The 115,343-nt window shown below is 47.2% G+C and carries 115 protein-coding genes, 1 pseudogene and 2 riboswitches (2 of these 118 running past the window's edge); of the genes and pseudogenes, 35 read left to right on the forward strand and 81 right to left on the reverse strand.

Annotated elements, in window-relative coordinates; all coding sequences use genetic code 11:
• Positions 1-151, forward strand: partial view of a glycoside hydrolase family 1 protein gene (locus ACN6NF_RS19805; RefSeq protein ID WP_474319224.1) — the end only. 1,286 nt of this gene lie to the left of the window's left edge; 151 of the gene's 1,437 nt are visible here — the last part of the coding sequence; the start codon falls outside the window, past its left edge; its stop codon occupies positions 149-151.
• A 29-nt stretch (positions 152-180) separates the two neighbouring features.
• Entirely contained in the window at positions 181-507 is a 327-nt protein-coding gene (locus ACN6NF_RS19810) for a PTS sugar transporter subunit IIB (RefSeq protein WP_058830457.1), read from the forward strand.
• Positions 508-593: 86 nt separating this feature from the next.
• Here the strand turns inward: ACN6NF_RS19810 and ACN6NF_RS19815 are convergent, their stop codons facing one another.
• The 3 genes from ACN6NF_RS19815 to ACN6NF_RS19825 form a co-directional block, all read right to left on the reverse strand.
• Positions 594-1,523 (reverse strand): NAD-dependent epimerase/dehydratase family protein, encoded by a 930-nt coding sequence (locus ACN6NF_RS19815; RefSeq protein ID WP_474319225.1) that lies wholly within the window; start codon positions 1,521-1,523, stop codon positions 594-596.
• 127 nt (positions 1,524-1,650) lie between these two features.
• Positions 1,651-2,277, reverse strand: a complete 627-nt coding sequence (locus ACN6NF_RS19820) for a DUF1796 family putative cysteine peptidase (RefSeq protein WP_474319227.1) — start codon at positions 2,275-2,277, stop codon at positions 1,651-1,653.
• Positions 2,270-2,917: a DUF1796 family putative cysteine peptidase gene (locus tag ACN6NF_RS19825; RefSeq protein WP_474319228.1), complete on the reverse strand. Its 648-nt coding sequence runs from the start codon at positions 2,915-2,917 to the stop codon at positions 2,270-2,272. Before ACN6NF_RS19825 ends, ACN6NF_RS19820 begins: the two co-directional genes overlap by 8 nt.
• A 243-nt stretch (positions 2,918-3,160) precedes the next feature.
• On the opposite strand from ACN6NF_RS19825, the gene ACN6NF_RS19830 reads away from it, so the two are divergent.
• Both ACN6NF_RS19830 and ACN6NF_RS19835 read left to right on the forward strand, forming a co-directional pair.
• Complete coding sequence (locus ACN6NF_RS19830; protein ID WP_474319230.1) at positions 3,161-3,508, forward strand: hypothetical protein; 348 nt, start codon at positions 3,161-3,163, stop codon at positions 3,506-3,508.
• A gap of 25 nt (positions 3,509-3,533) precedes the next feature.
• Complete coding sequence (locus ACN6NF_RS19835) at positions 3,534-3,968, forward strand: hypothetical protein (protein ID WP_474319231.1); 435 nt, start codon at positions 3,534-3,536, stop codon at positions 3,966-3,968.
• A gap of 56 nt (positions 3,969-4,024) precedes the next feature.
• Here ACN6NF_RS19835 and ACN6NF_RS19840 read toward each other — a convergent pair whose 3' ends face one another.
• The 4 genes from ACN6NF_RS19840 to ACN6NF_RS19855 are packed head-to-tail and all read right to left on the reverse strand — an operon-like array spanning position 4,025 to position 7,944.
• Positions 4,025-4,198 carry a hypothetical protein gene (locus ACN6NF_RS19840; protein WP_474319232.1) on the reverse strand — a complete coding sequence of 58 codons (174 nt, stop codon included), beginning with the start codon at positions 4,196-4,198 and terminating at the stop codon, positions 4,025-4,027.
• Positions 4,199-4,220: 22 nt separating this feature from the next.
• A complete protein-coding gene (locus ACN6NF_RS19845; RefSeq protein ID WP_474319233.1) occupies positions 4,221-5,441 on the reverse strand; it encodes a glycosyltransferase family 4 protein in 1,221 nt (406 codons plus the stop codon).
• Positions 5,442-5,476: 35 nt separating this feature from the next.
• Positions 5,477-6,703 (reverse strand): sialidase family protein, encoded by a 1,227-nt coding sequence (locus ACN6NF_RS19850; RefSeq protein ID WP_474319234.1) that lies wholly within the window; start codon positions 6,701-6,703, stop codon positions 5,477-5,479.
• Entirely contained in the window at positions 6,703-7,944 is a 1,242-nt protein-coding gene (locus ACN6NF_RS19855) for a sialidase family protein (protein WP_474319236.1), read from the reverse strand. The genes ACN6NF_RS19850 and ACN6NF_RS19855 overlap by 1 nt, the downstream gene beginning before the upstream one ends.
• A 191-nt stretch (positions 7,945-8,135) precedes the next feature.
• Between ACN6NF_RS19855 and ACN6NF_RS19860 the strand changes: the two genes are divergently transcribed.
• Positions 8,136-8,492, forward strand: coding sequence for a hypothetical protein (locus ACN6NF_RS19860; protein ID WP_261991015.1), 357 nt, complete (start codon positions 8,136-8,138; stop codon positions 8,490-8,492).
• Here ACN6NF_RS19860 and ACN6NF_RS19865 read toward each other — a convergent pair.
• From ACN6NF_RS19865 to ACN6NF_RS19950, 18 genes are all read right to left on the reverse strand, one after another.
• Entirely contained in the window at positions 8,485-9,720 is a 1,236-nt protein-coding gene (locus tag ACN6NF_RS19865; RefSeq protein ID WP_474319237.1) for a glycosyltransferase, read from the reverse strand. The genes ACN6NF_RS19860 and ACN6NF_RS19865 overlap by 8 nt on opposite strands.
• Positions 9,717-10,433, reverse strand: a complete 717-nt coding sequence (locus tag ACN6NF_RS19870; RefSeq protein WP_474319238.1) for a glycosyltransferase — start codon at positions 10,431-10,433, stop codon at positions 9,717-9,719. Before ACN6NF_RS19870 ends, ACN6NF_RS19865 begins: the two co-directional genes overlap by 4 nt.
• Positions 10,430-11,428 (reverse strand): NAD-dependent epimerase/dehydratase family protein, encoded by a 999-nt coding sequence (locus tag ACN6NF_RS19875; RefSeq protein WP_474319239.1) that lies wholly within the window; start codon positions 11,426-11,428, stop codon positions 10,430-10,432. The genes ACN6NF_RS19870 and ACN6NF_RS19875 overlap by 4 nt, the downstream gene beginning before the upstream one ends.
• Positions 11,389-12,243, reverse strand: coding sequence for a dTDP-4-dehydrorhamnose reductase family protein (locus ACN6NF_RS19880; RefSeq protein WP_474319240.1), 855 nt, complete (start codon positions 12,241-12,243; stop codon positions 11,389-11,391). The genes ACN6NF_RS19875 and ACN6NF_RS19880 overlap by 40 nt, the downstream gene beginning before the upstream one ends.
• Positions 12,240-13,226 (reverse strand): polysaccharide biosynthesis protein, encoded by a 987-nt coding sequence (locus ACN6NF_RS19885; protein WP_016820076.1) that lies wholly within the window; start codon positions 13,224-13,226, stop codon positions 12,240-12,242. Before ACN6NF_RS19885 ends, ACN6NF_RS19880 begins: the two co-directional genes overlap by 4 nt.
• Positions 13,219-14,310 (reverse strand): non-hydrolyzing UDP-N-acetylglucosamine 2-epimerase, encoded by a 1,092-nt coding sequence (gene wecB, locus ACN6NF_RS19890; RefSeq protein ID WP_474319241.1) that lies wholly within the window; start codon positions 14,308-14,310, stop codon positions 13,219-13,221. Before wecB ends, ACN6NF_RS19885 begins: the two co-directional genes overlap by 8 nt.
• A 120-nt stretch (positions 14,311-14,430) precedes the next feature.
• A complete protein-coding gene (locus ACN6NF_RS19895) occupies positions 14,431-16,080 on the reverse strand; it encodes a glycosyltransferase (RefSeq protein ID WP_474319242.1) in 1,650 nt (549 codons plus the stop codon).
• Between the two features lie 60 nt (positions 16,081-16,140).
• Positions 16,141-17,274, reverse strand: coding sequence for a CgeB family protein (locus ACN6NF_RS19900; protein ID WP_474319243.1), 1,134 nt, complete (start codon positions 17,272-17,274; stop codon positions 16,141-16,143).
• Positions 17,275-17,307: 33 nt separating this feature from the next.
• Positions 17,308-18,399 (reverse strand): CgeB family protein, encoded by a 1,092-nt coding sequence (locus ACN6NF_RS19905; RefSeq protein ID WP_474319244.1) that lies wholly within the window; start codon positions 18,397-18,399, stop codon positions 17,308-17,310.
• A gap of 181 nt (positions 18,400-18,580) precedes the next feature.
• Positions 18,581-18,940 carry a hypothetical protein gene (locus ACN6NF_RS19910; RefSeq protein ID WP_474319245.1) on the reverse strand — a complete coding sequence of 120 codons (360 nt, stop codon included), beginning with the start codon at positions 18,938-18,940 and terminating at the stop codon, positions 18,581-18,583.
• The gene (locus ACN6NF_RS19915; protein ID WP_474319246.1) at positions 18,888-19,238 is read right to left on the reverse strand and encodes a hypothetical protein; all 351 of its coding nucleotides are present in this window, start codon (positions 19,236-19,238) and stop codon (positions 18,888-18,890) included. The genes ACN6NF_RS19910 and ACN6NF_RS19915 overlap by 53 nt, the downstream gene beginning before the upstream one ends.
• The gene (locus tag ACN6NF_RS19920) at positions 19,238-19,570 is read right to left on the reverse strand and encodes an alpha-helical endospore appendage domain-containing protein (protein ID WP_013372833.1); all 333 of its coding nucleotides are present in this window, start codon (positions 19,568-19,570) and stop codon (positions 19,238-19,240) included. Before ACN6NF_RS19920 ends, ACN6NF_RS19915 begins: the two co-directional genes overlap by 1 nt.
• Before the next feature lie 29 nt (positions 19,571-19,599).
• The gene (locus tag ACN6NF_RS19925) at positions 19,600-19,887 is read right to left on the reverse strand and encodes a hypothetical protein (protein WP_013372834.1); all 288 of its coding nucleotides are present in this window, start codon (positions 19,885-19,887) and stop codon (positions 19,600-19,602) included.
• A 118-nt stretch (positions 19,888-20,005) separates the two neighbouring features.
• The gene (locus tag ACN6NF_RS19930; protein WP_474319248.1) at positions 20,006-21,469 is read right to left on the reverse strand and encodes a glycosyltransferase family 2 protein; all 1,464 of its coding nucleotides are present in this window, start codon (positions 21,467-21,469) and stop codon (positions 20,006-20,008) included.
• A 72-nt stretch (positions 21,470-21,541) separates the two neighbouring features.
• Positions 21,542-22,273 carry a sugar phosphate nucleotidyltransferase gene (locus ACN6NF_RS19935; protein WP_474319249.1) on the reverse strand — a complete coding sequence of 244 codons (732 nt, stop codon included), beginning with the start codon at positions 22,271-22,273 and terminating at the stop codon, positions 21,542-21,544.
• The gene (locus tag ACN6NF_RS19940) at positions 22,270-23,070 is read right to left on the reverse strand and encodes a glycosyltransferase family 2 protein (RefSeq protein WP_474319250.1); all 801 of its coding nucleotides are present in this window, start codon (positions 23,068-23,070) and stop codon (positions 22,270-22,272) included. The genes ACN6NF_RS19935 and ACN6NF_RS19940 overlap by 4 nt, the downstream gene beginning before the upstream one ends.
• Positions 23,067-24,002 carry a glycosyltransferase family 2 protein gene (locus ACN6NF_RS19945; protein WP_474319251.1) on the reverse strand — a complete coding sequence of 312 codons (936 nt, stop codon included), beginning with the start codon at positions 24,000-24,002 and terminating at the stop codon, positions 23,067-23,069. Before ACN6NF_RS19945 ends, ACN6NF_RS19940 begins: the two co-directional genes overlap by 4 nt.
• On the reverse strand, positions 23,999-24,937 hold the full coding sequence (locus ACN6NF_RS19950; RefSeq protein ID WP_474319252.1) for a glycosyltransferase family 2 protein: 939 nt from the start codon (positions 24,935-24,937) through the stop codon (positions 23,999-24,001). The genes ACN6NF_RS19945 and ACN6NF_RS19950 overlap by 4 nt, the downstream gene beginning before the upstream one ends.
• Before the next feature lie 556 nt (positions 24,938-25,493).
• Here ACN6NF_RS19950 and ACN6NF_RS19955 point away from each other — a divergent pair.
• The gene (locus tag ACN6NF_RS19955) at positions 25,494-27,272 is read left to right on the forward strand and encodes a M4 family metallopeptidase (RefSeq protein ID WP_474319253.1); all 1,779 of its coding nucleotides are present in this window, start codon (positions 25,494-25,496) and stop codon (positions 27,270-27,272) included.
• Positions 27,273-27,436: 164 nt separating this feature from the next.
• On the opposite strand, the gene ACN6NF_RS19960 is transcribed toward ACN6NF_RS19955, so the two are convergent.
• A complete protein-coding gene (locus ACN6NF_RS19960) occupies positions 27,437-29,227 on the reverse strand; it encodes a response regulator (protein ID WP_474319254.1) in 1,791 nt (596 codons plus the stop codon).
• Positions 29,228-29,231: 4 nt separating this feature from the next.
• Positions 29,232-29,822: a sensor domain-containing protein gene (locus ACN6NF_RS19965; RefSeq protein ID WP_474319255.1), complete on the reverse strand. Its 591-nt coding sequence runs from the start codon at positions 29,820-29,822 to the stop codon at positions 29,232-29,234.
• 283 nt (positions 29,823-30,105) lie between these two features.
• Between ACN6NF_RS19965 and ACN6NF_RS19970 the strand changes: the two genes are divergently transcribed.
• On the forward strand, positions 30,106-32,115 hold the full coding sequence (locus tag ACN6NF_RS19970; protein ID WP_474319256.1) for a serine hydrolase: 2,010 nt from the start codon (positions 30,106-30,108) through the stop codon (positions 32,113-32,115).
• Between the two features lie 141 nt (positions 32,116-32,256).
• On the opposite strand, the gene ACN6NF_RS19975 is transcribed toward ACN6NF_RS19970, so the two are convergent.
• Both ACN6NF_RS19975 and ACN6NF_RS19980 read right to left on the reverse strand, forming a co-directional pair.
• On the reverse strand, positions 32,257-33,105 hold the full coding sequence (locus tag ACN6NF_RS19975; RefSeq protein ID WP_474319257.1) for a WIAG-tail domain: 849 nt from the start codon (positions 33,103-33,105) through the stop codon (positions 32,257-32,259).
• Positions 33,106-33,150: 45 nt separating this feature from the next.
• The gene (locus ACN6NF_RS19980; protein WP_474319401.1) at positions 33,151-34,314 is read right to left on the reverse strand and encodes a glycosyltransferase family 4 protein; all 1,164 of its coding nucleotides are present in this window, start codon (positions 34,312-34,314) and stop codon (positions 33,151-33,153) included.
• Positions 34,315-34,520: 206 nt separating this feature from the next.
• Between ACN6NF_RS19980 and ACN6NF_RS19985 the strand changes: the two genes are divergently transcribed.
• A complete protein-coding gene (locus tag ACN6NF_RS19985) occupies positions 34,521-35,648 on the forward strand; it encodes a YheC/YheD family endospore coat-associated protein (protein ID WP_474319258.1) in 1,128 nt (375 codons plus the stop codon).
• Between the two features lie 88 nt (positions 35,649-35,736).
• On the forward strand, positions 35,737-36,534 hold the full coding sequence (gene asd / locus ACN6NF_RS19990; RefSeq protein WP_016820056.1) for an archaetidylserine decarboxylase: 798 nt from the start codon (positions 35,737-35,739) through the stop codon (positions 36,532-36,534).
• A gap of 138 nt (positions 36,535-36,672) precedes the next feature.
• On the opposite strand, the gene ACN6NF_RS19995 is transcribed toward asd, so the two are convergent.
• Positions 36,673-37,458 (reverse strand): helix-turn-helix domain-containing protein, encoded by a 786-nt coding sequence (locus ACN6NF_RS19995; protein ID WP_474319259.1) that lies wholly within the window; start codon positions 37,456-37,458, stop codon positions 36,673-36,675.
• Positions 37,459-37,638: 180 nt separating this feature from the next.
• Between ACN6NF_RS19995 and ACN6NF_RS20000 the strand changes: the two genes are divergently transcribed.
• A complete protein-coding gene (locus ACN6NF_RS20000) occupies positions 37,639-38,937 on the forward strand; it encodes an aminotransferase class I/II-fold pyridoxal phosphate-dependent enzyme (protein ID WP_474319261.1) in 1,299 nt (432 codons plus the stop codon).
• A gap of 100 nt (positions 38,938-39,037) precedes the next feature.
• On the opposite strand, the gene ACN6NF_RS20005 is transcribed toward ACN6NF_RS20000, so the two are convergent.
• On the reverse strand, positions 39,038-40,315 hold the full coding sequence (locus tag ACN6NF_RS20005) for an ATP-binding protein (RefSeq protein ID WP_474319402.1): 1,278 nt from the start codon (positions 40,313-40,315) through the stop codon (positions 39,038-39,040).
• A gap of 206 nt (positions 40,316-40,521) precedes the next feature.
• Between ACN6NF_RS20005 and ACN6NF_RS20010 the strand changes: the two genes are divergently transcribed.
• On the forward strand, positions 40,522-40,638 hold the full coding sequence (locus ACN6NF_RS20010; protein ID WP_013372853.1) for a hypothetical protein: 117 nt from the start codon (positions 40,522-40,524) through the stop codon (positions 40,636-40,638).
• 122 nt (positions 40,639-40,760) lie between these two features.
• Here the strand turns inward: ACN6NF_RS20010 and ACN6NF_RS20015 are convergent, their stop codons facing one another.
• The 5 genes from ACN6NF_RS20015 to ACN6NF_RS20035 all read right to left on the reverse strand — a co-directional run bounded on the left by ACN6NF_RS20015 (position 40,761) and on the right by ACN6NF_RS20035 (position 45,542).
• The gene (locus ACN6NF_RS20015) at positions 40,761-41,984 is read right to left on the reverse strand and encodes an ABC transporter permease (RefSeq protein WP_474319262.1); all 1,224 of its coding nucleotides are present in this window, start codon (positions 41,982-41,984) and stop codon (positions 40,761-40,763) included.
• Between the two features lie 2 nt (positions 41,985-41,986).
• Positions 41,987-42,733, reverse strand: a complete 747-nt coding sequence (locus tag ACN6NF_RS20020; protein WP_474319263.1) for an ABC transporter ATP-binding protein — start codon at positions 42,731-42,733, stop codon at positions 41,987-41,989.
• An 18-nt stretch (positions 42,734-42,751) separates the two neighbouring features.
• Positions 42,752-44,143: a DEAD/DEAH box helicase gene (locus ACN6NF_RS20025; protein WP_474319264.1), complete on the reverse strand. Its 1,392-nt coding sequence runs from the start codon at positions 44,141-44,143 to the stop codon at positions 42,752-42,754.
• Between the two features lie 121 nt (positions 44,144-44,264).
• Positions 44,265-45,044, reverse strand: coding sequence for an SDR family NAD(P)-dependent oxidoreductase (locus ACN6NF_RS20030; RefSeq protein WP_474319266.1), 780 nt, complete (start codon positions 45,042-45,044; stop codon positions 44,265-44,267).
• A gap of 39 nt (positions 45,045-45,083) precedes the next feature.
• On the reverse strand, positions 45,084-45,542 hold the full coding sequence (locus tag ACN6NF_RS20035; protein ID WP_025365744.1) for a chemotaxis protein CheX: 459 nt from the start codon (positions 45,540-45,542) through the stop codon (positions 45,084-45,086).
• A gap of 424 nt (positions 45,543-45,966) precedes the next feature.
• Between ACN6NF_RS20035 and ACN6NF_RS20040 the strand changes: the two genes are divergently transcribed.
• From ACN6NF_RS20040 to ACN6NF_RS20050, 3 genes are all read left to right on the forward strand, one after another.
• Positions 45,967-46,869 (forward strand): LysR family transcriptional regulator, encoded by a 903-nt coding sequence (locus ACN6NF_RS20040; protein ID WP_474319268.1) that lies wholly within the window; start codon positions 45,967-45,969, stop codon positions 46,867-46,869.
• Positions 46,870-46,929: 60 nt separating this feature from the next.
• Positions 46,930-47,739, forward strand: a complete 810-nt coding sequence (locus tag ACN6NF_RS20045; protein ID WP_017427306.1) for a histidinol-phosphatase — start codon at positions 46,930-46,932, stop codon at positions 47,737-47,739.
• 187 nt (positions 47,740-47,926) lie between these two features.
• Positions 47,927-48,667 (forward strand): GTP pyrophosphokinase, encoded by a 741-nt coding sequence (locus tag ACN6NF_RS20050; protein WP_474319269.1) that lies wholly within the window; start codon positions 47,927-47,929, stop codon positions 48,665-48,667.
• 201 nt (positions 48,668-48,868) lie between these two features.
• Here the strand turns inward: ACN6NF_RS20050 and ACN6NF_RS20055 are convergent, their stop codons facing one another.
• Positions 48,869-49,000: a hypothetical protein gene (locus tag ACN6NF_RS20055; protein ID WP_474319270.1), complete on the reverse strand. Its 132-nt coding sequence runs from the start codon at positions 48,998-49,000 to the stop codon at positions 48,869-48,871.
• A gap of 109 nt (positions 49,001-49,109) precedes the next feature.
• On the opposite strand from ACN6NF_RS20055, the gene ACN6NF_RS20060 reads away from it, so the two are divergent.
• Entirely contained in the window at positions 49,110-49,997 is an 888-nt protein-coding gene (locus ACN6NF_RS20060) for an NAD-dependent epimerase/dehydratase family protein (RefSeq protein ID WP_474319271.1), read from the forward strand.
• 312 nt (positions 49,998-50,309) lie between these two features.
• On the opposite strand, the gene ACN6NF_RS20065 is transcribed toward ACN6NF_RS20060, so the two are convergent.
• From ACN6NF_RS20065 to ACN6NF_RS20095, 7 genes are all read right to left on the reverse strand, one after another.
• Positions 50,310-50,918, reverse strand: a complete 609-nt coding sequence (locus tag ACN6NF_RS20065; protein WP_017427303.1) for a GNAT family N-acetyltransferase — start codon at positions 50,916-50,918, stop codon at positions 50,310-50,312.
• Positions 50,919-50,970: 52 nt separating this feature from the next.
• On the reverse strand, positions 50,971-51,711 hold the full coding sequence (locus ACN6NF_RS20070) for a metallophosphoesterase family protein (RefSeq protein WP_474319272.1): 741 nt from the start codon (positions 51,709-51,711) through the stop codon (positions 50,971-50,973).
• A gap of 107 nt (positions 51,712-51,818) precedes the next feature.
• Positions 51,819-52,763 carry a metallophosphoesterase gene (locus ACN6NF_RS20075; protein WP_017427301.1) on the reverse strand — a complete coding sequence of 315 codons (945 nt, stop codon included), beginning with the start codon at positions 52,761-52,763 and terminating at the stop codon, positions 51,819-51,821.
• A 68-nt stretch (positions 52,764-52,831) separates the two neighbouring features.
• On the reverse strand, positions 52,832-53,641 hold the full coding sequence (locus ACN6NF_RS20080) for an AAC(3) family N-acetyltransferase (protein ID WP_474319273.1): 810 nt from the start codon (positions 53,639-53,641) through the stop codon (positions 52,832-52,834).
• A 170-nt stretch (positions 53,642-53,811) separates the two neighbouring features.
• Positions 53,812-54,579: a succinate dehydrogenase iron-sulfur subunit gene (gene sdhB / locus ACN6NF_RS20085; protein ID WP_013372870.1), complete on the reverse strand. Its 768-nt coding sequence runs from the start codon at positions 54,577-54,579 to the stop codon at positions 53,812-53,814.
• 19 nt (positions 54,580-54,598) lie between these two features.
• Positions 54,599-56,344 (reverse strand): succinate dehydrogenase flavoprotein subunit, encoded by a 1,746-nt coding sequence (sdhA, locus tag ACN6NF_RS20090; RefSeq protein WP_474319275.1) that lies wholly within the window; start codon positions 56,342-56,344, stop codon positions 54,599-54,601.
• 93 nt (positions 56,345-56,437) lie between these two features.
• Entirely contained in the window at positions 56,438-57,112 is a 675-nt protein-coding gene (locus ACN6NF_RS20095; RefSeq protein ID WP_474319276.1) for a succinate dehydrogenase cytochrome b558 subunit, read from the reverse strand.
• Positions 57,113-57,338: 226 nt separating this feature from the next.
• Here ACN6NF_RS20095 and ACN6NF_RS20100 point away from each other — a divergent pair, with 226 nt between their 5' ends.
• Complete coding sequence (locus ACN6NF_RS20100; RefSeq protein WP_016820037.1) at positions 57,339-58,244, forward strand: LysR family transcriptional regulator; 906 nt, start codon at positions 57,339-57,341, stop codon at positions 58,242-58,244.
• A gap of 5 nt (positions 58,245-58,249) precedes the next feature.
• Here ACN6NF_RS20100 and ACN6NF_RS20105 read toward each other — a convergent pair whose 3' ends face one another.
• Positions 58,250-58,927: a potassium channel family protein gene (locus ACN6NF_RS20105; protein ID WP_474319278.1), complete on the reverse strand. Its 678-nt coding sequence runs from the start codon at positions 58,925-58,927 to the stop codon at positions 58,250-58,252.
• 18 nt (positions 58,928-58,945) lie between these two features.
• The gene (locus ACN6NF_RS20110) at positions 58,946-60,286 is read right to left on the reverse strand and encodes a TrkH family potassium uptake protein (RefSeq protein WP_474319279.1); all 1,341 of its coding nucleotides are present in this window, start codon (positions 60,284-60,286) and stop codon (positions 58,946-58,948) included.
• 384 nt (positions 60,287-60,670) lie between these two features.
• A riboswitch (cyclic di-AMP (ydaO/yuaA leader) is annotated at positions 60,671-60,824 on the reverse strand.
• Between the two features lie 261 nt (positions 60,825-61,085).
• Between ACN6NF_RS20110 and ACN6NF_RS20115 the strand changes: the two genes are divergently transcribed.
• Entirely contained in the window at positions 61,086-62,816 is a 1,731-nt protein-coding gene (locus ACN6NF_RS20115; RefSeq protein WP_474319280.1) for a CPBP family intramembrane glutamic endopeptidase, read from the forward strand.
• On the opposite strand, the gene uvrC is transcribed toward ACN6NF_RS20115, so the two are convergent.
• From uvrC to ACN6NF_RS20135, 4 genes are all read right to left on the reverse strand, one after another.
• On the reverse strand, positions 62,785-64,863 hold the full coding sequence (gene uvrC / locus ACN6NF_RS20120; protein WP_474319282.1) for an excinuclease ABC subunit UvrC: 2,079 nt from the start codon (positions 64,861-64,863) through the stop codon (positions 62,785-62,787). The two genes, ACN6NF_RS20115 and uvrC, sit on opposite strands and share 32 nt — an antisense overlap.
• A 159-nt stretch (positions 64,864-65,022) precedes the next feature.
• Complete coding sequence (gene trxA, locus ACN6NF_RS20125) at positions 65,023-65,340, reverse strand: thioredoxin (RefSeq protein ID WP_010347861.1); 318 nt, start codon at positions 65,338-65,340, stop codon at positions 65,023-65,025.
• A 124-nt stretch (positions 65,341-65,464) separates the two neighbouring features.
• Positions 65,465-66,412, reverse strand: coding sequence for a primosomal protein DnaI (gene dnaI, locus ACN6NF_RS20130; protein WP_474319285.1), 948 nt, complete (start codon positions 66,410-66,412; stop codon positions 65,465-65,467).
• 139 nt (positions 66,413-66,551) lie between these two features.
• Positions 66,552-68,066 carry a replication initiation and membrane attachment family protein gene (locus ACN6NF_RS20135; protein ID WP_474319287.1) on the reverse strand — a complete coding sequence of 505 codons (1,515 nt, stop codon included), beginning with the start codon at positions 68,064-68,066 and terminating at the stop codon, positions 66,552-66,554.
• Between the two features lie 344 nt (positions 68,067-68,410).
• Between ACN6NF_RS20135 and hemQ the strand changes: the two genes are divergently transcribed.
• Positions 68,411-69,190 (forward strand): hydrogen peroxide-dependent heme synthase, encoded by a 780-nt coding sequence (hemQ, locus tag ACN6NF_RS20140; protein WP_474319288.1) that lies wholly within the window; start codon positions 68,411-68,413, stop codon positions 69,188-69,190.
• Positions 69,191-69,377: 187 nt separating this feature from the next.
• Here hemQ and ACN6NF_RS20145 read toward each other — a convergent pair whose 3' ends face one another.
• The 4 genes from ACN6NF_RS20145 to ACN6NF_RS20160 all read right to left on the reverse strand — a co-directional run bounded on the left by ACN6NF_RS20145 (position 69,378) and on the right by ACN6NF_RS20160 (position 73,824).
• On the reverse strand, positions 69,378-70,544 hold the full coding sequence (locus ACN6NF_RS20145) for an ABC transporter permease (RefSeq protein ID WP_474319289.1): 1,167 nt from the start codon (positions 70,542-70,544) through the stop codon (positions 69,378-69,380).
• Entirely contained in the window at positions 70,541-71,878 is a 1,338-nt protein-coding gene (locus ACN6NF_RS20150; protein ID WP_474319291.1) for an HlyD family secretion protein, read from the reverse strand. Before ACN6NF_RS20150 ends, ACN6NF_RS20145 begins: the two co-directional genes overlap by 4 nt.
• Before the next feature lie 114 nt (positions 71,879-71,992).
• Positions 71,993-72,499, reverse strand: coding sequence for a MarR family winged helix-turn-helix transcriptional regulator (locus tag ACN6NF_RS20155; RefSeq protein ID WP_474319293.1), 507 nt, complete (start codon positions 72,497-72,499; stop codon positions 71,993-71,995).
• A 134-nt stretch (positions 72,500-72,633) separates the two neighbouring features.
• Positions 72,634-73,824 (reverse strand): NAD(P)/FAD-dependent oxidoreductase, encoded by a 1,191-nt coding sequence (locus ACN6NF_RS20160; RefSeq protein WP_474319295.1) that lies wholly within the window; start codon positions 73,822-73,824, stop codon positions 72,634-72,636.
• A gap of 236 nt (positions 73,825-74,060) precedes the next feature.
• On the opposite strand from ACN6NF_RS20160, the gene ACN6NF_RS20165 reads away from it, so the two are divergent.
• The gene (locus tag ACN6NF_RS20165) at positions 74,061-75,065 is read left to right on the forward strand and encodes an NAD(P)/FAD-dependent oxidoreductase (RefSeq protein WP_016820026.1); all 1,005 of its coding nucleotides are present in this window, start codon (positions 74,061-74,063) and stop codon (positions 75,063-75,065) included.
• Positions 75,066-75,224: 159 nt separating this feature from the next.
• Here ACN6NF_RS20165 and sda read toward each other — a convergent pair whose 3' ends face one another.
• Together sda and ACN6NF_RS20175 are read right to left on the reverse strand one after the other, a co-directional pair.
• Positions 75,225-75,368, reverse strand: a complete 144-nt coding sequence (sda, locus tag ACN6NF_RS20170; RefSeq protein WP_007431918.1) for a sporulation histidine kinase inhibitor Sda — start codon at positions 75,366-75,368, stop codon at positions 75,225-75,227.
• 282 nt (positions 75,369-75,650) lie between these two features.
• Positions 75,651-76,307 carry a YheC/YheD family protein gene (locus ACN6NF_RS20175; RefSeq protein WP_474319297.1) on the reverse strand — a complete coding sequence of 219 codons (657 nt, stop codon included), beginning with the start codon at positions 76,305-76,307 and terminating at the stop codon, positions 75,651-75,653.
• A gap of 219 nt (positions 76,308-76,526) precedes the next feature.
• On the opposite strand from ACN6NF_RS20175, the gene ACN6NF_RS20180 reads away from it, so the two are divergent.
• Complete coding sequence (locus ACN6NF_RS20180) at positions 76,527-78,062, forward strand: Ppx/GppA phosphatase family protein (protein ID WP_474319298.1); 1,536 nt, start codon at positions 76,527-76,529, stop codon at positions 78,060-78,062.
• On the opposite strand, the gene ppk1 is transcribed toward ACN6NF_RS20180, so the two are convergent.
• A complete protein-coding gene (gene ppk1, locus ACN6NF_RS20185; protein ID WP_474319300.1) occupies positions 78,022-80,130 on the reverse strand; it encodes a polyphosphate kinase 1 in 2,109 nt (702 codons plus the stop codon). The genes ACN6NF_RS20180 and ppk1 overlap by 41 nt on opposite strands.
• A gap of 307 nt (positions 80,131-80,437) precedes the next feature.
• Between ppk1 and ACN6NF_RS20190 the strand changes: the two genes are divergently transcribed.
• The 3 genes from ACN6NF_RS20190 to ACN6NF_RS20200 all read left to right on the forward strand — a co-directional run bounded on the left by ACN6NF_RS20190 (position 80,438) and on the right by ACN6NF_RS20200 (position 82,403).
• Positions 80,438-80,683 carry a hypothetical protein gene (locus tag ACN6NF_RS20190; protein WP_016820022.1) on the forward strand — a complete coding sequence of 82 codons (246 nt, stop codon included), beginning with the start codon at positions 80,438-80,440 and terminating at the stop codon, positions 80,681-80,683.
• A gap of 202 nt (positions 80,684-80,885) precedes the next feature.
• Positions 80,886-81,545 carry a futalosine hydrolase gene (locus ACN6NF_RS20195; RefSeq protein WP_474319403.1) on the forward strand — a complete coding sequence of 220 codons (660 nt, stop codon included), beginning with the start codon at positions 80,886-80,888 and terminating at the stop codon, positions 81,543-81,545.
• A complete protein-coding gene (locus tag ACN6NF_RS20200) occupies positions 81,546-82,403 on the forward strand; it encodes a 1,4-dihydroxy-6-naphthoate synthase (protein WP_474319303.1) in 858 nt (285 codons plus the stop codon).
• 160 nt (positions 82,404-82,563) lie between these two features.
• Here the strand turns inward: ACN6NF_RS20200 and ACN6NF_RS20205 are convergent, their stop codons facing one another.
• The 5 genes from ACN6NF_RS20205 to ACN6NF_RS20225 all read right to left on the reverse strand — a co-directional run bounded on the left by ACN6NF_RS20205 (position 82,564) and on the right by ACN6NF_RS20225 (position 85,542).
• On the reverse strand, positions 82,564-82,884 hold the full coding sequence (locus tag ACN6NF_RS20205) for a hypothetical protein (RefSeq protein ID WP_474319305.1): 321 nt from the start codon (positions 82,882-82,884) through the stop codon (positions 82,564-82,566).
• Positions 82,885-83,197: 313 nt separating this feature from the next.
• Positions 83,198-83,488: a hypothetical protein gene (locus tag ACN6NF_RS20210; protein WP_474319307.1), complete on the reverse strand. Its 291-nt coding sequence runs from the start codon at positions 83,486-83,488 to the stop codon at positions 83,198-83,200.
• An 18-nt stretch (positions 83,489-83,506) separates the two neighbouring features.
• Positions 83,507-83,833 carry a hypothetical protein gene (locus tag ACN6NF_RS20215; RefSeq protein WP_016820018.1) on the reverse strand — a complete coding sequence of 109 codons (327 nt, stop codon included), beginning with the start codon at positions 83,831-83,833 and terminating at the stop codon, positions 83,507-83,509.
• Between the two features lie 79 nt (positions 83,834-83,912).
• The gene (locus ACN6NF_RS20220) at positions 83,913-84,527 is read right to left on the reverse strand and encodes a hypothetical protein (RefSeq protein ID WP_474319309.1); all 615 of its coding nucleotides are present in this window, start codon (positions 84,525-84,527) and stop codon (positions 83,913-83,915) included.
• A gap of 85 nt (positions 84,528-84,612) precedes the next feature.
• Positions 84,613-85,542 carry a DMT family transporter gene (locus ACN6NF_RS20225; RefSeq protein WP_474319311.1) on the reverse strand — a complete coding sequence of 310 codons (930 nt, stop codon included), beginning with the start codon at positions 85,540-85,542 and terminating at the stop codon, positions 84,613-84,615.
• A 146-nt stretch (positions 85,543-85,688) separates the two neighbouring features.
• Here ACN6NF_RS20225 and ACN6NF_RS20230 point away from each other — a divergent pair, with 146 nt between their 5' ends.
• The 4 genes from ACN6NF_RS20230 (at position 85,689) to ACN6NF_RS20245 (ending at position 87,836) form a co-directional block, all read left to right on the forward strand.
• Positions 85,689-86,567 carry a LysR family transcriptional regulator gene (locus tag ACN6NF_RS20230; RefSeq protein WP_474319313.1) on the forward strand — a complete coding sequence of 293 codons (879 nt, stop codon included), beginning with the start codon at positions 85,689-85,691 and terminating at the stop codon, positions 86,565-86,567.
• 7 nt (positions 86,568-86,574) lie between these two features.
• On the forward strand, positions 86,575-86,715 hold the full coding sequence (locus tag ACN6NF_RS20235) for a hypothetical protein (protein WP_457874563.1): 141 nt from the start codon (positions 86,575-86,577) through the stop codon (positions 86,713-86,715).
• Positions 86,716-86,815: 100 nt separating this feature from the next.
• The gene (locus ACN6NF_RS20240) at positions 86,816-86,950 is read left to right on the forward strand and encodes a helix-turn-helix domain-containing protein (RefSeq protein ID WP_025365763.1); all 135 of its coding nucleotides are present in this window, start codon (positions 86,816-86,818) and stop codon (positions 86,948-86,950) included.
• 427 nt (positions 86,951-87,377) lie between these two features.
• Complete coding sequence (locus ACN6NF_RS20245; RefSeq protein ID WP_474319315.1) at positions 87,378-87,836, forward strand: hypothetical protein; 459 nt, start codon at positions 87,378-87,380, stop codon at positions 87,834-87,836.
• Between the two features lie 185 nt (positions 87,837-88,021).
• Here ACN6NF_RS20245 and ACN6NF_RS20250 read toward each other — a convergent pair whose 3' ends face one another.
• Complete coding sequence (locus tag ACN6NF_RS20250; protein WP_016820013.1) at positions 88,022-88,381, reverse strand: HesB/IscA family protein; 360 nt, start codon at positions 88,379-88,381, stop codon at positions 88,022-88,024.
• A 371-nt stretch (positions 88,382-88,752) separates the two neighbouring features.
• On the opposite strand from ACN6NF_RS20250, the gene mqnE reads away from it, so the two are divergent.
• Positions 88,753-89,859, forward strand: a complete 1,107-nt coding sequence (mqnE, locus tag ACN6NF_RS20255; RefSeq protein ID WP_016820012.1) for an aminofutalosine synthase MqnE — start codon at positions 88,753-88,755, stop codon at positions 89,857-89,859.
• Between the two features lie 202 nt (positions 89,860-90,061).
• The gene (locus ACN6NF_RS20260; protein WP_340865443.1) at positions 90,062-91,129 is read left to right on the forward strand and encodes an NAD(P)/FAD-dependent oxidoreductase; all 1,068 of its coding nucleotides are present in this window, start codon (positions 90,062-90,064) and stop codon (positions 91,127-91,129) included.
• Between the two features lie 117 nt (positions 91,130-91,246).
• Here ACN6NF_RS20260 and ACN6NF_RS20265 read toward each other — a convergent pair whose 3' ends face one another.
• Positions 91,247-91,504 (reverse strand): YuzB family protein, encoded by a 258-nt coding sequence (locus ACN6NF_RS20265; protein WP_016820010.1) that lies wholly within the window; start codon positions 91,502-91,504, stop codon positions 91,247-91,249.
• Positions 91,505-91,592: 88 nt separating this feature from the next.
• On the opposite strand from ACN6NF_RS20265, the gene ACN6NF_RS20270 reads away from it, so the two are divergent.
• On the forward strand, positions 91,593-91,838 hold the full coding sequence (locus tag ACN6NF_RS20270; protein WP_013372910.1) for a NifU family protein: 246 nt from the start codon (positions 91,593-91,595) through the stop codon (positions 91,836-91,838).
• 91 nt (positions 91,839-91,929) lie between these two features.
• Here the strand turns inward: ACN6NF_RS20270 and ACN6NF_RS20275 are convergent, their stop codons facing one another.
• The 8 genes from ACN6NF_RS20275 to ACN6NF_RS20310 form a co-directional block, all read right to left on the reverse strand.
• Entirely contained in the window at positions 91,930-92,694 is a 765-nt protein-coding gene (locus ACN6NF_RS20275; RefSeq protein ID WP_016820009.1) for an SDR family oxidoreductase, read from the reverse strand.
• 143 nt (positions 92,695-92,837) lie between these two features.
• Complete coding sequence (locus tag ACN6NF_RS20280) at positions 92,838-93,680, reverse strand: MetQ/NlpA family ABC transporter substrate-binding protein (RefSeq protein ID WP_016820008.1); 843 nt, start codon at positions 93,678-93,680, stop codon at positions 92,838-92,840.
• 74 nt (positions 93,681-93,754) lie between these two features.
• Positions 93,755-94,423, reverse strand: coding sequence for a methionine ABC transporter permease (locus ACN6NF_RS20285; protein WP_016820007.1), 669 nt, complete (start codon positions 94,421-94,423; stop codon positions 93,755-93,757).
• Complete coding sequence (locus ACN6NF_RS20290) at positions 94,420-95,442, reverse strand: methionine ABC transporter ATP-binding protein (protein ID WP_031462167.1); 1,023 nt, start codon at positions 95,440-95,442, stop codon at positions 94,420-94,422. The genes ACN6NF_RS20285 and ACN6NF_RS20290 overlap by 4 nt, the downstream gene beginning before the upstream one ends.
• Positions 95,443-95,578: 136 nt before the next feature.
• A riboswitch (SAM riboswitch) is annotated at positions 95,579-95,717 on the reverse strand.
• Positions 95,718-95,846: 129 nt separating this feature from the next.
• Positions 95,847-96,566, reverse strand: a complete 720-nt coding sequence (locus tag ACN6NF_RS20295) for a Cthe_2314 family HEPN domain-containing protein (protein ID WP_474319318.1) — start codon at positions 96,564-96,566, stop codon at positions 95,847-95,849.
• 55 nt (positions 96,567-96,621) lie between these two features.
• Entirely contained in the window at positions 96,622-98,388 is a 1,767-nt protein-coding gene (locus tag ACN6NF_RS20300) for a UbiD family decarboxylase (protein ID WP_017427280.1), read from the reverse strand.
• A 130-nt stretch (positions 98,389-98,518) separates the two neighbouring features.
• A complete protein-coding gene (locus tag ACN6NF_RS20305; RefSeq protein ID WP_013372916.1) occupies positions 98,519-99,451 on the reverse strand; it encodes a COX15/CtaA family protein in 933 nt (310 codons plus the stop codon).
• Between the two features lie 215 nt (positions 99,452-99,666).
• A complete protein-coding gene (locus ACN6NF_RS20310; protein WP_013372917.1) occupies positions 99,667-100,011 on the reverse strand; it encodes a thioredoxin family protein in 345 nt (114 codons plus the stop codon).
• A gap of 233 nt (positions 100,012-100,244) precedes the next feature.
• On the opposite strand from ACN6NF_RS20310, the gene ACN6NF_RS20315 reads away from it, so the two are divergent.
• Complete coding sequence (locus ACN6NF_RS20315; protein WP_474319320.1) at positions 100,245-101,534, forward strand: DUF2515 family protein; 1,290 nt, start codon at positions 100,245-100,247, stop codon at positions 101,532-101,534.
• 17 nt (positions 101,535-101,551) lie between these two features.
• Here ACN6NF_RS20315 and ACN6NF_RS20320 read toward each other — a convergent pair whose 3' ends face one another.
• The 7 genes from ACN6NF_RS20320 to ACN6NF_RS20350 all read right to left on the reverse strand — a co-directional run bounded on the left by ACN6NF_RS20320 (position 101,552) and on the right by ACN6NF_RS20350 (position 110,695).
• Positions 101,552-103,186: a putative polysaccharide biosynthesis protein gene (locus ACN6NF_RS20320; protein ID WP_474319321.1), complete on the reverse strand. Its 1,635-nt coding sequence runs from the start codon at positions 103,184-103,186 to the stop codon at positions 101,552-101,554.
• A 132-nt stretch (positions 103,187-103,318) separates the two neighbouring features.
• Positions 103,319-103,798 carry a DUF456 domain-containing protein gene (locus tag ACN6NF_RS20325; protein WP_102998170.1) on the reverse strand — a complete coding sequence of 160 codons (480 nt, stop codon included), beginning with the start codon at positions 103,796-103,798 and terminating at the stop codon, positions 103,319-103,321.
• Between the two features lie 50 nt (positions 103,799-103,848).
• Positions 103,849-104,598, reverse strand: a complete 750-nt coding sequence (locus tag ACN6NF_RS20330) for a Cof-type HAD-IIB family hydrolase (protein WP_474319322.1) — start codon at positions 104,596-104,598, stop codon at positions 103,849-103,851.
• Between the two features lie 81 nt (positions 104,599-104,679).
• Positions 104,680-106,758, reverse strand: coding sequence for a peptidoglycan D,D-transpeptidase FtsI family protein (locus ACN6NF_RS20335; protein WP_474319323.1), 2,079 nt, complete (start codon positions 106,756-106,758; stop codon positions 104,680-104,682).
• A gap of 181 nt (positions 106,759-106,939) precedes the next feature.
• Entirely contained in the window at positions 106,940-109,024 is a 2,085-nt protein-coding gene (locus ACN6NF_RS20340) for a peptidoglycan D,D-transpeptidase FtsI family protein (protein ID WP_474319325.1), read from the reverse strand.
• 20 nt (positions 109,025-109,044) lie between these two features.
• Positions 109,045-110,196, reverse strand: a complete 1,152-nt coding sequence (locus ACN6NF_RS20345) for a transglutaminase domain-containing protein (RefSeq protein ID WP_474319327.1) — start codon at positions 110,194-110,196, stop codon at positions 109,045-109,047.
• 16 nt (positions 110,197-110,212) lie between these two features.
• Complete coding sequence (locus tag ACN6NF_RS20350) at positions 110,213-110,695, reverse strand: hypothetical protein (protein ID WP_474319329.1); 483 nt, start codon at positions 110,693-110,695, stop codon at positions 110,213-110,215.
• A gap of 224 nt (positions 110,696-110,919) precedes the next feature.
• Here ACN6NF_RS20350 and ACN6NF_RS20355 point away from each other — a divergent pair, with 224 nt between their 5' ends.
• From ACN6NF_RS20355 to ACN6NF_RS20365, 3 genes and pseudogenes are all read left to right on the forward strand, one after another.
• Positions 110,920-112,089: an MFS transporter gene (locus tag ACN6NF_RS20355; RefSeq protein WP_474319330.1), complete on the forward strand. Its 1,170-nt coding sequence runs from the start codon at positions 110,920-110,922 to the stop codon at positions 112,087-112,089.
• Between the two features lie 179 nt (positions 112,090-112,268).
• Positions 112,269-112,337: pseudogene (locus ACN6NF_RS20360) on the forward strand (YjcZ family sporulation protein); the annotation flags it as partial.
• Between the two features lie 165 nt (positions 112,338-112,502).
• On the forward strand, positions 112,503-112,844 hold the full coding sequence (locus ACN6NF_RS20365) for a toprim domain-containing protein (RefSeq protein ID WP_040102932.1): 342 nt from the start codon (positions 112,503-112,505) through the stop codon (positions 112,842-112,844).
• A gap of 95 nt (positions 112,845-112,939) precedes the next feature.
• Here ACN6NF_RS20365 and cyoE read toward each other — a convergent pair whose 3' ends face one another.
• On the reverse strand, positions 112,940-113,884 hold the full coding sequence (gene cyoE / locus ACN6NF_RS20370) for a heme o synthase (RefSeq protein WP_474319331.1): 945 nt from the start codon (positions 113,882-113,884) through the stop codon (positions 112,940-112,942).
• Positions 113,885-114,087: 203 nt separating this feature from the next.
• On the opposite strand from cyoE, the gene ACN6NF_RS20375 reads away from it, so the two are divergent.
• The gene (locus ACN6NF_RS20375; protein ID WP_474319332.1) at positions 114,088-115,071 is read left to right on the forward strand and encodes a metal-dependent hydrolase; all 984 of its coding nucleotides are present in this window, start codon (positions 114,088-114,090) and stop codon (positions 115,069-115,071) included.
• Positions 115,072-115,323: 252 nt separating this feature from the next.
• Here the strand turns inward: ACN6NF_RS20375 and ACN6NF_RS20380 are convergent, their stop codons facing one another.
• Positions 115,324-115,343: the 3' portion of an alpha/beta-type small acid-soluble spore protein gene (locus ACN6NF_RS20380; RefSeq protein WP_013311857.1), read on the reverse strand. Its footprint extends 202 nt past the window's final position; 20 of the gene's 222 nt are visible here — the last part of the coding sequence; the start codon falls outside the window, past its right edge — the gene reads right to left on this strand; the stop codon is at positions 115,324-115,326.

Below are 115,343 nucleotides of genomic sequence, written 5' to 3' on the forward strand. Positions count from 1 at the left end.
TCCTATGAATGCTTTCAAAAATCGCTATGGACTGGTGGAAATTAACCTGGAGAATGATCGAAGTCGGCATTTGAAGAAATCCGGCTACTGGTATCAATCTATTATCAAGGAACGCTCGTTTGTTGCTAATCTGGATGAAGAGTATAAGTAGTTCAAATGAATTTCTGGAGGCGCTCTGATATGAAAAAAATCATTCTGGCATGCTCTGCGGGGATGTCGACATCCATTCTGGTTTCCAAGATGAAAAAAGAAGCCGCAGCAAGATCCATAGAACTGAACATCGAAGCCATCCCCGAAAGCACCATTAAGGAAGAGCTGGAAGGTATGACTGATCCTGTGATTGCTATTTTGCTCGGGCCTCAGGTACGGATGCGTAAAAAGCCAGTAACTGAAATTGCAGCTCCCTACGGCATCCCTGTAGATGTCATCGACACGTTGGCTTACGGTAGAGGAAACGGTGCAGCTGTCCTAGATCAAGCCTTCAAGCTGGCTGGCGAGAACTTATAATTTCTGCTCAAATTATAATTTCTGTTCAAATCGAAAAGAGGCTGAGAGTTTCCTCAGTCTCTTTTTTGATCCTCGCGCTCTTAGCCCTACACGCCTTCTTTGCCTGAGCCCATACTGCTCACGTACGTTTCCTTTAGACCGGCAGAGATGCCATATAGCGGTTCCCAACGAAGCCAATGCCTGGCGACTGCGTTGCTCAGACAGCTATGGTGAATGTCTCCTGCCCGCGCAGGCGAATAGACAGGGCGCACAGACGAACCGTGCAGCTTCAGTAAATCGTAGGCCAGTCGATTGATGGACGTCGTTCGTCCCGTACTTACATGCACCGTGCGTTGGTCCGCTGCGTGTATAGCCGCCATATTGGCTCGGACTACATCCTTGACGTACACAAAGTCACGAGTTTGCGTCCCGTCGCCGTGAATGAGCAAGGGGCTTCCTTTTTTCAGCCGCTCCATAAAAATAGCGACGACACCGCCCTCTCCCTTCACCGCCTGACCGGGTCCATACACATTTCCGTAACGCAAAATCGTGTAGTTCAAACCGTACAACCGATAAAAAAGCCGAATATACGATTCTGCCGTCAGCTTGGACAGTCCGTAGCCTGAAATAGGCCCCACGGGATCGTCTTCCTGAATACATTGCTTTTGTAGCTCTCCATATACGCCGGATGTGGAGGCAAATATGATTTTCGACACACCCGCTTCACGACAAGCCTGCAACAAATGGATCGTCCCCAGTACATTCACATCCGCATCCTCATCGGGATGATGGATGGATTGCTGCACATCAGCCTGTGCAGCCAAGTGAAACACAATATCCGGGCTTTCCCGAATCAGCAGCGTTCTGGCCTCAGGACTGCGAATATCTGCAATATGCATGACCGCGCGCGGGTCCACATTTGCAGCATTTCCGGTCGTCAGATTATCCAGCACAAGCACTTTGATGCCTGAATCAGCAAGCGCACGGACCAGTTGAGAACCAATAAATCCGGCTCCTCCGGTGACCAAAGCCTTCACTAGCGCACCCTCCTTTTGAACCGAAGCATGTATCTTCCCTTCGCATCATGTTATGCGACGCTTTACAGCTTGGCGCAGGCACAAGCACAGGTGGAAGACAATCTATACGTGTTCCTATAGTCCCACCTCAGACATGAAGTCTGACGTTGTCCAGCATATAACGCCACATCTCATCCTGACCGTTCCATATATCCTCGGGTGGCAACGCTACTGAAACCAATCGCTCCAGTCCCCAATCCAGCTCCGTCACGCCTTCAGTCCCTGTATAATCCACGTATAACAAGCGAAAATCATGGGTAATCCTCTGTGACAACACATCATGCAATTCTACCGCCTGCTCCCGGCTGCCACCGACACGAACCAGCAGCAGACGGGAGGCCAAGGAAAATTTCGCCAGTAGACGGGCGATGCGGCGGTCAAGTGTTGTTTTGAATGCAGGATAGGAAACCAGATGTTCTGATGTATTCTGGCTAACTGGAAAATGGTGTGCTGCTGTAATCTCATAGGAAGCATCCTCAACCAAGAAGTTATGACCTCCGTAATCATGCCCCGTGACACGCAGACGATCATAATCCATAAAACTGGCAAAACGAGCACTCAGCAAGCGACTGATCTGTGACAAGTTGCCAGAAATCATCCAGTCCAGCGGACCTGCGTATGGACGTAGTCCGTTTTTATCGAGCTGAATCGAGGGTAAGCAATGCCCTCCCAGGCTAAATACGGCGTCATAATCCCCCTGCAACCGCTCAAGCACGACGACCTCCCCTTTTTGAAGACAAGGACATTCCCTCAAAAAGGACGCGCCAGTGTGGATCACTCTTGTAATTCCATACATCGGCAAACGGCATTTCCACTGCGCATACATGAGGAAGCTGCCAATCCACCTCTGTCAACTCCGTTACACCGGAACAATTCACTACTAACAACCGAAATTCATTCGCTACTATCCCCGACAAGATCCGCTCCAGTTCCTCTACTTCTTCATAGGTTCCCAGCATACGGACGAACAAGCTGCGCTTGGCCATCTGTGTTTTTGCAAAAAAACGCTCGATACGACGGTCTATCTTTTCTCTGAACTCGGGATAGGTTGCCAGATCTGCGGACGTATTACGTTCCTGCGGGAAATCGTGTACCGAGATCACATTATAAGCAATATCTCTGACCATATAATTCAGTTGGCTCGTACCAACGACACTTAAATTGGGCAAATCCATAAAGCCTGCAAACCGATTCTCAAGCAAACGGTTCACATCAGAGAGTGTGTCAGACATCATCCAATCCAGCACCCCGGCAAACGGCCGTAAACGGTTCTTTTCCAATTGAATGGCAGGTGTACAGTTTTGCCCCAGACTGAAGACCGCGTCATATTCCCCTGCCAGCTGTGCGAGTCTCATAGCCGTGCCTCCTTTATTAATACGGCCCTTCCCTCCGATCTTGTTCTTCGCTTCTTCTGTAGTCGAATAGGGGCTTCAGGCCGCGGATTGTTCCACTCTACATTACATGCACAGCATAGCAAAAAGGGTTGGACACTGGCGCGCTTTTTGTCAAAGAGGCGTACAACTATCCAGTCCACTCGAGGTCATTCTTCATATCATATAAGGCTGGTAACCTAACGGAATTCAAGGAGGCATCATGATATGTCTGTGTTTCTTTTAACCGTCGATCATCATCTCGCTTACCACAGCGCCCATATACAAAGCTGCCATGTGACCTTTTTCAACCGTGAAAAGAGATCCGTTGATGTGCTTCTGGAAATGGGGAATGACAGTGGCGTTTTCAGGCGGCAGCTTCTTCGGCTAAGCCCTTCTCCCGAAGCTGGCTCTGTACTGGAAATCAAGGATATGGAGGCAGCTCAAAATCCGTTTTATCTACGAGTGGTCACGAATATTTACAATCCCGAAACGCTGTTTATCCTGGCGGAATTTCTGGAAAACGGGAACGTAGTCGCTAAGCGGACAGCCAGTCATTTTATCGTTACACCCTAATGAACAGGCAGAGGAGGAAAAGGGTATGTTGTTAAAATATACAGTTCAAAACAAAGCTGAAGCAGGCACGTATGCACTGCCTTTTCAGGTTACCGAACAGGAGATCGTGCTCTCTACATTGATCATTCCTGCAGGTGAAGCAAAAGGACATATTGTCATCGAAGTCTCTTTGGCATGGGAAAATCCGCTGCTCAACTGGGATATTGGGGAGCTCGATATTCGATTGCGCCGCAACGATGAGCAGGGACCCGTACTGGATTGGTTGCAGGACTCCTGTTATCAGGAAGGATTGGCCGAGTTAATCTATGAGGAAGCAGCACAACACGCAGAGCCTCATGTATACTGCCTGACCGTACAATCAGCCGACCGCCGCGCTGTTGTTACGGGGCCGCTTATGATTCGAGGTTCGGTTTTTGTAGATCGAATGGATGACAACCCGGATGACAATGAGCTGAAATAAACTAAAGGCAGGTGGGGATCTTCAGCCCGACCTGCCTTTTTATATGGTCTGTATGCTCATGGCGCGAATTGTTTCAGCCGTTGCAAAATGTCAGCGTCCGGCAGCTTGTAATCTTCTGGCAACGAAATGTTAATTCGGTTCCAGATTACGTAATCCACCATCTGATCTGGATGTGACTGCTGGATTTCAAAAATGCGGTTGTACAAGTCTCCAACGATAGGAAAAGTCATGCTGTCCCTCCCAACTATCGAATCAACGCACTAGATTAAGCGCTTGCCCATAAATATTTACGAGCCGTTCAATCATAACATCCAGAGACCAGTGCGCGGTTCCCCATGCTTTGGCATGATTCCCCATAGCTATTCGTACTTCATCCTGAGCCAGCAAATGCTGCAAATGAGCTGCAAGTGCCTCCACATCACCAACCGGAGAAACCAGTCCGGTGTGTCCATGCTGCACCATTTCCGGCAGCCCCCCCGCATCTGATACCACTGCCGGAAGCCCCATAATCTGCGCCTCCATGACCGAAAATGGCTGATTATCCTGTATGCTCGGATGAACAAAAAGGTCCGCCAATTGTAAAAGAGCGGGTACATCTTCACGATGCCCCAGAAAAACTACGTCTTCCTCCAGTCCCAGCTCCTTCGCCTGTGCCTGAAGCTCTTCCCTTTTATCCCCCTCCCCGACAATCCAGCAAACCCAATCCGTACGCCTTGCTTTCAGCAGACCAAGGGCGCTCATTAAATAATGTAGCCCTTTAATATAGACCAACCGCGAAGGACAAATGATAACTTTTTTCCCCTCAGGTCGTGTCATGTCTGTTCCCCTGGCATGGACTTCCCAGAAGTGTTCGGTGTCTAAGCCGTATTGGAAAGTGGCAATCTGCTGCTCAGGCACTTCGAACTCACGCACAAGCGTCTGCTTCATCCATTCTGTAGACGTAATCGTAATATCAGCGGAAATAGCGCCATAATGCTCCAGCGCCCAATAATATTTCCACATCAGCGTCTCGCGATAACCCTCTTCATGATCCCGCTCCAGCGCCATCATGACTTCACGAGCCAGCGAGCCATGAATATTGGCTACCAACGCACTGTCTTTGCGTTTGACCCGACTTAGAGCACGAGTGGCTATGACATCTTGCGTATGAATCACATCATACTGCTCAACCCCGAAATAGGCTGCCGCCAGTTCCATACAGTATCGATCCTTTTCCACCGTCTGTACCCATGAATCCAAATGTAATACAGGGGCAGCCGATTCATTCAGCTTCGTATGCAGCAAGGGCAGCAATTGATCCTTCAGCAACTCCTTATCTTCAAAAACAATATGGTATTTAGGGGTATCCGGTCCGTTCCCCATCAAGTCTACCGTGTGACCCAGTAGCTCAAGTCTTCGTTTAATTTGCAGCATAAAGGGCCACACACCACCCAAATGAGGAATCGGCCAGTACGTAGCCAACAAAATTTTCAAAACAGCCCCACCTCCTCTGTTTCTCGTACGTTAAGCTACATTCCGTTACTTCCGTAAATTTGCTGGAAACCCGATAATGCATCTGTCCAGACCGCAAAAAAACCGTTATTCGGCACAATCGTTACATCAATAAAATTGCCAATCGTGACCACCGGAACGGGACTAATCCCGTTAGGATTAAAGGAACTGTCTGTTATTCTGAGGTTCGTAAATGTATTCCCTCCGTCCGATGATTCTGCAACAAATACATCTAATAAAGAGGCTGTGATTTGATTGGTGTAGTACACAATCTTAATTACGCCAGTCACGGGCGAAACATCAATGGCCGGGAAGAAGTGCTGTGCCCCTGCACTGGCTCCTGTCACCGATTGCGGCGCAGTCCAGCTTAATCCGCCATCCACGGACCGGGCAAGCAGCACATCCGCATACCCTGCCCGATTATCCTGCCAAACCGCATAAAGCGTACCTTGATTCGGGCTGGTAGAACGATCTATGGCAATGTTGGCCGTCGGCAATACATTAAAGCCAAAACCGACCACAGGTAGCGGACTCGGAACTGGAACGACAGAGGACACCGGTAGCGAAGAACTGAACGCCGTCCCCCCATTGAAGGACACAATGACCTGATATTGGTTAACCGGATTCGTCACAATGTACCCGACATAGATCACCCCTGTAATGCTCACGGTGATTTCCCCCCGCGTAATCTGATTGGAGCCAGGAGTGAGTACCACAGGTGTATCCCATGTGATTCCTCCATCCTGCGAACGCTGGAAGAACATGACCGAGCCGCCGAAAAAGTCGGGATTATACTGATGCGTATAACATAAATAGATATTGCCGGTATAGGAGCTGACTTGAGAAGTATCAAATTTCACGCTGACCTCTACATTATTGACAAATGTCCCATACCCTCGCTGGGCAATCACGGGTGGATCAAATGTATTGCCATTGTCTCTGGACACATAGGTAGCGATGGTACCGCTCAAGCCGTCTGCGGTAAATACGTGACAGGCTATGACGAACAAGTTGGGAAAACCGTAGCTGACGCTATGGGATTCCGCTCCTACATAGCCAGCTGGCAGCGGTAGAATTTGCTGTGTGAAGGAGACAGCGCCGTTACCTGAACGGTATACTGCTGTCAACGGCGGCCCTGTCGTAAAATCAGTAGCTGCGGCTACTATGGTACCGTCGAGCAGGTTGAAAGCCACACTTGGCTCCTGTGCCAGCCTTCCACTGGGCGTAAGCTGTACGTTCGGCATCAGGCTTCACCTCCCGGTACACCGGCAAAAATCGTCAAACTGCCAGTGCGCGTATCCGTCCAGACGGAAATGTAGCTGTCCGGCGGTACAATGGAGACATCGATATAGTCGCCGATCAGTTCTGATTCGCCCCCACCAACATTCGGGTTAAAGGAAGTTGTTGTGAGACGACTATTCGTAAAGGTGTTGCCTCCATCTGACGATTGGGCGGCGAACACATCCAGATTAAAGCCGTCCAGGCGATTCGTATAGTAGACCACAACGACCAGCCCCGTCTTGGGCGACACTGCAATCGCAGGGAAGAAATTTTGGGAACCCGGCGGGCTGTCCGTCACAATGACCGGAGCACTCCAGGTACCGCCAAAATCGCTGGATTTGGACAACAACACATTGCTGTAGCCCTGACCAAAATCCTGCCACACGGCATATAGCGTATTTGTTGTAGAAGGCACCCCCGAGCAGTCTGCTGCCAAGCAGGGAGAATTCAATACACGAAAATCATATCCGGGAACGGGCAACGGACTAGGTACCAGTGTTATGTTGGACACAAGAATATCCCCGCTAAAAGTGGCTCCTCCATCAAAGGACCGCCGGATAAAGAAAGCCGGTGTTTGCGGCCCCGTACGAATCCAGCTGACATACACGCTGCCATATTTGTCGACCGCAGGCTCGGGTCGCTCTGTGGAGGACTGGATATTGGAAAGCATTAACGGTCGATCCCAGGTCAATCCTCCATCCGTAGAACGCTGGTAGAAGGCCGCTGACCTGGCATTAAACTCTACGTTGTATTGGCGGTTATACGTAACGTAGACATGTCCTAGATAGGGACTTGCTCCTGCATTATCTGTCGTAATATTGGTCCAGTCATTATTAATGTAATCTCCATAGCCCGGGTTAATGACCACCGGAGGATCAAAAGTGGCTCCATTGTCCGTAGAACGGTAGATCACGACAGCCCCGTTCTCATTTCCCGGAAACACATGTGCCGATACGATAAAAATATTGGGGAACAGATAGGCCACCATTCCCGCCTCTGCTCCTGTATATCCTGGAGGAATCGGCAGTAAAGTATCGGTCCAGTTCGCCCCGGCGTCCAATGAGCGATACAGTCCAATCAGCGGGGGCCCGCTGCTAAAGTCAACAGCTACAGCTATAACGATATTCGGATTCAGCAAATTAACAGCAACACTAGGCTCAAATTTGGGCAGGCCGCTGGGTGTCACCTGAAAATTTAAAGACATCGCGAGCATTCCCTTCATTATATAAATATATGCCTGAAGTGTTCTATCAAAATGTACTTTTTTCGGTATAGCCTCCAGACAACCATACAAGCTTTCCTCTCCATAGATTCATAGTATAGAAGCATCCCTATCGAGGGATTCCATCATACTGTTTTGAGAGGATGATTCTATTGGCTTTTACAACTGGATATATGACCAACACGAGGGATTTTGGTACTGCCTGCTCCAATGTTGTTGTAAATTTAGTCAATGAGGACACAGTGAACGCGGCAACCGTGACCATCCAAATTTTTTTCTCACTCGTACCGGATACCAAGACACCACTGTACGTGACATCGGTTAATTTGCCTGCAAACTCGATTGCGCGTCGTACTTTCTTTATACAAGGGGTTCTTGCCTATGAGGTACAATACAACGTAGTCTCCGCTGCTCCAGCCAATGTTGTGCTTTCCAATTTCGGATTGGACCAATTTGGTAATGTTGTACAGGAGCATCGTGTCCTTCAATCTGAGTTGACCACGATCCCAGCTTTGTCTCCTGTTAGCTAAAAGCACCACCCTGCTCCAGTGTCTGATGCAATCTGTGGGTATAGTACACGTAATTCCATTCCGGCGGTACGGACTGAACCCCTCGGCCGCTGCCAATGGTCGAATGGTCATCTGTATAGTAGGAAAAGGCATGTGTATCCTGCAAAGGTCGCAGCAAATCCGTCAGATACAGCAAATCTGTCACGGCAATATAAGGTTTGACACCGAAGCATACTACAAAGCGGGTTGTCGTTTCACCAATCGCCTGAACCAGTGCCTCCTTGACAGAATAATGGGGTCTCGGCGTTACGATTAGCCGAGGGTCAAGCATCATCGTCAGAAAGGAAGAAGCGCCTTGTTCCGGCGTAAGATCCAGCAACCGCACCAAGCAATTACTGTAATGCTGCTCCAGCAGATTATCGAGCAACGGCTCAGCTTGAGCCATATCCGTAATAGGCATTAAAATGGTCATCTCAAGCGGGATACCCCGGCGAGCTCGGGCCTCATGTTTGGCGAGTTGAAATGCGCGTCGCCAGCGTCGATGTTCTTTTTGGCTGCGTAAGCTGGCCGATACACTAAAAGCAGAATCCACCCGATAATCCATCAGGATCTCCGGAATGAATTTCATGCTGCATGTCTCGGTCAGCCGCAGCCAGTAATCATAATCCTCTACAGGTTGCAGCCGATAGCCGCCGATCAGACGGGCATATTGGCTTTTGTACATAAATGACACCCCGACAATGCTGGCGTTCAACAATTCATGATGTGGCTGACTTTGGTACCGAATTAATGCTTGTTGATGCTGCTCGTCATACAACGAATTACCTGTAGCGTCAATCTGACGGAAGGTGGAGAACACAAGCCCGAGCGAATCCGGTCCCTGCTCAAGCTCCCACCGTAATCGTTCGATAAAGGATGAATGATACACATTGTCGCTGGATACCCAGGTCACATACTTGATCGCTGGATCTTTAAACAACTCATCGAATCCTCGGTTAAGGGCATGGGATACCCCTTTGTTCTGAGGGAGTGTAACCAACTGAACACGCGGGTCTCCCATTGCTGCGTGAAGCGCCGGCTCTATCATTTCCGGCGCCCCGTCAATCACAATGATGAAGCGAAATGCCCTGTAGCTCTGGGTTAGTACGGATGAGATCGCAGCTTGCAGATAACCGATATCCTGTTTGTACAGCGGCATAACAATCCCCGTATCTACCATATCAATCCCCCCTGACACTTTCAGCTTCATGAGGATAAACCGCTCAACATCTGACTGAAGCGATCTTGATAACGTGCTTGGGTGATGTTGTACTCCTGTTCCACAGCAGGCCAATATTTTTTGGTTCCCATTTCATCATGCCAGCGGTAGTTAACCAAGGACTCGTTCAGAAAAGGAAATGGATATCCTGCCAGCATCACTCGGTACCACATATCGAGATCATGGGTGTACGGCAGCAATTCATCAAACAAACCGATATGTGCAAACAGTTCCTTTCTGAACATCACCGTACATCCATTGACCGGATTCCCCTGCTGGAAAAAACGGTAAAACTCCGTCAGGGACGGAAATACAGCAGCTGCCTGATAGGTTGTGACTTGGCTGTGCTGATTGATGAAATTGAAATTAGTATGAGAGATGTATGCCCCCTGTTCGATCATAAAAGAAACCTGGTTATTAATTTTGTCCCTATGATAGGTATCGTCGGAGCTGAGCCACGCAATATATTCACCGCTGGCATGCCGGATCCCATGATTCAAGGCACTGGCTGTTCCTCCGTTGGATTTGCCCAAATAATGTATATAGGGAAGATAGGGCTGAAGCATATTAACATGTGTGGTGGACCCGTCATCGACGACAATAATCTCTAGCGGCCCATAGGTTTGCTCCAGTGCACTTTGCAAAGCCTGATCCACGTATGCACAGTTATAAAAGGGGATGACGATCGTTACTTTTGGTCTCATATCGTTCCTTCCTTTCCAGCTCGGCGGTATTGAATCATATCCTCCAGCGATTGCCCCAGCTGTATGGTCGGCTTCCAGCCCATCTCCTCCAGCTCCTGCGCCCGATATGCCTTCGTTGACGCTGGTTCGACCATATCCCCCCATTGTACGGGAATAGATATTTTCGACAGCGCGACCATACGTTCCACAATATCTCCCAGTTCCACAATGCGGCCTGTGCAGACTGAGTAAACTCGACCTGGTACTCCCTTTTCCAATAAAACTCCATAGGCGCGAACAGCATCACGAACGTCGAGAAAATCACGCTGCGCATGTCGGGAAGACACGCGGAACGGAGCTACCTCCGTTACGGATTGCTCTTTCATGCGTTCCGTCCGAACGATATACCCCGCGAGTAATGCACAAAAGCCGGTGGATGGACCCGGGCCAATCAGGTTGCAAGGCTCTGCCAGCATGACAGATTGCTCGAACAGCGCGCCCCACGAGAGCGCGACTGCCTCTTGAATGCTTTTGCTAAGGCTGTATGGATGCGTTGGATGATACGGAGCCTGCAAAGCCGTCTTTAGCCGAGAACCCGCGACAACAATTCTGGCTTGGGGGAAAGGTCGCAGCACATCGAGCAGATACAGGGTGGACAGTACATTGGATTCCATGTATAGCAATGGACTCTGCCAAGATTCAGGTACGGAATTTTTGCCGCCCAGGTGGAGCACATAATCCGGAGTAATTTGTTGAATCACTTCGCCCAGACGTTTCTTGTCGAGCAAGTCACACACATATGGCGTAATACAGCCACGTGTACCCACCCCTGGAGTGGAATTTCCATCATTTCCAGCCCATGAGGTCAATTCTGAAGCAGAAGCGGCAGTGCGAGTCAGCGCTGCCACCTCCCAGCCGAGTCTTGCAAAATAGCGACAGGCATGCATCCCGGTATAGCCTGCCGCTCCAGTAATGGCTATAACTGGCCGACGTTGTTCCGCTGTGCTTCTGTCCATTCCAGCAGCTCCTTCAGCATGATGCTGTAGTGAGGAACATCGTAGAGCAGATCGGCCCGGGTAGAACGAAGCGTCCGGTCCTGCACCGGCTCATCCTTCGGCACGATCCGAATATCCTCTCTCTTCCAGATGTCTTTGAACAGAAGCAGCAAATCATGCTTGCTGATCGGTTCAGGGTGAACCAGATGAATGAGTCCGTCCAGCGGCTCATTCATCAACACTTGTATCGCTTTTGCTAATTCCAGCGTTGTGACCCCGTTCCAAAAGACCCGGCGGTATCCGTCAACGTCTCCGCTCTGTTGCAAGAACCAGTGCAGCAAACCAATGCCGTCCGGCCGAATCTCCGGTCCGATAATAGAGGTACGGATGGTCAGATGTCGTGGCGCCTTTACTTCTCCGAGTATTTTCGTCAAAGCATAGGCACTTGTCCCATCCGGTTGATCTGTCTCCTCATATAAGCCAGGAACCCGCTTTCCTTCGAATACGCAATCCGTGCTGATATGAATTAATCGGGCACCGATACTGTCCGCCGCCTGCCGGAGAAGATGCGGCAGCAATCCATTGATTTGGTATGCCGCAATCTGATTCTTCCCGGCATGCTGATTGAGCACGCCAACCGCGTTAATAATTACGTCTGGCTGTACACTCCGTACCAGCTGCTCCACCATAAAGCTGTCCTTTACATCCAGCAGGAGACCGCCTTTATTTGCGGAATCACGGGTGGTGTAGAACACGTTATACCCACTCTGGTTTTGAAAATACCTAACCAGAACATGGCCCGCCATGCCGTTCCCGCCCAAAATAAGCAGCTTCATTTGATGAACCCCCCGCTTTGGAGAATGCTTCGAATCTCCTCTTTTGACATCAAATTGAATTCCGAACTAAAGCTGCTGAACGACACCGGAGGGCACTGATTATAACGATCCTTTAATTGAGGAATATTCAGGGTTGGGAGAATGACCAAATATTGCTCGTCATATACTACCGTTGTCAGGCTTTCAAAGTCGCTCATCAAAATCTCATGAATTTTCTCGCCGGGACGGACGCCTTTTTCTATAATTTCTACATTTTCCACGCCCGAATCCTCAATGAGCACCTCAGCCAAATCCACAATACGGCAGGTTGGCATGGTCATGATAAAAATTTCGCCTCCGACGCTTTCTACGGAAGCTTTGAACAGAAGACTGATGGCATCACGCAAGGTCAGGAAGAAACGGGTCATGTTCATATCTGTGATAAAAACCTTGCCCTTTTGGCGAATCTGGCTTTGGAACAAATGCACCACGCTTCCGTTTGTGCCCAAAACATTACCGCCGCGCACCGTCACGAAACGTGTATCACTATTCAGCAAATTGGCGTAAACAATTAGTTTTTCTCCAATCGCCTTCGTCATGCCATAGAAATTGGACGGGTTAGCAGCCTTGTCAGTCGATATATAAATAACTTTCTTTACCTGATTGGCGACAGCGGCCTCGATCACATTTTGGGTGCCTACGACATTGGTTTTGAGCGCCTCATAGGGCTGATCCTCACAGACAGGCACGTGCTTGAGAGCCGCCAAATGGAACACATAGTCTACTCCTTGGCAAGCGGTAGTCAGCGCATCCTTATCCCGAATATCTCCAATACAGAAGCTGAGTCGTTCATCCTCAAACTGCCTGTTCATTGCAACCTGACTCGATTCTCCGCGTGAAAAGATAATGACCTCTTTGGGGTTACGCGGCAATAACTGGGCAACCAGCTCATGCCCCCAGGAGCCGGTACCGCCGGTAACCAAGATACGTTTGTTTTCAAACATGCCGTTTCCCTCCAAGCAGAAATTTTACTACCTTATCTGACACATCTTCCGCCAGATAGCCAGCGGGACATTGCCACTTATGCTCCATCCCGGTCATTAAGTCTACCGCGTTGGCTATAACCTCACCATCAAGACCGGACACGATATTGCTGCCGCAATCTACCGTTTCCGGTCGTTCGGTCGTGCGACGCATCGTGACCGTCGGCACACCCATGACACAGCATTCTTCCTGTACGGTACCGCTGTCTGTCAAAGCGCAGCGGGCATGTCGCTCCAGCAGAACGAAGTCAAAAAAACCGAACGGTTCGTGAAATTCTACCAACGGATCAAGCTGGATCGGCGGGTGGCTTGCGATCCGGGCGGCGGTACGGGGATGAATACTACAAATGACCCGCTGTCCGAACTGCCTGGCTACCCGGTTAAGACCATCCAAAATAGCCAGCAAATGCGGCGGATGGTCAACATTTTCAGCTCTGTGGGCAGTGACCAGGAAATATTCCCCCGGCGACAGCCCCAACTTTTTTAGAATTTTGCTGCCAGATATCTCTTTCTCATAGTGTTGCATTACTTCATAGATCGGATTTCCAGTCAGTATAATTCGTTGGCTTGGAAAGCCTTCGCGTAGTAGGTGCTGCTTGCTTTGCTCTGTATAAGGCATGTTAATGGAAGAAATCGCGTCAATGACGCGCCGGTTCTTCTCCTCTGGCACATCCAGATCATAACAGCGATTCCCTGCCTCCATATGCACAACCGGGTAACCCATACGTTCCGCAAGCAGGGCACATAAGGCGCTGTTCGTATCACCGAGCAATAGTACATGATCTGGGCGTTCCTTGTTTAAAATATCCTCCATCTGCGAGTACATGGCAGACAGTTGTTTGCCCAGCGTTCCCGCTTTCTCCTGAAGCACATAATCCGGGGCGCGCAAACCCAGCTCGCGGAAGAATTGTCCGCTCAGGCTTTCCGTATAATTTTGGCCCGTATGCACAAGCACATGTTCATCTGCATAGTGGTCCAGCTTCGGAATAATCAAGCTGAGCCGTATAATCTCCGGTCTTGTGCCGAGCACGGTCAATATTTTCATGGTTTTGGAACCCACCTTTGCTGTCGTTGTTTCATAGAACTGTAGAGTTCAATGAATAATAGCCATCCAGCAGACTGGCTGTGCTCCGACTTACGTTCATCTCAACGGTCCGGTGTATGTTCACCCGGACCGTTGTTTGGAATGCTGTCTGGCCTTGAGTGCGACTCGCTTCTGCTTGTGCGCTTTGGATCGCCGTGACAGGAGTTTGAATTTCTGCTTGAGTTTCTGTCTGGACTTGGATCTTCGATATAATGGGGACCCGTGAATTTTCTTGAGACGGCTTCTGCCAGCGCTTCTCTTGTACCTGCGATTCCGCAGTCTGGTATGCTTACGGCCCTTTGGCCATCTTGCCCGAATACTACGCTTGCGGCGAGGCAACTCAGATGTTGCCTCAGGCAAAGGAGGAGCTGGTTGTGGCAAGCCCTGAATAGCTGCATATTCGATTGGCGGCAGCCCCAGCACCGGCAGTTGATTAACCACCGATTCGGGAAATTCTCGAACGGTGTTGATATAAGCCTCAGGTATAGCAATGACCTGACGCAGCCCTTCGCTTTCCCTCGTCCATACCGGTCCACCCGGCTGCTGAATCAATGGGAACCAATGCGGATGATGACATACCCATTGACTGACCATGACGTGCAAACTGCTTCGGTAGGAATCGGGTCCGTACACACGCGTAGCCGCACTGTTGTTACGTACACCAATTCGTTCCACTTCCTCGGGATGATCGAGCAGGTAGCCTACTTTTTGCGCCAATATGTCGCTGTTTCCCGGCTCTACCAAAAAATCTGTATTTCCGGTCGACTCCATCAATTCCACAAGTCCGCCCTGCGCAAAGGCTATCACGGGCTTGCCGTACACCAGACCCTCCAGGGCCGTCATACCAAAGCCTTCCTCCACCATGCTAGGGATTACAACAATATCCATTGCGCTATAGGCTGTTGAGACGGACTCCTCGAATGAACTGAACTGGAAGCGGCGGCTATAACGGGACTGGCGAATCAAAGAGACACATTTTACGTAATACTCGGAGTCCACTGAGCTGCCGATGATCCAGAAACGACACTGCGAATTGGTTTCGCACAGCTTTAAAGCCATTTGGACAAAAGGCAACAGCCCTTTGGCTTCGTAAATAAAGGATGAAATATAACCAATGCAGATATGAAAATCCCGCAGTCCCAGCTTTTCACGTTTCCTCTTTCGTTCCAGCACATGCTCTTTGGGAGACGGCATATCCATATCCCGGCATGGAGACAACACTGTATGTTGACGTGTCAGTCCCGCGCCATGCAAAGGACGCATAACTGCTTGCGAAATGCCGATGACCCATTGGCTGTAACGCTCAATAATGGCAACAGAAATTGGCGTATGCGCATTTTGGTTAATAACCTCGGTTATTTTCCAGATCACTGGAATATTAAGCTCATGGGCGGCCATCGCTGGCATGACGTTCACACAGGTATTGACCAGCACCACATCAGGCCGAGCTTGCCCAAGCATCTGGAGCAACGGTGCATACGCCACATGGTTCCGCAAATTCTCCGCATCCTGCGCCAATCCCTCGTACGGGGTATACATGCCGTGCAGCATGAACAGATTCTGAATCTGAACAGTGATCCCACGCTTGCGGGCCATTGAGGTAAGCCGCCCTTCACCAGGCGTTACCAGAATGCAATCGAAATACGTACGAACGTCTAGGCAAAATTGCAGCAGCAGCTTTTCCGCTCCTGTAATACTGCGAACGTTGCTGACATGGCTGAATAGCATCATTTTCGGCTTGATCGGAGTTCACCTCCTTTAAGATAGCAACCATCAGACGTGTGAATGGCCTTATGGGAATATGACCGATAGCAGTTGGTCAATCCGGTGACCATACGTGTGCTCCCGCAGCGTTCGTTCCAGCGCACGCAGAGCAATCTCACGGCGTTCCTTCTCATGCGTCAAATAAAACTCAACCTTCTCCAGCAGTTCCTGCTGAGAACTGTAAGTTTCAATCTCTTCTCCTGGCTTGTAAAAACGAGCCAAATCATCTCTTGTATCCGTCAGTTGCAACGTGCCACTGGCGGAAATCTCAAATGTGCGAGGATTCGGCGAAGCCCCCGGAATTTTCAGTGAGTTGTTGTTCACCGAATCATCCTGATGGGAACGATGAAGATTAATTACGATTTTGCTGCCGTTATACGAATCATTCGTCTCAACCGGAGACATCCAGCGACCCAGCTCAATTTTGTCACCATACGACTGATAATCCGGGAGACGATCCCACCAGATTCCATTGATTTTAATATTACGTGCCATGAGCTGCGGCATAATTGGATTGAAGAAATAGATGCGATTCCAGTAGGCTGAGCCTGGGAATGCAATCTCACGTCTTACTGACGCGGGCGAGCTGAGTGGGAAATAGTGAGTCAAAAATGCCCCGAAGGGCAAATAGTGCACAGACGTGCAACCCAACTGACGATACAGTTCTATACAGTTCATTTCCAAGGTGAACACATAATCATAATTCGTCACAATTTTGGTTGTCGTATCGGTGTAATAGGGATCGTCCGTCAGCCAGATGGCAGTAGGAATGCCCAACTGGCGTACTGCAGCGACCTGTTCTAACGGTAGATCCATTCCATCCAGTGCCAGCATCAGATTCGGACGAAGCTGAGCGGCAATATCTCCTACCGGCTGACGTGGGTCTGTTACGGTAACCTGAGCCGTCATGCTCTGCAACGTGGTAATGACTGCCTCATCCAGCGGAGAATATGGAAGGCCTTTGCCCGAGACGACATACAGTACATGGATCTGTCGAAAAGGGAACGTTGCTTTGGTTCGCGACACAATCGCGTTAGCACGTCCGCGCAGGTATCCCTCGTCGTATCCGTCATGGATTCCCGCAGCTCTCCCCTTTTCCCAGGAGGCCGCCGCCGTCTGGTGAACAGCTGGGTCATACGGTCCTGTCGTAGATATCGTCATCACTTTCACTCCTCACTGTTTATGGTGTTTACTTTAGGCCATCGCCTTGTCCAGCAATTCTTCCATACGATTCGAGTACCTATGATTTTGCATGGTTGTGTGCAGTGCGCGCCAGGCTATGCGTTCGCGTTCCCAGTCATGTTTGAGATAATAGTCCAGCTTCACTTTCAGTTCCTCTGCTCCCGAGAAGGTCTCAATGTCATAGCCTGGTTGGTAATAACGGCTCAGATCCTTCCGCACATCCGTCATTTGAAGCGTCCCGCAAGCAGAAATTTCGTATGTCCGAGGATTGATAGACTCGGCTGACAACTGGTGCGTATTCCGATTATCCAGTCCGGGGTCTGTCGGGCGGTGCATATTGATGACAATTTTGGAGCCGTTATAATATTGAGCGGTCTCTTCCGGCTCCATAAAACCCGGACGGATGAAACGTTCCAGCACATCCCACCGGGTCAGCCGATCCCAGTGCCCACCTACGATCAGCACTCTTTTGTCCGCCAAGAAGGGAGCAAGGTAGTCGAACAGCTTCACACGATTCCAGAAGGCATTTCCAATGAAGCAAATATCATGCTGATGCTCACGCTTTACCCGCCGGGGATAAAAGATACGAGCTGACACAGCGAGCGGCAAATAGTGGACCCTCGTTACTCCCTGATCACGATAAAACGGCAGACAAGAAACTTCATGCGTAAAAACGACATCGTAGGATTGACAGATCAATGCCGTATCCTCCGTAAAGTAGGGATCATCTACAAACCATATGGCCGTCCGAATGCCCAGGGCTCGTATTTGTTGTACCTGCTCCAGATGATCTGCCGGAAAAACATGCAGCCCGTTCATGACCAGTACGAGGTCTGGACGATGAGCCTCAGCGTCAGCCAGCATCGTGGCAGGAGTACCGATGACGCACGAGCTGCATATTTGGCTCAATGCTTCTTGCACACCTGTGTCTATAGCTGCGAAACCTTGCGGAATATACAACACTTTCAACTGGCGAACAGCAGGTTGTATTGCCACGACCTGTGACAGAGCAGCCGTGCAACCGCCCATTCTGCGTCCTTCCCGATAGCCACATCGGTATGCTTCGCGTTCATTTCCGCTTCGTTGATCATTCACATCCTTCACCCTGTCCTGTTGTAGGATAAACTTCTGTCACTCCTAAACTATATGCACAGGGGTCAAACGCATCATGGACGACTGCCACTGCCCGGACAAAATTGGCGTTTGCCCGTCCAACTGCCCAAACGCAAATAACCCCGAAGCTGCTAGGCTTCGGGGGGTTAACCGTAATAGATCATTTTCATAGTTACTGTGCCTTGTAAGCGACCTGGTGGCCATCTTCATAACCTTTGGCAAAGCCTGAATTGAAACCCTCATTGTAAGCTGCATCATATCCTTGCTGGAATGCCTGCGGGTCATGCTCCAGAGCAACAGATCCGGGCTGTGGATTCTCAGCAGAAGGAGCTGCGGCTGGGTTAGCTTGAGGTTTTTTCCGTCGCCGCAGAAGAGAACGTCTTCTACGTACAGAATAAAGCCCCCTTTTACGGCGTCTAAGAGCAAGGAGATGTCTTCTTCTCCGTTTTAATTTGCGAATGCTAGAACGCCGGGCATCTTTACGTCTTTTGCGAGCCTTGTCTCGAGTGATGCGTTCCCACCTTGTACTCATTTTCATTCCTCCTTTGCTTTCTCGTCTGGGTTTCATTTTTTTGAACAGGCACATGAATCCACGGCTTCGTCGGTTTCCCATATACCTGTCTTCTTAAAGGAATACCAGCCAACATTTTCGTGATTTCTCCCTGGTAGTTGCTGAGTATACGGATGGTCTCTTCCAGACGGGGAGCCGACATATCCGCATGGGGCGTCAAGTCCGCAAGACTGGTCAGCATCCGGGCAACGGCGTGCTGGCTGGCAGCAATAGACTCCATCATATCCAGCTTAATCTCACGTTCACGCCTCATGCTCATTAGTTCATATCCCCCGAGCCCATGCCTCCCATCATCCCTTCCATTCCGCCACCCTGCTGCTCATCCTGGTCCAGCAATGCTTTGAGATTGCTGCATAGTCCAGTCTGAAGCCGGGTTAATCCCTCCAACATTTCCACCATCTGCTCGTGAATTTCCAAAGGCCGCCCCAGTTGCTCTTCATCGGTGTCAAATGCGTGAGGCGCCAGATGGTTCAGCGTCCAATTACGCATTTTTTCTGCTTCGACCGCTTTGGCCTCCAGGATCATAGACACATTCCGCTGCATCTTGGAGGCTGCGTCCAACATGTGAATCATTGCTTTTTCCCTACTCATGTGTTCACTCCCTACCCTCGGTTGTTACGCTACTCCTCTTCCGGGTATGCCGTCTCCTTCACGACACGAACCAGCATTTCAGCCATTGCTTCCTGAAGATCGGCAATACCGTTCAAATAGGCAACAATGCTTTTGTTTACTTGTCCCGAGCTATCAATAATGCCCGGAATTCCATCAAAACGCGGCTCCTCATCCGGCAGTTCATGTATGATCTGTGCCATGCGCACGACCACCTGCCGTTCCGCATCCAACAGCCTAGACATCTGCTGCTGCGAGTGCGAAATATGGATCAGCAAATCATCTAACTCGTTATGCATAAGCCCCTCCTTTATGTGCTCCGCCGTGCGGAACGCACGAAATACCTACGGGCTTTCCGCTACTACAGCGTATGCCGCAGCGAGTAGTCGGTTCCGCCTAAATAAGCCTATTCGATCATCACAAATGCCCTCGCAACACTGGTGGAGCAATAATAGGCTGCTTCTCCGTCAATGCCGACAATCCTTCGGGGGACAAAAATTGAATTGGATAGTCCTCAGCCCGCCAGCTCATCACAGCGTAGAGCGTAAGGAACGGTCTTTTCCAGCCGTTGCCGATTTGGTACAGTTGCCCACCTTCAGCATACAGTAACTCGATCCATCGCTTGCGTTGAGCCGGGATATGAAGTGTGGGCAACATGGACATGTTCCCCAGTTCAGGAGCCGCCAGCACAGGCAAGGGTTCCTCAGGCGCCACAGCTACAGGGGGGGCGTCAGCGCCACCGGAGACCGTCGCCTCCGGCTCACCTGCCAAGGGAAGCGCCAACAAATCGAGCTGAGACACTCTAACGCAACGCGCGTATTCACCTCCCCCAGCACTGGCTCCATGCAGCAGCCGCCTACTTCCTGGCTCTATCCGAAATACAGCACCGGACGGTCCCTGAACAAGCGCTCCGACGGGATAAAAGCTTGCTGCTGATAAGTGTGCCTCCTTACTTGATAATCCATAGCCGTCCGGTTCTGCTGTTCCAGGCTCCCGGTCGTGGAACAGCTTATCTGCATCCCCCCACTTTTGGACAAAAAAGGATCGGTTCCGGCTTCTTTCCTCTATTGAACCGATTCTTTCAGTCGTTTGAGGAAAACCATAAACCGTATCCCGATCACTTTCAGCAAAATGGACAAATGCATCTCCGGCAATTGCCATACGTATCCCCAACAAGCGTACACGCAGCAGCCAGTCTGCATGGGCTTCCTCCATACTGTGGCAGCCTTCATCCCAGTAGCCCGTCTTTACCAAAGTTTCTCTACGTAGTAGTAGACAAAATGCGGCCAGGCTTTTAGTCTCTCGCCATGCATCCGGGTTGGGGATATTGTGGGCCATGGCAAATGAACGTACTTCGTTTTCGTTCATATCAGGGACCTCAACCTGCTGTTCTCCGAATGGACCATTCGTTACAGGTCCGACCACTCCCATACGCGAATCGCTGTATAAACAGCCCATCAACTGGTCCAGCCAGCCAGGAGTCACCATCGAGTCTGGGTCCAGTACAACAATAGTTGTACCTTTTGCCATCATCAGTCCCTGATTGAGACTGCCGATCTTCGGAACATCCTTTGTTAACAGCGCATAACGCACAGCGATGCTTTTACGGAGCAAATAGGTAGGTGTTCCGTCCGTCGAGCCGCAGTCCACCACAATAATTTCGTGAGGATGGCTCGTATTCTCCTCAATATGGTGAATGCAAGCACGGAGCCGTTGAAGCTGATTGCAGGACGGAATGATAATACTTACGCCTTCAAAAATCTTGCCGAACGAAGCCTGACCCAACCTCCTGCCTTGCTCCTGGCCCCTGTTATATCCTGACCAATAGCCCTTCTTTCCGAGCCGTTTGCTGTGTTTCCGTTGCGTACTCAGGCGTTTCATGCCGTTCACTCCTCCGGGTGGCATTATGCCTATACTATATGCCTGGCCCGGCTGGATGGTGTTTCATTGAAATCAAGGTAGAAGATCCTTCATTTTCACTCCAGCTTCCTGAAGGGAATCAAAGGTTCCTGCGTCGCTCCAGTAGCGCCGTAAAATATCGTATTCCAGCTTGCCTTCAGCAGCATAACAGTTGTTAACATCGGTGATCTCAAGCTCACCACGTGCCGAAGGCGTTATTTCTCGGATCTTATCGAATACGGCAGTATCGTACATATAGATACCCGTAACGCAATATTTGGACTGAGGATGCTGTGGCTTTTCTTCAATCCGCGTAATGCTCTCCGGGCGCTCGGGATCAAACACGGGTACCCCGTACCGACGGGCATCTGCCACCTTTTTCAGCAAGACTCTGGCACTCCCCGGTGGCTGTTGTTTGAAACGTTCGATGACAGGTCCCAAGTCTTCCTTGAACAAATTATCACCTAATAAAACAGTGAACTTCTCCTCTGACTGCATGTAGCTTCTTGCCAAATCGAGTGCTTCCGCAATGCCACCCGCTTTTTCTTGAATCCGGTATGTCAATTGGACACCATAATTACTGCCGCTGCCTAAAAAATCAGTGTACAGTCCGGCCGATTGTTTACCAATAATAATGAGCATATCGGTAATCCCCGCTTGCCGCAGCCTTTCGATACCATATACGATCATAGGATACTTGCCGACCGGAAGCAGATGCTTGTTGAGTAATGTAGTCAACGGATGAAGGCGCGACCCGGTTCCTCCTGCGAGAATAACCCCTTTCATATCTTCCTTCCTCCTTCGACTTCATGTTCAGCGCATGGGATCGCAGCGTTTCCCGTTTCGATAAACACTCTGGGATCTATGCTCCATTTTTCTATAAATAATCGATAATTCCGCTCGATCAGCTCTTCGAGCCAGGAAGTGTCCGAGCGCGAAAAGCTCGCATTTCCCTGGTGATAGACAAAACAGTCGTTGCACATTAGCAGCTTGTAGCCATGCACACGTGCACGCAGACAATAATCGTCATCCTCATAATGTCCGGGGCTGAAACGTTCATCCAACAATCCGATCCGTTCCATCAGCTCACGACGAAATAACAGGCAAAACCCGACCAACCGCTTAACCTCTTGCCATCTGGAGGGATTACTCGCATTGTTCTGCTCCGCATATCTCAGACAGCTGGCCATATCTCCTTCTATTCCGTGAATCTGCTGAATACCGCTGACGTAATTCGTCACCGGTCCCACCAATCCCACTGTGCTCTCACTGTGCAAAGCAGCCAACATATTTGATAGCCATCCCCGTGTAACCGTCACATCATTGTTTAAAATGACGAATTGGTCACCCGAGGCCAGACGAAGTCCTCTGTTACAAGCTGCCGGAAAGCCCCTGTTTTCAGGAAGACGTATGCTGATTAGACGCTCGGATGCGCAAAAATCATCCGTCCCGTCATTTGAAGCGTTGTCCACAACAATAATTTCATACGGTGCATCTATCGTATGTGTTCGAATCGCCTCGATACACGGCTTTAATAAATGCAGGCCATTATAAGTCGGAATAATGATGCTCGTCAGACTCATCGTGCATTCCTCCCTTTGGCAACGTCTACCCGTGTTGGAACAGGCCCGAACGGAGAATACCCGGCTACCTGAAACACGGCCGTCAGCGCCTCTGCATGATCGCCGATGATTAATTGCTCCATAGCGTTCCCTTTCCCGACATTGAAGGTCCGCTTGCGGTTTGTTTTAATCACATCGACAGCATGTACTGCTGCCACGATCATGCCATGCAGAATCGCTATCGCGTGGGCCTTCGGCGGTACTGCAAGCACGGCTGGACCAAGTTGATCCAGCACACGCCGTGATAATGCATGCGGAACAGCGGTCAATGAGCTTGCTCCAAGATCCGACCTGCGCAGTACGCGATTCAGAAACCCTTTGCACCGTGTTACGCTGTCCTGCTGGGTATAAGGCGGCAAATGTCTGCCCAGATCATTAAGCGCCACATCTGTTCCCTGATCTACCGCTTGAAGAAAAGGCAGCAAATCAGACGCTGGGATCGGCAAATCTCCGTCCACGAACAGCACAATATCAGCCTTCGTCAGACGTGCGCCTACCGCACGGCCAACATCATGCCCCAGGCGATCCGGTACGTTGACGAGAGTCACACTAGGATGACGTTTGGCTACGACGGAGCGCGTACCATCCGTACAACCGTTCAATACGACCACGATATCCGCAAGCGGAAGCTTCTCCAGCTCGCCCAGTACCCGGTCAATCGTATCCTCCTCATTACACACGCTGACCACGGCTGCTGCAGTTCCCTGCAATACAATATCATTCGGGGCTTCGCGTTCCTCAGTCAGATTAACTTCGGGCATTTCTTTCGCCCGAGGTGTGGGTTTTCTCACTCTGCGGCTATGCATCGAAGCCGTCGTGTCTCGTTTTCGCTGTACACGTCTTAGCCCCCAGCCTGGGTCTTCACGCTTTCTTCTGCGATACGCTCTAGTCACGTTTTCACCTCGTCTCTGATCCGTTTGCGCTCCAAATCCGTATATCCCGCACGTGCCCCCAAACGTGATGTAAGCCAGGCAATGGCATCCAGATGATCCTGGACAATTACACCTGCCAGTGGGTCCTTGCCGTTCTGCTTTTTACGTGCTGCATTCATTTTACCGACAGCTATTCCATATACAGTCACTACTCGTAACCCGGAGACGATGGACATCACTTGAAATAGCGGAGGTTTCTCCAAGGACTTTAGACCTATTTCTTTTAAAGCCTTTTGACTTATGGCGTGTGGAATACCAGTCATAGAGGCTCCCCCTAAATCAGCACGATTCGACAATATATTCAATACATGCTTTGCCTCAACTACAGGATGTATGGGCGTGCGATTCACAGGCCCATGGTAATCATTCAGCACCACATCCGCTCCTGCACATACAGCCTGTATAAATGGCCGGAGTCTGACGCAGGGAATGACGATATCACCATCCAGAAAAAGCAGGATCTGTCCGGATGCCGCCTCCGCTCCAATGCGACGGCCAACATCATGTCCGAGCGGTTCCGGGAAGGAAAGCACACGGGCCCCCGCCGCCGCAGCCACCTTCGCCGTTCTATCGCGTGATCCGTTCTCAACGACGATAACCTCTGTATGTGGATGGACATGACGCGCTTCGCGAATTACAGCTCCGATTGTTCTTTGCTCATTCATGGCCGGAATAATGACAGATACGAGAACCTTTCCCACTGATGAGGGTTCAGATGACCGCGCTTCGCCGATCTGTGCCCCTCTCTCCGTTTCGGGCATATCGCTCTTGTCAGGGTCTATCGGCTTCTTCCCCATGTTCGGCATTCGGAATGGCAGCCACATCTTAGAATGATAATAAGCCCTTGAATGCCGCCTCCGATTGATCTTGAATCCAGCTCTTCCACGCTTTTTCATGCTCCCGTCTCACCTCCCTTGCTGCTGTATAGATGAACAGCATGATTAGGACAGTTCAACATAACCTATGCGGTCCAAAAGCCGTGTGTAACGGCGAGCGTGGAGTCTTTTCGACACAGCAATTTTCGACTTTATTTTACAAAACATATTATTCATATTAAATAAATTGGTTTTTAGGGTCTAAAGAATCATTTTGGATAAATTTGTTACATAGATCTTCTCGTCCGTCATTCTCTGTGCTAATATCAGAGCCAGATGATGGGAGTTCGAAAAATCAACTTTTGTTTTTTTTGCATAAGGCAACTTTTTTCCATTATCCGCTATTATTCCACTATCTTTTTATACGACAGGAAGGGAGGAGTTTGTTACCTTTTTAGGCTATTTGCTTCAAATGCAGTACCCTCTTTTCACGTACGCTTCATGAAAAACACTTCGGTATTTCTCTTCATGTTCCATTCTTCTATTCCAGACGACAACACGACCTACATAAATGGCGTAATGCCTTATTCAAAGCAGGATGATTTATCCTGACATTAATCGAGGAGAGTGAATTTTTATGAAAAAAGTATGGTTTTCGCTTCTTGGAGGAGCTATGTTATTAGGGTCTGTGGCGTCTGGTGCATCTGCGGAGAGTTCCGTTTCGGGACCAGCACAGCTTACACCGACCTTCCACGCCGAGCAATGGAAAGCCCCTTCCTCGGTATCAGGGGACGACATTGTATGGAGCTATTTGAATCGACAAAAGAAATCGTTGCTGGGTGTGGACAGCTCCAGTGTACGTGAACAATTCCGAATCGTTGATCGCACAAGCGACAAGTCGGGTGTAAGCCATTATCGACTGAAGCAGTATGTAAACGGGATTCCCGTATATGGAGCTGAGCAAACTATTCATGTGGGCAAATCTGGTGAAGTCACCTCTTACTTAGGAGCAGTGATTAATGAGGATCAGCAGGCAGAAGCTACGCAAGGTACAACTCCAAAAATCAGCGCTTCTGAAGCGGTCTACACCGCATATAAAGAAGCAGCTGCACGGATTGAAGCCCTCCCTACCTCCGACGATACTATTTCTAAAGACGCTGAGGAGCCAAGCAGTGTAAGTAAAGATACTTACGCCGAAGCAGCTAACAACGGAAAAACGCTTTCTGTTGATAAGGACGAGCTGAGTCTCGATAAGGCATCTGTCCTGAAAGATAGCAAAATTGAAGCAGTGGAGGCAGAAAAAAGTTCCATTGCCAAAATCGCTAATCTGCAGCCTGAAGTAGATCCTAAAGCAGAGCTCTACTACTACCCTAAGGGGGATGACCTGCTGCTGGTTTATGTGACAGAAGTTAATGTTTTAGAACCTGCCCCACTGCGTACCCGCTACATTATTGATGCCAATGATGGCAGCATCGTATTCCAGTATGACATCATTAATGAAGCGACAGGCACAGGTAAAGGTGTGCTTGGTGATTCCAAATCGTTCACCACTACCGCTTCCGGTAGTAGCTACCAGTTAAAGGATACAACACGCGGTAACGGTATCGTGACTTACACGGCCTCCAACCGTCAAAGCATCCCAGGTACCCTGTTGACAGATGCTGATAATGTATGGAATGATCCAGCTGGTGTGGATGCCCATGCGTATGCTGCCAAAACCTATGATTACTATAAATCTAAATTCGGACGCAACAGTATTGACGGACGTGGTCTGCAACTTCGTTCGACGGTCCATTACGGCAGCCGCTACAACAACGCCTTCTGGAACGGCTCTCAAATGACGTATGGAGATGGAGACGGTAGCACATTTATCGCCTTCAGCGGGGACCCCGATGTAGTAGGGCATGAACTTACGCACGGTGTCACAGAGTATACTTCGAATTTGGAATATTACGGAGAGTCCGGCGCATTGAATGAGGCTTTCTCGGACGTTATCGGTAATGACATTCAGCGCAAAAACTGGCTTGTAGGCGACGATATTTATACGCCAAACATTGCAGGCGATGCTCTTCGCTCAATGTCCAATCCTACCCTGTACGATCAACCAGATCACTATTCCAACCTGTACAGAGGCAGCTCCGATAACGGCGGCGTTCATACAAACAGCGGTATTATCAATAAAGCCTACTACTTGTTGGCACAAGGTGGTACTTTCCATGGCGTCACTGTAAATGGAATTGGCCGCGATGCTGCAGTACAAATTTATTACAGCGCCTTTACGAACTACCTGACTTCTTCTTCCGACTTCTCCAACGCACGTGCTGCTGTGATCCAAGCCGCAAATGATCTGTACGGGGCGAACTCAGCAGAAGCAACTGCAGCTGCCAAGTCTTTTGACGCTGTAGGTGTAAACTAAACCATATACATTATCCTCCTCATATTCTCGTCCGTAGACCTTTGCCGTTAGGCACTGTCATTTGGCTCTGCCCTACCATGGACGAAAAATAGGGGTGCAGTGTACAAGTCTGCACCCCTTCCCCCCTTATTTATGGCGCCCCTTTGAGGGGGCGTCCTTTTCTCTTACAAAAGTAATCCTGTGTCTCTTGCTTTTTGCACGGCTTCTTCTCGATTGTTGACTCCCAGCTTGTCATAGAGAGTGGAGGCGTAATTTCTTACTGTGCCGTTTGATAAATAAAGTTTCGAAGAAATTGTTTTATAACGGTTTCCTTGAGACAAAAGATTCAAAATCTCTAGTTCGCGTTTCGTTAAGCCATACTCTTTTCCATCTGACCTCGATTCGACTGACTCTTCTTTATCATTTTCATCCCACATTCTATGGAACAAATCTTGGTCAATTATCGTGCCTCCCCGATAGACGAGGCGAATCGTTTCAGCCAGTTCACGCGACTCTATGGATTTCAGCAAATACCCGTCAGCACCGCTTCGCATGATTTCCTTCGCCCTCTCTGTATCCTGAAACGTTGACAAGATGAGGACACGAGTGTCAGGCCATGTTTCCTTGATTATTTTGGTTGCACGAATCCCATCCTGATTGGGCATCTCCAAATCCATTAGTATTAAATCTGGCTTCAGGCTTCTGCACAATTCCACAGCTTGTTCTCCATCTTCAGCCACCCCTACTACCTGTAAGTCCTCCTGCCCGTCCAAGATTGTATGGAGACTGTCTCGAATAAACGAATGATCGTCGACGATACACAAGCGGATTCGTTCATCGGACAATTGTACCAGTCTGGGTAACACACATGAAATGAACGTCCCTTCGCCTTTTTCGGAGTATACAGTGACTCTTCCTTGTAACTGTGTCGCACGTTCTTTCATTGCAGTTAATCCGAAGCCATCCTTCCACTCCTCCACTCCGTCGCCATTATCCTGCACATCCAATCTCGTTTGTTGCGGCTCAAAATGCAGTGACACAATGATTTCAGTGGATTGTCCATGGCGCACGGCATTAGTCAGCGATTCCTGCAAGCTCCGATAGAACGTCATTTTCGCTTGTTTGGAGACTATGTACTCTTCCCCTATTATTCGAGTGCGTACATTTACTTGTGCATGTTTCTGGAACTCCTCTGCTAATTGTTGCAAAGTAACAGTCAAGGGAAGTGATTCTTGTGGTGAATCTATTTGATGCAAATAGGCTCTCACTTCCTCCATACTGTTACGGGCCAATTGCAATAATGAATCGATTTTTTGCTCTCCATCTTTTGTCGCTAATTCCGTACGCAATATTTCCAACCCCATAATGATCGAGGTATAGGAATGCCCCATTGTATCATGCAAATCTTTGGAAAGCCTATCGCGCTCCTCTAACAAAGTAATCCGCTCAATCTGAGATAGGTACTGTTCCAGCACAAGCTTCTGATTGCGAATAATTTCATTTTGGCGGTAATTAGAAACGAGTAAGTGAAAGGAAAATCCCATCGCAAAAGCCAGACCAATTTGTGGGATAATCGCCCATAGATCTGTTCCTGGGGAAAACATTGCAATGAGCAACGGAAACAAAACAATTGTGATAGAACCCGACCAACGGAATGATTTATGAGCACTATTTGCCGCGATCATAAAAGTTGGCATTAAAAATGCAAGATACGCCCCCGGAAATAGCAAGGTTAAGTAAAAGCAGACTCCGCCAAACAAAACCATCTCAGTAAACAGATAGTAGCGATAACTGAACATTAAACAAATCCAAGGTACTGAAAATGAGGCGACTTCCCAAAGAATGATGATCCAAAGGGGCACAGTTAAATGGTCCTGGTGTTGGATCGTAGTTATCATCAATGAGAACCAGATGACAAAACGTATACAAAGCAATAACCAGTCATACCAGAGCCATTGTTTCCAGGTTGTAAACAAATTATCACCCCTTAATAGCTTTGAACATGTAACGCGTGTACATTCCAACAATTTGAACTAGGCTGTTTCCAATGCGAGTATTGATCCAGACGAGAATACACCCAGCGAGCATGACACATATAGCCTTTTCCCATGAATCCACAGCGAATCCCAATAAGTATAGCTCAATATATTGAAAAAGTATCGGTGTAACGATAAATACGAGCGGAACTATGTACAATATAACGGCACATATGAGACTAATCACCCCAATAAAAAATTTCTGCATAAGCCAAAAAACGGCCCTCCAATTGCTACTATTAAGAATTGCTTCTCTCGCTTTCATCCATTTATCCCTCCCACCTTTTGTCCTTGTCAGGATTGGCTCTATCGATATATCCGTATAAACCTTCGTCTGAATGCGTTCATATTGGACAAATGTGTGAGTTGTTCGCAACACACACGCCAACAAGGGAATACCCACGAAGATAACCGTCATCGCCAACGCAAATGTAATGCTGGCCAAATAGAAGCAAAAATAAAACAGTCCAGATCCGAAGGTAAACAACAAAAAGTAGAAATCTTGCAACCTTTTTCGAGCTGATTCTTTCGTCATTTGAATCTCTCCTACTCTTTCTTTTCTTTGCTAATACGTTATGAATCGCCCTTCGAATCTAACTTATTATCTGTCACATACAGTAGTGTCAAAGTGTCATGATTTGTAGGTCATGACTATAAAACAAGCCGTACTACGCTCTATTTTTGATGTCATGCATTAGAAGACGAAAGGTCACTAGCTACTATGACTTGCCGCTTGCTACACTCGGTTCATACACGGGTGAGTCGACAACTCGGTGTGCTGACAAGAACATCGCAATCAAAAAAAGGAGAGTTCGAAAATGAAAAAAGCAATAAATAAAGCAAGCCTCGCACTGCTACTCATTTCTACCAGCATGATCTCTGCTTGTTCCCAACAATCATTAGAAGTTGGAGAATTAAAACCATCGACATCCACGGCCAATATTCAAATGACGAAAGCTCCCAATAATGCAAAAGAAGTAGAATCTTTTGCTGATCCATTATTCGTGGAAAAAATGAAGAAGTACAATGTGAACGGTTCAAGTTTTGTCGTCGTCCATGATGGAAAAGTCGTCGTTAATAAAGGATACGGTTATGCAGATAAAGAAAAGAAGATTCCGGTCAATAAGGACACGGTCTTCCAAATTGCTTCGGTTTCGAAAACTTTTACCGCCTTGGCCGTGATGCAACAAGTCGATAAAGGAAAGCTTAAGCTAGATCAAGATGTACAACGGTATCTCGGTGGGTTGAAAATACCCAATAAAACAGGAAAAGCCCTCACCTTATTTGATATGTTGACCTATACCAGCGGCGTAGATTATCCCGATATCACCACGATAACTGGACCCGAATACGTTAATCAAAATATATCGATGAAGGAGTTTATTCCTAAACATATGCCGACAGTGGTACGGTCGCCCGGTGAAGCTTATACGTATGACAACTTCTCATTTTTACTCGCAGGATATGCAGTAGAGAATGTTACGGGCATGCCTTTCTCACGATATATGGAAAAGAATATTTTTAAACCATTAGGCATGAAATCTACCAGTGTGCGCTTTACGCCTGACCTTCTCAAGAGAATGGCTACACATTACAGTCCCACTGGCGATCCTCATCCAACCTATGGGCACGCTCCAACTGATGGACCACAAGGAAGCATTTTGTCTACTGGAGAAGACATGTCAAAGTACATGATTATGCAGCTACAGAATGGAAAGTTTGGAGGTAAACAAATCGTAAGTAAAAAAAGCATGGATATGATGCATGCCTACCAAGTTTTCGCAGATAAGACGATTCCTATTGCGACAGTTGGATTTGAGACATATTTCAACGACTTTGCCAACGGTCAACATGTGGTATTAAAAGGCGGAAACATGCCGGGACATTCTTCGTTGATGGTTTTGGTGCCTGAACAAAAAACCGCATTTTTCATGTCCTACAATAATGATTCCATGATGAGTCTAGATGTGTACGATGCGTTCATGGATCATTATTTCCCTCAAACTATCACTGTGAAGAAACCAACGTACCACCAGTTAGCGGAAAAAGAAGCGCAAAAATACGTGGGTCTGTATCAAAATACACGTGTATTCGCGATTCGTACCCACTTTTCCTATGAGAATGGGGCGTTGGTCATGGAAGATGAAACTGCGGGAAAGCAAGTACTCAAAATGATTCACCCATTGTTGTTTGAAGATGCAGAAGGAAACAAGCTCGCTTTCCAGAAAAACAAAGCTGGAGAAATCGCGTATTTTTATTACACCAGCCCTAAAGGTCTAGGGGTTGTAGCTCAATCTCAGAAAATCAATCTCAAACCGTCTTTTGCAGATGTCCCGCAAAAGAGTAACTATAGAAGCCATATAGACAATCTTCATGCTTTAAACATCATGAATGCTAAAACAGGTAATCTATTTAACCCGAAGGGCACGATGACACAAGGGGAATTTGCTGACGCCTTGTTGCTCGCACATGGAGGTTATATTTTCCCAGACGAAATCGAAAAAATCAAGAAGCAACTCAAAGTAGGCATACCAAAATATGATCGCGCAACTCCGATTACCAGACAAGTCGCAGCAACCATGATTCAAAACTTGAAGCAGATTCAACCTGACCAAGCCACTCAGGTGAAATTGCTCGACGCTGCAGATGCCTGGGCGGTCCAGTCCATTCAAGCCCTTGCCTCACAGGGAATCGTAGATCCGGATACCATCATCAATACTGATGGCTCCTTTACCTTCCGTCCAAAGAACTTATTGCTGCGTCAAGAAGCGAGCGCCTTGCTCGATTTGGCTTTTGGCTATCATGCTTTGCCTATTAAACAGAAATAAAAAATGCCTTCACCAATTATCTGACGTCCCTTCTAACTTCTCCACCGCGTTGCCGCCTCCACCCTTATGTATAAGGCGTCCCATTATGGGACGCCTTTTTTCATTATGAAGTTGATTTGCAACTTACATTCTGGCCTTTGACTAGTGTCCCATCGCAATCCAATGAATCCATCCCTCACATGTCGGACCCGATTGTCTGCGTTCTACTGTAAGCACTGCCGAATACCTCTGTCGCTGGGTAACAGATACGATCACTCCCGGTACGCTCGCATTGGCGGTGATGGCATATTGTGTGTCTATAAAAGGCTTCTCAAACACAATGTTCACTTCGCTTGTAACCGCTTGGGTAGGAAGATAAAAGGAAATGCTGCCAAATTGAGTTGAAATCACTTCACTGTCAGTAGTCCCGTCATCGATCGCTAAGCCATCTTGAATGGCATTCCGACCTAATTCTTTTTCAGTATGAAAAGCTAGATTGGTATCTTGCTCGGGCAGGCGCATTCGCTGCTTTGGGCGCTGTCTTCCTTCCGCAATGTGAATACTGGTTATGGAACAATCCAATAACGAATCTTGCTCGGTCTGACCTTCCGTCTTCATAGATGCCATGTCGTGTTCCGTGCCGTATTCGGTATCTGAGTCAGGCACAGACAACAGCAGCACAGATGCTCGATTCATCTGCATCGCTTCTTCCAGCGTTTTGGGAAGCTTATGCTTTTTCCATGCCGCTTCCTCTACAGTTTGAACCGAGGTATTCTTCTCTACGGGGACTGGTACACTTGCCGTTCCACGCCGAGTGGGTCTGTGACTACCAGCAGGCGAAGCCGTTTTCTCCTTATTTACACGGGGAGAGGGGACTGTATTAGAAAGATTACGCCGTGCTATTTTTTTATCCTTAGGGCTATGGTTCGTGCGATGGTTCATGATGACCGCTCCTTTGACACAGGAGTGAACCAGCGGTCGCTCCGCTTCATTCACCCAGGTGGGAATCATGGCCTAATGCCTATGAGATAGCCTATGCACGTAACCGCGATCACGTCACTCCGTTGCGCAGTCTGTTATGATTTGAGTCCAGCGTTGGGCGGAATGCTGCCATAAAAATCGCCTCCGCACCTCGTCTAGTCCGGCTTCTCCCATCCGTTGCCGTAAGCCGGGCTGCTGGAGCAACCTGATGATGGCGTCGGCCATTTCCTGCTCACCGCGTGACGGATAAACAAGCCAGCCTGTCTTGCCGTGTTGCACAACTTCTGGAATACCACCGACTCGTGATGCAACCACAGGCACTCCTGCAGCCATAGCTTCCAGATTGACCAGCCCGAAGGCCTCATCCTCTATCGAAGGAACAGCTACCACATCAGCTAACTGGTATAACGAGGCCAATGCCGGATGCGGCACATAGCCCAGGAAGTGCACATGCCTCTCCAACCTTAGTTTGCGTATCTGCCGATGTAATGCTGCTGTGTACGGTGTGTGACGGTCGTGACCGTAATAGGCACTGCCTGCTATGAGCAGCAGCATGTCCGGACAAGTATAGACGATACGCCGTAGTGCCTTCAGCAGCCGATGAACTCCCTTCCCTGGCTTCAGTCTGCCTGCATATAACACGATTCGGCGGTCTGACCAGCCGAAATCGTCCAATCGTGCCGACCTGATCGCTTCTGCTGCAGGAGTCCACCGTGGCAGGAAATCACCCGGATGAATACCCAGCTTGTTGATGACGATGCGTTTTCTCACCGCATCGGGACTGTCAGAGGCCACGATTGCCCCCAAATACGCACTGTTCACAATAATACGATCCATTGGCAACAGCAGCCTACCCATGTCCTTCCGTTTGAGGTGAGGCTCCCGAATGAACGTGGTGGAATGCAAAGTCAGCACAATTTTGCTATCGGGCAAAGCCTCGCGAATGGCATGCGCAACTGCGGGACGGTTGTGTACATCTATAGCCGCAGGTGACCATCTCTTCAAATTAGCGATTACCTCGGGAATATAACCTGCTCCCCGCGTATAGCGCATACAAGGAATTCCGTCAATATCGCCGTGATCCGGTGTTTCTGCCCCTTTTATGCCATAGATCTGTGCCTGAAGCTTATGGCTAGCCAGCGGTACCATACGAGCAATTACCCGCTCCACTGAACTGCTGCGGGGCGAAGGTATAACAAAAGAGCCCGGTGTAATGACTGCTACCTTCAGCTTTTGCATCACCTCACCTACTTTCCTCACCTTATTCCCTCACCCTTCAACACTCATCTTGTATCATATCGTTTCTTGCTCTGAAAGGTGCTTGCCTTATGACTTTGGGCATATCGCAAGGCTAGCGTCCATGCCTGGCCGATCTTTGATACATATGATGGACTAGAATCACAATATGGTCAGTTGGATTGACGATAAGGAGGGCGGACATACTCATGTTGCATGTCGGCGTCATGCTCAACCCGGCAACTTACCGGGGCATTCCCGTCATGAGGACGCGTTATGAATCTATCGCCAATTACGAGGAGGCCGGGTTAAGCTACGAGCTGATCCCCTGCTTTCTTCGTCTGGAAGATATTCATATATCGACCGGAACATGCCGGGCTTTTGTTAAAAACGGCAACGAGTATCGGCAGATGACTCTTCCGTTGCCGCCAGTCATCCACAATCGCACTCTCTATCGGCAAAATGAAAATGCCCGCGATATCAACAGGCTGGTACACAAGGGATTCTATATTTTTAATGAACAAAACCGTTTCGGCAAAGACCATATACATGCAATTCTACAGGAAGATCCTCTGCTACACCCCCACCTGCCCAAAACATTGCAAGGCAACTCGTCCTCCATCCGTACCTTGATGGAGCAAACCGGGGATGTTGTAATTAAACCTAGCAGCGGTAGCGTGGGTAGAGGTATTATGCGGCTGAGGCATTCCGGCGGAAGCTGGACATTGCAATGTGCTCATCCAACGATACCTGAACGTTGGTCCACACTACGGTTAAATGTCGGAGAACTCCCTTTATTTCTGCATAAGCGACTGATGCATGTGCCTCATATCGTTCAGGAAACCATTCCGCTTGCTTTGTGCGACAATCGTCCATTTGATATCCGTGTGACCGTTCAGCGCGGATATGGAGGTATCTGGGGCGTGACAGGCATGTTTGCCAAAATTGCTCCATCCCACACTTTCGTCTCCAATGTAGCCCAGGGCGGTACGGCCCGTTCCCTACCAGAGGTGTTATCACGAACAGAGACGGTGCAAACCTCAAACATACCCCGGCTGATGAATGAGCTAGAGAGACTCTCATTGCAAATCGTTCACCGATTGGCACTACACCTGCCCCGTCTCGCCGATGTCGGACTGGATCTGGGAATTACCCATGAAGGCAAGATTATTTTTATCGAGTGCAACGGTCGTGATCAGCGCTATGGCTTTAGCCAGGCAGGCATGAGTAATGTCTGGAAAGAAACATACGCTCAGCCGATGGCTTACGCTCGTTGGCTTCTCGAACGAATGTCTTCGTCAGGCACCGAACGTTCACCAGGCCGTCCCCTGTATTGATTTACGTCACATTCTGTGTCAATATAGTTCAGAGCGGCCGGACAGGTTCCGGCCAAGACGGCTCGGAAATGAACAAGGGGGATCTGTAATGGCAAAACAGTGGCTGCGGCTTATGACGGAGCTATCATCGCGCAAGTGGGTGTGCCGGATTGTGGGCTCCTTCGCGCAAAGCGGTGCAAGCCGACTTTTTATCCCCACCTTTATACGTACGTACCAGATCCAGACGCATGAGGCGGAACAGGATTGGAAAGAATACCGCTCCCTGAACGCCTATTTTACACGCAAATTAAAAGCGGGCATGCGCCCGATTGATACGAACGCCGAGGTGATGACCAGTCCGGTGGATGCACGGATTACGTTTACCGGCCCAATTACGTCTGGCACTCTTTTGAATGTCAAGGGGCAAGACTATACGCTGGAAGAGCTTCTTAACCGCTCTCCGCGTCTTGAGAAGTACACACACGGCTATGCTTTTGTGCTCTATCTCAGCCCGACAGATTACCATCGCATTCATGCACCGGTATCCGGTACACTGGTAGAAAAGGAGCATCTGCGCGGCAAAGTATACCCAGTGAATGACTTTGGTTTGCAACATATGAGGGGAGTTCTTAGCCGCAATGAACGACAGATTACGTACATGGCCCACGAATATGGTGAGGTGGCAGTCGTCAAGGTTGGCGCAATGAATGTGAGCAGCATCAAATATACGGATGAACAAGCGACTTCATGGACAAAAGGTGACGATCTCGCCTATTTTGAATTTGGCTCAACCGTCGTTTTGCTAACTGAAAACGGCACATTTGAGCCCGACCCCGCATTGAAGCTGGGGGATGTGGTGAAAATGGGACAACGTCTTGGTAGCTTTCGACACGATCCTAAGGCATAAATGAAGGATTGCAACAAAAAAACAGCTGTACTTTGAGCATTGGGATCGAATGATTCAAATGCTCAAATGAAAAAGGACCCAGCGTAACTGCTCCGGTCCTTTTTGATTTATCTTTTATATTCGTCATGCGCTAATAGCTTATCGAATCTCAGACGGACTTTTTCCTGTATACTGCTTGAATTGGCGGCTGAAAAAAAAGATGTCGCGGTACCCCAAAGCCTCCGCCACCTCAGTTACATTCATTCCGGCATGTAGCAACAGATGCTGTGCGCGCTCAATCCGCATGCTGATAATATGAGATTGCACGGAAACACCTAGCAGCTCCTTGAATTTTATCGAAAAATAACGCGGTGACAGCCCTGCACGTGCTGCCAAATCCTCGACTCGATGAGGAAGTCCCGGATGCTGGCGCACGTAGTTGGCCGTTTCTCGGATGACCTCGGTGAGCTGGTTACTGGCCTGTTGCTCCTGCGGTTCCCTCCGGTCTGCACGCAGCAGATGAATCATCAGTTGCTTCAGGATCAGCTGGCCCTCCTCATCAGCCCCATAAGCACGCTCCAGGCGCAGACGCACATATCTGGCAAGCATATGCTCCACCTCGAACGTTTCCTCCAGCATACGGTAGCTGGCTGGAATTTGCTTGGGTTGTTCGGTGAGATCAAAATGAATATAAGTAAGTATGAGCGGCTTTTGCGGATTATGTGTGGCACGGGTATCGTCTCCCGGTTTGAACAGAAAGCAGCTGCCCTTGCTCACCGGATAGGATTCCCCGTTTAATACAACCGTTCCTTCTCCACTCCATACATAAAATAAATCATAGTTTGGCATCGGCTTTTCGCGTACCTGCCATTTCCAGCCCGGCTCGCACACAATTTTGGCAAAGGCCGGCAGCAAGATAAACGATGACGCAGATGTATCCAACAAAATCTGCACCTCCCTTGGTTCATCTCTGGTTGTCCTGTTATCCCGTTATTTTATAATATAAGCGCAGCACCACGATTAAGCAAAAAATACATTCTTATGCCCCCTAATGCTTGTGCGTGACGCTTACCGTGTGTAATGCTATAATATGTAATCAAAATGACTTGGAAGGATGAAACGGGAATGAATCCACTGGCAGCGCAGTTAAATCAAAACATTCAGACAGGCAACGAGCATGTATATCAAATGCTTTCTCTTTTAGGTAAAGAGATTTATTTTCCAAAAGAAGGGATTTTGAGTCAATCCGCTGAGGCAGGGAAACTTGCCAAAAAGTATAATGCTACGATCGGGATTGCTACTGAAGGCAATGGTCCTATGCATTTGGAGGTTATTCAGGAGAAGCTGTCCGCTTACAGTCCCAAGGATTTGTATCCTTACGCTCCCCCTGCGGGCAAGCCTGAACTTCGTAGCGTATGGCGTGACAAAATGCTGAAAGAAAATCCTTCACTGGCTGGAAAAGGCTACGGCCTTCCTGTAGTTACGAACGCGCTGACCCACGGTTTGAGCATCGTTGCCGACCTGTTTACGGATGAAGGAGATGCTGTCATTTATCCAGATAAAAACTGGGAGAACTATGAACTGACTTTCGGTATTCGCCGCCATGGACGTTTGGTGAATTTCCCGTTGTTTACAGAGGATCACCGTTTTAATAGTGAGGGATTACGCGAGGCGCTACTGGCGCAGAAAGAATACGGTAAAGCGATCGTTGTACTGAACTTCCCAAACAACCCGACAGGCTACACACCGGGCCTTGAAGAGGGTAAAGCAATTGTCGCTGCCATTCAGGAAGCGGCGGAAGCAGGCATCAATGTCGTAGTTGTGACAGATGACGCTTATTTTGGCCTGTTCTTCGAGGACTCTCTGCATGAATCACTATTCGGTCAGCTAGCCGGGCTTCATCCGAGAATTTTACCAGTCAAAATTGACGGAGCTACCAAAGAAGAATTCGTTTGGGGCTTCCGTGTCGGATTTATTACCTTTGCTTCGGAGCATCAGGATGTACTGAGCGCACTGGAACAAAAAACACTAGGGATTATCCGGGCAACGATTTCGAGCGGTCCTCACCCATCTCAAACCTTCGTACTGGATGCTCTCAAATCAGCCGATTTTGAACAACAGAAAAATGAAAAGTTCCAAATTATGAAGGGGCGGGCTAATAAAGTAAAAGCGTTGCTCGATAGCGGAAAATACGGAGATGTATGGAGCTACTATCCTTTCAATTCAGGCTATTTTATGTGTCTCAAGCTGAACGGCTTGTCTGCTGAACGACTGCGTACACATTTGCTAGAACAATATGGAGTCGGCACGATTGCACTGGGTGAATACGATCTCCGTATCGCGTTCTCATGTATCGAAGAAGAGTATCTGGAAGACCTGTATGACATTGTGTATCGTGGCGCACAAGATTTGTTGAACGCCTAATTTATATCAAGCTAAATATATAGATAACTAGCGGTATGCCGGATATTAGGGCATACCGCTTTTTGGGTCGGCTGACTATTGCCTATCACACGTCCAACAATTACCCTTCCGCAGCAAGCAGAGATTCCTGTGCCAGTGGCAGCAGGATGACGACCTCCGTTCCGACTCCGGGCTCACTTTCATAGCGTATACTTCCGTTCATCGCTTCAATAATTCGAAAGGAAACGACCGTTCCCAGTCCTGTTCCTACCTCTTTGGTTGAAAAAAACAAAGTACCCACTCGTTCGAGATGCTCCTGGCTCATGCCTTTTCCAGTATCCCTGATACTCAGACATGCCTGCTCTTCCTGAATCGCCAGCTTTATGTATACACTGCCTCCATCTTCCGCAGCTTCAATCGCATTTTTCGTCACATGTATTAACGCCTGTAACAGCTGGTTACGATCTGTATGTACGTAAATTTCATTCTTTAGCTCTGTATACAGCCTTACGCCTTGCTTGGTCGCCATTGGCTTCAGAAGCAAAACGATCTGCTGAACCATGCCAGACAGATCCATTCGTTCTGTGTTCCCAATCTGCGGTCTGGATAAGTTCAGATAATCGCTAATAATTCTTTCAGCCCGATCCACCTCTGCCAGTGCCAAAGCAACATATCTGCGATTTTTCCCTTCTAATCCTGACTGAACCATTTGCAGGAACCCTTTTACGACGGTTAAAGGATTCCGTACTTCATGAGCCATAGAGGCTGCCAGTTCACCCAACGTATTCAGACGCTCGGCATATTTAATTTTTCTTCTCATTTCTTCCCGCTCCAAACTAAACTCCATCCAGAAAGAAGAGGCTCCAATACTTAGGAATTGAATCACACCGAACCAGAGTATTGAGCGAATCAGCTCAATCTCATCCTCATCCAGTCTGCCATTGATCCAAGAATGTATTAAAAGAAAAATCAGCATAACTCCAGTGATCCATATACTCATTACCATATTCATGCCCACTCGAAGCAACATGCTTTTGAGCCTCATAAATTTTTTTCTTACCAAGAGAGGTCCCAAATAACACAACATCATGCTCGGAAGCCCCACCACCATAGACTCTGGGCCTACATACATACGCGCCATTACCATTAGCGTCACATTCATTAGACCTGCCTTGGGACCAAAATATAAAACAGAGAGAATCAAAGGAACATACCGAAGATCCCAATATAATCCGTACCAAATGTACGAAAACATAAGACAAAGCACAGAAGAAACACCCAGCACCCCTCCCATAAGCAGCGGGGTATGCTTCCTATGCCGATGATCCGACAAAGCGCTATATACGAGTAACGGTACAAACACAAGAAATATGTTCACGAGCAGCTTATCTACCAGCATCTCGTCTTTCCCACTTTCCAAGTGATAATGATTACATACTTCTTCTATTCTCGATAATACGTACCTTTTCCTCTCTCATCTCCTGCATCTGATGAAAAATATAGGGCGATTCGGCAACACACCAGAACATTGGCCCACGCAATCCGGAAACCCACTTCATAAGATACGATGTATCCTTTATCACAATGACCGAGAGGAGAATGAGCATGGGAGCAGAAGAAACAAGAGGCGGTTACGGTGGTTACGGCGCATTCACAAGCACAGGAACAATTTTGGTACTGTTCATTTTGTTAGTTATCATCAGCAAAACGATCTTCGTTTAAGCAGACCGATATCTGCACCCACGACTACCATAAGCAGTGAATGTACAAAAAAGGCTAATCCTCAGGCAGCTCAGCTTTTGCTGCTTGCGAATTAGCCTTTACTTTATTGACACAGATATGGATCACACTTCTTCCTCATCCTGTCCGTCCAAACGCCATTTTTTGGCTTGAGTACCCCGGAGCAGGAACACAACAAGGACTCCTCCAACCAACGTGAGCAATGTAGACAGTAAATCCTCCGTTCCTTTTGCCAGAAAAGGAAGCCACAGCACCACCGCAGCCGGCAACGTCAACCGAACAACAAAGTCAAGAAAAGACGCACGGCGACTATGTGCAGGAATCGGATATAGCTGAAGCCACAACGAATCCTTGTGATACTGTCTTAATGATGTAATCTGAACACCTATGAGGAATATAAAAAACAAATATACGGCAATACCAATCCAGCTAGCATGGGTGATATATATAATTAACAGACCCAGAATACCTAGCCGAATGACAATGCCTGCTGGCTCTGTACGCAAGAACGTCTTAAACAGCAGGTAACGATACGCTCCCCTCCTGTTCCAAGGTATGTTGCCACCCAGCCAGGACAGCCAGCGGCGCGGCGTCACTCTCTGTGTAAGGGCAGGCACATCGACAAACCAGCCCAACGTACGCATCACGCGGGCAGCCTGCATAGCCTCTGTGCGGATCAGTTTTTCCCAAGCCACTAGCAGCTTGACCGGCAAACGCAGAACAAGCATGTACACCACGCCAACCAATACGATAAACGGCAAGCTGTGTAGCGGGGGCTGCCATAGCCATGCGGCTATCATCAGCACAGCCAGCACCCACCGCAGTAGTCGATAGCCTACACTCGCGCCAACCGATACCATGCGAAGCTCCTGCCAGCCGCCGTAGCTAAATAACACCTTCAGCAGCACGAACAGCAGCAGAGTCAGTAGCAGCGGCTTAGGCGCAGCATCACTGCGGATATACAGCGGCCACAAAATAATGGACAGCAGCAACAAACCAAATATTTTATATACCACGCCTCGAATCCGACTGGCTTTAAAATACTGTGGCATCGCGTGCTCCTGGGGACGAAGGAAGACAATATCTGCGGCATTCAAATACGTTCGAAAGCTCGCATGCGCAATTGGAATAGCTACAATAAGCATGATCCAGCGGATGGGCAAATCCGGCGGAATATGCATCAGCAGCGACGTGTACCATGCGGCAAAAGCAATCAGCGCAAAGCCGAAGACCACCGCCAGGCCGCTCTGAATGACATAGCCCAAATAAGGCAGCACCTGTCCCCAGAACGCTAGACGTCTCTCTTTATGCAAACGTTGCAAATCCATGCTCATTCCCTGCCCTGTACCAGCTCATAAAATGCATCTTCCAGCGGCATGCCCGGCTTACCCGCCTGTGCTGTCACTTCGTCCAGTGTACCCTGAGCGATAATGGCACCCTGATGAAGCACAATGAAACGATCGCAATAATTTTCAATCGTGGACAAAATATGAGAACTGAGCAAAATAGACGAGCCCGCACGCTTCATCTCCATCATAAAGTCAAGCAGGGAACGAATGCCGAGCGGGTCCAAACCCAAAAAAGGCTCATCTATGACATACAACGGCGGCCCCGCTAAAAATGCGCACATAATCATCACTTTCTGGCGCATCCCTTTGGAGAGATGCATCGACATACTTCCACTTTTATCCCGCATACGGAACAAGTCCAGCATTTGATCACTGCGCGTGCGAAAATCTGCTTCGCTGACTCCGTACGCTCTGGCCGTGAACTCCATATGCTCCATCACTGTCATTTCAGGATACAGCTCTGGAGCTTCGGGTACAAAAGCAATAGCTCCCTGATACGCCTCGGGATTCTCATCCTGCTTATGCCCCTGTACGCGAATTTCTCCGGCCTGTGGTGTCATCAGACCCAAAATGTGCTTCATCGTCGTACTTTTCCCGGCCCCGTTAAGACCGATCAATCCCACCATTTCGCCCGGCTTCACATCGAGCGAAATCTGATGCAACACCGGGCGTTTGGCGCTGTATCCACCGGTCAGTCCGTTAATTTGCAACACAGGCTGTTGTTCCATGGCTCCCCCTCTTCTCCCTTACTCGTTCGGTTTTGATCCTTTTTCCTTCAGCCATCTTGGCGCACCCTTGTTTTTACGATCACGCTCGCGCTGTGCCTTTCCTGCTTTGGACAAGGCTGCTCCTTTGCTCTTGCCTGGAGCTGAACCGTTCACGGAATTCCTGCCTGGACGTCCTGCTTCAGTCCGAACAGGTGTCTTGCGGTTTTCCGTCACTGTTCCATTGGAAATGGATCTAGTCTCAGACGGCCTTACAGGGGCACGTTTGGCATCCGCCGGGCGCGGCACCACAACTCGACCTCCATACAACGCACGCTCTGCAATATCGATTCCCAGTTCACGGGAAAACTTACGCATGATGAACGTTTCGCGGTCGGTCACAACCGACACCACTAATCCTTTGCGTCCCATACGTCCTGTCCGCCCTGCGCGGTGAACATAAGCTTGACTATCCGTAGCCGGGTCAAAATGAATGACCATTTCAAGCCCCTCAATATCCAGACCACGGGCTGCCACATCGGAAGCGACCAGCACTTTGAGCTTGTCCTCTCGGAATCGGGCCAACACGTTGCTGCGCGTGACTTTATCTGCATCTCCATACAAGGATGCCGTAGTTAGACCCATATGCTTAAGCTTGGCTTCAATTTCTCCGATGGCATTGGTTGTATTCACGAACACCAGCGCTTTTCTCGGATTAAAATGTCGTACCAGACGGCGCAGCATGTCCACCTTATCCCGTTCTTCGGATACAAAGTAATAATGTTCCAGTCCACTGGCCGTCTTCTGGTCGGGATCAATCCCTATTTCTACATAATCAGGCATCTCCCGTTGTGCCAGCGACTGAATTTCATTATTCAGCGTGGCGGACAGGAATACCAATTGACGGTCACGTTGGGCAGAGCCCAGTATATGGGTCACATCGCCTGCTCCGCCGAGCTGGAACATCTGATCCACCTCATCGATGACAATCGTTGTAATATTGTGCATCTTCAGCTTTTTCGAAGCGATGAGTTCCCGTACACGTCCTGGTGTGCCTACCACAAGCTGTGGGTGATCCTTTAGCTTTTCGATTTGGCGCTTGATGGCCGCCCCACCAATCAGACCCAGTACACGGATTCCACGATGCTCTCCGTAGCGTTGACCCTCACGTACAATTTGCATGGCCAATTCCTGGCTTGGAGCCAGTATCAGCTTTTGCGTCGCCTTTTTCTGTGGGTCAATGGCTTGTAGCAGCGGTAGCAAATAAGCCAGTGTTTTGCCTGTGCCGGTTTGCGAGCGCGCCAATACATGTTTTCCCTTCATTATTTCCGGTATAGCCTCTGCCTGAACAGGCGAAGGCTGTGTAATTTCATGCTCAGTCAGTTTGGCTAACAGATCTTGTTCAACGCCGAGCGCTTCAAAATTCAATGTCATGAAAAGGTCCAACCCCTATACGTAAATTCGTTACTCTCCATTATATGCGAAAATAGCCTTGTTACCAAATCACAAAAATAAAAGATGTCCCTCACCACACCTAATGGCTACGGGACATCTATTATTTCTTATTCATCACACCATGCCACAGCCTGTCGATCAGTCTGGGAGCTAATTGATACAGCTTGAGAAAAGGAGATACCCACTGTGGCAGATTAACCTCCTCCTTGCCAAGCTCCATCGCTCTTACGATATGCTGTGCTACCTTATCAGGTTGCAGCATAAACCAGCCAACATTCCGCACATAACCCCCGGAAGGATCTGCCAGCTCAAAAAACGGTGTATCAATCGGCCCGGGGTTAATCGTCGTTACGGTCACTCCACTTCCGCGCAGTTCTTGCCGGAGCGCATTACTGAAACCGAGTAACGCATGCTTCGTGGCCGTATAAGAAGCCGATTTGGCTGTCCCGATTTTCCCGGCCATCGATGCTACATTCACAATCTGCCCACAGCTCCGCTCTGTCATTTGCGGCAGAAACGCCTTAATGCAGCGAACGACCCCCATATAATTCACGTCCATCATTTGTTCAAACTCTGACAAGTCGGTTTCGTGAAAATACTCAAACTTTCCGTACCCCGCATTGTTGAGCAATATATCAACCCGTCCGTACTTTTCCAATACTCGTGCAGCAACAGCCTCTACCTGCTCCTTGCAAGTTACGTCCAGCGGGATCAGCTCATGCCTGCCGCTAATTCCCGCAGATACTTGCTTCAATCGCTCCTGCGAACGCGCCGTTAAAATAGGAATTGCGCCCTTTGCGCTCAGCAATTGAGCGCAAAGGGCACCAATTCCACTGGATGCACCTGTAATCACAATTACCTTATCCTGCAATGTACTCATGGACATCCCTCCACATTAAAGAAACTTGCTCCTTTAATATTAAGAGATCATCACCTGAATATCCAGCTCACCGATTCCTTCCACGGATAGCGGAATACAAAGAGCACGCTGAGGCACAAAAGTGGTCAGGTTTTCTGATTTCATGACCTGCGGAGGAGTGATATCCACGACAATTCCCTGACTGGACAAAATGGTACTGGCATTGCCACTAATCATATTGCCCAATTCCGAAATTGCGCTTTTTCCCATCTCATCAATTTCAGTCAACACAAATCCGCCCATCATCGCTGATACCATACGTAGCGCCACCTGTTCATTTAGGCCGAACACAATATTTCCGCTAAGCTGTCCGGTCATCCCGATCATAATCCAGATATGGTCGTCCACCAGCTCAACATTTTTCACACCGAGATTTCCGGGTAAAGGAGATACTTGGATCAATTGTTCAATGACCCGTCTCGCCGACTCCAAAAAAGGATTTATCACTTCTGCCTTCACGATCATTGCGCCCCTTTACGATGGGCTTTTAGACACACAACAAAAGTCCCATTTAAATTTGAGTTTTTATTTAAATAATGCTATATAACGACTCAACCTGCAATAAAATGCTCTCTATATCACTTATCGACAGCAGTTCGGCAATTTTTTATAGCTAAAGCACAAAAAATGTGAATAATGTCCTATATCTTTACTTCATACCGAATTTAGACTGGTTATTTTTAAAGTATATCAGGACTTTAGTCTTTATTTCCCAATATACCACACTTTACGGTGTACTGCTTCGATTCATTGCCCTTCCTGCTCGAATAACCTATAATCTAATGAAATAAAGCATAACGATGGTTTTACATATTAACAAGTAGATTGGCTAAACTCAGTCTATACAGCTGCGACAAGCTAAAGAAAAGAGAGGAGGAACTTCATGAACATCAGTCAACTTGAAACGCTTATCATGATTTCCAAAACGATGAGCTTCCGTAAAGCCGGAGAGCTTCTCAATTTGACGCAGCCGGCGGTGTCCGCCCAAATCAAAAGTCTGGAGGATGAGTTCAAAACCATTCTGATTGACCGCAACCAGCCCGTCACCCTGACCGACCGGGGAGTTGTTTTTTTGGAACACGCCGAGCGCATATTGGAGGTAGTTGAGGAATTAAGACAGAGATTGTACGACTTAAACGAAACACCGCAAGGTCACATTGTGCTGGGTACCACAACATCCATCGCCATTCAAATTTTACCGCGTGTGCTCTCCTACTTTCAGGATCAGTTCCCTCTCATCAAAACCTCCATTCAATCGATGGCTTCCTCGATGATCTATCAGCAGGTGGAGAACGGACTTATTGATGTGGGTATCGGTTATCTGATCGAACGTAATCCCAATTTAAGCACTTCAGTTCTGTACTATGATTCCTTTGAACTTGTCGTGTCTCCTACGCATCCGCTGGCCTCGCAACCACACGCTACCATTGAAGCCCTTCGGGAAATTCCGCTCATTCTGCTCTCTCCCGATACGGTGGGACGGAAATTCGTGGACGATGTTTTTAAAAAGCACCAAATCGTGCCCCATGTCGTGATCGAGTTGTCCAGCAGTGAGGAAGTTAAACGGATGGTCGAAATCAATCTCGGGGCTGCCATCATTTCCAGACTGTCAGTCACTTCTGAACTGCGTACAGGCACATTAAAAATGATCCATATCCCCGAGCTGGAAGTTAGTCATCCAGTAGGGGTGATTTATAAGTCCGGCCGTTATCTAAACTCAGCAATGCAGCAATTTTTAAGCGATCTGAAGGGGATGCCGGAGACGAATTTCACCAGTTCTGAATAACGTAATTCGCTATGAACAACATACACAATATAAACCTTGGTTACGAAAGGAAGACAGTCCATGAAATTTGATCTGCACACCCATCATTTCCGCTGCGGTCATGCAGACGGCAACATTCGGGATTACATCGAAGCAGGTATTCAATCAGGCTTACAAGCTATTGGTATTTCCGACCATTCCCCCTTCCTATGTAGCGAAAAGGATCAGGCTTTTCCTAAAATTTACATGGCCAAGTCAGAGCTTGCTGAATATGTAAAAGAGGTGCAGGAGCTTAAGAAGGAATACGAGGGCCGTATTGACGTGCTTCTTGGATTGGAAACGGATTATTTCCCTGATTTTGCTGAATTGTATCGTTCTACTTTGGCTCCTTATCCATTTGATTACCTTATCGGGTCGATTCACAATGTTGAAGGGGACAGCATTTTTAACCGCAACCGTTGGAAAAAACTAAGTGACGCTCGTAAAGTCGAGGTCAAACAAGCCTACTATGCGCTCATTCAGCAATCTGCGCGAAGCGGCATGTTTCAGATTTTAGGTCATATTGACGCAATGAAAGGGAACTTCCCTGCCTTTTCAGACATTCCGGCCGATGAAGCCATTGACGAAACCTTGCAAGTGATTGCAGCATCCAATGTGGCGATTGAAATTAATACTTCAGGTAAAACCAAGCTGAGTGGCGGATGGTATCCGTCTGCTTCTATTTTAGAAAGAGCGCATCATTTTGGTGTGGAGGTTACTTTTGGTTCGGATGCCCATAAGCCTTCGCGGGTAGGCGACGATTGGGAAGACGTAAAAGCAATGCTGAAGGATATCGGCTTCCGGGAATGGGTTTATTTTAAAGAAAAACGTAAAATTCCTGTGGCGCTTTAAAAGGCATGAAAGGCGGGAATCGCTGTTGCAATGGGATGCTTAGGTATTCTTATATATAGCAATAATCCCATTGCAAAAGCGAACGCTATGCTTCTCCAGATTCAAATCCTCGCTCTGCTACCAATCGCCTTAAACCGTACAGCTCCATTATTTTAATAAACAACATCTTGTGTGAGGAGAATTACATATGCAATTGGAAGATCCTATGGACAAGCTCAAAAAGCTAAAGCATGACATCACGCGATTTATGCTCATCTATAAGTTTGCGCTCGACGAAATGGAAACCAAGATTGAAATATTAAAACAGGAATTTCAAGCGTTGCACGATTACAGCCCTATTGAGCATACCAAATCACGTCTTAAATCTCCTGAGAGCATCATGAACAAAATGCTTCGAAAAAATAGCGAGTTATCGCTGGATGCTATCAAAAATTCTATCAAGGATATCGCGGGCTTGCGTATTACCTGCTCTTTTATTTCTGACATTTATGATGTCAGTAACATGCTTCAGAGACAGAGTGACCTCAAGGTGCTGGAAATCAAGGATTACATCAAGAATCCCAAGCCAAATGGTTATCAGAGTCTACATTTGCTGATTCAAGTTCCTGTATTCATGTCAGACTGTGAGGAACTAGTCTGCGTAGAGGTGCAGATTCGAACCATTGCGATGGATTTTTGGGCAAGCCTGGAACATAAAATCTTTTATAAATACAACCAGTCTGTTCCCGAGAGTCTGACACGTGAATTAAAGAACGCAGCGGATTCCGCCAATGCGCTGGATCTGCAAATGGAACGTCTGCATCGTGAAATCAAGGAGATTAAAGATGCCAGAGGTGAAGAAGACTCTATGGAAGAGCTTCGAAAGATTATGATTAATAATCAGCAAATTACGGTGCCAGCCAATTTTTTGAAGCTTCTAGGGGAATAATTTTAATCAACCAATAGCATAATTATTCAAAAAATGAAGAATAGAGTCATTGATTAAGATGGGCTGCTCTCTAAGCATGTGCGGTCGATGACTACAAACCGGAGCAACTAGATAACGTGAATCTTGGACCCATGAGCATAATTCCTGAAGCTGCTCTTCTGTGGCAAAGTCGTCATGTTCACCGGCGATAAATAATGCAGGTCACGTAATGCGGCTTAACTCATTACGTGTCAATTGCGGATATTGGCGCCAATCCTGAGCGCTCTGACGCATAAATTCCTGCCAATTACCTTGATGTGCTTCCTCATGGCGTTCCATCATTTGATGGATCATTTCAACTCCACTACAGCCAATGGTGGGAACGGTGTCCTGTATCTTTTACATTCCTTAGTCCGTATATCTTAATATAAATGAAAACCATTCCGTGGGGAGTGATGTAAGTATGAAAAAGGTACTTGTTTTAGGTGGAACGCGCTTTTTCGGCAAGCGACTGGTGGAACGTCTGCTGGACAGTTCCGAGAACTCCGTTACCATTCTCACGCGCGGTCACACAAACGATTCGTTTGGTGACCGCGTTCAACGGATCTGTGCAGACCGTACAGACCCGCAAGCGCTCGCAGAGGCGGTAGGTGAGCAAGTGTGGGACATTGTTTATGATAATATTTGCTATTCCCCAGATGAAGCCAGCGAAGCCTGTCGTATTTTTGATGCTAAAACCCAAAGGTATATTATGACCTCCAGCCTATCTGTCTATGATTCAAGCCCGGAAGCGGTAACAGAGAATATCTTCGATGCTCAGGCTTATCCAGTTCGCCAGGGCGAAAAGGACGATTTTACATATCAAGAGGCTAAACGGCAGGCTGAAGCAGTTTTTACGCAGCAAGCTACATTCCCTGTAGTGGCTGTTCGTTTTCCGATTGTATTGGGAACAGATGATTATACGAAAAGACTTCATTTTCATATTGAACATGTTCGTGCAGGCCAGGAAATCGGAGTACCTAATCCCACAGCCCATATCTCATTTATTCGTTCCGATGAAGCCGCAGATTTTCTGCTTTGGCTTGGGTCTGCTCATTTAACAGGCCCTGTAAATGCTTGCTCCGACGGTACAGTAAGGATTGGAGATATCATTTCCATTATCGAGCAGGTCACGGGAAAACAAGCTGTGATCCAAGAAAAAACAGCAGACGAGCATATGTCTCCATTCGGTATTACACAGTCGTGGTACATGGATACATCCAATGCCCAGTCAGAGGGATACTCATTCCTCTCCCTAAACGAATGGTTACCAGAGCTGGTAATCAGCCTGAACCGTACCTATGAATCATAAAAAAAGAGGACCCGAAGCTTCGGGTCCCAGCAATATATATGATTCAAAGGGGGTCATGTCTATGTTGTACCCAGTCTATATTAAAGTAGTTTTGCAGTTATATTTCATTTTTGTTACAAAATGAAACATAGACAGGATCTGTCCAATCCATATTATCTCGAATTAAAGAACCAAAAAAAGAGGACCCGAATGATCGGGTCCCAGCAACATATATTATTCAAAAGGGGGTCATGTCTGTATTGTACCCGTCCTGTGTTAGAGTTGCTTTGCAGTTATATTTCATCTTTGTAACAAAATATTCCAATGTCATTTCTAGGCATAATCCCCTTGGGTCATCGAAAATACCAATACACTCGGCACCTCTCCTAAGGGATCATAGGCACCAATGGTCCGCAGCAGGCGCATCTTATTTTTCATAAGCACACGCATCGAAGCGTGGTTATTCTCTTGGCAACGACTTTCGATCCGCTTCAGCTTCAGAGACTCGAAACCAAAGTTCAGCATTTCTCCCACGACTTCTGTAGCCAATCCCTGTCCCCAAAAAGGCCGATCCAGAATATAGCCCAGTTGTGCCTCACCCGTCCTTTCATTCCATTGCTGAAAAGAAACGATACCGAGCAACGGTGAGGAGGTCCGTTTGTTGAATTCATCATGCAGATTGCTTTCTCCTGTATTTCTCCGATGCCATTCCACTGCGAAATGCAGAGAATCCAGGGAGTCAGCAGATATTTTAATTTGCGCAACCAGGCGCCTCATTCTGGCATAGACTGGCTTGCGAATTCGATTCACATATTGGATTACCAATGGATCGGATAAGATCCGCTCCAGCGCAGGATAATCCTCCGCTCTTAGCTGGCGCAATCGGACTCGGCGAGTGTAAAGCTCCGGCAATCCGAGACGAAGCATTTCTCTGGTCAGCACAATGTTCCCTCCTGCGGATGGATTCTGCTTTTAGCTATGCATATTTCCATACTTAATCCAGGTCCTGAATTCCGCGGTAAATACCGGTACGCAGTTCTCGAATATAATATGCCAAGGAAGGAACATCTGCCTCCTCTGCTTGTTTTACTGCCAATTCTATATCATAGGGTACACGTACAAACTGAATGGAAAAAGGCGTGAGCTGCTCCTCTCCCCATTGCCCCGCTAAAATGCAGTAGGAAGCCTGGGTGATATCCAACGGATTCCCGACACTCCCAACGTTAAAAAGTGTTTTCCCCTGAAAATGCTGAATAAAAGCATTATGCACATCACCATATCCCACGACCTCTGGAGCAAAAGGTACTTTTCCACTTTCCTCTGCTAGTGGATCAAACATGGCAAGCCTTTTGGCCGGCTCATCCCATGGCTGCACACGGTGATACACACTTTGCGGCGAGGCATGCACCAAGCGGATACGACGTCCGCTCATTCTGAAATCATAATGAAACGGTAACTGTGCCAAATACTGTACTCGCTCTGCACCCAAACGTTCGGCTTGCCAGCTAAAATGGAGATCATCGGTTATGCTAACCAACTCATCCCAATTGCCTCTAACGACGACTTCACAATGTTGGCGGATAGCATCCAGCACCTCGCACGGGCTAGGCCCTTTGCCGATCAGATCCCCCAAACAAAACACACGGCTAATGCCTCGGGAAGCAATATCCTCCAGCACCGCCTCACAAGCAGGCCAATTGCCATGAATATCTGAAATGACAGCAACACGATCCATCTGAATCTCACTCCTTTGTCCCGAAACGACTACATCTCTACACTACATTCAAGCCAACATTATGTAGTTCCAACATATATGATGAAGATGAAAAAAAAGATCATGGCCTATTGGCCAGATTTTAACGTAATCACACTAAGCTCCGGTCTGCACAGCACCCGTATCGGCAAATGTGTCATCCCAATGCCGCGGCTGACATACAGTGGCATTCTATCCGTCCCCACATGAAACAATCCCTGAATGTACTTGCGTCCACCTGGGGGCGGCATCGGTGCTCCAATGACCGGCAAACGTACCTGTCCCCCATGTGTATGTCCTGACAATTGAAGATCAAAGGACATTTGTGCCGCCACATCTGCATAGTCCGGCTCATGCATCAGCAGCAGCTTGCACATCTCATCAGGCAGTCCGTGGATAGCACGCTGCGGATTGGGCTTGCCCATGATGTTATCCTCTAAACCGACAATGGCCACACGTTGTCCCGCGCGCTCTATAACCGTATGCTCGTTTCTCAGCAGCGTAAACCCAGTTTTGGGATATAGCTCCTGAACGCCGGCTGGCAAGCCTCTATAATCATGATTGCCCAGAATAGCAAACTTGCCAAGGGTAGCGTGCATGGAAGCCATAACTGGAACAGCAGCCTTCATAGATACGGAATAATCATCTACAATATCTCCTGTAAAACAGAGCAAATCCGGCTCCAGACCTGCTATCTGGTCCGCCAGCTCACGCAGATCCTGCTCATCCATATGAAACCCCAAGTGTACATCACTGAAATGCACCACCCTAATTCCGTCAAATGCAGACGGAAGACGAGGGAGAGACAAATTGAAGCGTGTAATCTCCAAATGATTAGGCTCCCACAAGGAAGCATATCCTCCAGCCAGAAGTGCAGTTCCTGCAGTGGCCAAAGCCGCTTTCTTCAAAAAACGGCGGCGGGAAGGATTGGCTGGCTCATTTGATAAGGAACGCCGCGAAGAACCGGGAGGGATAGCGGCCTCCTGTTGTAGGCCATCCTGACTCTCGCGGCGGATTTGCGGCCTCTTCTCCATATGCGTTCCCCCTTTGCGATCTATTCCTCTATCTCATTTGTCAGAAATTTTTACTGTTCACGAAAGCTTTAGCGATGAGTGGATAACCACTGCTCTGCATAGTCAACCAAATCCCGTTGCCTTGCGAAAAAACATGAAGCCTCTCCAATGTTCACCCGCGTAAAGGATGTGGGACATTCCCGTTCAAAATCAAGTCCCAGCTGCTCAAAATCATCCGAGGTAATATTATAATCCTGAAAAGACACCCACGCTTTAGTCCCATCCACCATCATAGGGGCTTGATTCGTGACAATTTCACGTCCATTGTAGGCTGTTCGATATTCTGCCAAATGTAAAGAGGTGTTACTGTCATGTCCGCAGCCCAGCAACAGTACATAGGCATCTGCCTCATACAGCTTTGCCAAGGGCGAATGCTCACCCAGCCCAAAATCAAGCTCGTGCGCTTCCAGCAAGCCTGAAGCAGCAGGTCCACGCGCCGCCAGAGAGACGTGTGGATGCGCGCTGCGCACTGTTCCCGGCAGGCCACGGAACGTTTCTACAATGACGCCCATCCCTCCGGTCAGCGTCCAGGCTGGATCATAAGCGGGCATTTCCTCGCGTACCAGTTCCCACCATGACTCCTCCAGAGGCGGGTTCATCCAGGTGGATGGATCTGTCAAGTCGTGTGACTGTGTTGGCATCACCAGCGTCCCTTCCGGACCAATCGCTTCGGTTAATGCGGCAAGAATGGTGGAGGCCCCGCCAGGAACAAAGCGTCCAAAGCTGCGCATCGACGAGTGAACAAGCAATGTCATGCCGCTCCGAACTCCCAGCTCCTTTAATCCTTTCATTACATCCGACCTCGTGACGGGTCGATTCGTTATCGGTTGCACAGTCACCTGTCCAGCCTCCTTTTCTCCAAAACGATACACAATACTATAATTATACCATAAGTGCTATCCCTCGCTCCTTCCTCCATGTTACCCTCCATCCTTCCTGAGCGCAAAAAAACAGGCTTTCTCCGGTTTGGGGAGAAGCCTGTTTGAGTACAACCTATGGGCTGGCTCTGCTACACTGTCAGCCAGCGCTTGAACATATGCTTGGTCGTTTGCTTATTCATTTCGGCAATAGAAGTTGTCAACGGAATACCTTTCGGGCAAGAGCGTACGCAGTTTTGCGAATTACCACAGCCCTCCAGCCCATCATCTGTCATCAATGCATCCAGGCGCTCCTCCTGATTCATTTCCCCTGTCGGATGGCTGTTAAACAGGCGAACCTGAGATATCGCCGCAGGTCCGATAAACGTCGTCTTCTCATTGACGTTCGGGCATGCTTCCAGACAGACACCACAGGTCATGCACTTGGACAGCTCATACGCCCACTGCCGCTTTTTCTCTGCCATTCTAGGACCCGGTCCCAGATCGTAGGTACCGTCAATCGGAATCCACGCTTTGACCTTCTTGAGCGCGTTAAACATCCGGCTGCGGTCAATGACCAAATCCCGTACTACCGGGAATGTGCTCATCGGCGCAATCGTAATCGGTTGCTCCAGCTTATCGACAAGCGCCGCACACGCCTGACGCGGCTTGCCGTTAATCACCATGGAGCAAGCTCCACACACTTCCTCCAGACAGTTCGACTCCCAGCACACCGGAGCCGTTTCTTTACCTTGGCTGTCTACCGGGTTACGCTGAATTTCCATCAGCGCGCTGATCACGTTCATTCCCGGTCTGTAGGCCAATTCGAATTCTTCCGTATAGGAACTAGCATTAGGCTCATCCTGACGAGTAACCACGAACTTCACTGTTTTATTCGACTTCACTGCTTGCTCCGACATCTAAATACACTCCCTTCTGTTATTTACTCTTGGAATAATCTCGAACACGCGGCTTGATCAGTGAAACGTCGACCTCTTCATACGAAATTTGTGGTCCTTCCGGTGTCCAATCTGCTATCGTTGTTTTCAGATAATCATCATCGTTGCGGTCCGGGAAGTCCGGCTTGTAATGGGCCCCGCGACTTTCGTTGCGCAGCAGCGCCCCTTTGGTCATCGCTTCGGCCAGCTCCATCATATTCCACAACTGCCGTGTAAACGCCGCCCCCGCATTATTCCAGCGCGATGCGTCATTAATGTTAATGTTCGAGTAACGCTCCTTCAGTTCCTTGATCTTGTGAATCGTAGCTTCCAGCTTGTCATTATAACGAACCACGGTCATATTGTTCGTCATCCACTCACCCAGCTCTTTATGAAGAACATAGGCATTTTCTTTTCCGTCCATATGCAAAATACGCTCGTACTTCTCAGTCTGCTGATGGACTGCCGCATCAAATACCGAAGAAGCTACATCCTGGGCAGACTTTTTCAAGCCCTTGATATATTCCACAGCCTTTGGTCCAGCCACCATCCCGCCATAAATAGCCGACAGCAACGAGTTTGCACCCAAGCGGTTCGCTCCGTGATATTGGAATTCACATTCACCAGCTGCGAACAGACCCGGTATATTTGTCATTTGATTATAATCGACCCACATACCGCCCATTGAATAATGAACAGCCGGGAATATTTTCATTGGGATTTTACGTGGATCGTCGCCGACGAATTTTTCATAAATCTCAATAATGCCGCCCAGCTTTACATCCAGCTCTTTTGGGTCTTTGTGAGACAGATCCAGATAGACCATGTTCTCGCCATTAATACCCAGCCCCTCATCAACGCATACGCTGAATATTTCACGTGTCGCAATGTCGCGAGGGACCAGATTTCCATAAGCGGGATACTTTTCTTCAAGGAAATACCATGGCTTCCCGTCTTTATACGTCCAAATGCGACCGCCTTCCCCCCGTGCCGACTCGGACATGAGACGCAGCTTGTCGTCACCGGGTATGGCCGTTGGATGAATCTGTATAAACTCACCGTTCGCATAGCGAACGCCTTGCTGATACACTGCACCGGCAGCCGTACCGGTATTAATGACGGAATTTGTGGTTTTGCCGAAAATAATCCCGGGACCACCTGATGCCAAAATAACGGCATCCGCTGCAAAAGTCTTCACTTCCATCGTACGCAAATCCTGCCCGCAAATCCCTCGGCAGATGCCTTCATCATCCAGTACAGCCTGTAAAAACTCCCAGTTCTCGTACTTGGTCACCAAACCAGCAGATTCCCAGCGCCGTACCTGCTCATCGAGAGCGTACAGGAGCTGCTGTCCTGTCGTCGCGCCAGCGAAGGCTGTCCGATGATGCTGGGTACCGCCAAAGCGTCGGAAATCCAGCAGTCCTTCTGGTGTCCGATTGAACATAACACCCATGCGGTCCATGAGATGGATAATTCCCGGAGCCGCTTCGCACATCGCTTTTACCGGCGGTTGGTTTGCCAGAAAGTCACCGCCATAGACTGAATCATCAAAGTGAATCCAGGGTGAGTCTCCCTCACCTTTGGTATTTACCGCACCGTTGATGCCGCCCTGCGCACAAACGGAGTGGGATCTTTTGACTGGAACCAAAGAAAATAGATGAACGTGGACTCCTGCTTCTGCCGCCTTGATCGTAGCCATTAGACCTGCCAGACCGCCGCCCACGACAATAATGTTGGATGCTGCCATTTCTGCTCACTCCTTCTTTTCAGGATTTGTACTAAATCCCCTTTTACAAATCAGAATAAAATCTCAACACGATGTATAATTAAAATAACTCGTTTACAGTAGCTGTTTAAAAGGGCTGCATTGCACCAAGGCTGTTGCCGTTTCCTGGAATTCCGCGCTGCGAAATGCAAGCAGGGAAGCAACGAAGCCGATAGACACCACCACGAACAGGGTCATACAGATGTAGGAAGATACTTTTTGGGCACGTGGTCCCACGGTAATCCCCCAACTGACCATAAATGCCCACAGTCCATTAGCAAAGTGAAATGATGCCGAAACGACACTGATTAAATACAAAATAAAATAGACTGGGTTCGTCACTATGCCGTGCATTACGCCGCCTAGCTCCTCATGAGTTACATTACCCAATGCCACCTGAAAGCGTGTGTCGTATACGTGCCAGATAATAAATACAAACGTAATGACGCCGGAAATACGCTGGAACAAAAAGCGCCAGTTACGCGAATAGCCAAACCTTTTGACATTCGGGTCAGCCTGATAAGCGATATACAAGCCATAGATCCCGTGGAACAGTAATGGCAAGTAGATGAATAACGTTTCTAACACAATAACCAGCGGCAAACCATTCAGGAAGGCCACGCTGCGATTAAATCCTTCCTTGCCGCCCTCCACCGCTGTGAAGTTCGTCACCAAATGCTCAACAAAAAATAGAGCCAACGGAATGACGCCAAGAAGCGAATGCAGCTTTCTGGAATAAAATCCTCTCATCTAGGTCATGCTCCCTTCTCCCAATAATAGCGTTTTCAATAGTAATATAACATATAAAATGACAGTTCCCGACAGGAAATGTCCAACAAGGTGTCCCTTATAAGGAAAAACAAAAGTGTGAACATCTTGTGTCGCTTTTATGTTACTCCTTTTCGGCTTATAATGGAATTGCAATATACGTATTAATTATTATGTCTTTTTTGCATATAGAGAGGAAGTGGAAGATTTGTTTGAGGATTTGAACGCTTTTGCCGTCATTGTCGAGCAGTCCAGCCTGAATAAAGCCTCCAAACTGCTGAATCTGTCCCAACCCGCCCTGTCCCGCAAAATTGCCAAGCTGGAAGAAGAGCTGGGTGTCCATCTATTTGATCGTCGGGGCAAACGGCTCGAAATTACATCTACTGGCCGATTTGTATATACTTTCGCGCTAGAGCAACGGCAACGACAGCTTCGCTTCTTACAAAAGCTGTCCCAGCACAAAAATGAGGCTCAGAGCATGCTTACACTGGGCGCCAGTCTCACGACCCTCCAAACGACGCTGCCTACCCTCGTCGAGGCTTTCATGAGCAAGCATCCTCAGACTGAGCTGAAGTTGCTCACCGGCAAGACGCATGAAATCGTCGCCTTTGTACGCGACAAAAAGGCAGACGCCGGCGTTGTCGGGTCTGCCATTCATGAAGCCGGACTGCGTTGCATTCCGTTATTTGACGATCATTTGGAGCTAGTCGTTCCCATCGGACATGAATTAACAGTCAAGACAGGAACGGCCTCGATGAAAGATCTGCAAGGATTGCCGATGATTATTTTCTCCAAAGGAACCTGGTACCGCAGTCTGACGGATGACTTGTTCCAGCGTAGCGGCATTATGCCGGATATCCGTATGGAAATCGACTCCTTCGAGGCGATTGTACGCCTCCTTCCCACTTGCAAGGCATCTGCTTTGCTGCCCAAATCCTATTTGCGCAGCGAACTGCTGCGAGATAATGGACTTACTGCATTGTACTTGCCTGATTTGAAGGAAACACGCCGAACGACCTCCCTCATCTACTCAGAAACGGCCGATCTCGGCCCAACGGCACGACGCTGGATTAGCGAGACACGCGCATCGTTTGCAGGCTACCGTATGGTGTAGAGGATCTAGCCCTCTTCATTGATATTAACGACCTCATCCTCAAAGCGGCCGATATTGTCATTGGAGCCGATAATGACCATAATATCGTCTGCTTTCAGCCGATCCATAGCTGTCGGTGCGATCAAGATACCATTCGCCGTATGAAGCGCAACGATGCTGCAACCAAAGCGGGTGCGCGCATTTAATTCTGCCAACGTTTTGCCATTCAGACATGCAGGCACATTAAGTTCTACAATGCTGTATTCCTTGGACAGCTCCAAATAATCGAGCAGATTAGGCGTGACCAGCTGATGCGCTACCCGAATACCCATATCCCGTTCCGGATAAATGACTCGGTCCACCCCAAGCTTCTCTAACGCACGCCCATGCAGCACAGATATGGCTTTGGCTACGACTTTTTTCACACCCAGCTCCTTCAGCAAAATGGCGGTCAGGATGCTTACCTGAATATCATCACCAATCGCAACAATGCCGCAATCGAAATTACGGATGCCCAGTGACCGCAACGCATCTTCATCTGTAGCGTCTGCCACGACAGTATGTGTCAGGATCTCACTCATACTGTCCACAACATCCTCATTCCGATCAATGCCCAGCACCTCGCACCCCATATCCACTAATTGCAAAGCCAGGCTTGAGCCAAACCGTCCCAAGCCAATGACTACAAACTGCTGCGTTTTCATATCTACTCGAAAACTCCCTTATCCTATAATTATTTTGCCTTCTGGATGACGATACAATTCCTTACCCTTTTTCGGTCCAAGTGCATAAGCTAGCGTGAGTGGACCCAGCCTGCCTGCAAACATCGTTAGGGTAATCACCAGCTTGCCTACAACTGTCAAATCAGGTGTAAGCCCCATGGACAGTCCTACCGTACCAAATGCAGACACCGTCTCGAACAAGATCATCAGAAAATGATGATCTTCGGTTGCGGACAGAATCATCGTCACCCCGATCACGAACAGCAGCCCCAGCAATGTAATGGTCAAAGCCTTATAAATGCGTGCCTGCGCAAGTCGGTACCGAAACAGCACAATATCTTCCCGTCCCCGCAGCATCGAAAACACCGCCCCAATGAGCAGGGCAAATGTAGTGGTCTTAATCCCGCCTCCAGTAGAGCCAGGCGAAGCCCCAATAAACATGAGTATGATGATAAAAAACTGCGTAGCCTGCCGCAAACCTGCAATGTCCAGCGTGTTGGCACCTGCGGTGCGAGGGGTAACGGACTGGAATAAAGAACCCAGCAGTTTACCACCCCAATCAAGCGAGCCAATCGTCTTCGGATTTGTAAACTCAAACACAAAAATGACGAGCGTGCCGACGATAATCAGAGCAGCTGTCATGCTGAGTACCACCTTGGTATGCAAGGCCAGTCTCTTACGCTTGCGATATTCTACCAGGTCTGACATCACTACAAAACCAATGCCACCCGAAATAATGAGGAACATGGCTGTAAAATTAACAATCGGATCATATACATAACCTGTCAGGCTGCGAAATTCACCGAACAAATCAAAACCAGCATTATTAAACATGGAAATAGCATGCCATATTCCAAAATAAATCGCCCTGCCCACAGGCATATCAAACGACCAGCGAATCGAAAAAATGATTGCACATACGCCCTCAATCATCAGCGAGTACCATAGCACCTTACGGATCAATCCGACAATCCCTTCGACCGAGGTCTGATTCATCGCTTCTTGCAAAATAAGGCGCTCCCGCAAGGAAATCCGACGTTTGAACACCAGCGCGATCAAGGTAGCCATGGTCATAAAGCCAAGTCCGCCAATCTGAATCAGCGCAACGATGACGATTTGACCAAAGGTTGTAAAAAAGATCCCTGTATCCTTAACGACAAGCCCGGTTACACAGGTCGCGGAAGCGGCAGTAAACAGAGCATCTATAAACGCAAGTGGTTTTCCTGTTGTATTAGAGATGGGCAGCATTAACAATAAACTACCTATTAGAATGATAATGGCAAAGCCTGCAACGAATATTTGCGGTGGAGAAAGCCGAAGCCAGCTTGCATTGGGATTCATTTATTCATCACTTCTCCTCCTTAGTGAACTATGAGCATGGAGATCGCTCAGCTCATAAAATCACCAATTCTTTTCAGTTTCTTTCGTCCATTTCTTTTTTAAATCAGAAAAGTATCCGCAAAGCGGGATACTTTTGCCTTTCAATACTCACTACACTTTATACGTAACTACCTCATGGAACGTTTAATGACTTTAAGGCGGGCAGCAGCGATAGCGCTCGCCTTTGACTCTGAATTTTACCCTTATCAAGGTCTAGAAAATCAAAAAAATTCAGTGGCAACAGCGATTGGAAGACCAAATGGAACGCGCAGCGTCCTTAACTCAGCAAACTTTTATTCACACTTATACACACAAAAAAAGACACCGGAAAACCGAGTGCCTGACTTGGTTCCTGTCCACAGCCTACGAGGTTAGCTGACGGATTCGGACAGTACAGTATGCCCTATTTACACTTCCGGTCCATCAGGATCGGGTGTAAAATTCACCCCTATTAACATGGTTCCCCCGTTTTCTCATAGAAATTCGGCTTATATGTATATCATTACCCATATATTTCATAGGCATTGCCTTAAGATTATAATCCTTCTCTAACCAGATCACAAAACTGATTTCGCCGAAAAAACGTGAAATTGGCTTTAATTTGTTAATGGGCATCGCTTAATCATAGCTTATCTAATTTTATTAAAACTTTAAAGTGCTTTCGCTCTGTTTTCATGAATATCGCTGGTCTGTTGGCGGGAACCTGTGCAGTATGATATCTTTAATGGATGTTCTTATTTACAGATTAAGGAGGAAACTCATGAATCCTATCGGGAAACCGGTCGTGCTCACGGCCAACTTCAAAAAATTAGGCTTGCTGGGCGGGGTTGGCCTGATTTGCTTTTTTATCTTTCAATTGCTTATCCCCTCGCTTAGCAATCCAAGTCCGGAATCATTGATGAATGCAAAGGTTATCAGCAAACAAGAAGCGGTCATACACGCCCTGGACTTTGCCCGTTCCCAGCTGGGCTATACAGAATCACAGCCAGAGAAGCCTGTCGTGACCTATCAGGCTGAAACGGATTTGTACGGTTATTTATCCAGAGAAAAACTGCTTCAAGAGTACGATCGAACATGGAAAAAACATTATCCTTATGAAACCTTTCGGGTTGATCTGCCTGACTCCTCAGCGAAGGGCAAGCTGCAAATTCATGTGGATTTATCCACTGGGAAGGTCGTTAGCTTTAAACGGATCACCTCCAGCACCAATTACACACAGGCTGATGTTTCTACAGATGAACAAGCACGAAATAAGCTTGTACGTATAGCTGAGGGCGACATGACGCTCGAAGCTAAGGAACAGGCTGCAGCAATATGGATCAAACGCTTTGGCTTTAAGCCATCGGAATTGAAGCTTGCGACCACTCAGGGGGAAGGCGGATTAAAATATACCGTGGACGAAAAGAAAATCGGCGCCTCGGTGCTTACGCTGGCTTTTACTTTTGAAGACGGGGATGTTCGCTCGTTTACCCAAAGCTTTGCTGCCCCTTCATCCTATACCGACTATGTTAAAAAGCAAACATACTGGGCGAATTGGATGACTTATGCGGGTTATGCCCTATTTAGCTTTGTCCTGGGCGTCCTTGCCATTGTGTATGCGTCACTCACCCGACGACATACTTCATTTGTACGCGGTATTGTTCTGTCCATTGTATACTTTATTGCTAGTATAGCTGGGACCATGAACATGCTGCCTTTATTACAAGCAGAAGCAGGCAGTAAGGGCATGCTTATATTTCTTATGATATTCCAGGTCGGTGTTACCTTCTTTATGGCTGTTGCCCTCTATTTCTCCTTGGTCGGCGGTGACGGGCTTATGCGTCAGGTTGGACTCAATGCATGGCCACGGGCCAAAGAGCCGGGCTACGGGCTGTATGTGCTTCGCAGTATGTATGTCGGTTACTTGTGGGCCTTCATTTTACTCGGCGTACAATCCATTTTGTTCTTTGTACTGGAGCGCACATTTAATACATTCTCCACTACAGACGCCACGCAATCCCCTTACAATATGGCTTATCCATGGCTACTGCCGATTATGGCCTGGATGGCAGGTATTGGAGAAGAGACTGTTTACCGTTTATTTGGTATTCCGATGGTAAAAAAAATAGTCAAAAATACGTTTGTTGCTTGTCTGATCACTACGCTTATTTGGGCACTGGGACATACGCTTTATCCAATCTATCCAGTGATTTCAAGACCTATTGAGCTGACTTTTCTTGGTTTGCTGTTTAGCTTCGTGTTCCTGCGTTACGGCTTTATCGCTGCCATGTTCAGCCACGTTATTTTTGACAGCATACTCATGGGGCTTAGTGTGATAAGTCTGGGAGACACCGTGAATGTGAGCGCCGGTCTATTCTGGATCTTACTTCCGGCTATTGTCGGTTACATCATTTACTGGTTTAGTCCTAAAAAACCTAATCGAATCATGTTTGAACCCATGAAAAAAGAGGAGCCGTATTCTACGACTCCTCCTCCCGAAGGGCAGCTATAATCTGACGAGCAAGCTTATCCCCAATAGAGAGAGGCCGGAAGTCTTCGACGCTGGCCTCTCTTATTTTTTTGAGCGATCCAAAATGCTTGAGCAGCAACTTACGCCGTTTCTCGCCGATGCCTGGAATGGAGTCCAACTGGGAAGTTACCATAGATTTGCCGCGCTGCTCGCGGTGGAACGTAATGGCAAAACGGTGAACCTCGTCCTGGATCCGTTGCAGCAGATAAAATTCCTCACTATTGCGTGCAAGTGTCACGGCCTCAAATGTTTCTCCCATCAGTAGTTGGGAAGTTCTGTGTTTGGCATCTTTCACCAAACCACACACAGGTATAAACAAACCCAACTCATTTTCCAATACATCGGTTGCCGCTTTAATTTGTCCACGCCCACCATCGACAATGATCAAGTCGGGACGTTCAAGATTTTCCTTCAGCACACGTTCATATCGACGCCGAATAACCTCACGCATCGTCTCATAATCATCTGGTCCCTGCACAGAACGGATCTTGTATTTTCGATACTCCTTCTTGGCAGGCTTGCCATCAATAAAGACGATCATGGCCGAGACTGGATCAGAACCCTGAATGTTGGAATTATCGAACGCCTCTACCCGATGCAGACTATCCAGCCCAATGGCACGTCCCAGATTGCTTGCAGCTTTGGATGTCCGTTCCTCATCCCGCTCGATCAGCTTAAACTTCTCATCCAAAGCAACACGTGCATTTTCCGTCGCCATACCTGTCATTTGCTTTTTCAGCCCGCGCTGTGGCACAAGTACTTTTACATCCAACCATTCAGCCAGAGCAAGAGCTGCTGCAGATGGGTCCTCCAATCCACCGGATAGTTGAGTTTCAGTTTCCTCGGTTTCTTGGTCACCAACTTGGGCTGAATTCGTTCCTTCTGCATAAGCTGCTCGTGCTTCGGCTACCAGCAATGGGTCAGCAGAACGATCTGACTCCGTTTGTACTGCCTCCTCATCTGTAATCCCGGTAGTCTCAGCCGTAGTTGCACTGTATAGTTCAGTTTCTGTTGCAATCGGTTGATCGACATCAGTCGATTTTGCTTTCATCAGTTTAGGAGAATCCGGCAACAATATTTCCTGCGGTACTGCCGGGTTGTCGCTGTAATATTGCGTCACATAAGACATAAAATCACTGTAAGCTTCACCATAGAAAGGGAAAGTCGACATATGGCGCTCAATCATTTTACCCTTACGGACATATAGGATCTGTACACACATCCAACCCTTATCTACCGAAAAACCAAATACATCTCGGTCCTTCGCATCAGATGTGGTAATTTTCTGCTTTTCCATCATCGCGTCAATGCTAATAATCTGATCCCGTAGCTCCTTGGCACGCTCAAAGTACAATTCCTCTGCGGCCTCCTGCATTTTACGCTGAAGATCTTTTTTAATTTCCTCATGTCCCCCGCTCAAAAAGGAACCGATCTCCTGACTAATCTGGTCATATGTTTCCTTCTCGACCTCTTTCACACAAGGTCCCAAGCACTGATGCATGTGATAATACAGACACACTTCTTTTGGCATTACACCACACTTACGTAACGGATACATACGATCCAGCAGCTTTTTTGTCTGATGTGCCGCGTAGGAATTGGGGTACGGTCCAAAGTATTTCGCTTTATCTTTCAGAACGCGACGGGTTACCTCCAGCTTGGGGTGTGCCTCGTTCGTAATTTTCAAGTACGGAAAAGTTTTATCATCCTTCAACAGCACGTTATAACGCGGCTGGTGCTTTTTAATAAGGTTGCACTCCAGAATGAGCGCCTCCATATTGCTGCCTGTAACGATATATTCAAAATCACGAATATCGGCAACCAGTCGTTGCGTCTTGCCGTTATGGCTACCTGTAAAATAGGAACGGACCCGGTTTTTCAACACTTTGGCCTTGCCGACATAAATGATGGTGCCTTCGCTGTTCTTCATCAGGTAACAGCCTGATGCATCCGGCAGCAATGCTAATTTGTGCCGTATATTCTCCAGCGCCTTCTCCTGATTCTGCAAGTCCTCCGCATAGGTTTTCATTCGCCCGGTTCCTCCTTCCATTCTTAATGATTGCTCAACTTACTACTTATATTATATAGGAATAATGCACAAAAACGCCCCCGGTATATATAACCGGAGGCATTGACTGTTCATGGCGCTCCACCAAGCCCCCGCAGGAGCATGGGTCACATTCCATGATTATTGGTGTTTAGTAAGCATGCTTTTCAGTGCTTCTTTGGAGTTCAAACCTACCACTTTATCAACAGGCTGTCCGTCTTTGAAGACGATCAGGGTAGGAATACTCATCACGCCAAAACGGGAAGCAGACTCTGGATTTTCATCCACGTTCACCTTTGCGATTTTGACACTATCGCCAACTTCTGTAGACAGATCCTCCAGAATTGGAGCGATCATTTTGCAAGGACCGCACCATGGCGCCCAAAAATCAACTAAAACGGTTCCTGTGCCTTCGACTTCTGCGTTGAAGGATTGATCGGACACGTTAACAATTGCCATTGTATGTTCCTCCTTTATAGAAAAGTCAAGATTATTATAACCTGTAATGTCTGTTTCGACACCTTTTAATTATATCACAATAGTCTTTTAATTGTAAGATATCAAAAGAGCAGACAAATACCGCTTATCCTCGCTGATTTTTCCCCTTGACGGTAATGACATCCACAAATGGACGAATCCGGTCCATCAAGCGTTGTCCCTTATACATTTCTTCTCCGTCTTTGCTTGTAAAGCTAAGATGCTTCTCTAGCCCTTGCAGTGAGTAATTGGAAGTATAAAAGGTCGGTTTGCGGTTCATTCGGTAATTCAAAATGGAGCCCATTACATGATCCCGTACCCATGGACTCAAATTTTCAGCACCAATATCGTCAAATACGAGCAGATCACAATTTTTAAGCATTTCGGTCGTTTCCTTAAGCTTCTGTCCATCCTGAATCATGGACTTTAAGTCCTCCACAAAATCAGGCATGTACACAATCACACCGTTAAAACCCGACAGAGCCAACTCGTGCAACAGATAGCCCATCAAAAAGGTTTTGCCCGTACCAAATGTACCTTCCAGATAGAGCCCTTTTTTTAATAAACCCTGACTTTTGGTTTCTTCAATATAGCGGAAAACCTGGTTGACTGCGGGCACGCGTTGCAAATCTTTGCGCGCAATTTCCACGGCATTATATCCTTCCAACAGCGCGCGCTCATCCACATAAAAGCTTTTAATTCGCTGACGCACTCGTTGTTCATGCTGGGAGGCAACTAGCTTGGCGCACGGGGTCCGAATGTCCACCATTTCCGCTGTTCCATTGGGGTACTCCACGCCCAGCTTGCAAAAGTGACCCTGGAAATCGTTAGGACACCGTTCCAGTCCCGGACAGTTGTCGCAATTTCGACGATCCCGGGTATACTGAAAGAGCATACTCATATTAAGTCGCAATTGCGCTTCGTCCACATCAGGATGGGCAGCACAAAATTCCTGCACCAGCGGATCATTTAGAACCTGATCGGCTACGCTACGAGTACGTTGGCGAAACGAAGGGTTCTGCATCTGCTGAAGCAAATCACCGAGTGATTCCAAGAATGCTCCTCCTTTCTAAAATGTGCAGAGTTTGGAGGGCGATGGCGCTCCGCTGCCGACCGCCATAAAGTCGACACATTATTGCATAGGCTTCGCTCAATTTTTATAAAACCTAAATAACTTTAACGTGAGGCTTCCATTACACCTTTTTCTGTTTACCGGATTGCATTCGTTCGGCCAAGCGAAGCAGTTCATCCAGTTCCTCCTCGGATACGGATTCCTCGGAAGGCTGATCTTGTACGATCGGAATAGACGGCTTAGCAGGGCCATTATTTTTGGCATACGTGCGGGATCGGCCCCCGGAAGAAGCAGTAGACTGTTTTCCTTTTATCTTGGCTTGATCCCTTATATATTGAACGGCTTTTTCGTAAGTGTTTACCTGCTTTAGCAGCATGTTGGAGGCAACGGCCTCGACAAAGTTGCGGTTAATCCGCTGATCGCTCCCGGATACGAGTAGTGACATTAAATAATGGATCAGCACATTGATGACTTCACCAGGCAACTTATAGCTGATATCAATCTTCTCGAATATATCCAGCAGGTTGCCGGGAACCGTGCCGGGGAAAAAGGTTTGCAGCAAACGGCGATAAGGCTCGTTGCGCAACATCATATTATATTGGTGAATGTCACACTTGGCTGTGAATTGTGGAGGAACCTCCACATAAAACTCCATTTCCACAGCCTGTTCTGCAGGCGGCTCTTCAGGTGTGGAAGTTTCCCTCTGTCGCAGGGCAACCACTTTGGCGGCCTGCACTTGCTGCTCCTCCTGACGCTTCCGTTCCTGCCTGGAGTGTTGGCTAGCCCGAAGCTGAAGCTCGTCAAGCAATAAGTCACCTGCTTCGGTAAAAATGCCGTCCTCATCCAGCAAGCGGCTGATATCCTGTACAGAGAGATCAAATTTACGGACCACGTAATTGACCATACCTAATTGCTCGTGCTCAAATCGAAGACGCTCCACGTGCTTGCGATTGGCGGATTCACGCGGAAAACGAAGAATAATATCGGCATAGTTCAATGCTTCCTCCGATTCGGACGCTAATGCTCCAGTTTGACGGCTCGTGGACACCTCAGACAGCGCCTGTTCCAGCTCATAATCTATAACATGGGTGTTCAGCTCAAACAGTTCATAAAACGGAACCGAAATATTCTCTTTATTATGGGAAGATTGTGACCATTCGCTAGATTCCCTGCTCCACAACGATTCTCTCAGAGAAAGCACTGCAAACTTACCGATTTTGTCTCGCAACAAAAGGGTGAGGTGCTGCGTTCTGAAAAATTCAGCAGGTGCGAGCGGTGGCTGCATCTCATATTCATACATATAATCGTCCGTTTCGGGCGCATACAGCCTGGACGTCTGCAACAGACCGACAGCCTCCAACTTGGAGGTCTGTTCAATCAAATACTTGCGTCCCTTCTCACTTGGCTCCAGTCCCAGTGTCAGAAAAAGTCGACGTTGCTGTTCCAACGGCGAATAACCGATCTGTCCGACTGGCACATGCTGGAACAACAGTCGATATAGACTGACCGCAAATGCGCCTACCATCGGCTGATAGACACTTCCCAGCATCAATTCATCCAACGCGCTCAAGCCAAATTCCCGATAAACGCAGTAGCGGTGGTTCTCAGTATAGTGCAGCAGGTTTTTCATCCGCATTCCGACATTCTTCCTTTCCTGACATAACGTTCTCCAAGATGTTTTTCTATTCTATCATACTTGCCCTCGGGTGGGACCAACAAAATAAGGGCAATTGTCCTCCTTTTTGGCAGCTGTATTCGTCCGAGTTCTTCTTTTTTCAAGAATACTAACTATTTTATGACTTTTGTGACCTGCATCATGGAAAAATAATATTCTTCACACTTCTTTCATTGGTGAAAAGCTCCAAATTGAGCTACAATATAATGGTTAAACATCACGTATTGGATACAGGAACGATATACAGAAGTACACATATTTCGGCTAAGCCGATTACATTTACAGATCGTAAAGGAGTGTAGATCGTGAATCAACATCAACCTCAACAAACCCCAGCAACACCCAACGAAGTAACTTCCACACTGGAAGGCTGGTATGCGCTTCACGATTTCCGGTCCATCAACTGGACGGCATGGAAAACCGCCGATGATGAAGAGCGCGCGGGAGCACTGGACGAGCTTCAAGAGTTTATGAAGGAATGGAGCGTTACCGAGGAAGCAGGTCTGGGCAGCTCGGCTGTCTATACTATAGTCGGACAAAAGGCTGATTTTGTTATGCTACACCTGCGTGAAACGCTGGAAGACCTCAATAATTTGGAAAATGAATTCAACAAAACAACCTTCGCCAAATATACGACCAAAACTTATTCTTATGTAAGTGTGGTGGAACTGAGTAATTATTTGAGCAAGGAAGAAGATCCAATGCAAAATCCACAAATTGTCGCGCGCCTGAAGCCTGTATTAAACAAGGCTCGTTATATTTGTTTCTATCCAATGAACAAGAAACGTGATCTGGACGACAACTGGTACATGCTTTCGATGGACGAGCGTCGTACCTTGATGCGCAGCCACGGTTTAATTGGACGCAGCTATGCTGGCAAAGTAAAGCAAATCATTTCAGGTTCCATCGGCTTCGACGATTGGGAATGGGGCGTAACCCTGTTCTCCGACGACGCACTTCAATTCAAGAAGCTAATTTACGAAATGCGTTTTGATGAAGTGAGTGCCCGTTACGGTGAATTCGGCTCCTTCTATGTCGGCAGCGTGTTGAACGAAGAAACATTTGAAGACATGCTGAAGCTGTAACCACAACCGTCAGTAACATATCGCAGCATACAATTAAGGATTCCGTGAACTCCCACTTTCGGGACGACGGAATCCTTTTTTTATAAGACCTAAAGCTATAATAGAAGAGAAAAGGCCCCTCACGGGTGCCTGATTAAATCGTATTCTTTATGATTGCCAGGCCATAACCAAGGAATAATATCTCCGATTATTGCAGCACAGGCTCGCCCCCTACGGATGTATCCTCACTTTTCGCCAGCTTTCTTTTCTCCAAAGCGATCAGGATAAAGATAATAAGCAGCAAACCACTTAGTAAGACCAAAAAGCCTCCCAACTCGGGAATAAAATATTTTAAGTTCCCACCTTTGAAGCCCATACCTCTCAAAAACTTGAAATGCCAGGTCAATGGGAGAATATTACTAATGTATTGCAGCGATGTAGGCAGCATAGCTACTGGCAATTGAGCGCCGCTCAGTAAAAACGAAGGCAGTATAATTAGCATGAGGCGTGAGGAAGCTTTTCCCGGATTCGCCGCATTCCATCCCAAAGCCATCGCAAACAAACTCAACGTAATCGTGTACAGGAGAAATGGAATACTGAGCTGCCATACATTCGCTTCAAAGCGCAGTCCGCCAATTTGCTTAAGTAAACCAATGGACAGGTAAAAGGAAACACATCCTACTAACGCATACGGCAACACCCTAAGAATCAAACTATACGAATGCTGAAGCTCCTCTTTTAATCTTCCTTGCTCCCGCAATCGCGGGACAATTGTCAGTACAGTAGCACCAATCAGTGAAATCATGACCGTATTAATGAACCCCATAACCGAGGTCATCAAAGTAGCATTGGTAGGATTATATAACAGGCGCTGCTGAAGCAGCATATTGGAAGTAAGCCCTGTAACCTGGCTGTCACTCATTCCCATCCCCTTTAATCCACCACCAGCCAGCATCGCATTTTCCGTCGCCATGATCTCTGTGACTGCCGAGCGTAAATTTCCAGTAGCCTGACCTACCGTATTATCTACATAAAAACCGATGTTGCTCTGAACTCCTTTAATCCTATTTTCCTCCAAACCAGTTGGAAGGTAAATCACCGCAAAAAACTTTTCATTATATAAAAGTAAATTCGGATCGGCTTCATTCTCTTGCACATGGCGTACATCAATATACTGCGATGCATCCAATTTATTAATAAGTTGTCGGCTATAACTGCTATGATCTAAATCGACTACAGCTACAGAGGCATCGTTAAGCTGATTATTTTTAAAAACAAATCCAAAGGCTACAGCTACTACGATAGGAACGAGCAGCATGATAAAAACCATCTTACCGCTGATCATAAGCTTCCATTCTTCTATAAACGCCTTCATTTCGTCACAACCTCTACCGTCATTCCAGGTAATAATTCAGATGTTCGCTGTACATCCACCCGCACTTGGAAGGAGCTTATATCCGACAGACCTTTGTCCCGACTCATTCTCATGTTGGTATACTGAGGGGCAGAAGTAATGTACCTCACCTTGCCTTGGACATCTTTATCTAAAGCTACGACATGCGTATTCACATTTCCCCCAGCTTTAAACTGTGACATGGAATCCTCGCCCACATAAATATCGTAGTACAGCTGATTGGTTTCAATAACGACCCCCGTTGCCCCCGTAGAAACGATCTCTCCCATTTTAGGTACAATACGCGACACCTTACCATCTGCGGATGCCTTCAGCACCATACGTCCACGCTGCAATTCCAAAGTTTTGAGTTGAACACTTAATGCCTGCTTTTGTTGAGCCAGAAGATCCACATTGTATTCGCTATTCTTAACATCTTTTCGTGTTTGCGAGGTTTGAGTCAAGGCTTCTTTGGCTTTTTCTGTTTTGATACGAGCCTGCTGACGTTCCTCAGCAGTTGCGCCAGCCTCCATTTTATCCAAAGCGGTTTGCTGCTGAGCGATCCCATTTTTAGCAATGTCCGATTGTTTGCTAGCCGCTATAATCTGGTTATTGGCAATTTCAACCTGATCTTTAGCTGTATCTAACGCGATTTGGGCATTATCCAGTTGGTTCTTGGCGTTATCCAATTCTGCTTTGGTTCCAGCTCCAGCATCATATAACGCTTTGATACGGTTGTAATTTACTTTAGCCAAGTCCAGAGCCTGTTGTCTAGATGATACTGTTTTTTGCGCGATTTCCGCATTTCTTTTGGCTGTCTCTACTCCTGTCAGAGCTGCGTCCAACGATTGCTGTGCTGCTTCAATAGCCAGCTTTTGTCTTAGAATATCCTCCGCACGTGTGCCTTGATTTAATAAGGACTCTCCCACTTGTGCGGCTTGAATGTCCAACTGTCCCTGTTTTTCTGAAGTTGTAATTTTCTCCGACTGATTTTGCAGCCCGTCTTTAGCCTGTTTTATTTTCACATCAGCCTGTGCGATATCCGTTTTTAATTTCTCAATTTGCAAATCAAGGTCTACAGGATCGAGGGTCATGAGCACATCCCCTTTTTTCACCTGTTGTTCTTCCTTTACCTCAATCGTGTTTACTCTTCCTCCTACGCCCTGAAAAGCAACATTCACGGTATCTGCCGTAAGCAGTGTATTTTTTTGTTGGGCTGCCATACTCACAGCATCCTTGCCGCTCATTGCCATCAGCGTACCTCCAGTACCTAATGCGGCAACAAGTAGCAAGTACACAATGATCTTTTTATTCATTGCAACAAACTCTCCTTCATGATGATTTAGCCAATAATCGTTAAAAAATAATAGTCAAAAACAAATAAGTAACCTGATAATACGACGTCTAACTATTTAAGCCGGGAAATTTGATCATTCCCGTTTTATCCGTTCAAGTCCTGAGGAAAGCTTATTTAATAACGTAGCAAATAGAACATGATCTTCCTTTGTAAATTCATTCATTAAATCCGAAAAAAGCTGGATGAACATCGGAATTTTTTCCGTCATTAACTGTTTTCCTTCATCAGTCAAGGAAATCGCGGTCATACGTCGATCCGTCAGCGTACTTCTTCGGATGATGCCGTCCCGTTCCAGCTTATCAATTACGCTGGTTACTGTTGAACGAGTAACCCCTGAATATTCAGCCAGCTCTGATGGAGTCAACGCACGTTCATGTAAAAACAATGGCATTAAAATTTTCAGATTGCCTACAGATAGCCCATATTCCGAGAGTCTGGAAGACACTCCATTGTACACTTCATGTGCTGCCTGCACGAAAAGTACCCACGTATTCAACGATTGGGAGTCCACATTTGGAAACTTTTCAGTCAGTAAATTTATTCTCCTGGGATCGGCATTGATTTTAAAATCAGAATTCAATGTGAAGCTCCCCCTCTGTAATTAGTAATCATACTATACGTCGTCGAATAGTTATGAGTCAATATCTTTTTTTGTTCATTGAAATAAAAAAGGCCTCCAAGCTCCTTTTTAGGAGTTATGGAAACCTTTTGGCCTTAGAAAAACCGTCCCTTTTTCAGTACCAGTGGAATTCCGCCAATGATGAACAGATAGCGAAGATCCACAAGTTTTTTCAACTGTGCGGCCACCCAGCCTTTCATTTTGCGTTTACCTACTACAGCGACGGCTTCACCTTTTCCAAGAGATGCAACTGTACCCTTGTTGGAGAATACGAACTTGTGCAGCTCCTTTTTACGAAGCGTAGCGGCTAGATTCTTGGCACAAAGCACCCCTTGTTGCATTGCAATTTGGGCAGTCGGTGGATAAGGGCGGCCTTCCGGATTAAACATCAGGGAACTGTCCCCGATAATGAAAATATCATCATGACCCGGTGCACGCAGAAAATCGTCGATTTTCACCCTTCCACGCATCACTTCGAATCCGGCTTTCTCGATCAATCCGTTTCCACGGATTCCGCCTGTCCAGACGACCGTGCAGGCTTCAATTTTCTCACCTTCACCAACGATTACACCATCCTGCAGGCATTCCTTAATCGGGACTCCAATACGGAAGTTAACCCCTTTACGCTTGAGGACATCCATCGCATACTCCACCAGTTCAGGGTCAAACCCTGGTAATGCTGTAGGGGCTGCCTCGACGTTAATGATTTGAATTCGGTTAAAATCGATGTCGTAAGCTTTAGCCAGCTGTGGCAGACGATCTGCTAACTCCGCTACAAACTCAATGCCACTAAAACCAGCGCCCCCTACGACGAAATTTAGACGACCTGGCTTACCGTCATTTTTATACAGGGCAAGCTGGTATTCAATATGCTCACGAATCAGGCGCACAGAGTTAATACTGCGAATCGTCAGCGCGAATTGATCCATCCCTGGAATACCGAATGTCTCCGGCTCCCCCCCTAGTCCGATGACCAAATAATCGTAGGATAGCGAGCCATCCTCCAGCACGATTTTTTTCTCTTCTGGTATGATCTCCTTAACGGTTCCTTTGACTAAATCCACCTTGAACTCATCAATTAGCTGCGCAATCGGAACCCTCGAATGCTCAATCGTATCCGTGCCTGCCGCAGGCATGTGAAGATGTGTCGTAATATAGTGGTAATCATGACGGTTGATTAGCGTGACAGTTGCCTCATTGTGCTTGAGCTCCTTTTGCAATTGCTGAGCCGTCAATATACCGCCATATCCGGCGCCCACAATGACAATTTTGGGAATACTGCTCATGCTTCTACCCCTTCCGATATACATAATCATTCAATATTGACAGCTTTTCTCTCAACACGGTTAATTTATACTCACCGGAAAGTCTTCATCAAATATTAATCGCTTTAACTTTGCAAGAGGAACCTAGCAGTTTATAATGATAAGCAGTGAATCATACGTCCGGCGGCTATCTGAACCTCTATGCGGCTGATTCAATATCTACAATTCATACTATCCCTTTCGGAGGTGTTTTTAGAGTGACAGCTCAATCCACAGGTGCGGAGATCCGCGATCTGATCATAATCGGAGGCGGTCCAGCCGGTATTTTCGCCGCTTTTTACGGAGGAATGCGTCAGGCATCCGTCACCTTAATTGAAAGTATGCCCCAACTGGGCGGCCAGCTTGCAGCCCTTTATCCTGAAAAATATATTTATGACGTTGCTGGTTTTCCTAAAGTGACTGCACAGGAACTGGTCAACAATTTGGTTCAACAAATGAACCATTTTAATCCAGAGGTGCAGCTAGAAGAGAAAGTCGTATCGTTAGAGAAGAAGGAAGAACGCCACTTCATCGTCAAAACAGACAAAGGTGGCGAGTATCATGGTAAAGCGGTTATCATTACCGCTGGCGTGGGTGCTTTCGAACCGCGCAGACTGGAGCTTCCAGGTGCCGACCGTTTTGAAAAAACGAACCTGCATTACTTTGTCAGCGACCTGAGCAAATTTGCAGGCCGAAAGGTGCTAATCAGTGGCGGCGGTGACTCTGCTGTAGACTGGGCCCTTATGCTGGAACCGATTGCAGAACAGGTTACATTGATTCACCGCCGTGACAAATTCCGCGCGCATGAACACAGTGTCGAAAACCTCCTCGCTTCCAAAGTAAACGTGATTACACCAACGGAAATTGCAGAATTGCATGGGGAAGATACGATTACAAAGGTCACTCTTGCTCATGTAAAAACCAAAGAAACTCAGGAAATCGAAGTGGACGATGTCATCGTTAACTTTGGCTTTGTATCCACACTTGGCCCGATCGCTGAATGGGGAATTGAAATCGAAAGTAACTCCATCGTGGTCGATTCTCGTCAGGAGACGAATATTCCCGGCATTTTCGCTGCAGGAGACATCACCACCTATCCAGGCAAGCTCAAGCTGATTGCGGTTGGCTTTGGTGAAGCCCCTACGGCAGTCAACAACGCCAAGGTCTATGTAGATCCAGACGCCAAGTTGTCTCCGGGACACAGCAGTAACATGAAATTGTAGTTAGTTTAGACTATGACAAAAAAGGGTATTTTACTCCAGATTTGAATCTTTGGAGTGAAATACCCTTTTTTACGGTGTGCCTATTCGTTGCAGTGATTGTCCGTAAAGTCATTCGAACCCTGAATGACTTTACAGTCGCAGTACGAGAGCTTGTCCGGTCTAATGAAGGACTACGGCTGTATTCATCTCTAGATTTCTTTTGTGAATTTCAGCCAGCAACAGTGCAATGAAGTCACATTCAAGTTTAAGCTCGATTGCCATCTGATAGGAATCCAAAAGCATTTCATCCGTCAGCATAGCCATCCTCGACACAACCTTTCCTTTTATTTCAAAATCTATTCTATCAAAATACCAAAAACGGAACAAGCGTTCTGTTATCCACAGTCAATTGTGGAAATCCTGTGTATAAATTGTTGGTAAGTGTCGTTAACCCTTATATGTGACAGGGGATAATGTGGACAATATTTATACACAGAATTTTGGCGATTAAACGCAAAAAAAATTTTTTTTATGTTTATACAAATATATTATATTTACCATCTTGTTAATAGATTTTAATGGAAACTTTTTGAAGAAAACCTAAATTTATTGAGGTCTTGTGTTTACCTCTAAAATCCATACCCGTCCATTCCAATCAAGTCCGTAATCAAATCCCAGTTGTCCGATCCCGGGAAATCTTCTTTCAAGTATAGGAATACAGTGCTGTGTAAGTTCAACGATCTCCCGCCGCTTTCGTCTAGCTAGCCGTCGCGGATATATCATTCGAAGTGCCTCTGTTCCCTTTAGCAAAGTTCCGCCTTTGCACAGATTCGTTATGACCAGTCCGGGACGAGCATGACGCGCCACCACTGCACGCAACTCCCATTTTTCCCCTTCCTTTACGACTTTGACTCGATAGTCAACAGGTCTACCTTGGATACTTGCTAGTTGAATACCTTGCTGAATGAGATACGGACGTTGGATTCGGAGCTTATTGATTCCGACCACAAGCGCGCTAAAATGGCTGAACCGATGTGTTTGTTCCATACGCGTACAGGTGTAGCCCCTCCCCTCATGTGCCACGCGCATGACTCCGACCCCTCCGCCTCCTTTTACGGGTTTTATAAATACAAAAGCATGCCGCCGCAGCATCATGCGCAATTGTTCTTCACTATATAGAGAGGTTTCCGGTATATAAACGGCGGTATGTGGATGATGGAGCAGCGCCTTCGTCTTTAGCCATTTGCTTGCAAGTTGTCTCATCTAATTCTCTCCTTTCGCCGTCAGGTATACTTATACATACTCAATAGGGGTGTGCTATTCTTGGATGATTGTCAGGATCATGTGTCTATTTCGACAAGATCATGGCGAACGGTAGCATGCACCGGACAACACTGGTACAATGACAATAATCTGAATACCACTTAGAACGGAGCAGTTGAATTTGCTGTAAATTGTTTCTTTCAACAAGGAGGTCAACTCATGAATAGCAAAATTGGCATCATGGACATTGGCTCAAACTCCATACGTCTCGTGATCTATGAAATGACAGAGATAGGAGCTTATCGAATTGTGCAGGAATGCAAAGAAGCTGCCCGACTGAGCGAAAAGGTTGGGGCCAACGGCCGTATGGAACGAGAAGCAATCCGCAGCATCGCTCCATTGCTACGACAATTTATGGAAGTTTGCCGTATGCACGGGGTTGCTCGAATGCGTGCAGCAGCAACAGCGGCCATCCGCAATGCGGCCAATTCGGACGAAATTGTTCAATGGATTGCGGAAGAGACCAATCTAACATTGGAAATCCTGAGCGGGGAGCAAGAGGGGTATGCCGGTTTTCTAGGCGTAGTGAATACAATGAATGTGAGTGACGGAATTATTATTGACATCGGGGGCGGCAGTACCGAAATTACGCTGTTCCGGGATCGGACGCGACTGCATACGGTTTCATTTCCCTTTGGCGCAGTCAATATGAATTGGCGCTTTGGACGTGAGGTTAAGAATGGCGAATGGTCTCCTGGACAGATTGAGGAAATGGAGAGCTTTGTCCGTTCTTCACTGCAAAACCATGATTGGATCTTCTCCAATCCGGGTCTGCCGTTTATCGGTCTGGGTGGAACCCTTCGTACTTTGGCTAAAATCAATCAGAAACGGCGGGATTACTCGCTTCCTGTGACACACCATTACGAAATGACAATAGAAGATGTCGATTATTTCTATAGCAGTCTGCCCCATCTCTCCTATGAAAAACGCAAAAAAACAGCCGGCCTGTCCAAAGACAGAGCCGACATTATCGTACCGGGTCTCATTATATTGAAAACAATCTTTGAAGCTGCTCAAGGTTCTGCATATTTGGTCAGTGGAGCGGGTCTGCGAGACGGCCTGTTTCATGAGCTAGTCAACGCTGAACAGCCTGTGGTGGCTAATCCGCTCATCGCGTCCATTCGCAATATCCTGTCGTTTGCTGTCCCGGTTAGCGAAGCACATGTCAAGCGGGTTAACGAGTACGCCGTCCGGCTCTATGACACTTTAGCTGAGGGACCCTCAATCGTTATGGACAAACGTTTGTTACTGGCCGCAGCAACTCTTTACAAAACAGGCGCAGCCTTGAATTACTATCACTTCCGCCAGCATTCCGTGTTCTGGATCTTGCACGCAGGCATCGGCGGTTTATCTCACCGGGAAACGGTGCTAGCCGCGCTGATCGCTGATTATCATCCCAAAAACCGGACCCCCCGCTTGCTGCGCACACATGCAGATATTTTGGAGCCTTCCGACGAAGAACGTGTACATCGGCTCGGCTCGCTGCTCCAGCTAGCCATCGGCATGGATCGTAGCGAATCCGGTATCATCACCAGCATCCATCCCACGACAGGAGACGATGCGCTGCATATTCGTCTGGAGAGCAAAAGTGAACCAATTCTGGAGCAACGGGAGCTGGTCGCTGTCGCAAAAGATTTTCAAAAGGCCTGGAATCTTACGTTGTCGTGGTCCATTCTTCCTTCTTCCAGTTTTTAACCTTCATCGCTTCGAATTGGCTCCTGATGGGAGCCTCTTCGTTGTTTCTTGCTACAAACTGATAGCTACCATTAGGCAAAAGCTGGCGCGCCTTCACATTATCTTTCAAGGATAAACGTAAAATATCCACCAGCATTTCTTTGATTCGGTCGTCATAAATCGGGCACATCAGCTCAATCCGGCGAGTCAGATTGCGCGTCATCCAATCCGCGCTGGACAAGAATAGCTCCGAATGACCTGCATTTTCAAAGTAGAACAGTCTGGAATGCTCCAAGAAACGGTCGACAATACTGATAACCCGAATGTTCTCGCTAAAGCCCTCCACTCCAGGGCGTAAACAGCAGACTCCTCGAATGATTAAATCAATCTTTACACCTGCCTGAGAAGCCGCATATAGTTCATCAATCATTTCCTGATTGGATAAAGAATTAATTTTAGCAATAATACGGGCTGGCTTGCCTGCAAGTGCTTGCTCCGCTTCCCTGCGGATCAGCTCGAACAGCTTATTTTTCATTCCCGTCGGAGCTACGGTGAAAGCTTGCGGAGCCTTGAGCGCCGAGAAGCCCGTGATTTCATTGAACAGCTCAGAGGCATCCTCACCCAGCACCGGATCCGCTGTGAATAACCCGATATCCGTATATACACGTGCCGTGCTTTCATTGTAATTGCCAGTTCCCACATGCACGTATCGTTTGAGCACATTACGTTCATGACGTACTATTAGAATAATTTTGGCGTGTGTTTTCAAGCCGACCAACCCGTATACTACATGACAGCCAGCTTTTTCAAGCGTACGCGCCCAAGCAATATTACGTTCTTCATCAAAACGTGCCTTCAGTTCGACCACTACGGTCACCTGCTTGCCCGATTCGGCTGCACGTGCCAGAGCCGGAATGAGCTTCGATTCTCCATTGACACGGTACAGGGTCATCTTAATGGCCATCACATCCGGGTCCTCTGATGCCTCAATGATAAAATCAGTTACTGCATCGAACGATTCATACGGATGGTACACGAGCACGTCCCGTTTGCGAAGTACGTTAAAGATATCCTCTTGCGGAGGCAGTTCTTCCGGATACAATGGTTTGATTGCCGGAAATTTCAGATGCGAATACCCCTCTAAATGATCGGCAAAAGACGACAAAAACGTCAGATCTAACGGCCCGTCGATCTCAAATACATGATCAAACAGCTTGAATTCGCGTTGAAGTTCCGTCAGGGCAAAGGGATTAATCCCTTTTTCCACTTCCAGTCTGACCGGTGCTCCCCGCCGTCTTCGACGCAGTTCTTTTTCAATCTCTTCGAGCAAATCTTCGATCTCTTCTTCATTAATGGACAAATCAGAGTTACGCGTAACCCGAAAGGCATGAACCGCCTCGGGAATATATCCGGAAAACAACGTTTGTATATGATGCTTAATCAGTTCCTCAATTAAAATAAACGATTTCTTCTTGCTATTGGAACGTAACGGCACCGAAACAACACGCGGAATATTGGAAGGCACCTGCACAATGGCAAAAAGCGGCTTATCCTCCTCCGTATCTCCCGGACGTTTCAAGACAACTGCCAAATATACGTATTTATTGTGAACCAGTGGAAAAGGACGGCTCTGATCGACCGCCATCGGGGTGAGCACCGGAAATATAATTTCATGAAAATATGCATCCAGCGACTTGCGCTGTGTCGTATTTAAGTCATTATATTCAAGCAGCAAAAGACCTTTTTTCGTCAATAGGCGAGAAATATCACGATAGGTCCGGTATTGCTCGGATACCATCGAGACGGTACGCTTGATCAGCCGCTTGTACAAACCGGAGGGGGTATATCCCGTAAAATCCTTTTGCATAAAACCAGCCTTGATCTTCTCGCGCGTCTCTGCAACACGAACAGCCATAAACTCATCCAAATTGCTGGACACAATTGCTAAGAATTTGGCTCTCTCCAGCAACGGTGTATCTGCATCCTGAGCCTCCTGAAGCACACGGCGATTAAATTCAATCCAGCTTAAATCTCGGTTAAAGTAACGTTCTGACCCGGCTTTATCCTTCTTCTGACTCTCTATCAACATATGGCCTCCATCAATTTCATGCAGTATAGTTACCCTTTATTGTACTATTAGATGAAACGCACTAGCATCACAGAAGTGTAAACGCAATGTAAAATGTGTGTAAACGCACAATGGATGTTGAAAAGGTCAAACGGATGCTTTACAAAAATAGCATTAAGCGGTACAGTGTTTACGTCTGTTTCATAGAGTAGAATGACGAACCGTACCTTTTTCAGTTGATTAAGTTCATTATGATGTGTAATAACCACTTAGTAGCCACGTTCAATTGCTGATTTTCAAATGGCATGATATAGGGAGGATTTACATTATGGAACCCAAGAAAACGCCACGCGTACTGCAAAAAAACATCGAATTTTTTACCGCGGCGCTGTCTCAACACCTCGTTTCGGTCTGGCAAGAGGACCCTGCGGGCGTATACTGTGAGATAGGCTGTGGTTATATCGAATTGTTCAGTAGCGAGATGATTCGGGTGCGCAATCAGGATGGGACCCCAAGCCATTATGACCGCAATATCACCATGTTTCAGCTAATCACGAAGGATCAGCCGATATAATTATTATATGCTATGTCTGCGCTGTTCTTCCAGATTAGAATGGTTATATGTTTAATCTACCAATTTTCATATCTGTTGAATCTTGCAGTTTTCTCCGAAAAAGCGCCATAGAGCGCTTTTTTTGTCGACTTTTTTTGAACATCGTTTGGAAAAGCAGTATGATAAGAAAGCATATTACCTAAATTTAAAGGGGAATCAACCGATGGAGCATACAACATCAGATGGGCGCATCCTGGTCATGACCGCGGTTGAAGGCGAACGAGAGGCTGTGCTGCGCGGCCTGAAAGGCGACACTCGCTTTGTGGTCGAGCTGGCTGGTGTAGGCGCTCCGTCCGCAGCGGCTTCAACCGCGCTGGCACTGGCGACTGGCGGCTACCGTCTGGTCATTAGCGCTGGAATTGGAGGCGGCTTCGTGGAGGTCGCTGCTCTGGAGAGCGTCGTCGTTGCTGACACGATTATTGCCGCCGACCTGGGGGCAGAGACGGCAGAGGGCTTCAGCAGCGTGGACGAGCTGGGTTTTGGCTCCAGCCGCATTGCCGTGAACACTGCCACCGCGCAGCGATTCGTTCAGGCGTTGCGTGACGCTGGCCAAGCGGCCGTCACCGGACCGATCCTTACCGTCTCGACGGCCACCGGCACAGCGGCTACAGCGGAACGCCTAGCCAAACGCGTTCCCGGCGCTGCTGCCGAAGCGATGGAAGGTTACGGCGTAGCCGCGGCGGCTAACAGGCTGGAGCTGCCGATGATGGAGATTCGCACGATTTCTAATGCTGTTGGTCCACGTGACCGTGCAGCCTGGCGAATCAAAGAGGCTTTGCAAGCGTTGGAAGCCGCATTTTCTACATTAACGGAGGTTATATAGATGCAAATTGCTTTTTCACCTTGTCCTAACGACACTTTTGTCTTCCATGCCTTGGCGCATGGATTGATTCCGGGCGCACCCGCGTTGGATATTACATTCGCCGATATCGACATCACCAACAATCTGGCGATCACACCAGACGGACTGGATATTATGAAAATTTCGTACGCTGCACTTCCTTGGGTGCTGGATGAATACGCCCTGCTGCCTTGCGGCGGCGCACTGGGTCGGGGTTGTGGACCGCTCGTGCTGACTAAGGAAGGTTCCACTGTCGAAGGTCCGGAAGCCCTGTCCGGCAAGCGTGTAGCTGTTCCAAGTGAACGTTCTACTGCTTATCTGCTGTTCCGTCTATGGGCGGCCAAACATGTGCCTGGGGGTGTCGGCGAGATCGTCGTGATGCCGTTCGACCAAATTATGCCTGCTGTCCGTGACGGAGAGATAGATGCGGGATTGGTAATTCATGAAGCACGTTTCACATATCCGTCCTATGGACTCAGCAAGCAAGTCGATCTGGGGAATTGGTGGGAAGAAGATACAGGGCTGCCAATCCCGCTCGGAGCTATTATTGCCCGTCGTACGCTGGATCTGGACGCGATCACCAACTGGATACGTGCCTCTGTCGAATATGCCTGGAAACATCCCGAAGCTTCGCGTGAATATGTATTGTCTCATGCGCAAGAGCTATCACCCGATGTCGCCCAATCGCATATCGACCTGTACGTGAACGATTTTACTGCTAATCTGGGTGACAGCGGTTATGCCGCCATCGAAGCCTTGCTCGGTCGCGCCGCGCAGGAAGGGCTGGTGCCTCCGTTTGATTTAGCCAAACTGCGCCTTACGTCCACAGCTACACGTTAAAAGGTGCAGACATGTCATGCACGTTATCTCCTGAATAGAGCAGCTTAAACATATAAAACCTCCCGAACGAGCACATTGCCTAACCATGCGCCCCATTCGGGAGGTTTTATGATTTCATCTCATCATGCAATCTTCATGAGATCTCGCTTGATCCTTATTCTTAGCTCTGTTCTTGCTCCACGACCTCGGTCTTAAACACGTTATCCAGTTTGGTACCCAATCGTTTGACCAGCGGCACCTTGATATCCCGACTCAGCTCCTTGAAAAAAGCGTCCATGTCACAATTAATCTTATCCAACACGACCTTTACGGTGCCCTCTTCCAAAATCTGCTCATTCAGCTCCTCAGGTACCGTAACCGAGATATCATACTTCTTGCATAACGTTTTAATGTAGCGGCTAAAGATTTCGATAAGCTCCTCATTGTTGAACTTCTCAACTGCAACTTGCCCTTTGTTCGTAAATTTCAAATTCACTCTCACGTTAGCATTTCCCCTTTTCCTTTTGACCATTTATTTTGGATAAACGTTGAACCCTTCAGAGGCTCTTCAAAGAAAGGGCCTTACCGGTCGTTTTAGACTCTTGTCCTTTGATATACTAAGTATAACACATTAAGTCCGTTTTCATTTCCCAACTTGTCGTTTTATGATAAAAAATGATACATTTTGCGCATTTTCAGCATAATTTCTTTCTTTTCATGCCAATCATTAGGGATAGTTTATACACAAATACACAAGAAAACGCCTATCTCGCAAAAGAAAGACGTTTCCGTGTAGTTGCTTAAGCAATTTGTATTTATAGAGGTTTTGTACATTCCCAACCGTGTGAGCGATACTCACGCACAGCATCTCGTATATCCTCAATATCATCTGTATGCAGCAAAACAGCAGGTAGAATTACCCAATATTCATTCGCCTCTAAATCAATAAATACGTCCTCGACATCATAATATTGCATATCGCCAAATGCCGTATCCCTGATTTTCTGTCCAACCAAAGGTGTAAAAGGGGAGTCAAATGTTTTGGTCACCTTCGTGTATTCCTTCACTCCTGTTGCCGAGATTTGCTGTGAAATAATGACGCTCAATGGTGTTACCTCCCTGACCTAATAATGCTCATTATAACCTTCTCTCAGACCTTCTACAAAACCATGCGCGAAAAAAATCATAAAAATCAATAGGCCAATGCCAATGGCAACGGAGCTGATGACGATAATCAGGATGCCCTGCGTGTTTCTTTGTTCCATCTTTCTAGTCAAAATTCCGAAAACAAGGCCTATAAGTCCAAACAAGCCTCCAATGACAAAAAAACTAAATACGAATCCCAAACCTGAAAAAATCCAGCCAAACAGAGCGAGTACCCAACCCTGCGGCTGCGGCTCACTCTGTTTCATCTGCCAGCGTTCCCTCGCTGTAGGTGTGTACCTGTCCATCTCCTAGCTCCCCCGCTCAATTTGTATACTTAAGACAAAAATCTGTAAAGTCCAGCATCGGATTAACGTTAGGTTTCTTCTATTTCTGAGCGGTGAGCTTAAAAGTTCCGCCCTCCCGCTTACCAAGCGGATAATTTTGAACCGTCATTTCCACCTTCGTATTCTTATCCCAGATCGGAAGCTTGTCAGATGTACTGTACTCTTTCATAGCTATGTCGATGACTTCCTCTGCCTTCTTCGTCAATGCAGCAGAAGACATATTATATTTGCCATAACCTTGATAAGCACCACCAAAACCAAGATTAGGCTGGTTGTTCACATTCAGTAGCACACCCTTCAACTTGCCATCCTCTGCCACATCAAAAGTCACTTTTTCCAATACAAAATCATCAGTAACGACAGATGTCTGCTCTAACAGATGCGTTATAGATGACAGGTTGGCTGCTAATTTAACTTTTCCCAGTAGGGCCTCTGTATCATTTTGTTGCTTGGTTAAGGCTTGTGTTGTCTGTTTTAGCGATGCATTCGCTATAGTTAAAGAATTGACCTTCGTGTTCAGATTGTAGTTCCATACCGCCAAGGCTATACATCCTAATACAGCTACTCCTGAAATAACCGTTGCTACAACTGCCAGCTTACGAATAGACTGTGGTTGCGGCTCCACAGACTGAGTATCGCTACTTAACTCTCCCATGCCAAACTTCCTCTCTATTCATATAGTCATATTTTACTATTCCCCTCTCTGATATTCTAGTATATTTTTCCTAATTCTATATTTTCTAAGTATTTGTACAGGAATTCGTTTCATCAGCCTGCGAGCTTTGGTTCGCTCGCTTTCCGGGAGAAGCTGTATTTACCAAATACACACTGCCTGCAATCAGTACCAATCCCACTACAAATGTCAAAGTGAGGGACTCTCTGAGCATGACCATACTAAAGAGTGTGGATAGCACCGGAATCATAAATGTATATGAGCCAACGGTGCCAGCATCCCCGTTGTCGATTAGCTTAAAATAAATCATCCAGCCCATCGCAATCACGAATATTGAAATAAACAATAGAATCGCGGTAAAGGAGGCTGTCCAGTGGATATCGCTCCATTTCTCGGTCGCAAACCCAATCCCGTTGAGTATGATCCCTCCCAAAATGAGCTGCATCGTCACCGCCCAAATGGAGTCCAGTTGTTTGCTTTTTTTCTTCATATAAATCGTTCCGAGCGCCCAGCACAATCCTGAAGCTAGCCCCAACACAATGCCCAGCACAGACAAATGACCTGCCATTCCGCCTGAGCTAATCACGATCACTCCGCCAAAACCGAGTACCAGTCCTATGACCTTCAGAGGAAACATACGCTCTCCCAACCACAGCCAGGAGAATAATCCCAACAAAATCGGCTGAAGAAATACTAAAGTGGAAAATAACCCAGCAGGCAAATAACGCAGTCCTACCGTCTGCAAGCCATAGTAGCCTGCAATATTAAATATAGCCAGCACAAGATACGTCCACGCATTTTGTCTAAGGCGTAAGGTTTTCCGATTACGCATAGCGAACAACAGCAGAATCACACCACCCAGCAGCGTGCGGATTCCCGAAAAAAATATCGGCGGCGTATCTGGCAAGGCCAGCTTGGTCAACGGCCAGTTGATCCCCCATACCATCACTAATATCAAGACAAGCCACAACGTAGCTTTAGGCGTTAATTTTTTCATAGATGTCTCTCTCCTTAGATTTTCATTGCGCATTGCTTACGACTAAAATCTGAACAGCCGTTTGCAAAGTTTTGCTTTACTAGCTTATACTGTGGTCACTAATAAATAAAATGAATGTTTTCAATAAGGGAGATAACCTTTCACTTATGACTATTACTCAGATTATGATCTTTGTTCGCGTAGCTGAAACACTAAACTTTACCCAAACTGCTCATGAGCTGTATATGACACAACCTGCGGTCAGCCATGCCATCGCCAGTATCGAGAACGAGCTCGATGTCCAGCTATTGCTGCGCGACCGAAAAAAAGGCGTACTCCTGACAGATATCGGACACAAGGTGCTGCTGCAATTCCGCATGATGCTGCAAAGCATGGAAAAGGTGCAACAGCAGGTGGCCGCTGAAAAAGGCTTGGATGTGGGTACGATCACGATTGGTGCCTTTCCTTCTGCATCAGCCTATTTTCTGCCGCCAATTATTCATCATATTCGTCAGCACTATCCGAACCTTGTTTTCGATTTACATGAAGGCTCCACGAATGAAGTCAAGGAGTGGGTACATACCAGAGAAATTGAAGCGGGAATCATTCTATTGCCAGACCCTGAGGTAGATGTAATTCCTTTATGTCAGGATGACATGGTTATTCTCCTGCCTGACGGTCACCCTTTTCAATCGCGCGACAAAATCGCCATCCGAGACTTGAATCAACAGGATATGATCTTTTGTAAAGGTGGACACGAGGTAGCCATTATGGAAGGTTTTGAACGCGAACAAAGTCAGCTGCAGGCACAATTCATTACTCACAATATCAGCACCCTGGTCAGCATGGTCCGACAAGGACTAGGTATGGGCATTGTCTCTTCACTCGCCTTATCCACGTTCCCCCATGATCTGACCGTCAAGGAAACCACGCCTCTGATCACGCGTCAAATTGGTATCGCTATCCCCTCTCTACACAATGCTTCACTTGCTGTACAGTTATTTGTGCGTACTGCGCAGGAGCTGTTTACTGATTTGAAGCAATAGGGCATATGTGCAGAATTATCGAATCATCGAATACGAGGAAAAGCTGCGTGCGACAACTATTGAAAATGAAATGTGCTATACACGTATTTGGAACAATATAGATGGGGCGTTGAAGATCAATTCAGGGCATTGTAGCACGGTAAAATAGTAAAGCCTAACACCACTTGTAGAAAAGGGAACAGCCCTTTGTTATACTGGAAACAGAAGCTATACTATGTACTACGTGTCATATACCCTCACCATCAACTTTGGCTAAAATGTCTAATGGAGAATTTGTAGCAATGAGTGTCATTGCACGTATATGTGAGGAATTGGACTGTAAAATTGAAGAGGTTGTAGAGTTTATAGAGCAGCAACCATTAGATACAGCAAAAGAGCGCTAGCCTTTTTAGGGATAGCGTTCTTTCTTTTTTATAACGCAATCAAGTAAAGCCGATCATGTGTTACTACCGACAATTCATCAAGTGGAGAGTAGAAGAACCACTTAATCGGCTCCCTCCAGTGATGGGTTAGTGCATATCATTTTTTAAAGCCACTTCTTGTCGTTCTTTTTATAAGAAGATAAAAACTCTACATTCTACTAAATATATATACTTTCCGTAGTTTAGAATCCAAGTATACGCTAATCTCTCTATTTTACGTTTCATCTATATAATATTCCAAATATATATAATATCATATATTTTTTAAATATATTCATAAAAAAGAATTAATTGTATATTTTAATAGAGCTCAAATCCAATCATTTCTAGAAATGACAACAAGAATTACATAAAAATAAAATATCTTTTCAATAAGGAGATGGATTTTTTGCATATTTACAAACACTTGTTGGTAGCTCCTATCGTTCTTTCATTAACGCTAATTGGATCCGTTAATGCATTTGCAAGTGGTGAACCTTCCAATCTATTGGATTTAGAAAACTTAACACTTCCTAAAGATCATGTGATTACTCCACAAGCTTTACTTTTGGATAACGACGTTACTTTTCCAGGAGAAGGAACCTCATATTTTAATTATAACGGAACAGCTGATCTTCGGTTCTATAAAATAAATACAGGTAATAAAAGGATTCATGTTGAACTTAACTTCCCTGGAGGTTCTCGGAATTTAATGAGAATAACACTTGCTCCAGGCGAATCTACTACCAATAATTTCCCTCTATATGATGTATATGGTCCTAGTACTAACGGTCAATACTCTGTATACGTTTATAATGATGACGGTTCTAGAGGTTCATATCATATTTCAGCTCGGACGTTAGAATAAGATGTTTTTCCTTGAAATGTAATGTTTAATGTTATATTTTTAATAAATTACATTCAAAAATAACTAATTAATCACAAAAAAAAACAGGTGTCGGTATTTAACCAACGCCTGTTTTTTTATTTACATAAGCCATTTCAAATTAAAATTTTCCCTGAAACGTTCAGCATACAGTCCCTTAGTTCCGATTAACAAGGTTCTTCGCTTGGTTTCCCTGCATCTGTAGCTGTACGGAAGCTTGAACCGCAGCCGCATGTAGCTACAGCATTCGGATTATGAATCGTGAAACCGCCAGACATACCAGACTCTTCAAAGTCGATTTCCAGACCGTCCAGATAGCGGATACTATCCTTTTCCACGACTACTTTCATATCCTGTACATTCATATATATATCCTGATCCGTCTCGTTGTCGTCAAAGCCCATGGCGTACGAAAATCCGGTACATCCACCTGGCGTAACACCCAGACGTAAAAACATATTCGGCGTTTCCTGCTGCTCCAGCATTTCTTTCAGGCGTTCAGCAGCGGAATCGGTGATGTTAATCATAGCTCCATCCTCCTCTTTTACTTCATGCTCCCCTTCAGTATACTCTCTTATTTGCAGGTGCTCAAGTCATGGAATGTCCTTCCGTTACAGGCTTAAACACCTCTTTTTCTACTCGTTTGTATTGAACACCAGTGGTGTGAGGTTTATAATAGGTGAAGAGTGTGTTAAAGAAACTGTCGGAAATTTGTCATTTCAAAGGCGAAATTATGAGACATCCATCATTGTAGCCTGGCATTGTAACATTTTTCACATATCGTATATCCGCGCTGCCGGATTTTACCGACGGAACGGGACATCCTGTGCGCATCAAGCGCTTGTGCCGCTAATTCGGCGGACAGCCTCGCACAGAGCAACTTGAAGGAGGAATAGGCATGTCCACATTAGTTACACCTTTTACAGACCGCAGAATGGCGGAAATTGTAGAAAAGGTACAAAACGGGATTCGTTTGAACCTCGAAGATGGTATATATTTGTATGAAACTGACGATATTCTCACACTGGGCCAGTTGGCTAACGAAGCTAATTTACGCAAGAATGGTAAAAAGGTTTATTTTATCGAAAACATGAGCCTGTACTTCACCAATGTATGCGAAGCGCGCTGTGCGTTCTGCAATTTCCGCAAGGATCAGGGGGAGGAAGGCTCTTATACGTTGTCTGGGCAGGAAATGATTGATTATGTAGAGCAACATATCCATCCAGGCGTAAGAGAATTCCATATCGTCGGCGGTCATAATAATCATGTGCCTTTCCAATACTATGTAGATTCATTGAAGGCACTGAATGAAAAGTATCCCAACGTTACACTGAAAGCATACACTGCAGCGGAAATTGACTTTTTCACACGCATAAGCGGCTTGAGTGTTAAAGAAGTTCTTCAAGAGCTGCAAAAGGCAGGACTTCAATCTTTGACTGGTGGTGGCGCGGAAATCTTATCCGATGAATATCGGAAGAAGATGCGTGTTACCAAAGCCAATGTAGACCGCTATCTTGAAGTACATCGTACGGCCCACAATCTCGGTATGAAAACTCATACGACGATGCTGTACGGTTCAGTCGAAACTTATCAGGATCGTATTGAGCACATGCTGCAAATTCGTGAATTGCAGGATGAAACAAATGGATTTATGGTATTTATCCCACTGTCCATGCAGCCGAAAAGCAAAAACGCCAACATCATGCGCCGCAACTCTGCTTACGAGGATCTCAAAACCATTGCGATTAGCCGTTTGATGCTGGACAATATCGACCATGTTAAAGCTTACTTCATTAATATTGGTCCGCAATTGACGCAGGTCGCTCTTACCTTTGGCGCATCTGATGTCCATGGCACGATTGTGCGCGAGCAGATCAGCCATGCCGCAGGTGCGTTGACTCCTGCCGGATTGACCCGCAAAGAGCTAATCTGGCTGGTCAAAGGTGCTGGACGCATACCTGTAGAACGTGACACCTTCTATAACGAAATCGAAGTTTTCGAATAAGTGTAACATCGGATTCAGATTTCCCGCGTGCATTTTATCCCCATTACTCACACCAAGCAGCCTCAAGCTGCCCCGGAACACGTCGGTCTGTCTGCTAAAGGCAGGCCCCTTTCCGGGCTTTACAACAACAAAACTTGTGCTATATCGACAAGACACCAGACCATTTGCCGGGGACACGGTAACGAAAGGACGGCGGATTTTGATGAAAAATTTCGTTATTCTAGGGGGCGGCTATGGCGGCCTTACCATTGCCAAAGAATTGCTGGATAAACACATTCCCGACGATATTCAAGTTATTTTAGTGGATCGGATGCCCTTTCAGGGGCTGAAAACAGAATACTATGCCCTTGCGGCAGGTACCGTATCTGATTTTGATTTGCGGGTACACTTTCCAGATGAACAACGTCTTATTCGCAAATACGGAGAGGTCACTTCGATGGATCTTGAGAATAAAATGGTCCATTTTCAAGACGGTGAGCCTTTGCCCTATGACCAGCTTGTCATCGCGCTAGGTTGTACTGACCGCTTTCATAATACACCGGGAGCTGAAGAATACAGCTGTACGATCCAATCCTTTAATCATACCCGCCAAACGTATCTGCGCTTGAATGAAATCAAGCCTTATGGACATGTCCATATTGTAGGTGGCGGTCTAAGTGGGGTCGAGATTGCTGCGGAGTTACGTGAAAGCCGCGCGGATTTGAATATTACTATTATGGATCGGGGCGAGCGGGTGCTATCAGCATTTCCGCAACGTTTGTCTGCTTATGTACATGCCTGGTTCAAGGAGCATCATGTGAACGCACTAAATCATGTTGCGGTTTCCCGCATTGAGCCAGGGGCTATTTACAACCGTGACGAGCAAATTATGACCGATGCGGTTGTATGGACAGCCGGGATTCAGCCCGTTAAAATTGTGCAGGATTTAGCAGTTCCTAAAGACCCTCAGGGTCGCATCGTGCTAAATGAATATTATCAAATACCGGATCATCCTGAAGTGTACGTCGTCGGAGACTGTGCGAGCCTTCCTTACTCTCCAAGCGCTCAGGCGGCAGAGGTGCAAGGTGAGCAGATTGCCCACATTGTACGCGACCTGTGGAAAGGACAAACGCCTCACCCGCATCCTTTAAAGCTACGTGGTACATTAGGTGCACTTGGCAAGAAGGCCGGGTTTGGTTATGGCTTTATGGGCAGTACCTCTTTGCGTGGACGAGTGCCGCGTCTGCTGAAGAGCGGTGTGCTCTGGAAGTCCAAACGCCATTTTGGCTAATTGGATACTCAACAACAAAGAAGACCTGCTTCCAGAGCAGGTCTTCTTTGTTTGTTGCATCTATGAATAATACATATTTCCTACAAGAGGAAGCTGGCTTGCCGATGACTTCTATTTTTAATCCAAATCCAGGTTGTCCCATGCTTCGGCTTCTTTAATTTTGTTTAGAATCACTTCGTACAGAAGCTCTGCTGAATCTGCGGATACAATTTCACCATTAACCATCGCATAAGGCTCAGCGTTACACTGACCGCAATTGCTTAGGCAGCCGTATTCAATCACATCATAATCCGGGTTCTGTTCTAGTTTGGACATAATCTCATCGGTACCAAAATGCATATTACTGGTGCAAAATTCAATAATAGGTCTTAACATTTTTTTCACCTGCTTTGAATGACGGGCATTTTAATTTGGCCCGCTTTGTAATATAATAAATAAGGTATAGGAAAGGAGTTGAATTCTAATGAGCGAAGCACAAAGCGTTCAAATGTATGATGAAGTAGCAGACGTACTGGATAAGCTCCGTCCGTTCCTGCAACGCGATGGCGGTGACGTTGAGCTGGTTGACGTTGAAGATGGTATCGTTAAGCTGAAGCTGGTAGGCGCTTGCGGCAGTTGCCCAAGTTCTACAATTACGCTGAAGGCAGGGATTGAACGCGCTCTTCTCGAAGAAGTCGAAGGCGTCCAAGAAGTGGTACAAGTATTCTAATGCTTGATGCATAATGATCAGAGAGTCTTGACTTCGGTAACGAAGCTCAAGACTCTTTTTTGTGTTACAACGTCTAAAGGATCTCTCGATCTTATATGGTTGGCCGAATGGGGTCCAACCCTCCGGACACATCCATAATATTACCCGTTATAAAATCCGAATGCTCCTCACACAAATAGGCGATCACTCGCGCAATGTCCTCTCCGCTTCCTGGACGCCCACGCGGTGTCTCTGTATCCTGCATGCCGATGACATCGGCAATCGACTTTTCCTTGTTCGCTCCTCGGATATCCCCGGGACAGATCATATTGACCGTGATGCCATGGGGAGCTTCCTCTACAGCCAGTGACTTCGTAAAAGACACCAGCCCCACCTTAGCAGCTGCGTAGACGGCGCGATGCGGCCAAGCCCTTGCTTCTCCAGCATGACCAAAGCCAAAATGAATAATACGTCCCCATTGCTGGCTACGCATGTGCGGCAATACCAAATGATCCAGCAACATGGTACCGACCAGATTCCCCTGTATCATGGCATGAATCTCAGCCACACTGTAATCCGCAAACAGACGGCGTTCCCGGATGAACGGTCCAGCATTATTCACCATAATATCGACTCCGCCCAGCCGATCCTGCACTTCACCGATCAGCCTGGTGATATCTTCCTGAACCGAGATATCTGCTTGTAAAGACAGGCAGCGTACTCCCTTAGACTCAATTACCCGCTTAAGCGCTTCGGCTTCAGCCTGGCTATGGACATAATTCAGGGCAATGTCACAACCTTCATCAGCCAGACGCAGAGCGGTCATTTTACCTAAACCTTTGGCACTACCCGTTATGAGTGCGACTTTGTCTCTCAACAGTTTTCCTCCTCTTCACAGAGAACGGTCACCCCCAAGTATAAAATATTTAAGCAATCCCTACAACTCCAACCAAAAAGAAACCCCAGTCCTCTTGTTCAAGAGAAGCTGGGGTTTACGTTCAGCGCATTCTTAGTTTCTGCTTAAAATGCAGGGATAATTGCGCCTTGATATTTGTCTTCAATGAATTTTTTAGTTTCTGGAGATTGCAAAGCTTTAAGCAGTTTTTGGATCGCTTCGGAATCTTTATTATCAGGACGTGCTACCAGCACGTTAGCATATGGTGAATCTTTGTCTTCCAGTGCCAATGCATCCTTGGTCGGATTCAGCTTGGCTTCCAAAGCGTAGTTCGTGTTGATCAACGCAATATCCACTTCAGGCAACTGACGTGGCAGCATAGCTGCTTCCAGCTCCTTGAACTTCAGGTTTTTCTTATTTTCAGTAATATCTTTTACAGTAGCTTCAATGTTGCTAGCATCTTTCAGCTTGATCAGACCTTGTTTCTCCAACAGCAGCAATGCACGACCTCCATTGGTTGCATCGTTCGGAATGGCTACTGTTGCACCATCTGGAAGTTCATCAAGCTTTTTATATTTTTGGGAGTAGATCCCGAATGGCTCCAGATGAACCGCGCCAACAGAAACCAGATCCATTTTACGCTCTTTGTTCATCACATTCAGGTAAGGTACATGTTGATAAAAGTTAGCATCCAGTTGCTTGTCAAACAATTGCACGTTCGGCTGTACATAGTCGTTAAACTGAACGACTTGAAGACGAACCCCTTCTTTTTCCAACTGAGGCTTGATTGCTTCCAAAATTTCCGCATGAGGCACAGGAGAAGCTCCAACTTTCAGTTCGACTTCACGGGGTGACCCGCCTGTATTTTCGGCCGCATTGTTTGTATCCGATGTTGTGCTCTTTGTACCGCAAGCAGCCAGTACCGCAATTAATGTCAAGCTCAATACAGCCAATACCCATTTCTTCATGTTGTTACCCCTCCAATAATTTGTAATATTCAGGATCAGACGTCCTGATCAATAAGGATATCTATATGTTTTCCCTATTTTCGAGTATAATGCCGCACAAGGCGATCTCCCGCCATTTGCAGCAATTGAACCAATACGACCATCAACACGACCGCAACGATCATTACAGCCGTTTCGTAACGATAATAGCCGTAGTTGATAGCCAGTGTACCCAGTCCACCGCCCCCGATCATCCCGGACATTGCCGTGTAGGATACGAGTGTAACGACGGTAATGGTTAATGCGGCGAGCAGGCCCGGCAGTGCCTCACGTAACAGCACACGCCGGATAATTTGTCCTGTCGAAGCCCCCATCGCTTGTGCAGCTTCAATGACACCCTTGTCCACTTCACGCAGTGACGTTTCGACAAGACGTGCGAAGAAAGGAGCAGCCCCGATAACCAATGGCGGAATGGTTCCCAGCACCCCGGTCGAGGTACCTACCAACGATCGTGTAAAAGGAATAAGTGCGACGATCAAGATGATAAATGGTACGGAACGCAAAATGTTAACGACGAAAGATAATACAACGTATATCACCTTCATCAGAGTCAACGAGGAACGGCTTGCCAGAAACAACAATATACCGAGCGGCAAACCAATAACGAGGGTGAACAATGCAGATGCCCCGAGCATCTGAAGGGTTTCCAGAGTAGAATTCCCTAGCTCTTCCCAACTCACTTGCGAAAAATCAAGTTCGCTCATTGTCCGATCACCTCCACATCGAGTCCTTGCCCTGACACTTCGCGCAGCGTATGTTCTATATCTGAATGGTTTCCTTCAAAACGAACGATCAGCTGTCCATACGGTACGTTTTTAATCGTAGAGATGGTGCCCTGTAAGATTGCAAAATCAACACCTGTACTTCGAGCCGTACGCGATAGAATTGCATCATAAGTTTTACTGCCCAAGAAGGAGATACGTACCACCTGTGCCGATTCGCCGCTTCCTGCGGCAGCAATCGCTGCTTGTAACTCCTCGGGATGTTCTGCCTCCCGCTGGATAAAGTCCTTAGTTACCTGGTGCTGTGGCTTCAAAAACACTTCCGCCACCGGACCTTGCTCCACGATATCGCCCTGATGAATGACACCAACTCGATCACATATACTTTGAATGACATGCATCTCATGAGTAATCAATACGATGGTCAAATTAAAGCGCTGGTTAATATCCAACAGCAATTTCAGGATAGACCCTGTCGTCTGCGGATCAAGCGCAGACGTCGCTTCGTCACACAGCAGCACATGCGGATCACTAGCCAGTGCCCGTGCAATCCCTACCCGCTGCTTCTGTCCACCTGAGAGCTGTGACGGATATTTTCCACTGTGTTCTTTTAGCCCCACCAGTTCCAGCAGCTCGCGAACTTTCTTGTCCAGCTCCTGCTTTGGGGTATTTACCAGCCGCAATGGAAATGCAATGTTGTCATACACTGTCGCCGAAGACAACAAATTAAAATGTTGAAAAATCATTCCGATTTTTCGGCGTTGCTTCTGTAACTGGGCTTGACTCACAGTCACAAGGTTAACCCCATCTACCCATACTTCGCCTGAAGTAGGGCGTTCCAATAAATTAATACAGCGGATCAACGTACTTTTGCCCGCCCCGGAATGACCAATCACCCCGAATATTTCTCCACGCTTTATAGAAAGGTTCAACCCGGACAACGCATTAACGCGTCGGTTACCTTTACCATAATGCTTGGTTAATTGCTTAAGCTCTATCAACGTGCTGCGACCTCCTTCACTTCTTTCTTACCCTGTTAACCAGTTGTCATCTCTCGGGATTGTATAAAATCACTATTTATTTATACAAAAAAGAGCCCCTTTCACAGAATGAAAAGGGCCCCACCTTGCGAACCTTTTCTCATCTGCCAAAATCGCTATAACTCTAGCGGTTTTGTAGGAATTAGCACCATATGTTCCCTCCCGGTGCATTACACCGGGAAAGAACGGGTTGCCGGGCTTCATCGGGCCAGTCCCTCCACCTCTCTGGATAAGAAAAATATGTTAAACTCCAGCTTTAGCTGTCCGTTAAGTTTATATAAAAAAATAATTCAAGCATTTTTCTGAAACTAGGTTTCAGTATAGATAGTTTACATTGCTTTGTCAAAGGATATTTTCTGTCATAATTATGGGCGCACTGCCCGGTTCTCCCATTGTTTCGCAGTATAAGAAAATGCGTTTGATAGCGACCGGCATACCATTTCCAAGCCCTGCTGCAAATCTTCCAGATGGTGATCAAGGTCCTCCAGTTGGATTTTGCCATATAAAGCACGGTGACGTTGCCAGAGATCATCCTGCATTTCCGTGTTCATATAGTGTATTTCCGTATTTCGACGCTTACGCAGGCGATTGATGGCATCGTTGTATGTGTCCTTAATATCATTCAAATTATCAGTCAATACAGGATGCATTTTGAGATATTTGAGCTGTCTCAATACAGTAAAATAAGAATAATGTACCTTATACTGCCCTGTTTTTAAATCATATAAATCATTCATCCAGTTACCAAGCTTATCCAAAATAGAGAATACCCGCACAAACCCATCCTTATAAAAGAAAACATACAAAGCATAATCGGATTTTTCATCCTTGCTCATATCTTCAGCGTATCCGGCTTTCACTTTCATACGGAAAAAGGCGGCAGCATGATGGCTCTGCTCCAGTTCATCCAAAGACGACATCAGACCACGTGTTAAAATATCCGCCTTCCGAAAGTCATGGGTAGGATCACCACTGGCCTGGATTTGCCGTTCCAGCAAATGTAACATGTCTGACATGCTATTCATGGCATCCAGCAGGACGCCATGATTTTCACGTGGGGGCTCGCCCAACAGCTTGCGTATCATGCTTCACGCCTCCTTCATATCTGTAAAATCCGGCTGTTAGATGCTTGAATAGGCGTCAAGCGAAATAACTCGTCCACCGTTGATCTACAAGCTTAACTATATCCTCACGCGGTAGCACCTCATCAGGGTAGCCTGGCTTCATACGTGCATCCACTACAATCGGCAGCTTATAGTTCAGGTGATGCAAACGTACTTCGCTGTCGGCGTACATATCTGTAGCCGGGTTAAAGCGTGTGAATACCGTCCACAGGAACGAGGCTTGGGAGCGAACAACTTCTTTGGCATCGTCCACGATAAAGACAAGCGGCCACTCTTGCTCACCCGCAGCTAATCGCTCCAATACACGCGCAGCGAGTTCAGGCTCCTGCTCAAAGGACGAGCCGGATATAACGAGGCAACCTCCGCAATAGGGTTCGATTTCACGAATTCCCGGCAGATCGCCGCCTTCATAAACGCGAGGCAATTCACGCACAGGCTCGCCTACCCCCATCAGAATCGCCTTGCTGCCGTGATTCAGCTTGCGGCCCGTGTAATCGAGTGTATCGTGAGACGTATGGTTAAAAATAAACAGATCTCTGGCTGGATTAAATCGCTCCAAAATGGTTTCTAGCAACAGGTTAAAGTCGGATAAATCGATCACCCGATCCGTCAGCATCAGGAATTTGGTCAACGACAATTGACCTTGACCCAGAATGGTAAAGCCGGATACCAGCGCTTCACGGGAGTAGCTTTCACGTACGACTGCCGCTGCCAGCGCATGTACACCTGTTTCTGCATATGCCCATAACGACTTGACAGAAGGCATCACAAGCGGATAGGCGGGCGACAACAGACGTTGCAAAAATTCGCCGAGATAGTAGTCTTCCTGCCGTGGCTTACCTACAATGGTTGCCGGATAAATGGCATCTTTGCGGTGATGCATATGTTTGACATGAAACACAGGGAAATCATGTTGTAATGAGTAATAGCCAAAATGATCGCCAAACGGCCCTTCCGGGCGACGTTCATGAGGCGGCACATAGCCGCTGATCGCAAACTCGGCTTCTGCCGGAATGCGATGGCCTCCAAGCGGGTCTTCTGTCATGGGCAGCTTGCCCCCCATAATCAGAGAAGCCAGCAACAGCTCTGGCAAGTTTTCCGGGGCAGGAGCAATGGCAGACGCAATCAGAGCAGGCGGGCCACCGATGATGATCGTCGTAGGCAACGGCTCATTACGCAGCTCTGCCTCATGATAATGGAAGCCGCCGCCTTTATGGATTTGCCAATGAATCCCTGTCGTCTGATCATCATAAATCTGGATGCGATACATCCCCAAATTATGGTCCTTGGACTGGCCTGGCTTTTCGGTATACACGAGCGGAAGCGTAATGAACGGTCCTCCATCCTCGTGCCAACTGGTTACTCTAGGCAGCGGAGCCAGCGGAGCATCCGTACGGCGAACGCCCAATACAGGAGCTTCGTTATGAGATACTGTTTTTAGTCCTACTTTTAGCATGTCCTTAATCAGGCCACGTTCATTCCACAATGCTTTGGGTGTAGGTGGAAGCAACGTTTTAGTTGCACCTACAATTGCATCCATCAGTTGCTCTGGACGAGGTCCAAAAGCCATGTCCACACGGCGATTCGTGCCGAACAAATTACTGGCTACAGGAAACGGGGTTCCTTTGACATTGGTAAACAGCAGTGCCGGACCCTCTTCCTCAATGACTCTTCGGTGGATCTCAGCCAGCTCCAAATAAGGATCGACAGGTGCCTCTATAATTTTAAGATCATTTTCTTTTCGCAGCGCTTCAATAAATTGGCGCAAATTCTGGTAGATCAACTGGATGATTCCTCCTAAGCAAATCAAGCCCTCGAGAAACTCGTGGGCCTGGTTTGTTTCTTATGATGTTATTATACGTGTTTCAACGCCTCTTGGGCAAAAATACGTTTCATAATGATCTACGAAATGCCTAGGTACGCTGTGCTTGGGTCGGAACAAGCTTGCGGTCCGGTGACAATTGCCATACACGATAGCTCAGATAAGCCAAAATGGAGAACAACGATGCAATCACCAGCATATGTCCCAGCACGATAAACATATAAATTTCAGGTCTGTTGACGTACAGCAGGATAATGCCAATCACCACTTGAAGTATGATCAATACGACCGATACGACACCTAGGGTACGAATATCCCGGTGATTCGGGTGATAACGGTAGGAGTAGTGACCCACAGCCAAAATAATGACGAACAGCAGTCCGGCTGAAATCTGATGAAGCAGCAGTGGAGATATGAAGCCCCCAATATTTACAACCTTCTGGATGACCGAATGACTAAGCAACGCTCCTGAATAAACAGCAATATAGGTATAGATCGTTGATAGCCATATAAAGTTACGATAGCCCCGACTGACACGCCCTGGAATCAGACGTGGAGTGTAGCGTGAATCCGCATGCTCCTGCCAGGCTCCCAGCGTCATCATAGTCGCACTGGCAAAAGCGATAAGCGCAAAGCCAAAATGCAGTCCCATGACTGCAGCCGATTGGGAGAAGATGACAGCCAACGCCCCCATCGCACCTTGTATGATAACAAACAATAGCGTAAGCAACGAGAATAGCTGTAAATCCTTCCGATGCTTCATAAACAGCAAAAAGCCGACAAACGAGGCGATAGAAAGAATTCCGGCCATGGCACTGACGGAGCGATGAGAGAACTCAATAAGGGACGCGATGGTATGTGCCGGAACCAGCTTACCATTACAAAGCGGGAATTCTCGTCCACAGCCGAGACCCGAATCCGTTCGCGTCACGACACCTCCACCGAAGGTAGCCAAAAACATGACAATACATGTTACGAGTGCCAGCCATTTTAATATTCTAATTTTGTTATTCAATGAATTCACCCGTATCCTTCCAAATATAATATTTATTCACTTTAGATGTTGTGAAATGATCACTTAAAGTAATTATAACTGATATATCGTTCCTTGACATACGAGCTTTGTTGACAAAATGTGAACGTGTCCGTAAGAAAGCCGCCTCCTTCGGAAGGAAGCGGCTTTCTGTATATCGTGATGATCAGGTTTCCCTTCGGAGCCCTCATACATACCATTATCAATTATTTTGCCAAGTTAGCATGGACTTCTACAGCCCGGTCCAAAAACTGCTCAATTTCCTCCCGGGATTTACGCAGTCTGTTCACCAGACGTACCAGTTCTCGCCCTTCACTGTAAGCGATAAAGCTGGGAATTCCTAGAACATTTTGCTCTTGACTAACACTTTCGGCCTGTTCTACATCAATCTCAATTAATGTAAGCTTGTCTGCATATTGTTGTTCCACATCAGGCATGAACGGATCAATAAAATGACAATCCCCACACCAGTCCGCCTTAAACACAGCTACCGTTACACCTGGAGTGGATATTGCCTTATTAAAGTCTTCATGAGAGACGATTTTTTGCATACCTAATTCCTCCTTGAACTTCATTTATGCAGGAAATCCTGTACTTTCCATTGTAACGCCAAGTGAAGTTTTTGCACACTCCCCTATTCTGCTCACATGCCGATTGGAAGCCCTCTCATTGAGGCATACTAAGATATACTTAAGAATCCACATAAGCGACGACATTCTAACAGCATACCCAATATACTTGGTGGAATACGGGAATGCCTGCACTTGAAAGGAGGTTATTACACATGTCTCTCACCGAATGGCTCCATGTGGCATCTCGACAGCTCCAGGGAGGGCTAAAGTTACTAGGCTCCGTTCCACGTGTTGCGGAGGAGGCGTGGGAAGGCAAACGTGCGGCCTGGACCGAATCCCGTAAACTACGTTATCCCTTACGTGATCTGCCGTGGGATTATCATTCGGCACAGGCTGCCATGAATGAAGCTGAAGCATTAATGCTGCTGAACAAACCCGCTACGCGTCCCTCTTCTCTCAATATGCCCTTATGCGAAACAGACTGTGAGCTGCTGGAGCGGATCAAGAACGATACAGCACAGGAGAATCGCAGCAACATCACGCGAACTGCCGCTTACCTCGAATGCTATCGTGGCTACCCGGAATTACACTGGGCATTACTGGCCCATCTGGTTTCTCGTAATGGCGGCTATAATATGACTGATCTGAAAGGGGAGCTCATTGGCAACCTGTTCGGCGAACAGGAAAAGGAGTGGCTGTATCGACTACTTGAGCGCAGTAACGCCCTTATTTTTCAGGACGCTTACCCCCAGTTGCAGCTTTACATGCACAGCCGTCATTTGGGACGAAGTTGCTTCCATTTGTTGCCTTACTTTCACGTTTCGCCATTCATGAGGCCCTTTTGGGAACGTTTCTGGGCTTGGCGGGATAGTTCTCTTTTGACGGTGGCGCTTATTATTAATGAACAAAACTATATTGAAGGACGTGTCGTGAAAGATCCGTATTTTCAAAAATTTGTGACACACAAGCCGGGCTTTTATTTGCATGACTGGCTACAGCTCAATCAAATTATATTTCCGCTTGGGCTAAACGGTGGACTTGCCGGACTTGTCATGGAGCGTTTTGGCCATCTGGACGAGCGAATCGGCTTTGGCAAAAGTCTCTACGCTATGTTATTTGGCCATCAGCAGGTACTGGAGCAGGTATCCGCATTTGCTGCCAGCGTGCCGCATACCGGTTCTCGCAGCGACTATTGGCCCGGTCTATTCACTCCAAATGAACAAAAAGTGCTGCGCTCTCCAGAAGAGAGTGCAACGCTTTTAGCACATGAATGGCTCCCGCCAAGTCAACGTCTGTACAGCCCGGAGCTACACGCCGTTTGGTCAGATACAGCCTATGATCCGATTCCCCGTTATGACTGGTTTCAGGACGGTTCTACGCTTGGGCATATCAGTGAACCAAGACGGCCTCTGTTATTTGCCATGCGCCATGAGCATCGCCACGGCATTCAAAAAACAGCAATGGCCCATGATGCCCATAACAGCTTGCGGTCCTTCCACTGAACAGATCGAAGACTCTATTAGCCTCGTTGTCCAGTGGACCCACGCTGTAGGCGCATTAACGGACGCAATACTCTCTGCAACACGCGCGGGTAGTTGCCCAGCTCGTCCCTACGCAATACACGCAGTACAACCAGCAATATCAAGTAGCATACCAGTACAACCGCTCCGGCAATACAGCACGCGATCAAGAAGGCTACACGCGCTGGCATCAGATGTACCAGCAAAATGCAGGCTTCATTGACCCCGTACCCGATAGCTCCCGAGACTACGACAGCAGTTAGGAAGCCTGCCCAGCGACGGCCCATGATTGAGAAGGAAACAATACCTTTCAGCACACGCAAATTCAACAACGTAATGACGAGAAAACATAATCCGGTGGCGGCAATAATTCCGTAAATTCCAAGCCAACCAGCCAGCAGCCAGCTCGCTGCCAACTTCACGACGATACCAACCATCACATTGACCATTGAAATACGCGGCTTGCCCATACCGATCAAAATCGAGTTAGAGGTCATCATCGTAATCTGAAAGATCGTTCCGAGTGTCAGAACAGCGATAATTCCGCTACCTCCAAGCGAACTGAACAGCAGACCATTAATAGAATAGGCAGTTACACATAAAGCCAGCACTATCGGCATTCCAGTCAGAATAGAAATACGCAAAGCCAGCGTCATCTGATTTTGTAAATGCTGTTCATCCTTACGGGCAAAAGCTGCCGAAATGATCGGAATGAGTGATTGACTGAGTGCAATGGCCAAAATCGGAGGAATACCTGCCACACTCTGTGCCCTAGAGCCTAGATAACCCAACTGAGTAGTCGCCTGATCCAATCCGACTTGTCCAGACAACAGTCTGACCACAATCGACGTATCAATAAAGTTAACCGCTGGAACCGTCAGAGACGACAATACGATGGGAATAGAGAGTTTGAAAATATCCTTGTAAATGCGCATCATCGGCAGCGCGGATCTTTCTTCTTGGAATTGCTCTTGACGATCCTGGCGATCCTGACGACGCAATTTCACCGTGTAATACAGCATGACCGCCAGAGCGCCAAGACTTCCCATGACACCCCCAAAGGAAGCCCCCGCTGCAACCTCACGATCTCCATAGCCAAGCTTCAAAATAATAAAGGCGAGCAGAATTGCGGTTGCTACCCGTGCGACCTGCTCCACAATTTGTGAAATACCGCCTGCGGTCATATTACCGCGTCCTTGGAAGTATCCGCGCATCATGGCAATGGCAGGAAACAACAGCAATGCGGGTGCCAAAGCCTGAATAGCCAAAGCAGACTGCGGAACCCCTGCTACATGCTCAGCAAAATAAGGCGCTCCAAAATACAGCAGTGCCGTAATGATGACACCAGCTACGGCCGCGAATATCAAAGCTGCACGATACACACGTCGCGCTTCCGCAGGCCGATCCAGTGCGTAGCGTTCCGAAACCATTTTGCTCAGTGTGCTGGGAATACCGGCCGTAGCGACCGTGAGCAGCATCAAATAAGCGTTGTTCGCAATGGTGAACGAGGCGTTCCCGACGGAGCCGAGCAAATGCTCCAATGGAACGCGCTGCACCAGACCAAGCACTCTGGCTACCAAGGCGGCAGCGGCTAAAATAAGCGTCCCTTTAAGGAATGTTTCTTTATTGGACAAAATGCGTTCCCTTCTTTCTTGCTGTTCACATGCATGCAAAAGCTCCGCGAAAAACAGTCATGGCCTGAGCCATCACCGGTGCGGAGCCGCATGTCGATTCTGTCTCTGCAAATCTAATAAACGAATCTCAGGTTAAAACACCCAAATTAAGAATACAATAATCATGGCAAGCTGCAAAATTACTTTCATCACGGTGCTGGTAAACAGGCCTAAGACAGAGCCAAAGCCCACTTTTATAGCTCGATCCAGCGGGGCTTTGCCAATTAGCTCACCCAGCACAGCACCGATAAATGGTCCCAAAATCAAACCGAATGCTGGAATAACAAAGGGGCCAATAATAATCCCGACAGTACTGAGGATCGCTGACAGGCGCGAGCCGCCAAATCGCTTGACTCCCCACGCATTCACAGCATAATCCGCAACAAAAAGGGCAACGACGATGAGTGTTTGTATAATCCAAAACAATGCATTGTATGGAGCAAACGAGAAAAACCAGCCGTATACAAAAAATGCAAAATAGATGGCGAGCGCCCCCGGCAATACGGGATATACCGCTCCCGCCATGCCCACAATGAACAGTACAATGACAACAATCCAGCCTAAAACGTCCATGGGCCTCCTCCTTCTCGTCTATTCATCTTGCTTGTGCACCATTCATTTTATTATACAAGCACATAATCACGAATCACTTCTACAATGCCGTCCTCATTATTCGACGCCACGACCACATTAGCGGCTTCTTTTACCGTATCCTGAGCATTCCCCATCGCTACACCCAGTCCAGCCGCTTGAATCACAGCCAGATCATTCAAACTGTCTCCTACGGCAACCACCTGCTCCATGGTAATGCCGAGCAGGTCGCACACTTCAGCGATGCCACTGGCTTTGGATATACCAGCCGGATTAATTTCCAGATTCGTCATCGAAGAATTAGAAATTTCAAGTCCCCCCATCTCCTGAAGCTTGAGCAAAATTTGATGGCGAATTTCATCATTTTCCGTATTATAACCGAATTTGAGCCATTCCTGTGTGTCCAATGTGTCCGGCCAACGATCTCTGTTATATAACTCCTCGGTTGAGTAAGCCCAGAACCAGGAGCCTGTTTCTACGGCAATCTGGTGCATCTTGCGAATAAGCTCCTTATCAAGTAAATAGCGGCGCCACAATTCGTGAGGTGATTTCCATACTTCACTGCCGTTTACAGTTACCATTGGCGTCTCCAGGCCTAGTTGCTGGCCGTAAGGCAAAGCATGCATCGCTGCACGTCCGGTGGACAAGCATACATGAATCCCTTCCTGAATCGCCTTATTAATCCAGTTAATCGTTTCCAAGCTTATTTCATGATTATCGTTCAGTAAAGTTCCATCCATGTCGAGCGCAAGCAGTTTGTATTTATATTGGTTTTCTCCCATGGTCTCTCTTCCTCCTGTTGTCCCTTATGTCCAACGACATTTTACCATGAAAAAGAGAAGCCCACAAAAGTATTCAAGTCCTTAATTCGCTGCAAGAGGCTTTTTGGGAATACCATCAAGCCCGTATACTTCGTCATACGCATCAAATATTTTACGCGCAACCGGTCCCGCGCTCGTCGCACCAAAGCCCCCCTCCGGGATGATAACCGCTACAGCCAGCTTCGGATTTTGGCGCGGAGCAAAAGCGATGAACACACCGTTATCTTTAACCGTACGTCCGACCACCTGCTGAGAAGTCCCCGTTTTGCGGGCATAATCATAGGGAAATCCGTTAAAGGCTTTAACATCGGTAGCCATGCCGCGAATCACAGTATCCCAATACGTATCTGAAAAGGCGACCTCATTCAGCACCTTCGGCTTAAATTCACGCACAATATTCCCCTGGTCATCCACAATTTTACTGACCAAATGAGGCTGCATGCGCTTGCCCTTGGTTGCCAGCACAGTCGTATACTGGGCCAGTTGCATGGCCGTATACTTTCCCTGCTGACCAAAGGATGCCTGTACCAAACGTGTCAGCGCACTTTCATGCTTGCTGGTGTACTCCAGTCTGCCTGCCCACTCGCCCGGCAGATCTACTTCAGTCGGAACGCCTAATCCAAATTCTTTCATATACTTGTCCCATACATCAATTCCCTGATGCACCCCTGCATTACTTCCGTATTTGGCATACAGCGGCTTGCCGATCATATCCACCATAAACGTATTCGACGAGACCTCAATTGCCCTGCTAGGTGTCAAAGTACCATACACATGTCCGCTAGAGTTCCCAACCCGGCTGGAGCGATTTTTGCCGTAGTACGCACTTCCCGTATCCTGATAAGTCTGTCCGGGAGAAAACAGGTTTTCCTTCAACCCGATCAGCACGGTTAGCGGTTTAATGGTTGAACCCAGAATCACCGAGGATTCTGGATGTGGACCCGCTTTTCCGCTAGGTACGGATTTAATTGTTCCATTTCCCATTTTGTGCTGAATTTCGTCATACACTGAAGGCGACGCACTTCCCATTTTCCATACATTCGAGTCATAGTCCGGCATGCTGGCCATTGCTACGATATGTCCGGTCTCTACCTCCATCGCTACAGCGAAGCCAGTAGTTGCATCCGGATGAAGTTTCCCCGATACGGCATGGGTACGAAGCCAGCGGAGTTGATCCATAATGGCCTGTTCGGTTTTCTGCTGAATTTCCTTGTTGATGGTGGAGTATAGATGATGTCCTTTTTCCGGAGGAGTAATGGATTCAATACCCTCCGGCATGCTGCGCGGATTGACTTCTACAGTTTTATATCCGTTTTTTCCTCTCAACTCATCCTGGTACTGAAGCTCCAAGCCATCATATCCGACCGTTTCACTTTCCGTATACGCCTGTGCCGGTTTTAAAACCTCCGAATTAGCTTCATATAGTTCTTTATATTTGGGCCGGTTCGTTCGAGCTCCTTTGAACTTGTACATATATCCAATCGTTTGTACCGCCACCCGATCCGGGTCATAATGGCGTACACTTTCTTCTACAACCTCTACACCAGGGAACTCTGTCCGATGTTCCAGAAAATAAGCGATTTCCTCCCGACTCAAGTCGGATTTGACCAAACGCGGGGTAAATCCCCTATATTGATTATAGTCCGGGTCCAGTCGCTTTTTTATTTCCTCTGCATTAAGCTGCTCTCCTTCGGTACGACCCAGTTCGTTTAATTTGGCAGCAAGCTTGGCAGCAAAAGCATTAAGCTCAGGGAGCAGCTTTTCCCCCGGTTTGCGATCTTTCTCCGTACGTTTGCTATAATCCTTAGATAAAGTTACATACAAGGACTGTACTGGAGTCGAATACGCCAGCTTAACCGTACCTGTGGAGTCATAAATCGTGCCGCGACTCGGGGTTAGGGGAACATTTTTTGTATTTATGGATTGCTGCTCGCCCTTCAGCTCCTCTGATTGTATAAACTGCAATACAGCTAGTCTGGTAATGATCAGGGCAAACAGCACAAAAGCACTAAAAAACAGTAGGTTGGTTCGTAAAACCGTCCGTTTTTTTCGTGACTCTTCATTCTCTTCAACATTTTTCTTTTTAAATGAAAACTTTTTATCCAAACTTCCTCTGTCCATATTAGCTGGTCATTACTCCTTTCAGTTAGGTTTTTATATTCCTGATCCTACCATATCCAAAGCAATAAAAGATGAATTCCCAGATGACAATTTTGTAAGAAAACGTAGAAAAAACATAAAAAAGCTTCCCTCAGCTCAAAGGCTAAGAGAAGCTTTCATGAAATGATATCGTATAAAATGATTATGGCTGTTTGATTGCGTTAGAATCGGTTGCTGTGGCATCCTTTTTCTTAGGTACCCCGTCCAGACCGTACACTTCGTCGTAAGCATCAAATATTTTACGTGCCACAGGTCCGGCGCTCCAAGCTCCGAAGCCTCCTTCAGGAATAACAACGGCTACTGCAAGTTTAGGGTTCTGACGTGGAGCAAAGGCAATAAATACCCCGTTATCTTTTAGTTCTCTGCCTACACTCTGCTGAGATGTCCCCGTTTTGCGAGCAAAGTCATACGGAAAACCTTTAAATGCGCTAACATCTGTTGACATCCCGCGTATGACTTCATTCCAGTATGCATCAGGAAATTTAACTTCATTTAACACCTTCGGTTTAATTGTCTGAATTACATTGCCGTTAGTATCTTTAATTTGGCTGACCAAATGGGGCTCCATCCGTTTGCCCTTGGTAGCCAATACTGCTGTATATTGTGCAAGCTGAAGCGTTGTATATTTACCCTGCTGACCAAAAGAAGCATATGCCAGTTTAGATAATGAGGACTCTTTCGAATTATGAGCATACTCTCTGCGACCAGACCATTCACTTGGTAAATCCACACCCGTAGACACACCTAGCCCAAACTCCTTCATATAGCGGTCCCATACATTCACACCCTGATCTTCCTTGGCATTATTAATGTATTTGTTATACAATCTCTTACCTACCATATCGACCATAAATGCATTCGAGGAATGCCGTATGGCAGAAGCCGGGTCCAAACCGCCATACACGTGGCCAGAAGAATTCCGTACTCGTGAAGAATTGTTACGCCCAAAATAGGCTGCTCCTGTATCCTGGTAGTAAGATGAGGTACTGAATAAACCTTCCTCCAGACCTATTAACACTGAAAGTGGTTTAATGGTGGAACCGAGCAGGACAACTGACTCTGGATGTTGTCCCGGTTGACCTGATCCAAAGGAGCGAATAGTACCATTCAAATACACATTTTGAATTTTTTTATAATTATCACTGGATATATTTCCAGTTTGCCAATAATTCGCATCATAATCTGGCATACTAGCCATAGCAACCACATTTCCTGTATCTACTTCCATCGCTACAGCGAAGCCTGTTTTGGCATAAGGATGAGTCTTGCCAGACACAGCGTGTGAATGGAGCCATCTCAATTGATCCGTAATGGCTTCTTCTGTTTTAACCTGAATCTCTTTATTAATAGTGGAATAAATGTTGTTCCCCTTTTGCGGAGGAGTAACAGAATCTACACCCTCCGGCATATTGCGCGGATCAATCGGAACCGTTTTATAGCCATTTTTCCCTCGTAATTGTTCTTGATATTGATACTCCAGTCCATCAAAGCCAACAGATTCGTTGTCCATATAAATGAGGCCCGGATCATTTTCAGCTGACATGGATTTTTGAATATTCTTATATTTATCCAACGTTTCACGCGCACTTTTATAACTTTTAATATAACCGACCGTTTGAACAGCTACCGTATCAGGATCGTAATGACGTACCGTTTCCTCTACGACATCTACGCCTGGAAACTCACTTTTATGCTCCATAAAATAAGCGACTTCGTCTGGAGTAAGATTGGTTTTAATCAGACGCGGCGTAAAACCGCTAAATCGCTGATAGTTCCGGTCCATAGCATCCATAATTTGCTCTGCCGTCATTTTTGGCTCATCTTTATTGCCATATAGAGCAAATCCATTTGCCAGCTTTTGTGTCATCTTTTCTAGCTCAGGCAACAGCTTCTTATCTGGATTACGCAAATTCTCCATGCTATCACTATAGTTCTTGGAGAGCGTGATATACAGCGATTGTACAGGTGTGGAATACGCCAGTCTGTTCTGCCCGGTTGAATCATAAATCGTTCCGCGAATCGGCGTAAGTGGTACATTTTTGGTAACATTACTGGCCTCCTGCTGCTTGAGCTGAGGTCCATCTACAAATTGAAGTATCGCCAGTCTTACAATTATGACTGTAAATATAATGAACGAGCTGAAAAAGAACAGATTAATCCGGAAGCTAAATCTTTTTCGGTCGGATGTCTCATTGTCTTTTCCTTGCTCGTTGTCCATCTTTCTCATGTGCCCTTTTCCACTCCTTCTTAAATCACTTTATCCTTAATATGTGTTTGGGCAAAACCGGGCGGATTAAACCAGTCTCCACTTTGTGCCCAGGTCGGGTCTAACGGAACCCACTGATCCTGTCCGCTCAAATACACCTCATTCCAGGCATGGGACCCGTACCCTCCCTGTCCGTTGTATCCAAGACCCGTAACGACCTTGACCTGTAGTCCCTGCGAACGAGCCATCATTGAGTACAGGCGGGCATAATCAATGCACACTCCTTTACGTGTATCAAACGTATCTCTGGGAGTCTGTTCATGCCAGTCACCACGTTGCTCATAGGCTTCCACCTTACTGTAATCATAGCTAATGCGGGTGCCTACCCATTCATACAAGGCTCTGGCTTTTTGTTCATCACTGCTAGCCCCTTCTGTAATCTTGGCCGCTGCCTGACCGATATCACTTGGAATGTCTCGGTCAATTATTTCGTATTTGCGCTGCATGATACCATTCAATTCCTTGGTAACAGCCTGCGTAAATACGGGCAGCTTATCCTTAATCAGAGTCCCGGACAACGGCTCAATGACCGATTGCGCACCTTGCTTATAAATCGGCGAAGCTTGTACGTAGCTGCTAAACCCGCTGTCCGGGTACAGACTTACGCCTATGAACAGCAGGGCTATGATCATCATGGCGCGAGCTCCACCAATAAGAGTACCTATTCCGGCCCCTGCCACCCTGCTGAAAAAGCCCGATTTTTTGGGATGCTCATGGAGAGTGGAGTCTGATTTGCCACCTACCATCAGCACATAAATGGCACGCAGTATAAACTGGGCGATAGCATAACTGAGCATGAACAATACGGCGAATCGCAGCAGCGGAAAACCCTCTATCCCCGCCACAAGCGTATAATAAAATTGCTCAATCCCACTTAGTTTTCGCTGTGGCAAATGCTCCATGTAAGCTGCCAGCCATTGTTGCACCTTCGGTGAAAGCCACATGGCTAATCCGAGCGAGCACAAAATACCCGCCACAGTGAGTATGCCATCCACAATGAGACTAAACAGCGCACCTACAGATCTGGAGGCCCCTCGCCTCCACCCCTGTATCAACGACAATGCTACGATGGCGATCAGAAACACCGTCACGCCATTCCAATGAAGAATAGACTCCAGCAAGGATGGGTTCATTGTGTTCCTCCTGTCTTTACGGCGACTGTGGCGGCTGTGCAGCAGCCAAGTCTTTCGCGCTTTCGATATATTTCTTGACTGTGTCACTCATACTCCATTCGCCCAGCGACATTCCCTGAAACCATACCTTGACCTTGTCCCCCTCAAACGGACCTTTTACTTCCAGGTTGGAACTGGTCACTGTAAATGTACCATCTCCGTTGGAGGTGTATTTGGCATTTTGCCCCTCTTTTATCATCATGTTCAAAGCCTCGCTCTGAACCTTGTTAATTGCATCATCCTTTGCCTGAGTCACGACCTTGCCAACCTGTTCAAAGGAAATACCACTGTAGACTAGCAAGCCTACAATCACAACAATGACGATCAGCCATTTTACGAGAGTTCTTACGACCTTCAAAATCACTAACAATAGGACAAGCCCAATCAATATATACAGCCAGTTATCCTGAACGATCTGCCAATTATGTTCCAAAAACTCTGTCCAGACGTTCTTATCCATTTCGCTACACTCCCGTTTTCAACTGCATGATTCAAATTGCAAATTTGTCTCTGTAATTATACATGATTACGCAATGTCCTGTCAGCTTAGGTCTTATACATACCTTGTCTTTCAATTCTTGTCCATACAAAGTGGTCTATGTTCGTCCAATCCGGCGTACAACTTAGGAAGGGCCAATACGAAGTAACATGAAAGTTTACATTAGGGAAAGGGGGTCATTCAACATGAAAACAGCCCTCTGGCTGTATCTCTTTTTATTCATTGCCTTTTTTGATCTGCATGCACAATATCCTATTTTGACGCCATTCGCCATCTCTCTAGGGGCAGCTCCTACCTTTATCGGTTGGATGATGGGGATTTACTCTCTGACTCACCTGCCTGGAAATTTGATGGCAGGTCCCAAAGTCGACAAACACGGCAGTCGCCGATATATTATGTTCAGCCTGACAGCTGCAGGCCTGATCCTGATCATTCAATCGTACATCCATACACCGTGGGAATTACTTTTTCTGCGTGCGATTAGTGGTTATGTGTTGGCCTTTTTATCTCCAGCCTGTCTAGCCATGCTGGCGCAACTGTCCGATCATCCAGTTACGCAAGGCAAATATATGTCGGGACACGGTGTCGTCCACACGTTGGCCTCTGTTCTATCTCCAGCCGCAGGCGCATTTATCGTAGCCAGCTTTGGCTTTAGCGAAACATTTAGTTCCCTTGGCATCATTCTCGTAATCACGGGTCTTATGGCTTATTTTACCTTACCCAAAAAAGCACCTGCTCCGCAGGCCCAATTATCTGATGGTCATGCGACACCTGCTCCACTGTCGGCAGTACAGACGCGGTTACCATTCAATTGGCGTTACCTGCTTCTACCTTTTGTTTTGGCCTGCGCACAAGGCATTTTATTTTACGAGATCCCATTACGCAATAACGGTTCTGCGTCTATGATGTCCACCGGATTGCTCTTTTCCATCATCAGTTTGGGAGCACTCTGTACGCTCAGTTTGCTTTTTCTGAACAAATACTCACCGATGGTAAGGCTACTTTGTGGCATTATTCTGATGTCTTTAAGCTTCTACGCACTCGCCACCACGCCCGAAGCGACCATAGGGATCATCCTGTTTATTTTGGGAACAGCCAAAGGCGTCATTTTTCCAGCGCTGGCCTCTCTTTTCATACGAATCGGAGGGGCACGATTGGGCAGAACCTTTGCCCTGCAATCCATAGCAACGTCTATCGGCTCCTTTGCCGGGCCTGTACTGGCGGGTCAGCTTCCGGATCACATTTCTCCTTTTTTTATCGCATTTCTGATTCTGATGACTGGTCTGTTATTCGTTCCCTTTCAGCGATTATCTCCTACACCACCACTGTCTGCTTCGGGTCCTTACCACTCCTAGTTACAACTAAGGGACATGCTGGGATGTTACTTTTAAAGCCCAAAATATGTTCTAGAGGGCGCATGCACAGTACCTTATAACCCACTCAACATAGATTAATTTGACTGAACAATTCAATACAAAGGGAGGTGCAGCCCGTGAGCCACTGTCATCCTGTAAGCCCTTGCCCTGTTTTTGGAACTTCAACTGGTACCATTCTTGTTCTTTATATTCTGCTTGTCATCATTCTTCGTACTTGCTGGTTCTAATGTCTGATGTGCCCTAATATGTCGGATTTGTACCCATGCCTGCCACTTCTGGCAGGCTGTTTTATTGTTTTTTGCATGAGACCCCCGTTTAGAGCTAAACTATACACATATTCCTTCATTTCCCGGGGAATTTCGAGCATAGGCATCAAGCAAGGGGTGAGCAAAATGGCGATAACCGTGATCGTCGAAGGAAAAAATGACCGTAGTAAACTTCGCCGATTACTTGACCCGGAGGTCAATATTTTATGCACCTTCGGCACACTGAACTCTATAAAACTGGAATCCCTCCGCCAACGGACCAAGCACGACGAAATATATTTATTTATGGACAACGACAGTTCAGGAAAAAAAATAAGAGGTGTGCTTGCAGACGCCTTTCCAGATGCACTTCATATGTATACTCGCAAAGGCTATGCTGGCGTAGAAGGTACTCCGGATGAATATGTGATCGCCCAGCTGGAAAAAGCAGGGCTTGAGGAATACATTATATACCCTCCTGTTCTTTAGTCCTACAAATAACAAAAAAGCTGTCCTCAGGCCAATTTTAGCGCCTGTTGGACAGCGAATATAGTGTAACATCACCAATGCTACTATGATTGGTATTAGAATTTATGAACCGTATCAACGATCATTAGTAAAAAGCTGAGTGTCAGATGGTTAATGGAAAAGAAAAATACCTTTTTTGCCCAAGAATCTGTTTCTTCTTCCTTAATCGTAAAGCCTTTAAACGCATAAAACGCCCAAAGCACGGACAATAACACGGACACAATCATAAAAATCATACCGGCATATCCATAAGCATACATAAGGATGGGTACCGGAATCAGTAGCACAATATAAGGAATCATCTGAATTTTAGTCCGATGGATGCCTTTCACGACTGGCAGCAATGGAAATCCTGCTGCACGATATTCCTCGACTCTGCGAATGGCAAGTGCCCAGAAGTGTGGCGGTTGCCATAAGAACAATAGTGCGAATAAGAGCCAAGCCCCCATGTCAATACGACCTGATGCAGCCACATAACCAATTACTGGAGGCATAGCCCCAGAAATACCGCCAATGGATGTACTCCATGTAGACGAACGTTTCAACCAGAGAGTATAAATACCAACGTAGACAAACATACCTAATATGCCCAATAGTCCTGCCTTCACACCAGAGAAGGAGAATAAAACAGCCAATCCGACGATGCCCAAAATAATAGCGTATGACAACACCGTTGTAGGGGTCAGACGCCCTGTTGGCAAAGAGCGATTACGTGTCCGCTCCATCTTCAAATCCAACTCACGGTCAAAGTAGTTGTTAAAGACACAAGAAGACGCCATAACCAGCATTGTACCTAAAAGTGTAAGAATTAACTTTATATAGTCAACGTCCCATTGCGATGCTAACCAAAAACCACCGAAGGCTGCAACCAGATTAGTACGAAGGATGCCTGGCTTAGTCACTGTAATAAAATCTTTCCAAGTGCCCGCCTTGCCGGGTGGTTTAGATTTTACAGAATAGGTAGCCGCATCCGAAGAAGTCTTATAACCAATATTATCCATTGTGAGTAACTCCCCCTTAGAGATGTATGAATTCGGGAGTAAGTTGAACTCCGATATAAATTTTATCATATACCCACCCTAAAAAGTTTGACAGAAAACGCACAAAACGTTCACAATTCAGATGGCAAATCGCCCCTGCTGATCGTTTACAGTAAAATTGGGTAGTAATAAGTACAGGAAACAATACAAAAGGAGCGACAGATATGGATACAGCCACACACTTTGTCATGGGAATCGGATTGGCCGGGCTGGCCTACACTGATCCTGTCGTCGCCGGAGATCCAAAGCTGGCCGCAGTCGTACTGCTCGCCACGGTCGTAGGGTCACAAGCTCCGGATTTTGACACTTTGCTTCGGTTGAAGAACAATGCAGCCTACATTCGCAATCACCGTGGACTGTCGCATTCAATTCCCTTCTGGTTGATATGGATCTTGTCCATCACGGGACTGATTTGCCTGATCTTCAGGGATGTGCCCTCGGGTCATATAGCATTATGGGTAACGATTGCCGTCTGCCTGCACGTATTCACAGACTTATTCAATACGTACGGAACCCAGGCATTTCGGCCGTTTACGAATAAGTGGATATCTTGGAATATCATCCATATTTTTGACCCCTTTATTTTCGGCACCCATGTTGCTGCGATCATGCTGTGGATCACCGGATTGGTTCCGCCTGCTCCCTTATTTATTACGCTGTACGTTATTATTGGCCTGTATTACATTTGGCGAACCTGGAGTCATTTTATTACCAAAAAAGCGGTACGTGATATGGACAATAAGCGTCAGGAGGGCGACACCTATTATATCATTCCCACCGTATCATGGAACCGGTGGCATGTGGTAAAAGCTCATCAGAATGGAAGCTATGACATTGGCGGATTAAATGGTAAGCATTTATTTTGGACAAAACACGCAACTCCATCCACACACCCAGCCGTAGAAGCCTCCAAAGCCTATCGCGATGTGCAAGCATTTCGCTATTTTTCCTCCTTTGCCGTTGCCGAGGTGGAAGAACTGGAGTGGGGCTATATTGTGCGATGGGGAGACGTCAGATATCGACACCGGAGGCAATATCCATTTGTGGCGGTGGTCGCGATGGATAAGCAATTCGGACTGATCAACAGTTATATTGGATGGCTCAGTGACGAAAAAATGCAAAAACGTCTTTCCCTGCATACGAATTAAAAATATTTACAAGCTAACAATAAGCCGAGTTAATTACAGACAGCATGTCTCTTTTAAAAAGGGGGCTTGCTGTTTTTTTTGACCATTCTCGTAAAAAAAAGCATCTCATGTAAGCGCCCTCTTGACGAAGCAGACTGACGTGATTCACAATGGTCATAAGCATGCGCAAAAAAATCCGGAGCATGTTCGCTCCGGATTTTCTTCATCACAGCTGCCAATAATACAGCTTCCAAGATGGGAGTGTTAATGGTATTACTGCAATCGGCTGCTGC

This window comes from Paenibacillus sp. TSM33, assembly GCF_056099025.1.

Excerpts from the sequence above, each read along its gene's own strand:
- ACN6NF_RS19810 (WP_058830457.1), top strand. The coding sequence starts at position 181 with ATGAAAAAAATCATTCTGGCATGCTCTGCGGGGATGTCGACATCCATT.
- ACN6NF_RS19825 (WP_474319228.1), bottom strand. The coding sequence starts at position 2,917 with ATGAGACTCGCACAGCTGGCAGGGGAATATGACGCGGTCTTCAGTCTG.
- ACN6NF_RS19830 (WP_474319230.1), top strand. The coding sequence starts at position 3,161 with ATGTCTGTGTTTCTTTTAACCGTCGATCATCATCTCGCTTACCACAGC.
- ACN6NF_RS19835 (WP_474319231.1), top strand. The coding sequence starts at position 3,534 with ATGTTGTTAAAATATACAGTTCAAAACAAAGCTGAAGCAGGCACGTAT.
- ACN6NF_RS19840 (WP_474319232.1), bottom strand. The coding sequence starts at position 4,198 with ATGACTTTTCCTATCGTTGGAGACTTGTACAACCGCATTTTTGAAATC.
- ACN6NF_RS19850 (WP_474319234.1), bottom strand. The coding sequence starts at position 6,703 with ATGCCGAACGTACAGCTTACGCCCAGTGGAAGGCTGGCACAGGAGCCA.
- ACN6NF_RS19855 (WP_474319236.1), bottom strand. The coding sequence starts at position 7,944 with ATGTCTTTAAATTTTCAGGTGACACCCAGCGGCCTGCCCAAATTTGAG.
- ACN6NF_RS19860 (WP_261991015.1), top strand. The coding sequence starts at position 8,136 with ATGACCAACACGAGGGATTTTGGTACTGCCTGCTCCAATGTTGTTGTA.
- ACN6NF_RS19865 (WP_474319237.1), bottom strand. The coding sequence starts at position 9,720 with ATGAAGCTGAAAGTGTCAGGGGGGATTGATATGGTAGATACGGGGATT.
- ACN6NF_RS19870 (WP_474319238.1), bottom strand. The coding sequence starts at position 10,433 with ATGAGACCAAAAGTAACGATCGTCATCCCCTTTTATAACTGTGCATAC.
- ACN6NF_RS19875 (WP_474319239.1), bottom strand. The coding sequence starts at position 11,428 with ATGGACAGAAGCACAGCGGAACAACGTCGGCCAGTTATAGCCATTACT.
- ACN6NF_RS19880 (WP_474319240.1), bottom strand. The coding sequence starts at position 12,243 with ATGAAGCTGCTTATTTTGGGCGGGAACGGCATGGCGGGCCATGTTCTG.
- ACN6NF_RS19885 (WP_016820076.1), bottom strand. The coding sequence starts at position 13,226 with ATGTTTGAAAACAAACGTATCTTGGTTACCGGCGGTACCGGCTCCTGG.
- wecB (WP_474319241.1), bottom strand. The coding sequence starts at position 14,310 with ATGAAAATATTGACCGTGCTCGGCACAAGACCGGAGATTATACGGCTC.
- ACN6NF_RS19895 (WP_474319242.1), bottom strand. The coding sequence starts at position 16,080 with ATGATGCTATTCAGCCATGTCAGCAACGTTCGCAGTATTACAGGAGCG.
- ACN6NF_RS19900 (WP_474319243.1), bottom strand. The coding sequence starts at position 17,274 with ATGACGATATCTACGACAGGACCGTATGACCCAGCTGTTCACCAGACG.
- ACN6NF_RS19910 (WP_474319245.1), bottom strand. The coding sequence starts at position 18,940 with ATGAGTACAAGGTGGGAACGCATCACTCGAGACAAGGCTCGCAAAAGA.
- ACN6NF_RS19915 (WP_474319246.1), bottom strand. The coding sequence starts at position 19,238 with ATGAGCATGAGGCGTGAACGTGAGATTAAGCTGGATATGATGGAGTCT.
- ACN6NF_RS19920 (WP_013372833.1), bottom strand. The coding sequence starts at position 19,570 with ATGAGTAGGGAAAAAGCAATGATTCACATGTTGGACGCAGCCTCCAAG.
- ACN6NF_RS19925 (WP_013372834.1), bottom strand. The coding sequence starts at position 19,887 with ATGCATAACGAGTTAGATGATTTGCTGATCCATATTTCGCACTCGCAG.
- ACN6NF_RS19930 (WP_474319248.1), bottom strand. The coding sequence starts at position 21,469 with ATGAAACGCCTGAGTACGCAACGGAAACACAGCAAACGGCTCGGAAAG.
- ACN6NF_RS19935 (WP_474319249.1), bottom strand. The coding sequence starts at position 22,273 with ATGAAAGGGGTTATTCTCGCAGGAGGAACCGGGTCGCGCCTTCATCCG.
- ACN6NF_RS19940 (WP_474319250.1), bottom strand. The coding sequence starts at position 23,070 with ATGAGTCTGACGAGCATCATTATTCCGACTTATAATGGCCTGCATTTA.
- ACN6NF_RS19950 (WP_474319252.1), bottom strand. The coding sequence starts at position 24,937 with ATGAAAAAGCGTGGAAGAGCTGGATTCAAGATCAATCGGAGGCGGCAT.
- ACN6NF_RS19955 (WP_474319253.1), top strand. The coding sequence starts at position 25,494 with ATGAAAAAAGTATGGTTTTCGCTTCTTGGAGGAGCTATGTTATTAGGG.
- ACN6NF_RS19965 (WP_474319255.1), bottom strand. The coding sequence starts at position 29,822 with ATGACGAAAGAATCAGCTCGAAAAAGGTTGCAAGATTTCTACTTTTTG.
- ACN6NF_RS19970 (WP_474319256.1), top strand. The coding sequence starts at position 30,106 with ATGAAAAAAGCAATAAATAAAGCAAGCCTCGCACTGCTACTCATTTCT.
- ACN6NF_RS19975 (WP_474319257.1), bottom strand. The coding sequence starts at position 33,105 with ATGATTCCCACCTGGGTGAATGAAGCGGAGCGACCGCTGGTTCACTCC.
- ACN6NF_RS19980 (WP_474319401.1), bottom strand. The coding sequence starts at position 34,314 with ATGCAAAAGCTGAAGGTAGCAGTCATTACACCGGGCTCTTTTGTTATA.
- ACN6NF_RS19985 (WP_474319258.1), top strand. The coding sequence starts at position 34,521 with ATGTTGCATGTCGGCGTCATGCTCAACCCGGCAACTTACCGGGGCATT.
- asd (WP_016820056.1), top strand. The coding sequence starts at position 35,737 with ATGGCAAAACAGTGGCTGCGGCTTATGACGGAGCTATCATCGCGCAAG.
- ACN6NF_RS20000 (WP_474319261.1), top strand. The coding sequence starts at position 37,639 with ATGAATCCACTGGCAGCGCAGTTAAATCAAAACATTCAGACAGGCAAC.
- ACN6NF_RS20005 (WP_474319402.1), bottom strand. The coding sequence starts at position 40,315 with ATGCTGGTAGATAAGCTGCTCGTGAACATATTTCTTGTGTTTGTACCG.
- ACN6NF_RS20010 (WP_013372853.1), top strand. The coding sequence starts at position 40,522 with ATGGGAGCAGAAGAAACAAGAGGCGGTTACGGTGGTTACGGCGCATTC.
- ACN6NF_RS20015 (WP_474319262.1), bottom strand. The coding sequence starts at position 41,984 with ATGGATTTGCAACGTTTGCATAAAGAGAGACGTCTAGCGTTCTGGGGA.
- ACN6NF_RS20020 (WP_474319263.1), bottom strand. The coding sequence starts at position 42,733 with ATGGAACAACAGCCTGTGTTGCAAATTAACGGACTGACCGGTGGATAC.
- ACN6NF_RS20025 (WP_474319264.1), bottom strand. The coding sequence starts at position 44,143 with ATGACATTGAATTTTGAAGCGCTCGGCGTTGAACAAGATCTGTTAGCC.
- ACN6NF_RS20030 (WP_474319266.1), bottom strand. The coding sequence starts at position 45,044 with ATGAGTACATTGCAGGATAAGGTAATTGTGATTACAGGTGCATCCAGT.
- ACN6NF_RS20040 (WP_474319268.1), top strand. The coding sequence starts at position 45,967 with ATGAACATCAGTCAACTTGAAACGCTTATCATGATTTCCAAAACGATG.
- ACN6NF_RS20045 (WP_017427306.1), top strand. The coding sequence starts at position 46,930 with ATGAAATTTGATCTGCACACCCATCATTTCCGCTGCGGTCATGCAGAC.
- ACN6NF_RS20050 (WP_474319269.1), top strand. The coding sequence starts at position 47,927 with ATGCAATTGGAAGATCCTATGGACAAGCTCAAAAAGCTAAAGCATGAC.
- ACN6NF_RS20055 (WP_474319270.1), bottom strand. The coding sequence starts at position 49,000 with ATGATCCATCAAATGATGGAACGCCATGAGGAAGCACATCAAGGTAAT.
- ACN6NF_RS20060 (WP_474319271.1), top strand. The coding sequence starts at position 49,110 with ATGAAAAAGGTACTTGTTTTAGGTGGAACGCGCTTTTTCGGCAAGCGA.
- ACN6NF_RS20070 (WP_474319272.1), bottom strand. The coding sequence starts at position 51,711 with ATGGATCGTGTTGCTGTCATTTCAGATATTCATGGCAATTGGCCTGCT.
- ACN6NF_RS20075 (WP_017427301.1), bottom strand. The coding sequence starts at position 52,763 with ATGGAGAAGAGGCCGCAAATCCGCCGCGAGAGTCAGGATGGCCTACAA.
- sdhB (WP_013372870.1), bottom strand. The coding sequence starts at position 54,579 with ATGTCGGAGCAAGCAGTGAAGTCGAATAAAACAGTGAAGTTCGTGGTT.
- sdhA (WP_474319275.1), bottom strand. The coding sequence starts at position 56,344 with ATGGCAGCATCCAACATTATTGTCGTGGGCGGCGGTCTGGCAGGTCTA.
- ACN6NF_RS20095 (WP_474319276.1), bottom strand. The coding sequence starts at position 57,112 with ATGAGAGGATTTTATTCCAGAAAGCTGCATTCGCTTCTTGGCGTCATT.
- ACN6NF_RS20105 (WP_474319278.1), bottom strand. The coding sequence starts at position 58,927 with ATGAAAACGCAGCAGTTTGTAGTCATTGGCTTGGGACGGTTTGGCTCA.
- ACN6NF_RS20110 (WP_474319279.1), bottom strand. The coding sequence starts at position 60,286 with ATGAATCCCAATGCAAGCTGGCTTCGGCTTTCTCCACCGCAAATATTC.
- ACN6NF_RS20115 (WP_474319280.1), top strand. The coding sequence starts at position 61,086 with ATGAATCCTATCGGGAAACCGGTCGTGCTCACGGCCAACTTCAAAAAA.
- uvrC (WP_474319282.1), bottom strand. The coding sequence starts at position 64,863 with ATGAAAACCTATGCGGAGGACTTGCAGAATCAGGAGAAGGCGCTGGAG.
- trxA (WP_010347861.1), bottom strand. The coding sequence starts at position 65,340 with ATGGCAATTGTTAACGTGTCCGATCAATCCTTCAACGCAGAAGTCGAA.
- ACN6NF_RS20135 (WP_474319287.1), bottom strand. The coding sequence starts at position 68,066 with ATGCGGATGAAAAACCTGCTGCACTATACTGAGAACCACCGCTACTGC.
- ACN6NF_RS20145 (WP_474319289.1), bottom strand. The coding sequence starts at position 70,544 with ATGAAGGCGTTTATAGAAGAATGGAAGCTTATGATCAGCGGTAAGATG.
- ACN6NF_RS20150 (WP_474319291.1), bottom strand. The coding sequence starts at position 71,878 with ATGAATAAAAAGATCATTGTGTACTTGCTACTTGTTGCCGCATTAGGT.
- ACN6NF_RS20160 (WP_474319295.1), bottom strand. The coding sequence starts at position 73,824 with ATGAGCAGTATTCCCAAAATTGTCATTGTGGGCGCCGGATATGGCGGT.
- sda (WP_007431918.1), bottom strand. The coding sequence starts at position 75,368 with ATGGCTATGCTGACGGATGAAATGCTTTTGGATTCCTATCAGATGGCA.
- ACN6NF_RS20175 (WP_474319297.1), bottom strand. The coding sequence starts at position 76,307 with ATGAGACAACTTGCAAGCAAATGGCTAAAGACGAAGGCGCTGCTCCAT.
- ACN6NF_RS20180 (WP_474319298.1), top strand. The coding sequence starts at position 76,527 with ATGAATAGCAAAATTGGCATCATGGACATTGGCTCAAACTCCATACGT.
- ppk1 (WP_474319300.1), bottom strand. The coding sequence starts at position 80,130 with ATGTTGATAGAGAGTCAGAAGAAGGATAAAGCCGGGTCAGAACGTTAC.
- ACN6NF_RS20190 (WP_016820022.1), top strand. The coding sequence starts at position 80,438 with ATGGAACCCAAGAAAACGCCACGCGTACTGCAAAAAAACATCGAATTT.
- ACN6NF_RS20195 (WP_474319403.1), top strand. The coding sequence starts at position 80,886 with ATGGAGCATACAACATCAGATGGGCGCATCCTGGTCATGACCGCGGTT.
- ACN6NF_RS20200 (WP_474319303.1), top strand. The coding sequence starts at position 81,546 with ATGCAAATTGCTTTTTCACCTTGTCCTAACGACACTTTTGTCTTCCAT.
- ACN6NF_RS20215 (WP_016820018.1), bottom strand. The coding sequence starts at position 83,833 with ATGGACAGGTACACACCTACAGCGAGGGAACGCTGGCAGATGAAACAG.
- ACN6NF_RS20220 (WP_474319309.1), bottom strand. The coding sequence starts at position 84,527 with ATGGGAGAGTTAAGTAGCGATACTCAGTCTGTGGAGCCGCAACCACAG.
- ACN6NF_RS20225 (WP_474319311.1), bottom strand. The coding sequence starts at position 85,542 with ATGAAAAAATTAACGCCTAAAGCTACGTTGTGGCTTGTCTTGATATTA.
- ACN6NF_RS20230 (WP_474319313.1), top strand. The coding sequence starts at position 85,689 with ATGACTATTACTCAGATTATGATCTTTGTTCGCGTAGCTGAAACACTA.
- ACN6NF_RS20250 (WP_016820013.1), bottom strand. The coding sequence starts at position 88,381 with ATGATTAACATCACCGATTCCGCTGCTGAACGCCTGAAAGAAATGCTG.
- mqnE (WP_016820012.1), top strand. The coding sequence starts at position 88,753 with ATGTCCACATTAGTTACACCTTTTACAGACCGCAGAATGGCGGAAATT.
- ACN6NF_RS20260 (WP_340865443.1), top strand. The coding sequence starts at position 90,062 with ATGAAAAATTTCGTTATTCTAGGGGGCGGCTATGGCGGCCTTACCATT.
- ACN6NF_RS20265 (WP_016820010.1), bottom strand. The coding sequence starts at position 91,504 with ATGTTAAGACCTATTATTGAATTTTGCACCAGTAATATGCATTTTGGT.
- ACN6NF_RS20270 (WP_013372910.1), top strand. The coding sequence starts at position 91,593 with ATGAGCGAAGCACAAAGCGTTCAAATGTATGATGAAGTAGCAGACGTA.
- ACN6NF_RS20280 (WP_016820008.1), bottom strand. The coding sequence starts at position 93,680 with ATGAAGAAATGGGTATTGGCTGTATTGAGCTTGACATTAATTGCGGTA.
- ACN6NF_RS20285 (WP_016820007.1), bottom strand. The coding sequence starts at position 94,423 with ATGAGCGAACTTGATTTTTCGCAAGTGAGTTGGGAAGAGCTAGGGAAT.
- ACN6NF_RS20295 (WP_474319318.1), bottom strand. The coding sequence starts at position 96,566 with ATGATACGCAAGCTGTTGGGCGAGCCCCCACGTGAAAATCATGGCGTC.
- ACN6NF_RS20310 (WP_013372917.1), bottom strand. The coding sequence starts at position 100,011 with ATGCAAAAAATCGTCTCTCATGAAGACTTTAATAAGGCAATATCCACT.
- ACN6NF_RS20315 (WP_474319320.1), top strand. The coding sequence starts at position 100,245 with ATGTCTCTCACCGAATGGCTCCATGTGGCATCTCGACAGCTCCAGGGA.
- ACN6NF_RS20325 (WP_102998170.1), bottom strand. The coding sequence starts at position 103,798 with ATGGACGTTTTAGGCTGGATTGTTGTCATTGTACTGTTCATTGTGGGC.
- ACN6NF_RS20330 (WP_474319322.1), bottom strand. The coding sequence starts at position 104,598 with ATGGGAGAAAACCAATATAAATACAAACTGCTTGCGCTCGACATGGAT.
- ACN6NF_RS20335 (WP_474319323.1), bottom strand. The coding sequence starts at position 106,758 with ATGGACAGAGGAAGTTTGGATAAAAAGTTTTCATTTAAAAAGAAAAAT.
- ACN6NF_RS20340 (WP_474319325.1), bottom strand. The coding sequence starts at position 109,024 with ATGAGAAAGATGGACAACGAGCAAGGAAAAGACAATGAGACATCCGAC.
- ACN6NF_RS20345 (WP_474319327.1), bottom strand. The coding sequence starts at position 110,196 with ATGAACCCATCCTTGCTGGAGTCTATTCTTCATTGGAATGGCGTGACG.
- ACN6NF_RS20350 (WP_474319329.1), bottom strand. The coding sequence starts at position 110,695 with ATGGATAAGAACGTCTGGACAGAGTTTTTGGAACATAATTGGCAGATC.
- ACN6NF_RS20355 (WP_474319330.1), top strand. The coding sequence starts at position 110,920 with ATGAAAACAGCCCTCTGGCTGTATCTCTTTTTATTCATTGCCTTTTTT.
- ACN6NF_RS20365 (WP_040102932.1), top strand. The coding sequence starts at position 112,503 with ATGGCGATAACCGTGATCGTCGAAGGAAAAAATGACCGTAGTAAACTT.
- cyoE (WP_474319331.1), bottom strand. The coding sequence starts at position 113,884 with ATGGATAATATTGGTTATAAGACTTCTTCGGATGCGGCTACCTATTCT.
- ACN6NF_RS20375 (WP_474319332.1), top strand. The coding sequence starts at position 114,088 with ATGGATACAGCCACACACTTTGTCATGGGAATCGGATTGGCCGGGCTG.